Here is a 115,343-nt window from a genome sequence, read left to right as displayed (position 1 = left end):
GCCAAGGGTAGCTGCCGTCAATGTGGCGCCATATCGCGCCTGCATGGCGCACAGGGCGCTCGGAAGATCGTCCTGCTGCATGAGCCGCAGCGGGAAGTCCCGGCTGACGATCATGTAATCAATGCAGCGGAGCAGCTCGTCGATTCCGGGGTAGATCTCATCAAGATCCGCGATGACCGGTATGCCCGCGGCCTGCGCCCACTGGGCGGCGCACAGGGCTGCTGCCGTATCGTGTCCGTCGATGTGCAGAGCGCGCGCGTTGGTGATCCACTCCTGCGCGAGGTCGGCAGGCTGCAACACGAGGCGTTCGTCGCGCCGGCACAGCACGGTCCGTTCGCCCTGCGCATCCACAAAGATCAGCGACTGCGGGCTGGCCCCGCCCGAGACCGAGATCAGCTGCGCCTCGACCCCTGCACGCGCAAACGCCTCGCGGTGCAGGGCCGCGGCAGCGTCGTCGCCCAGCTTGCCCACATAGCGGGTGCGCATGCCCCATTGCTGACAGGCCACGACCGTGGTGGCGACCTGTCCGCCGGGCAGTACGCTGGCCGTGTGGTATTCCACCTTGGAGCCGCGTGCGGGATAGTGCGCAAGGGGAATCAGTGTATCCGTGGCATTCAAACCGACGCCAACGAGGTCGACCCTCGAGAAAACCGTACTCATACTTCCACTCTAAACGTCTGCGAGCGGCCTTTCGGCCGCTGGCGGTTCACGATCCATGGACGTGTACGTCGGGCACGTAGCGCTTAAAGATCAGCGAAGCGTTGGTGCCGCCGAAGCCGAACGAGTTCGTCATGGCGTATTCCATCGCGGTGGGCAGCGCCTTGTCCCGAACCAACTGGAAGCCGCAGTCAGGCTCCGCGTCGTGCACATTGGTGAGTGGCGGCGCAACCTGGTCGCGCAGTGCCATCACCGTGATTCCGGCCTCGAGGCTGCCCGCGCCGCCCAGCAGGTGGCCTGTCATGGACTTTGTGGAGCTGACCAGCAGCGCAGGAGCGGCGTCGCCGAAGGCCGCGCAGATAGCCCTTGCCTCTGCCCGGTCACCCATCGGGGTGGATGTGGCGTGGGCGTTGAGATACTGCACCTGTGACGGCTCCAGCGCGGCATCGCGCAAGGCCAGCTGCATCACGCGGCGCACACCTTCGCCATCCTCGGGCGGGGCATTGGTGTGGAACGCGTCCGAGTTGGCGGCGTAGCCAACCAGTTCGGCCAGGATCACCGCACCGCGCTGCACGGCGTGCTGCAGCTCTTCCAGGATCAGGATGCCCGCGCCTTCACCCACCACGAAACCATCGCGGCTCATATCCCACGGACGCGATGCGTGCGCAGGGTCGTCCACGCGGGTGGATAACGCACGCATGGCGGAGAAGCCCGCAATGGAGAGCGGCGTCACCGCGGCTTCTGCTCCACCACAGATCATGATGTCAGCATCGCCCCGCTCAATGATCCGGAAGGATTCGCCAATACCGTGGGCACCGCTCGTGCAGGCTGTCGCCACAGTAAGGTTCGGGCCGGCTGCCCCGTATCGGATGGAGATCTGCCCCGCCGCAAGGTTCGCAATGGTCGCAGGGATAAAGAACGGTGAGACCCGGTCGGGGCCGCTCGTGGTCAGCTTGGAGTGTTCGCGCTCGATCACCTCGAAGCCGCCGATGCCGCTGCCGACGTAAACGCCCACGCGATCGCGCTCTTCGTGCGTCATATCGAGCTTGCTCTGTGTCATGGCCTCGGCCGCGGCAGCAAGCGCAAACTGGATAAAGCGCCCCATCTTCTTGATGTCTTTGCGGTCTACAAACAGGTGCGGCTCGAAGTCCTTGACCTCACCCGCAAAATTACAGACGTAGCCTGTGGCATCGAAAAGCGTGATCGGTGCGATGCCTGGCTCGCCGGCCTGAATGCCAGCCCATGTTTTTTCCCTGCCAGTACCCAGCGGACTAACCAGGCCTACGCCGGTGACAACTACGCGCCGTTGGCGGACGCTCATGCATGTCTCCTGCTCTGTACGCTGCCGATGCTGCCAGATCCCGAACTAGATTCCCCGGGGTGGCGCTCCACGCAGGCATGGTCTGCAGGCGGTGGCAAAACGTACCTGTTCAGAATACCGCCATCAGCCTCTGGACTCGGCCAACAGCAACGCCAAGGGCCCCAGGGATGCTGGGGCCCTTGGCGCAGATCCTTGCGGGTAGCTAAACCTGCTGTACCCGCCCTCGCGTGACAAGGCGAAGCAGGAACGTCAGGATGACTGCGCCGATCACGGCCACGATCACGGTGTAGATCAGCCCGCCCGAGCCTGCGAAGCCCAGGTGCGACATGATGAAGCCGCCCACGAATGCACCGATGATGCCGATGATGATGTCCATGATCGCGCCGTAACCGCCGCCGCTCATGAGTTTGCCCGTTAGCCAGCCGGCAATCAGCCCGACGATAATCCACCAAATAAATCCATGCATGTTGCTTCCTCTTTCCGTACTCAGGGCTGTATGCCGTATGCGCAGTGTGAGCGCCACTTACCAGTAAACGTTGCCTGCACTGAAAAGAAGAATGCTGCGTAGCTGGCTTGCCTGCTGAAGCTGTCCGCCGGATTCAAGATCCGGCATAAAAGCGAGGCAGAAAGTGCAGGCAGCCATTGCCCGGCAGACTGCTACACTCGCGCCATGACGCCGCGCTCCCTCTCGCTCGCCATCCTTCCGCTGCTTGCATCCACCCTCTTTGCCCAGGCGCCACACCGCCTGACCCTTGACGATCTCGCCAAGGTCCAGCAGGTGGGCAAACCCGAGATTTCGCCGGACGGTAAGTGGATTGCCTACACCCTGCGCCATACAGATACAGAAGCCGACAAGAACGTCGCGAACCTGTGGATGCTGAGCTGGGACGGCACCGAGTTGATCCAGCTGACCTACGACACGGAAGGCGCGGGCGCGCCGCGCTGGAGCCCGGACGGCAGGTACCTTGCGTTTACTTCGGGTCGGCCGGGCAAGGCCAAGGGCACGCAGGTCTGGGTGCTGGATCGTCGAGGTGGTGAAGCGCGACAACTGACAGGTGTGAAGGAAGACCTCGAAGACTACCGGTGGTCGCCCGACTCAAAGCAGTTGCTGCTGACGCTGCAGGCGAAAGATGAGCCGGAAGAGCCCAAAAACGGGAAGCCCGTGCCGCCCAAGCCGATCGTGATGGATGGTTACCACTTCAAGCAGGACGTGCAGGGTTACCTGACTGACAAGCACCCGCACCTGTTTCTCTTTGACATCGCGACCGCGAAGACCACGCGCCTGATCCCCAACGAAGAAGATCGCTTCGAAGAGCACGACGCGGAGTGGTCGCCGGACGGCACGCAGATCGCGTTCACCAGCCGCCGCGAACTGCCCGACCCGACACGCACCGCCAACTCAGACGTGTTTGTCGTAGACGCGAAGCCAGGCAGCACGCCGCGCCAGCTGACGACCTTCAAGGGCCCCGACGAAGCCCCGCTGGCGTGGAGCCCGGACAGCAAGACCATCGCCTTCCGCGAAGCAGTAACGCCGGGCTACTCCATCTACAACCAGGAGCGTCTGGCCGTGGTGCCGGCAGCCGGCGGCACCGTGCGCATCCTGACGACCAAGCTCGATCGCCCGGTGAGCGCGCCCGTGTGGACAGAGGACGGCACCGCGCTGCTGGTCACGGTAACCGACGACCGCAACAGCTATGCCGAGAGGATCCCGCTTGCAGCGGATGCCGCGCCTGAGCGCCTGACGCAAGGGCCGGGCGATGCGGCGGCGCTCGCTTCCGCCAAGGACCACACCGCGCTGCTCTGGTCCACAGACGGCAAGCTGTCGGAGATGTATGCGCTTGAGGGCAGCACTTTGCGCGCACTTACGCACCATAATGATGCACTGGTGGCGTCGCTCGAACTGGCGCCGACGCAGGATCTCGAAGCGAAGACCAAGGACGGCAACGAGGTGCATAGCCTGCTGACCATGCCCGTCGGTTACAAGCCCGGCACCAAGGCCCCGATGCTGTTGTTCATCCACGGCGGCCCCACCGCGGAAGACATGCACACGTTTGACCTTTCGCGGCAGCTCTTTGCCGCGCATGGATACGCGGTGCTCAACGTGAACTATCGCGGCTCCAATGGACGTGGCTTCGCCTACTCGCACGCCATCAACGCGGACTGGGGCAACAAGGAAGTGACGGATCTGCTGGCCTCGGTCGATGCGGCGGTGGCCACGGGCACCATCGATGCGGACAAGATGGCTATTGGCGGATGGAGTTACGGCGGCATCCTCACGGACTACACCATCGCCAGCACCACGCGCTTCAAGGCTGCCTCCAGCGGTGCGGGCATGGGTAATTTGCTCGGCTTGTATGGCGTGGATGAGTACATCCTGCAGTACGACAACGAGATCGGAGCGCCGTGGAAAAACCCTGACCTCTACATTAAGCTGTCGTACCCGTTTTTCCACGCGGATCGCATCAAGACGCCCACGCTGTTCATGGGTGGCGACCAGGACTTCAACGTGCCGGTAGAGGGCGGAGAGCAGATGTACGAAGCGCTCAAGAGTGTCGGTACGCCGGCCGAGCTGATCGTGTACCCGGGACAGTTTCACGGCTTCACCCGGCCTTCGTTCATCCGCGATCGGTATACGCGCTGGTTCGGGTGGTACGACCGGTACCTGGGGCTGACACCTCCGGCAGTTTCGCCTGCGCCTGCGAAAACAGCCGCTGCGGCGCAGTAAGCGCAATCGCTTTCTCTGGACTCAGCCGCGAACTCTGCAGGCAACGCGCAGTTCGCGGCTGGCAACGACCGCAGCCATTGCAGCCTAGATCCCCTTCCGGAGTTCCCAAGTGTTGAAACATCTCTTTGCGGTTGCTACCGTCGCTGCCATGCTCACGGGTATGGCACCGTTGCAAGCACAAATACCCGCGCCAGCGGTGCCTGCTGCCATGCAGCAGCAATATGCGCGCGATCCACACCAGGCCGTTGACCAGGCATACACGGCGGCCATTGCGAAGGACACGACCGAGCCTTACTTCAACTCGTCCCTGACCGACTACCTTCCCGCTTCCAACACCGTGCCTACACCAGCAGCTGTTCTTGGTGATATCGCGGGGGCGCCCGGCAAGCTTCCCTACTCAGAGGATGTGACCAAGTACTTCCGCCTGCTGGCCTCGAAGACGCCGCGCGTAAAAGTGTTCTCGATCGGCAAGAGCGAAGAAGGCCGCGAGATGATTGCCGCGGCTGTCGGCGATGCTTCGCTGCTGGAGCAGATGGACGCGAACAATGCGCGGCTCGCGCAGCTGGCCGATCCGCGCAAGTCCGGGATCACCGACGAGCAGGCAGCCACGATCGCGAAGCAGAGCTTCCCCGTGTACTACATCACCGGCACCATCCACTCGCCCGAGACCGGTGCACCCACCGCGCTGATGGAGCTGGCCTACCGTCTCGCGGTCGATGACTCGCCGTACATCCAGTACATCCGCCAGCACATGGTGGTGCTGATTACGCCGGTGGTCGAGGTGGATGGACGCGACCGCATGGTGGACGTATACAAGTGGCACCTCGCACACCCGAACCAGACCTATCCCCGACTCGTGTACTGGGGCCACTACGTAGCGCACGACAACAATCGCGACGCCATGGCGATGACGCTCGCGCTGACACAGCACGTGCTTGATACGTTTCTGAACTTCCATGCGCAGGTTTTGCATGACCTGCACGAGTCCGTGCCCTTCCTGTACGACAACACGGTGGGCGATGGACCATACAACGCCTGGATCGATCCCCTGCTGGCCGATGAGTGGGCGGCCCTCGGATGGAACAACGTCGGGCAAATGCAGAACTTCGGCATGCCGGGCGTGTTCACGCATGGCGAGTTCGATACCTGGAGCCCCGGCTACCTGATGTTTCTCGCGGGCATGCACAACGGCATCAGCCGCCTCTACGAGACCTTCGGCAACGGGGGCGCCGATACCGTCAAGCGCATCCTGACGCCCGACGAGTACGCCCGCACCTGGTACCGGCAGAACCCGCCCAATGCAAGCGTGCTATGGTCGCAGCGCGACAACAACAACTATGAGCAGTCAGCGCTGCTCTCCACCCTGTCGTATTTCGTCAACAACCGCGAGCACTTTCTGGATAACTACTACCTGAAAGCAAAGCGCTCGATCGCCAAGCCCACGAGTTCCGGACCTGCTGCTTATGTGCTTGCCGCAGACCCTGCATATCGCAATCGCCAGCTCGCGCTGCTGCGCACGCTCAGCAAGCAACACGTGGAGATTTCGCAACTTACCGAGGCAGCAACCGTATTGGTAAGCGCTGCCGACCGTGCCGCAAGCCTCAACGAGAACGCTCCCAAGCCCACCGCCACAACCCCCGCAGCGGCCCCTACGCAGGCAACCTTCGCGGCTGGTTCATGGGTGGTGCGCATGGATCAGCCTTACGCGCGTGCAGCCGATGCGCTGCTGGACCGGCAGTACTGGTCACCCGACGATCCGCAAAAAACGCCGTACGACGACACCGCCTGGTCGTTCAGCCTGCTGTTCAATGCGAAGGTCACCCGCGTGACCGACCCTGCCATTCTGCGAGTTCCGATGCGCGCCGCAATGGTCGATGTCGCCGATGCAGAGAAGGCGCCGTCCGCGCTGGACAATACGCACCGTGCCATCTGGGCGTTCAGCAATACAGGCCAGATCAACCTGCTGAGCCTTGTCTATGCATATCCAAAAGCAACGTTCGCAGTGCTGGATGAGCCGGCGACCGTGAACGGCACAACACTGGCGGCCGGCTCCATGCTGGTCTCGGGCATTCGCGATGCCGACACGGGCTGGACCACCAAGCTGCATGATCTTGGTCTCGAACCTGCTGCGAGCCTCGCGTCTTTACCCACGGTCAAGATGCACACCCTCGATCACCAGCCGCGCATCGCGATGATGCATACGTGGCTCGCCACGCAGACCGAGGGCTGGTGGCGCGAAGCTTTCGACACGCTCGGCATTCCATACAGCTACATCAGCACGCAGACAGCTGCCGGCGAGAGCGACCTGCGCAGCAAGTATGACGTGATCGTCTTCGCTCCGGTCACCGGGCGCACTTCGGCGCAAAGCATCCTGGACGGCCTGCCCATGTACGGCAACCCGCTCCCATGGCAGACCACGGCACTCACGCCCAATCTTGGTCGCATCGATGCCACGGCAGACATGCGGCCCGGTCTCGGCACGCTTGGTCTTGAGCACCTGCGATCGTTCGTCAGGCAAGGCGGCCTGCTCATCACCAGCGAAGACTCCGCGCAGTTCGCAATCGCGAGCGGGCTTGCGCCTGGCGTGTCGGTTGCTCCTACCAGCACGGTGAAGCTCACGGGCAGCATTCTTGGAGCGCTCACGGTGAAGCCCGGGCTCATCGCTGCGGGCTACTCCGGCAGTGTGCCGGTCTACTCTGCGAGTGGGTTGGCATTCAATGTCAGCAACACGGCTGGCGGCGGCAACGCGCAGATCCCGACCGAGAAAAATACGCACCGCGTGACAGGCCGTGGTGGCCCCAATGACGAAGACGCCCCCGAAGATCGCACTCCCGAAACAACACCCGTGCTGCCTAGCGTGCAGGCCTGGCAGCCCGTGCCGCTCAACGAAGAGCAGCTTCGGAATAATCCCTTCGTGATTCCGGAGAACCAGCGGCCGGAGGTTGTGCTTCGCTTTGCCGATACAAAGAATCTTCTACTCTCCGGCCTGCTTGAAAACCCGGAGCCGCTTGCCGCGCATGCTGCCGTGGTGGACGCACACCTGGGCACTGGCAACGTGTTGCTGTTCGCGATTGATCCTATCTATCGCGGCGAAACCATCGGCACCTATGCCCTGGTGTTCAACGCCATCATGAATTATGACCACCTCACCGCGGCGCCGGCCCAGACGATACCGAACGCCGCACACTGAGAAGCTACACGCGCCAGCTGATCGCTGGCGCTCGCCTTCAAACGGCGCGCACTTTCCCTGGCTGCTACCAATAGGCAGCACTTGCTTGAGCCTTCAGGAGCGGGGGAAGATGCTGCCGAAAAAAAGCGCCGCAGAGCCAGGGCTCAATGCATGCGCTTCGAGGAGAAGCTCGATCTGCTGTAGGGAAGAAGGGATCAGAGGAGTGGAGGCGCGGGCCGGGATCGAACCGGCGCATAAAGGTTTTGCAGACCTCTCCCTTACCACTTGGGTACCGCGCCATGATCGAGTGGCGGTTTCAGCGAACGACCACTGAACCTGCCGGTACCATTAGTCCACTTCACAGGAACCGGGAAACACTCGGAAAGGTGAAGCGACTGGAGCGGGAGACGGGACTTGAACCCGCGACCCTCGCCTTGGCAAGGCGATGCTCTACCACTGAGCTACTCCCGCTTGGTACAAGTTGAAGTCTATCGAAGGTCGCAGCCTTGGTCAACTTTGACAGGCTGACGGCCTCTGCTCACGATTGCTCTCTTTTCCTGAAGCAGTACACCACGCGTCTCTCCACTGGCGGCATCTACCTTTTTGAACATTGACGCGTCCGCGCGTCCCAAGGAGAGATCAATGAAACGTCTGTTTTTCTGGGGAACTATTCTGTCCGGTGCCGCTGCCGCTTACCTGATGTATCGCCGTGGCGAGTCCTTCGGCACAATCGCGCAAAAAGCAGTCTCAAACCCCGTGGGCGCGTTCGCGGACGAACTCAGGACCGCGCTGTAGAGCACACTAGGACTCAGTGCTGATGCAGCGTGCAAAGCGGGAGCTACTGGTGGTGCATGGCGCCGTCCCGCATCTGTAGGGTGCGATCTGCAAAGGCGGCCGCTTCGGGGTTGTGGGTGATCATCAACACTGTTTGCCCAAATACCTTGTTGGAGTGGCGTAGCATTTCCAGCACAGCGTCCGAGTTCTTGGTGTCGAGATTTCCGGTGGGTTCATCCGCGAGGATGATGGCAGGCTTCGTGACCAGTGCGCGCAGGATCGCGACCCTCTGCTGCTCACCGCCGGAAAGCTCTGACGGGCGATGCTTGAGACGTCCCGCGATGCCCAGCATCTCGGCAAGCTCCTGCAGTCGTTTGCGGTCGAGCGGTGCGCCCGGGGCTGCAATGTCGTAGGCGATCTCGATGTTGCCCAGCGCGGAGAGCGTGGGTAGCAGGTTGAACTTCTGAAACACAAAACCGATCTTGGACTTGCGCATCCGGGTGCGCTCGCTGTCGGAGAGCGCTGCGAAGTCAACGCCGTCGATACGAACCTGGCCGCTGGTGGCGCTGGTCAGGCCCCCCAGGATGTAGAACAGCGTTGACTTGCCGCTTCCGGATGGCCCGATGATGGACACAAACTCACCCGCCGCAACGGTGAAGGAGACATCCTGCAAAGCCGGAACCTCGAGCTTGCCGATGCGGTAGGTCTTGCCAAGGTGCGCGGCCTCAATGATGGTGGGGGCGTTGGCAGAAGGCGATGTCGGCAGAACGGCAGTGGAGGTCACTCTAGCAGTTTAGGTCATAACGCCGAGGCTGCCGCAGTGCTTGCCGATTCCAGGCACCTTTCGGTCCGCACCCGGAGCGAACAACCGCGTGCCGAAGGCGGACCAGCTCAGGCGTGTGCACCCATGCTGCCCGTAAGCGGCTGATGCATGGGGATCGTCGCGCGCTTAGGTCCGCGTTTGCGCACCAGCAGCACGCGGATGCGCTCCACCATCTCACTCGGCGAGAACGCTCCCTTGGGGAGAAACGCATCAGCCGCTTCTGCGCGCGAAAACTCCTTCACTGTGGCGCTCACGAGCAGGGCCGGTACGTCCGGCGACTCGGCCTTCATGCGACGCACCATCTCGTTTCCATCCATGCCCGCCAGCAGGAGGTCGCTCACGACGAGATCGATCCCTCCCTGGGTAAACCGCTCCAGCGCCTCGGCTGCCGTCGCTGCTTCCACCACGCGGTAGCCGCGTGTTTCCAGCATGAACTTGCGCACGCTCAGGGCCTGCTCGTTGCCGTCTACTAGGAGAATCACTTTTCTGGGTCGCATCGCATCTGCTCTTTTCTGCTTGCTGCCCGGGCTGCCCTTGCTTTTTGGGCAAGTGGGGGCGCAGCTCCCGGGAAGGAGTTTGGTTGGCCGCGCGCTTTACGCGCGGCGACGTGTTTTGGGCCAGGAGGGGGCGCATGCGCCGTAACCCGTTTGTGGGAGCGGTTGCTCCCACAAAAAGGCCATAGGGCGGTGCTGCGCTTTCCCCGGGCGATTCGGCGCCGAACGGAAGCGGGCAGGGGAACAAATGCCTTGGGCTCAGCAGCATTCTGTGGCGGAACGCAGGGGTCCGCACCATCTGGACAATCCAGACGGCGGAGACACAAGCGACCGACCGCAGCGTGTGCCGGCGGAGGGCGGTTGTTCAGCTCAGTTGTCGAGAAATGGCGAAAGTTGCAATGCGAAGCCGTGTTGCTGGCTCCTCAACGCTTGCTCAGACTACGGGCGTGCCACGGGGTGCGCAACTGCGAACAGGAGGCGAAAGCCACAGGCACTTTGCACTTGCATAAGAGGAAAACAAGGCCAAATAGGGCTGCGCCCACCTACAACGCAGGTGGGAGGCTGTGGAAGGGGTGTGCATCAACGAAGGAAAAAGCGTCCTTGTGCCACAAGGATGGTGCTTCCAGCTACACGAACGTAATGCCCGGATGGGATTAGTGGACGGATCTGACCCGAGTGTTCGCTATTGGACGGAAGGACTGCCGAGCAGCGGAGGGTACTGGGCCGCAAGATGTCACTTCCCTGGTGCAAGTACACGGTTGTGCCGGAGGGAACCAGTCCGTGCTGCACGAGGTAGGCAGTGGCACAGCCGGCGGCAGAACCCGTGGCGGGATCTTCGCCGCCGTAAAACTGCATGCGGGCATACCAGTGCGGTGAGTCGGCTGCAGCGCTGCTCCCGGCCTGGCTTGCCGCTTCGCTCATCGCATTGCCGCGTTCGTTCTCGTCGCCGGGAGCGATGACATAGAAGAACTTGCCGTCGGTCGCCTCCAGGTAGGGCTGGGCGAGTTGCTGGGGCACGCGGAGCGCACGGAGGGCCGTGCGGCTGCTGAGGGGCACGATGACGAAGGGGAGGCCCGTGGAGACGGTCTGGACGGGGTTTGTCGGGTCGAGGGCGGAGAGCGGCAGCCCCAATGCTGCTGCGACAGCCCCGCGGTCATGCTCCCGGCCAAAACGCGGAAGCGGCTGCTCCATCTCACCATGCAAGGGCTGGCCCCACGGGAGAGACTGGGCGGGAGCTTCGGGCGGGAGCGGTACTGTTCCTGAGGGAGTGGGGTGGGGGTCCGGAACGGCCGGCAGCGAGGCTTCGGCGTAGCGTACAGGGACCACGCCGGCATTGAGGGCCAGCCTGACCTCGGCAGCATGGCGAAGCGCGGGCACGGTCCAGCGAAGGGCGGCGGCGGTGCCGAGGGTGGGATGGCCGGCGAAGGGCAGCTCCTCGTCGACGGTGAAGATGCGCACGCGGAAGGGTTCGGCGCCTCCGAGGGACGCGGGGGTGGGCAGGCAGAACGTGGTTTCGGAGAGGTTGGTTTCGCGTGCGAGACACTGCATCTCCGCGTCGGTGAGCCCGTGGGCGTCGGGGAAAACGGCGAGCTGGTTGCCGGCGAAGGGCGTGTCGGTGAACACATCGAGCAGGAGGTAGGGGTAAGGGCGCGGCATGGTTGGGCGGTCTCCTCGTGGCCGGATGGTGGACGCAGCCGGACTACCCGTATGCTAAGCGGCGGCGTACCGGGCGCGTGACGCAGGGCTTGACCGTTACCGAGACTCTACGAGGCGCCACGGCGGCGGCGGCGGCGGAGACAGGGTGGGGCTCCGTGGGCGCGAAGGTGGTGGCTGCCGGGAACAGGGCTCGGCCGGCTGGTGCGCACGTCTCGCGGGTGAACATGAGGCGCCGGGCTGGAGGTCCCTCCTGAGGCGCGGACAAGCAGGGCTGTCAGGAGGCACCTGGTGTGTCTCGGGCGGCTGCAGAACGCGTGGCGCGTGGGTTGCGCGGGCATGCCCGGGCGCATGCGAACAAAGCGGAGGGACCGCCGCGGCGTACAGGGCGCGCGGATGATCGAGTGATTCGAGGTGGCACTGCTTACCAGACGGCGGTGGGCGGATCCTCGCTGCGGAAGCAGCCGAAGGGCTGAATTTTCGGGGAACCTTGCTGCGGCGGCTGCATCTCTTGAGAGGAACCGAGTGCCCTGCGGCGGGCATTGAACGCGCGTTGCTGCCTGCCATACCCGCCACGAAGCGGGGCCCGGAGCAAAGCGCGCCTGCTGCTGGAAAAGGCCGAAGCGCAGCGTGTCGCGCAAGACACCGCGTTGAGTAGTCTGGTACGAGTAGAGATGAACCCAAGCCGCGCGACGCCTGCGTCGAGCGGCCATTGCCCTTACAAGCTGGAATGGAGACCTATGAGCATCACCGCTGAATCCCGAATTCCCCGCATTCTTGAGCAGGCCCCTGATTTTGAGGCCAAGAGCACCCATGGCGTCATCAAGCTGAGTGACTACACCTCCCAGGGCAAGTACGTGATGCTGTTCTCGCATCCGTCGGACTTTACGCCGGTGTGCACGACCGAGTTCATCGCGTTTGCCGAGCGGCAGGCGGACTGGGACCGGTTGAACGTGCAGCCGATCGGGATTTCGATCGACTCGGTGTTCTCGCACATTGCGTGGGTGCGCGACATGGAGCAGATGGGCGGCGCCAAGATCAAGTTTCCGCTGGTAGCCGATCTGGACTTCAAGGTGTCGATGGCCTACGGGCTAGTGCATGAGGCGGTGTCGGATACGGCGGCGGTGCGCGCGGTGTTTGCGATCGACCCCAAGGGCAAGATCCGCGCGATCATCTACTATCCGCCGCAGCTGGGCCGGTCGGTGGATGAACTGGTGCGGGTGTTCGAGGCGATCCAGACGGCGGACAAGAACGGCGTGTCGACCGGCGCGGACTGGCAGCCGGGCGACCAGGTGATCGTGCCAAGCCCGGGTACGGTGGCGGACGCGGAAAAGCGGGTCAACAGCACTGGCGACGGGCTGCAGGTGCAGAGCTGGTACCTGACCAAGAAGACGCTGTAGGCGGGTTGTTGCCCAGAGCGAGCCCGGTCCCGGGTGAGGCCCGGACCGCTCCGGCTGTAGCCCGAATGGGGTAGACGGTGGCTGGCTCGCTCTGCCCCAAACGGGGGAGGGTCGGGCCGGCGCCCGAAGTCGCCCGCGTGGGCTGCGGCGGACTGAAACAGGGTGTGCACACAGGTGCATTTTGTGCCAAAAACAGGCGCAAAATGCGCCTGTTTTTGTGTCACTTGCGAAAAGCCATTTTTATATTTATGCAGTGCTTTCGAGGTTGATGCATAAGTATGCAGCAAATAACGCGTCATTTGCGTTTTGTGATTTTTCGTCTTGCATATTTATGCGTGTCACAGAGTTTGCGGGATCGCGGGTAAGATGCCTGCCGCCGTCCGGGGTGCCGGAACGAGGCGCTGACGGGTGTTGTGCTTGCCACGTCTCAGACGCGAGACATGGGCACCCGCTTCTGTGCGGGACTCGCGGGTGCCTGGCGGCTGGGGCTTAGCCGGCTTCGCCGGCTTCTGCGGCTTCCGTCAGTTCGGCCGGGCGCGCGGGTTGCTGGCTTGTTTTAGAGGCGGTGATGGTGGCCACGGCGACGAGGATGATGGCCATGGCAAACCACTGCGAACCGTGGAGGCTCTCGTGCAGGAACAGGGCCGAGAGCAGCACGGCCACGATCGGATTGACGTAGGCGTAGGTCGCGACCTTGGCGACCGAGACCGTGTGCAGCAGGTAGGTGTAGGCGGAGTAGCCGACCAGCGAGCCGAACAGGGTGAGCCAGGCAAGCGCGGCGATGACGCCGGGGGTCCAGTGGGCGGAGCGCCAGCCACCGGCCGCGGTGCCGATGAGGACGTTGACGAGACCGGCGATGCACATCTGCCAGGCGGAGGAAAGCAGCGGCTCGACGGTGGAGCGGATGCGGCCGGAGAGCAGCGTGCCCACGACCCAGCTTGCAATGGCAACCAGCAGGATGGCGGTGCCGATAGAGACCGCCCGCTCGGCGTCGGTGACGCCCTGAGGCACGAAGCCGCGACGCAGCACGGGATACAGCAACAGCAGCAGGCCGCCGAGGCCCAGTGCGGTGCCGGCCCAGCCGACGCGGTTGAGCGGACGGCCGCCGGGGATTGCGGACTCGGCGCAGGCGATGAGCATGGGCACACTGGCGGTGAGCAGCGCGGCGTAGCCGGCGGTGAGGGAGCGCTCGGCGAAACCAAGCAGGACGTTGTTGCCGGTGAGCAGCAGCAGGCCCAGGATGGCGGCGCGGAGGAGTTCGCGCGGGGTGAGGCGGATCGTAGTGCCGCGGACGGCGAACCATGCCAGCAGGATCAGGCCGGCGGCGAGGTAGCGGAAGCCTGAAACGAAGCCAGGGGTGAGGAACGCGACGCTGTAGCGGATGGCCACGAAGGTGGAGCCCCAGAAGAAGTACACGCAGGCAAAGGCGAGCGGGACCAGGAGGCGTGTGCGTGGCTCGGACTGACTCATAAGCAGGGTTCTAGGATATCGGGCTTAGCAGACGTAAGACCGCCGGCGCGGCCAGCGGCCGCTTCATGGCGGGTCCTCGTGCAACGACAAACTACTTTTTGGGGAGTTGTTTGAAGATGACTTTGAAGCGGCGCTCGAGGTCCTTGTTGTTCTTTTTGGGGGTGCCGGAAAGGTCTTCGGCGGTGACGGCGCGGAAGATGGGCTGGTGGGTGGTGGTGTCGAAGATGTCGAAGACGATGTGGTTTTCAGCAGTGCCGGCGGCGTTGTAGATGAGCTCGCCGTAGTGGGTCTTCCAGGTGGGGCCCCAGCCCTGGGCGCTCCAGTTCTGCGCCCAGAGGTCGCCGTGCTGGTGGTAGTAGTCGATGACGTTCTGGGCGTCGGGGGTGTGGCCGAGCAGGAACACGGTGGTGGAGCCTCCAGAGGGCACGAGCTGCCAGCCGCGCTTTTTGAAGTCCTTATCGATGAGGGCCCGGGTGGAGTCGACGTAGAGCGGCACGCCCATGCGCGCATCGCCCCAGGAGTAGGTGCGGTTGCGGAAGGACGCGGAGTGGTCGTACTCGGAGGTGACGCGGGGCGGGAAGAATGGCAACGCCTGCGCGGGCGGGGTGAGCGCGATGAACAGCAGCAGGGCAGCCGCAGGGAGGATGCGCCCGATACGCGTGAGTGCGGCGCGGCCATGCGAGGCCGCGCCGGGGCGAGGCGTGGCCTCGGGCACTGTGCGGTGGTGCGGGAGGTTCGTGGCTGCGGCGATGGTGCGGGTGCGCTGTGCGGGCAAGCTAGCCGTTCCCCTTCGGTGGGAAGTTCTTGAACATCTTGTCGATGTTCTTATTGAGGTTCCTGGTGTTCTTGTCGGCGTTCTTCGACAGGTCCTCAGAGGAGATGCCGCGAAACAGCAGCTGGTGGTTCGCGGTGTCGAAGATATCGAGCACGAGGTTACCCACAGGCTGCTGGGTGGTGGTCGTGGTTGCTTCGCCTAAACCGCCCCCGCCGAACCCGCCGCCGAAACGGTTCCAGCCCCAGCCACCACCCCAGCCGCCGCCCATGCCGCTGTACATGGTCTCGATCTGCTGCTCGTTCCTGATGCTGCCGGTAGCGAAGATGGTGGCGGAGCCGCCGGACGGAACCATCTGCCAGCCCTTGGCCTGCAGATCAGCGTTGACGGCGGACTTGATCCGGTCGACGTACAGGGGGTTATCGGTTTTCACCGTGCCCCACGAGTAGGTGTGGTAATTGGCGAAGCTGGCCTGGTGGTCGTAGTCGGTGCGCACGTCGGCCGCGTGGGCGGCGAGAGCAAGGCACAGGGTCGTTGCAGAGAGGGCAAGGGCAAAGCTGAAGGGACGTGGCATGGGGGAATCTCCTGAAAGCGCTGCTTTCTGAGAGGACACGCCTCGAGCAAAGGGTAGCCGGGCGCACGCGACTGGGCTTCATACGCTGGTGTGCGTGGGTGCCGGCTTGGGCGGCTACGCCGTTGCGCTACTGGGCCTCGTCGGCGGGGACGGCGTAGTAGCCTTTGCGGGCCTGGACCTTGAGGTTCTCGGTATTGCGCTTGCACTGGATGTCGACGGCGCGGTATTTGCCGTCGAAGTCGGTGTTGAGCGGGACGTAGGAGGCGACGTACTGGGTGCGGAGCTCGTCCTCGATCTGCTGGAAGGCATCTTCGAGCTTTTTGCCGTTGTTGCCAACGTCGATGACGCGGCCGCCGGTGGCCTCGGCCATGCGGTGCATCTGCTGGTCGCCGGAGTAGCCGCCGAGCATGATGGAGCCGCCGGAGTAGAAGCCTCGGTCGGCGATCAGGATGACGTAGACGATGGCATTGGCTTTTTGCGCGGCCTCGATGGCGTCCTGCACGCGGTACTTGGAGCCCTGGTCTTCGCCGTCGGTGAGCAGGATCATGGCTTTGCGGCCGGTCTCCTGCCGGAGCTTGTCGCCTGCGGCGAGGTAGACGGCGTCGTAGAGCAGAGTGCCCTTGGGCGCGCCCTGGGTGGGGATGGTGCCCTGGCCCAGGCCGGGGATGCCGGCCGAACCGTTGCCGGCGGCGGTGTTGATCTCGGCCTTGTTCATGGCGCGGGACAGGGTGCCGGCGTTGTTGGTGTAGTCCTCGATGAGGTTGACGTCGACGTCGAAAGAGATCAGGAAGGCTTCGTCCTTGTCGCGGAGCACGCGATGGAGGAAGTTGGAGCCGGTCTGCTGCTCGAGGGGCAGGACGTTTTGTTGCGAGCCCGAGGTGTCGAGCAGGATGCCGAGGGTAAGGGGCTGGTCGGACTTGCTTTCGAAGTTGCGGACCTTCTGCTGTTTTTTGTCTTCAAAGACGGCGCAATCGTCGCGAGTGAGGTCAGGGATCAGGGCGCCGCGCTTGTCTTTCACGGTGAAGTAGAGGGAGACGAGGTTGGAGTTGACGCGCAGGGTGGTGACGGGGGCGCTCTGCTGGGTGTCGTCCTGTGCGGGCGCGGTGCTGACCGGCGGAGCATCGGGGGATGGGGCCGACTGGGCGCGGAGCGTGAGCGGAGCAGCGGCTCCGGCGAGGGCAAGGGCGAGCAGAGGCAGGGCGAAACGGCGCATGGTGTGAGCTTAGACGGTTTCGGGATGGGAAAGGCTTCAGTGGGTGTTGGTGGTGGGTTTTGGGTGGGGTGGTGGGTTTTAGGTGGGGTGGTGGGTTTTAGGTGGGTGGTGGGTTTTAGGTGGGGTGGTGGGTTTTAGGTGGGGTGGTGGGTTTTGGGTGGGGTGGTGGGTTTTAGGTGGGGTGGTGGGTTTTGGGTGGGGTGGTGGATTGAGGGGATCGGTGCGGGCAGAGGGGTGGTTCCCACGTCTCAGGGAGAGACGTGGGGCACCCGGCGTTTGTGGTGGGGCGGGGTGAACCGCGGGTCCTTCGCTGCGCTCAGGATGACAGGGTTTCCTGGTTGCGATAACAGTGGTTGGCCTGGCGGCTCGGCGGTGAGGGCGTTGGGGCGTAGTGCGGGGGCTGGATGGCGGGTGGTCAGGGTTTGAGGGAGTGCAGGTAGCGGGCGTCGGTGCGGAGTGCTTCGGCCCAGGGGAGGTCGGGGTAGTCTTCCTGCTCGATGAAGAGGTGCTGAATGGCGCCGTGTTTAGCGGCGGCGAAGATTGCGGGGTAGTTGGAGGTGCCGCGGCCGAGCTCGGCGGCGGGTGGGGGATTGTCGGCGGAGGTGTGGCCGGGCGCGGAGGCGAAGTCCTTGACGTGGAGCATCTTGATGCGGTCGGGAAAGGTGCGGAGGTAGTGCTCGGGGCTGCCGCCGCCGACTGTGACCCAGCCGCAGTCGAGCTCGATCGCGACGAGCGCGGGGTCGGTGTGCTGGAGCAGCAGGTCGAACGGGATGATCGAGGCGCCGGAGGCTGCGTCCTTCTGCGGGGCAAACTCCATGGTGTGGTTGTGGTAGCCGAACTGGAAGCCCGCGTCGTGGATCCGCTTGCCCCAGGTGTTGAAGCGCTCGGCGTTCCACCGCCAGTCATCAAGGGTGAAGGATTTGACCTGTTGGCCGTAGGGGAGCGTGGCGGCCGAGGCGCCGGGGCGGAAGCCGGGGAAGGAACAGAGGATGAAGTGGGCAGTGCCGAGCTTCCGGTGAAAGTCGAGAATGGCGTCGAGACCTTTGTCCAGCTCGGCGTAAGGGTAGTGGGCGGAGACGCAGCGGAGGCCCGCGGCAGCCATGGCCGCCTGGACATCTTCCGGCGATTGCTTGAAGAAGCCTGCGGCCTCGACCTCGCGGAAGCCGATGTCGTGGAGTTGTTTGAGGGTCCCGGAGTAGTCGCGCTGGAGCTGCTCACGGACGGAGTAAAGCTGCAGTCCAAGCGGGAGGTTGAAGGGATTGGCATGCGCCGTGCGACCGGGCAGGAGCGTGGCGGCAGCGGCTGCGGTGGCGGCGGACTGGACGAAACGGCGGCGGGTGATGGAGGGCATGGGGGCCTTTGGCCTGGGCGGCGGCACGTGCGTGTGGAACGGGATACAACCCGCCGCGGCTGGCACGGGAAGCTTGTGGACGGCTGGTGGGAGACACCATGCCATGAAGCGGGCAGGCGTGTCCACGGGTGAGGGGCAAGACTGGATCAAGGCGGCGAACCGCCTGCGCGGCTGCCGGCCACTTCGCGGCGGGTGGGCGGGGCCGGGAGCCTGCAGGGCGCGGTGGATAGACGGTTTCGGCGCTTGCGAGCTCTGGTAGTCTGACGTTTGGATTGAAAGGCCGTTGTGCCGCCCGGCCCGGCATTGCGGAAGGCAGTACAGAAGGTTCGCGTTCCGCGTTGTTCCCTGTCGGGTGGACGCACAGACGGCATCTATCTAGAAGAAAGCTGGTTTGCAAGCGTGGCGGGACTGCGCTGTGAACGTGGCAGTACCTGTTGCACTTTGAGGAGAAAAGGCCTGTGAAGCACGCTGCGATTGCTGGAGTTCTGCTTGTGAGTCTTGGAAGCGCTGCGTTTGCCCAGCAGAGCAGCACGGTTCCGAATGCCCCGAACGCCATTCCGGATGCGCCGACGCCGCAGGCGGGCAGCTCGCTGGGAGACCTGAAGGACCAGGTCAAGCCGGGCGCCTCGACTACGGCTGCACCTTCGCCGGATGCGGTGCAGGCGGCGCGGCCGGGCGTGAACCAGGCAGCGGGCTCGAACTCGTCGAGTTCGGCGAGCGGTGGGGGCGACCCGGAAACCGGTGAGAACCAGGTGACCTCGACCGATTCGACACCGAACCAGACAGAGGCGCCGGAGCTGCCGGCACCGGGCCAGGGCGCGAAGAGCAACCTGATCGTCTCGGTCAACGAAGTGGTGGTGCCGGTGACGGTGCGTGACAAGAAGCGCAACCTGGTGCCGTCGCTGGATTGGCGCAAGTTCCGCGTATTTGAGGACGGGGTGCGGCAGCGCATCGTGTACTTCACGACCGATCCATTTCCCCTGTCTGTGGCGTTCGTGATTGACCAGAGCCTGCCGGCGGACGTGATGAACCGAGTGAACGAGAGCCTCTCGGCAGTGTCGGGTGCGTTTACGCCTTCGGACGCGGTGGCGGTGTTTGGCTACAACAGCACCACGCGCATGATCACGGACTTTACCGGGGCGCAGGGCGCGCGGTTGAACGTGGCGCTGACCCAGGCCAAGGCGCCGGGGCGCGACATGGGCGTGATTGCGCCGGGTGGCCCGATGGACAACGGCATCGTGATCAACAACAAGCAGATGGACCCGAATACCAGCCCGGAGCATGGGTTGAACGTGGGCTTCGCGATTACTCCCAAGGAGTACCACCCGTTGAATGACGCGATCCTTGCGGCGGCGACGGAGCTGGCAAAGCAGCCGAGGGATCGCAGGAAGATCCTGTACATCATCTCGGATGGCAAGGAGCAGGGATCGAAGGCCTCGTACAAGGAAGTGGTGCGATTCCTGCTGGGCAACAACATCTCGGTCGATGGCACGCTGGTCGGCGACTCGGCGATCTGGGGACTGGGCACGCTGGACCGCTACCACCTGCCGCTGCTGCCAACGATGAAGGACAATGCGCTGCCGAAGTATGTGCTGGCGACCGGCGGCACGCTGGACTCGCAGGTGTCGGAGAATGGCATCCAGATGTCGTTCGCCAAGATCACGAACTCGGTGCGCAACCAGTACACGCTGATCTACAACAGCCACGCGAGCACGCTGGCGAACCGGTTCCACACGATCGAAGTCCGGGTGGAAGGGATCCCGGGGCTGGATATTGTGGCGCCGGATGGGTACTATCCGCAGGCGCATCCTTCGAATAACAGCCGGTAAGTCGAAAGATAGAACCGCCTGCTGGCGCAGAGCGCTATTGCGGCTGGCGGTCCCTTCGGGACGTGTGTACCTGAGCGGCGGGGAATGCTGAACCGGCATTCCCCGCGCGTTCGTTTGTGGCCGATTCAACTTTTTGCGTCTGGACTTCCCTGCCTTGATCGGACTTTCTTCCAATGCGATGGCGGTGTTGCTGGGCCTGCTTGCTGCGGGCACGTGGGGCGCGGCTGACTTTGCCGGGGGGCTGGCGACGCGCAAGGCTGCGCCCAGTCGCGTGGTGCTGATTGCGCATGGGGTGAGCTTTCTGCTGTTGCTGGCGGCTTCGGCGGCGTTGCCTGCCGTGCTGCCGGCTGCGGGGGTGCTGAGCGGGCTGACTTCGGGCGTAACGGGTGGCGTGGCGCTGATGCTGTTTTACGAGGCGCTGTCGCTGGGAGCCATGGGGCTGGCTGCGGCGCTGGCCGGGCTGCTCACGGCAGTGCTGCCGGTGGTGATCGCCATCCGGACCGAGGGAGCGCCGGCGCCGGTGCAGGTTGCCGGGTTCGCTCTGGCGGCGGCGGCAATTGTGCTGATTGCGTATGCGCCGGCACCGCCGGGCACGGCCACGGGGCGCAAGGCGCTGGTGTTTGCGATGGTGGCCGGGTGCGGGTTCGGGCTGCAGCTGGTGCTGCTGCACCTGTCCGTCGCGAGCGGGGAGCATGGCGGGGCCGGGACGCTGGTGCGGGCGCTTACCTTGTCGAGGATGGGCGGGGTGTGCATGGCGCTGGTGGCGCAAGGGATGACGCTGTGGCGAGGTCGGCGCAGGCTGCTGCCGGAGCCTTCGCAGGTGGACGGCGGCGCGTGGGTGATGCGGGCCGTGTCGCTGCCGGTGCTGGCGACGCTGGCGGGATTGCTGGATACGGCGGGAAACGGGCTGTACATGCTGTCGTCACTGAGCGGACGGCTGGATGTGGCGGCGGTGTTGTCGTCGCTGTATCCGGGCGGGACGATTGTGCTGGCGGCGCTGTTTTTGCGGGAGCGCGCGACGCGACTGCAGGCGGTGGGGATGGGACTGGCGCTGGGTGCGGTGGCGCTGATCGCGGCCTGAAGCGAAACCGCCTGCGCGGCTGGCGGTCCCTTCGGGACGCGTGTTCGTTTCAGTAGTGGGTCACAGCGGTTTTGCAGCAAGATGGCATGCTGCGCGGCACAGGCGCCCGGGAGTGTGCACGGGCGCCGGTGTGCGGGAGGGAGCTACTTTACTTCGGAGGCAGGCTCGGTTTTGGGGGCTTCGGACTTGGTGATGGTGGCTTCAGGATCACCCTTGATGCCCTGCTTGAAACCGCGCAGGCCTTCGCCGAGTCCTTTGCCCAGCTCGGGAAGCTTGCGGGGGCCGAAGATCAGCAGAGCGATCACGAGAATCACGATCAGGTGCGAGGGCTGGAACAGGTTATCGAACATATAAGGGGCTGCCCGCGGAACCGTGTGCGGGTCTTTCCTCCAACAAGGCGAAGTATCTCATATCCAGCACTGATGTTGCCGCATGGGCATTACCACAGGGCCGAAGTGGATTGGGGCGGCTATTGCGCGGGCTTTTGCCGGGGGGCTTCGAGGCGGGCGCGCAGCATGGCGTAGAAGGCGGGCAGCTCTTCGGCGGCGCCGAGGGAGAGGCGGCGGTGCACCTTCATCATGGGGTAAAGATAGGAGCCGCCGATTTCGAGAGCGGGCACGGAGAAGTCAGTGCCGGGATAGATCGACATCTCCCAGGTGCCGCCGTGGGTGGCGCGCAGGAGTTCACCGAAATAGGAGCCCCAGAGCAGCACGAGCCAGTCGCTGTCCCCGGAAGGGATGGGCTCGGGCGCCGGGCAGAGGCGGTTGAGGATGCGCTCGAGGCGTGGCAGCGAGGCGATGGAATGATCGATTTCTTCGTGAAAGTCAGAGCGGGCGATGTGAATGGCCTCATCCGCGTAGGCGAGCACCATCTGCTCAAGGCTGTCCCACTTCTTCTCGGCGAAGCGTTTTCGCGCCTGTTTCTCCCGGTCCATAGCTTTCAAGCCTACAGGATCGGCGCACAGCCATTAGGGGCGATGTAAAGTGGAGGCTGGTACCTGGAGGTCCGGTTCTTTGCTTCGTCGCCTACCCCTTGTTTTGTCCGCGGCTTCTGGCCGCGCTCCGTTTTCAAGCAGCTCGCGCCGCACGTACCTGCGCGGACTGCTTCGCTCTGCCGGCCGGATCGGCCTCTCGCTTGTTGCCCTGGGTGCGCTTGGCGCGTACGGCAGGGATGCGTACGCGCAGGCGCCGCAGTATCACGCGCCCGTGGTCGCGCCGAACAGCACGCTGACAGGAGTGGACTACAACAGCCGGTACGAGGTGTACGGCGGCGTGGCGTACTCGCACTTCGACGCGGGCCCTTCGCTGCTGCAGGGTGCGAACCTGGGCGGCTTCGATATCCAGGGTGCGCGCTACTTTACGCACAAATGGTCGGCGGACGCGAACGTGCGCGGCTACTTCGGCACGAGCGGTGTGACGCCGAACGACTTTGGCGTGCGCGGTCCGGCGGTGACTTCGTACATGTTCATGGCTGGCCCGCAGTACCGGCTGGTGGCGAATGAGCATGGCTCGATCAGCCTGCATGCCCTGTTTGGCGGTACGTATGGCCAGTTCGATTCCGACCTTGGCAAGGACAACCTTGGCAACCCGGTGACGCCGGGCGAGGTGGGATTGTTCGATAACCAGCTGGCGTTTGGCAGTGCGATCGGCGGTTCGATCGATCTGAACCGTTCGCCGCGGCTGGCGTTCCGGATCTCGCCGGATGCGGTGCTGACGGATTACAGCAGCACGGGCAAGGGTGACTTCAAGGAACAGTTCGGGTTGTCGGTGGGGTTGGTGTACCGGCTTGGCCGGCATATCGATGCGGATCGCAAGGGTGCGCCGGCTCGGCCTGTTCGGTAGACCGGGCTGGCCTGGTGGTTCCCACGTCTCGGAAGCGGGACATGGGGCACCCGGTTTAGCTGCGATGCTGGCGGCTGGATAAAGAAATTACGGGGTAAAAGCCGGGCTCTAGATGGAAGCGGTTTTCTGCTTTCCTTCGGGGCCCGGCTTTTTCTGTTGGGCGGGTTGCGGCTCGGGTCAGGGCTGCGGCTCGGTGACGGCGGGCGCGGGGTGGGTAGCGGGAAGCATGCGGTAGAGGATGAGGTCGTCGCGGTCTTCGTCGTCAAAGGCGTGCCAGTGGGCGACGGGCTGGATGGAGTAGCCCGCGGACTGGATGTCCTCGAGGGTGCCGGGGTCGACCTCGTTCCAGGCGGCGTACCAGCCGGGCTGGTAGCGGCGGATGCGGTCGGGCAGCGGGTCGGAGCCGAAGTCGTCGCACACGGCCGGGAGATGGGTGATCAGCGTGATCTCGTCGCCGGAGATGGAGAGCAGGAGGCGCCTGCCCTGGGTGGGATGGGTGTCGATGTAGCGGGTCAGCGCGGTGGCAGCGTCGCGCAGGGTGTACTCGGGGTGGCGCGCGTACCAGAGGCTGCCGTAGCTGTCGCGCAGGAACACCAGCGCCAGGGCGGCGATGCCCATGCCCGCGAGCACGCGGTGCCGACGACCTGGATTTCGCAGGAGTGCCTCGATGGCGAGGATCGCAACGAACACGACCGGGTAGGCCAGCACGATGTAGTAGCGGGGCTGCGGGCTGTTGTGCCAGCCCATGAAGACGATCAAGCCTGCGCTGCTGAGCACGGACGCCTGCAGGAGCGGGTGACGGCGGAAGCCGGGAGCGAGCCACAGGGCGAGCACCAGCAGCATCGTGGTGACCAGAACCTGGTTCGGGCCGACCCAGATGAGATCGTGCACGGCGTTCCAGTAGGCGAGCAGGTGAGCGCGGACGCCCACGGGCGGCGGCCAGTGGTTGGCGGCGAAGAAGTAGCGGAAGTCGACAAGATAGCGGCGGGCTACCAGCACGTAGTAGGCCAGCCAGGGGAGCACGCCGGCGGCGGTGGCGATGGCCAGATCACGGAGGGTGCGGCGGAGCTGCCAGCCGGCGGCGGCGGCGATGATGGCGGCGGTGGCAGGGAGCAGAAACAGCGCGGTGGTCTTGGTGAGCACGGCGAGGCAGCCCAGCAGGCCGATGGCGCAGAGTGCCAGTGTGCGGTGTTGCGGTGGAAGTTCGGGCGTGTCGCGGAGACCGGACGCGCCAGCCAGAGGCTGCCCTGTGAGCCGTGAGGCGAGCGTTTGCGGGAGGGAAGCCGGGGCCAAGGGGCTGGCGGGCGAGACGGCAGCGTAGTTGGCGGTCGGCGTCGCGAGCGGGATTACAGGCGGGCCGCCTGCGAGCCAAACGCCGAGGCCCGGAAGCCGCAGGGCGAGCCACCAGCCGGCGAGGATCCAAAGGGCCAGCAATGGCTCCAGTATAGCGAGGCGGCTGAAGCACCATAGGTACATGCTGCCCGCGAGCAGCAGCACGCCGGACGCGGCAGCGACGCGGGTGGAGCGGGCGGCGCGCAGGACCGCGTAGGCCAGGGCGAGGTCGGCGGCGAAGACCAGCAGGGCCAGGGCGCGCGCGGTGTCGGCGGAAACGCCGGCGAGGCGGAAGGCCAGCCACTCGAGCGCGGGCCAGACGGGCAGGGCGACGGCAGTGTTGAGGTCGCCGGGCACACGCCAGTGGCCGAACAGGGTCTGCGCGATGGCGGCTTTGCCGTACCAGCCTTCGTCGGTGTACTTGCTGTAGTCCATCCAGGGCGAGTTGTTGGGGAAGTCGGCCTGGAGGTGGACCCAGTGCAGCGCCCAAAGGGCAGCGATCGCCAGCAGCAGCGCCGTGAGGAGAACCCGCGAGACCGGTGCCGGGCGCGGGCGAGGTGCGTTGGGGGAAGAAACCTGAGCCATAAAAGGTGGAAGTAACCACTCCCAGTATCAGGCCTGGGGTCGTGTTGTTCCGAGGAGGTCACGCTGTTATGGGAGGCTGCCGCTGTTGGGTTGCGCGGCGTGAAGCTGTCTCTGGGGCTGGAGCACTGCGCTTGGCGGGCGCGAGGCCGCACTGGGCGTGGGAGCGACAGAGGCGCGAACAACGCGCCCGTTCCGGAGCAGCCTGGAGGGACACGCACAGGCTGAAGGCATACGGTGCCGGCGCAAGGCAGCACAGGACCCTGTTCGAGATGGGCGGCAGAGCAAGCTGGACGAGGAGCGCGTACCCCACCACAGGCGCACTGCCCTGCCCTGCGCGTGGACGAGGGCCGCGCAGTGCTGAAGCCCTTGGAACAGCGCGGCTAGTGGAAGGCGGCGTCGCGGTAGACCACTTTGCCACCCACCATGGTCAGCAAGGACACAGTGCGTGGCAGTGCGGGTGCGGGCACGGTGAAAATGTCCTGCGAAAGCACGGCGAGGTCGGCAAGCATGCCGGGCGCGAGGGTGCCTTTTTGTTTCTCCTGGAACTCGGCGTAGGCGGAGGTGCGGGTGTAGGCGATCACCGCCTGCTCGCGGGTGATGGCCTCGGAGGGGCGGTTGCCGGGGTGGGTGGCAAACAGGATGTCGAGGTAGGGGTTGGGTGGCGCGTCGGAGCCGAAGGCAAGCGGGATGCCGGCGGCCAGCAGGGACTTCAGGGACTGGGCCTTGTCAAACGGGACAACGCCCGGCTGGAAGATGGGCGCGAGGTGGACGGGGTTCTGCACGACGATGATGCCGTCGGCCCGGATGCGAGCGAACTGGTCGGGGTAGATACCGTCGCCGTGCTCGAAGCACAGACGGCGGCTGGCCCAGACAGTGGGGCCGCCGGTGTGGTCGATAGCGTCGAGCATGGTGGCGGCGGAGCGGTTGCCGGAGATGTGGAGCAGGAGCTGCTCGTTGCGCTGGAGGGTTTCCCGGAGGAGTTTCGGGTACTCGGAGGCTGGAAACTCGAGTGGCAGGTCGGTCATGAGGGCGTCGAGCGGCGGGTGCGCCGGGACCTTCCAGGCGCCTCGGGGCGTGAGCGTTCCTTCGACGCCAACGCCATCGGCAAGCCACTTGGAGCCGGAGACAGTAAGCAGCGGCGCGGGGTGCAGGGGGACGCCATTGCCTTCGGCAGTGTCGCGCCCGGCGGGAGTGGTGCCGGGCATGCGCACGATGCGGATGCGCAGGGTGGCGGGCAGGCGGCCGAGCAGGGCCACGGCGCGTGCCGGTGCCATCGCGTCGGACAGCTCCTGGATGGAGGTGACGCCGTACTTCGCCTCGTCGTCGAGCTGCTGACGGAGCTGTGCGATGGCGGCGTCTGGGGGACGCGGTCGGCGGCGGCGCGTTCGATATTGAGCAGGGCGTACTCGCGCACGGTGCCGTTGAGGCGGCCCTTGCTGTCGCGCTCGAAGCGGCCGCCGAAGGGGTTGGCGACGTTCTCGGCGACGCGGTAGAAGCGCAGGGCGGCGCTGTTGAGGATCATGGCGTGGCCCGTGAAGGTCTCGAGCTCGACGGGGGTGTTGGGCGCGAGCTTGTCCAGCGCGGCGCGGTCTATGGAGGGATCGGCGAAGGTCTTGAAGCCGATGGTTGCGGCGATGAGGGAGCCGTGCGGGTTCTTGGCGACGGCGGCGGTGATGCCTGCCTGGACCTGCGCCCAGGTGGGCTCCACGGTGCCGAGGTCCACGTCCACTTCAGGCGGCCCGAGCTGGAAATGATGGTGGGCGTCGTTGATGCCGGGGATCACGGTGCGGCCATGGAGGTCAATGGTGGTGGTGTGCGGGCCGACCCATGCCGCGATGGCGTGGGCGTCGCCCGAGGCCACGATGCGATCGCCGCGGATAGCGAGCGCTTCCACGTAAGGCTGCGACGCCGCGCCGGTAAAGATTTTGCCGTGGAGCAGCACCGTGTCTGCCCTGGGTTGCTGCGCGGACGCCGCGCGGACCACACCGAGAGCACACAGGACCGTGAGCGCGAAACATGCGGTGAGCTTGCGCATGGGTTGTTCCTCAGCGAGGTTTATACCCCAGTTCCCGCGGTTTGGAGACGCAGATCTATGCGACTTAGCCTGTGAGCGGAGCGGGCAGCTCGGCGTCCCCAGAGCTGATCGGCCTGGCGGTGTTGATGGGGGGGTGGGAGTTGGCTTCGCGCGGGGTTGAGGGGGTTGTTTCTCTTCGAGTCCGCCCACGGGAACGCACGCGCTCGCTGCCTGGAGGGGCGGAGCGCGTGCGTTTTGTGAGGGTGCTTGCTACGGTGCTCGGTGCTTCGCGGGTTAGTGCTGCGGGGCAGCAGCGGCGGGGGCTTCTGCGCCGATGTGGTCGAGCGTGACGAGGGCCTCGGGCGGCAGCACGAGCGAGGCGGCGGCGAGGTTCTCGTGCAGGTGGGTGATGGAGCTCGTACCGGGGATCAGCAGCATGGTGGGGGAGCGCTGCAGCAGCCAGGCAAGGGCGACCTGCATGGGCGTTGCGTCGAGCGAGGCGGCTACCTGGTCGAGGTGCTCGGACTGCAGTGGGGTGAAGCCGCCGAGCGGGAAGTACGGCACGTAGGCGATGTGCTGCGCCGTGAGGGTGTCGAGGAAAGCTTCGTCGGAGCGGTTGGCGAGGTTGTAGAGGTTCTGCACGCAGACGACAGGTGCGACGCGGAGGGCCTGCTCGAGGTGGCCGGGGGTGGCATGGGAAAGGCCGATGTGGCGGATCTTGCCCTGCCGCTGCAGCTCGGCGAGGGTGTCCATCTGCTCGGTGATGTCGCTGTCGGTGGGTTTGAACATATCGCCCATGAAGCGCATGTTGACGATGTCGATTGCGTCGATGCCGAGGTTGCGGAGGTTGTCCTCGGTAGCGGAGATGAGCTCGGCCCGGGACTGCGCGGGCAGCCAGGCACCCTGCTCGTCGCGGCGCGCGCCCAGCTTGGAGACGATCACGAGGTCGGATGGGTAGGGGTGCAGGGCTTCGCGGATGACCTGGTTGGTCACGTGCGGGCCGTAGAAGTCGCTGGTGTCGATGTGGTTGACGCCGGCTTCAACGGCGGCACGGAGGACCTGGATGGCTGCGGCGCGGTCCTTCGGAGGGCCGAAGACGTGGGGGCCGGCGAGCTGCATGGCGCCGTAGCCCATGCGGTGGACGGTGAGGCTGGTGCCGGGGAAGGTGAAGGTGCCGCCGAGTTGGTACGTGGTGGTGTCTGCCATGGGGTTCGAAGCGCTCCTGTATGTGTACGAGCTGTGTGTGAGGTCGGGACGAATGACCTTTGCAGCTCTGCGTGTTTAGATGAAGGAAGCTTCAGGTTTGGAGTTCGCATTTGCCAGTGACCCTTGGACCCATAGAAAAGCCGCGCAAACAGCCAATACAGGCACGCTCCACAGCGACAGTGGAGGCAATTCTGGACGCAACCGTTCAGGTTCTGATCGCCGAGGGCAAGGACCGGCTGACCACCACCCGGATTGCGCACCGTGCAGGGGTGAGCGTGGGCACGCTGTACCAGTATTTCCCTAATCGGCGATCTCTGTTGCAGGCGACGCTGCGGCGCAAGCTGGTAACGGTGACGGAGGCGATCGAAGCGGCATGCCTGGAACACCGGGGCGAGCGGCTGAGCGCGATCGTGGAAGGTGTGGCGCTTGCGTTTTTCCGGGCCAAGATGCGGGATGCTGCGTCGAGCCTGGCGCTTTACGCGGTGAGCTCGGACGTGGACGGACTCCGCATCGCCGAGGAGCTCCGGCTGCGCTCCGGGGCGGCGCTGGCCGAAGCGCTGGAAAGCGCGCCGGAGCGCTTGAGCGTGCCGACCAAAGAGGCGGTGTTCGCGATCCAGGCGGCGCTTTCGGGCATGAGCCGGACCCTGCTGGAGACGCGCATGCCGGTACGGGACCACGCCACGGTGCAGCGCAACCTGGTGGTGATGCTGTGCTCCTACATCCAGGCGGTGCGGGCAGTGGATGCGCTCCAAGCGGTTGCCGTGCCGCGCGCCCGGCAGTAGCGACGGAGTGCGGCCTGCGGCCCGGGTCAGAAACGCGGGACGGCGGCTAGAGAACGGGCAGAGCTGGCGGGGGCAGGGCCGGGTAAATCTGCTCAAGGACGCGCGGGAGCTCGTCGGTGAGAAAGCTTTCTGCCTGTGCACCCTTGAAGAAGCGCAGGGCTTTGCCCTCGAGCACGAGGTAGGCGAGGCCATGCATCGCGGCGATACCGCCCAGCATTTCGGCCGCATCCTCAAAGCGGTTCATGTCGATGTGGCGGTGCCCGTGATAGGTGGCGACGGCGCGGCCCAGGCGCAGCCCGGGGCGATGGCTGAACTCGCGGTAACGGGGGTCGTCGCGATCGACCAGGTCGCCGCGAAACATGAGGCGGAAGTGGCCGGGGTTTTCGACGGCGAATCGCACAAAGGCGAGCGAAAGCGCGCGGACGTTGTGGGCAGGGTCGGGCGTGTCGTGGACGGAATCGAGGTAGTCACCGGCGCGCGCGTAGGCCAGCAAGGCCACCTGAGTGAGCAGGCCCTTGACGCTGCCGAAGTGGTGCGCAGGAGCGGCGGGAGAAACACCGGCACGCTGCGCGGCGGCGCGCAGGCTGAAGGTCTCGATGCCGCCCTCGGCAATGAGCTGGTCAGCCGCGTCGATCAAGGCCGCGCGCAGATCACCGTGATGGTAGGTTGCTCGGGGTGACATATTTAGAGGATGCATCTTGACGCCGTCAAGTTAGAGCAGTACTCTTCGAAACAGGGGCTTAGCGTGAGGCAGCGGGAACAGCCACGTGCTACATGTTAACACTGTTCACATTTGCCATGAAAGCGATACCCCGGAGGAGAGACAGATGTCGGAGAAAGTCTGGTTTATCACTGGAGCTTCGCGTGGCTTTGGCCGCGTGTGGGCAGAGGCTGCTCTGGAGCGCGGCGACCGGGTAGCTGCCACTGCCCGCAACCTGGCCGACGTGGCCGCGCTGAGCGAGCGGTTCGGCGACCGCGTGTTGCCGCTCGCGCTCGACGTCACGGACACGGCACAGGTGAAACAGGCGGTAGCGGCGGCGCACAGCCATTTCGGACGCATGGACGTGGTGCTGAACAATGCCGGCTACTCGCTGGTGGGCACGGTGGAGGAGGTAGGCGAGGACGCGGTGCGCGCGCTGTTCGAGACGAACTTTCTCGGGACGCTGCGCGTGATCCAGGCGGCGCTGCCGTACCTGCGCGCGCAGGGGAGCGGCCACGTCGTCGGTGTTTCCAGTGTGCTGGGGGTGGTCGGTATTCCGATGCTGGGCCTGTACAGCGCGTCGAAGTGGGCGTTTGAGTCGATGCACGAGGCGCTGGCGCAGGAAGTGAAGCCGTTCGGCATCCAAGTCACGCTGCTGGAGCCGGGGGCGTATGCAACGGAGTTCGGCTCCGCTGCCTCGGTGAAGATTGCGCCTGGACTGGAGCCGTATGCCGGGCTGCGGGCCCAGATGGCTTCGTTCATCGCCAAGATGGACCAGGGCGACCCGCAGGCCACGCCGGCGGCGGTGCTGGCCGTGGTGGATGCGGAGGCACCGCCGCTGCGCTTCTTTGTGGGGAGCACGGGGCTGCCGCGTGCGCGCGAGGCGTACCGGGCAAGGCTGGCGCAGTGGGAGGAGTGGGCGGATCTCTCAAACTCCGCGCAGGGCCAGGCGACCAAGGGAGTGGTCGCGATGTAGGTTACACGTGGTTGCCCGCCTGCAACGATGGGGCGGGCAGCCGTGCACGTTATTCGTAGGCGAGTGCGTCGATAGGGTCTTTGCCGGCGGCTTTGAGGGCGGGATAGGTTGCGCCCAGGGTAGCGCCGATGAAGGCGATGCCCAGGGAACGCAGCCACCAGGCGAAGGGAACGTTGAACGACAGCGTGGGGAAATGGTAGTTCAGGAACGCCTTGATCCCGAGGGTAATGACGATGCCGAGAACGATGCCGACCACGGTCACCATGGCGGCTTCGCGCAACACCGAGGCCAGGATGTAACCGCGTGAGGCGCCGAGGGACTTGAGGATGCCGATCTCGCGGGTGCGCTCGATCACAGCGGTGTACATGGACTGAAAGATCACCAGGAAGCCGATGATCACGGCGATGGTGATGACGGAGTCAAGTGCCGGGGTAAAGGCAGGCAGATGCGAGGGCGTGATCATCGCGAGCATGTCGGCCATGGACTGGGTTTTGTAACCGGTCAGCCCGGGCGTATGGCGCACTTCCTGCTCGATCAGCGCTTCGTTCGAAGGGTCGTCGGCACGGAGGTAGAACAGCGACGCGTTGCGCGGGGTACCGAGCAGGGCACCCAGGGTCTGAATGGGGATGAACTTGCGGGAGCCGCGGCCGCGCTCGACGATGCCGGAGACGCGGAACGGGTGCGACATGATCTGGATGGTGTCGCCTACCCGGTAGCCGGGCGTGGAGCGTGCAGCGAGGTCGTCGATGATGACGTCGTTGGGACCCTGAAACGGGCCGCCGGACACATAGACGAACGGCTTGAGACCGTTATAGGTCGCGTAATCGATGCCCCAGATGGTCTCAACCGAGCCGACGGTGCTGAGGTTGGTGATGACGGGCGCGGCGACGGCGACGTGGGGCAGCCTGGCGAGCACGCCGGCAACGGCAGCCGGAACCGGCGCGCCGCCGATGGCGGAGATGAAGCTTGAGTTTGCGGGGCGCACCACGGTATCCGCACCGATGCCGCTGGTCTCGTTCTGCGAGTTGGCAACCATGCCGATCATGATGCCGACGATGGAGAGGATCATGACGACCTCGATCGCGACGGCAAGCATGGTGACGATAGTCCGCACGGGCCGATGGATCAGGTTGCCGAGAATGAGCTTGTTCATGGGTTGCGGGTACACCCGATCCGCCGCTCGCTGAAGCGAAAGCGGCAGGTCGAGTGTAACAAATGGTTACCCCACCCAGGATTTGGGCGTCGTTTCCGTGGCCGGCTGCATCCGACGAGGATCAGAAGGCGGTACCACGGCTGCAATGCGTTTCGTGTTTACGCATCAGGTATCTAAGTCACTTAATGGCGATTTGCGAGGCTTGTTTGTTTTGACGCATCGTCTGGCCACGCACTAAGGTAGGTGCAAAGGCACCAACCCCAGCCAGGATTCGAGAGAGCATGGGACAGTTTGGGCAGGAACTCCGAAGCGCGCGCGAGGCGCGGGGAGTCGCGATCGAGAGTATTTCCGGCGTGACCAAGATCAGCGGGCGGCACCTTTTGGCGCTGGAGCAGGAAAACTTCTCCGCGCTGCCGGGTGGGGTGCTGAACAAGGGCATCGTGCGCGGGTATGCGCGGGTCTGCGGCATGGACGAGGAAGCGTGGGTAAACCGCTACCTGAACGCTTACCACCAGAGTGGCCAGATCAAGGATGACGACCAGAGCTGGATCGAGTTTGCCGAGAACGTGGGCAAGACGCGCCACCCGGACCCGGAGACAGCGCCGGACAAACGGCTACGGTGGGCCGGAGTCGCGGGTTTCCTGGTGCTGCTGATGGTGTTTGCCTGGTACGTGCTGCACTTTGTGGAGGTGCGCTCGGCGCATCTGCCGGTGCCCGCGGGCCATGCTGCGGCGCATGCGCTGCCAGCCGGGTGGAGCACCGGGCGTTGCATCGCGCCGGCCGGGATGCAGTCGGCCAGGGGCATGGGTGTTGCCGGTGCGCGCACTTTCGCCGCGCATGGAACCCAAGTAGGCTAGGGCAGAGGCTTTTTTCCGATGGAACCACGCCAGTCCGCAGCCCTGCTCGCTCTTGTTGTCTGCTGTGCGCTTGTCGCAGGGCTGCTCTGGCGAGCGCGTTTTTCCAGGCATCCCCTGCTGCTGTACACGTGCGCCGGGTGCATGGTGGTGCTGCATGCGGTATGGATCGTGGGGCTGCTGACCAGCCAGCAGTTTGAGACAGGCTTTGCGACGCTGGACCTGCTTTGTTTCCCGTGGAGCTTCGCAGTCACCACGAACCAGACCATGGCGGGCTTTGGCACACTGCCGGACCTCGTGTTGAACTACGCGCGGTTTGTGCTGGGCTTTGGCGGTCTGCAGTGCCTGCTGGCAATTCTGCTGGTTTGGGAAATGCGACTGGGTCGAGGCACGCGGGAAGCGCGGTAGCGCCCTCAAAGCCGGAAGAGCGAGCGGCAACTCAAGGCGTGAAAGCTCCGCCGCATGAGGTTTCCGGCAGCAGCCCGCACGGAGGGACTGCGCCGTTCAGACGGCCACAGATACCGCTCAAGTAAGTAAGTCGCGCCTCCCTGCTTCTGCTTTGCCGCTGGAAGCCCCCTCCTGTAGGATCAGTGGCTGGCAGCGTTCTGGGCCGGCTTCCTGCACCGATGCCGCTGGCCCGCCGAGCCCTTTCTGTGTTCCACGGGCCCTCGCCTCTCCCAAGGAGAGTCCGCCCGAGCCCGAACGGACCGGTCCGCTTGCCATCTGGAGGAAGTAACCCATTGCCAGCACGCGATAAGTTTCTCTTTACCTCGGAGTCGGTCACCGAGGGCCATCCTGACAAGATCGCTGATCAGATCTCGGACGCCATTCTGGATGCCTGCCTGGAGCAGGATCCGTATTCGCGCGTCGCCTGTGAAACGCTCACCGCAACCGGACTGGTTGTGATCGCCGGGGAAATCACCACCAAGGCCTATGTGGACTTTCAGACGCTGGTTCGCAGCGTGGTGAACGACATTGGCTACAACCACTCGAGCTTCGGGTTCGACTCCAACACCTGCGCGGTGATCTCGTCGATCAACAAGCAGTCGGGCGACATTGCCATGGGTGTAGACACCGGTGGGGCCGGCGACCAGGGCATGATGTTCGGCTTTGCGACCAATGAAACGGCAGAACTGATGCCGACACCGATCTCGCTGTCGCACAAGCTGGCGCGGCGCCTGTCGGAGGTTCGCAAAAGCGGACTGCTGGCGTACCTGCGACCGGACGGCAAGAGCCAGGTCACCGTGGAGTACGACGAGAACAACAAGCCGGTGCGTGTGGACGCGGTGGTGATCTCGACGCAGCACGGCGAGGAAGTCACGACGGAGCAGCTGCGGGCGGACATCCTGAAGCATGTGATCCAGGTGGTGATTCCGGCCGAGTTGCTGGATGCGGACACGAAGTACCACATCAACCCGACGGGACGCTTTGTGATCGGCGGACCGATGGGCGATACGGGCCTGACGGGCCGCAAGATCATCGTGGACACCTATGGTGGCATGGGCCGTCACGGCGGCGGCGCGTTCTCGGGCAAGGATCCGACAAAGGTGGATCGCTCGGCGGCGTACATGGCTCGCTATATCGCGAAGAACATTGTCGCGGCAGAGCTGGCCGATCGTTGCGAGGTGCAGCTGGCGTACGCGATCGGCGTGGTCGAGCCGGTGTCGGTGCTGGTGGATACCTTTGGCACGGGCAAGCTGCCGAACTCTGAACTGCAGGCGCTGGTGCGGGAGAACTTCCTGCTGACGCCCAAGGGCATCATCGAGTCGCTGGACCTGCGTCGGCCGATTTACCGGCAGACCGCCGCGTACGGCCACTTTGGCCGCACCGATGGCGATTTTGGCTGGGAGCGCACCGACAAGGCCGTGGCCTTGAAGGAAGCGGCAGCAGCGCGGGAGACGGTGGGCGCGAAGTAAGTCTGTTTGCGGTTGCTGAAAGCAAAAAGGGAGCAGGGCCTGTCGGCCTTGCTCCCTTTTCCGCGTTCAGGGCAATGCGGTTAGGGCAAAACCGCCTGCGCGGCTGGCGGCCACTTCGTGGCGGGTGATCTTTTTGAGCGAAGACATGTCACGAAGTGACCGCTTCCCGCGCAGGGGGTCTCAGGCCTGTGGCAGGGTGGCGCGGAAGCGGTAGCCGACCCAGGGTTCGCTTTCGATGTAGCTCGGGGAGCTGGGCAGGTCGATCTTCTTGCGGAGCTGGGCGACCAGGACGCGGAGGTACTCGGGCTGCTGGAGAGCGGAGGGTCCCCAGATGGCGCGGAGCAGCTTTTTGTGGGTCATGACGCGGTCTTCGTTGCGCGCGAGCAGCAGGAGCAGGTCGAACTCCTTGGGGGTGAGGTGGAGTTCGGCGTCGCGGACGAGCACGCGGTGCGCGGCAATGTCGACGTGGAAGTCGCCGGAGGTGAGCGCGGCGGACTGCTCGGCGTCGGCTTCGGGGGTGCGGCGGCGGAGCTGGACGCGGATGCGGGCGAGCAGCTCGGGGTGGAGAAGGGCTTGGTGATGTAGTCGTCGGCGCCGTGGTCGAGCGCGGCGATCTTGGCGGACTCCTGATCGCGGACGGAAAGGACGAGGATGGGCGTGGTGGCGAGGGCGCGCACCGCCCGGGTGAGCTCGATACCGTCGATGCGGGGCATGGCGAGGTCGGTGATGAGGAGGTCGGGCGGGTTTTCGGAGAAGAGCCGGAGGGCTTCGGCGCCGTCGGCGGCGGTAGTGACCTCGTAGCCGTAGCCCTGGAGGGCAGAGCGCAGCACGCGCAGGATCTGCGGTTCGTCATCAGCCACCAGGATGCGCATCGCGTCCTCCCTGCTTATCTTGGCAGATTCGTGGAGTGCGTGTGGCCGCAGGCGGCCTTCCCTGCCCTGGTTTTTGGCAGAGTGCCGGCGCGGCACCCCGGAAGCAGCGCGCCCTATCGCCGAAGAACTACCAGGGGTAGGTGCCGTCTTTGTGGAAGAAGCCGCCGGTGGGGCCGTGGTCGGGTTCCTGTGCGTAACGGACGATGGCGAGGGCGCCTTCTTCAATGGTCTGGGTGCCGGTGTTGTTATTGAGGTCGGTCGCGGTGAAGCCGGGGCAGATGGAGTTGACCTGGATCGGGGTGTCGCGCAGATCAAAGGCGAGATTGACCGTGAACATGTTGAGCGCGGCCTTGGACGCGTTGTAGCCGAGGGGCTTGACGGGATAGAAGGGCGACGTGGAGTCGTTGTTGAGCCCGATGGAGCCGAGGCCGCTGGAGACGTTGAGGATGCGCGCGCCGGGAGCGGCACGCAGCAGCGGCAGGAACGGTTGGGTGAAGGCGACAGTGCCGAAGAAGTTGGTTTCAAAGGTGCGCTTCATCGCGTCGATCGAGACGGTGCTTGCGGGGCTGTCGCCGCCTGTGAGATCGAAGGCGCCCGCGTTGTTGATGAGCACATCGAGGTGGCCGAACTCCTGCTGGATCTGCCCGGCGAGGACGGTGCCGGTCTCGTGGGCACGCTCGAGATCAACAAGCACGGGGCGAACGTCGGAGCCTTCGGCCCGTAGCTTCGCTGCCGCGGCTTCGCCACGCGACTGGTCGCGTGCGCCGAGCAGAACTGTGAACCCTGCGCGTCCGAGCTGACGCGCCACTTCAAAACCGATGCCCTTGTTTGCGCCTGTGATCAGTACCGTCTTTGCCATGTGTCTCTCCTGTGTTGCGACGAGTGTTTGACGCCCGAAGAGCCAGCAGGATGCAGACCGGCGTGCGCAGAGGAGGACCCTGGGCGTTGCGACGTAGAATGCCGAAAGTGCAGAAGCAGTGGGCAGGGCGAGGGCTGGGCGTCGTGGCGGCGCTGGCAGCGGTGGTGGCGGCGTACCGGCTGGTGGTGCATGTAAACCAGGCCACGGTCGCGCTGACGCTGCTGCTCGTGGTGCTGTTTGTGGCGGCGTACTGGGGGCTGGGCATGGCGATTGCCTGCTCAGTGGCTGCGGCGGTCTGCTACAACTTCTTTTTTCTGCCGCCGGTGGGGACGCTGACGGTCTCGGACCCGCAGAACCTGGTGGCTTTGCTGGTGTTCCTGATCACGTCGGTGCTGGCGAGCCGGCTGTCGGAGCGGAGCCGGGCGGAGTCGCGGCGGGCGCGCGAACGGCAGGGCGAGCTCGAGGTGCTGTACGGGATGAGCCGCGAGCTGCTGCAGACGGCCGAGGTGCTGGAGCTGGCAAAGGAAGTGCCGGCTTCGGTGGCGCGGACGACCGGGGCAGCGGCGGTGGTGTTGTACCTGCTGGACGGCGGGGGGCGGTACGAGGCCGGGGTGGCGGTAAGCGGCTTGCGGGACGGTTCGAGGGGCGGTGGGAACGCGGACCAGGTTGCAGACCAGCTTTCGGATGCGCGGCTGGAGCAACTGGCGCAGCGGAGCGGGATCGAGACGCTGCCGGGTGGGGGCAATGGGGCGGAGAGTTCGGTGATCCCGCTGCGCACGGGGGCGCGACCGCGCGGGGTGCTGGTGGTGCAGGGGGTGCGGCTTTCGGCGGCAGGGCTGGAGGCGCTGGGCGGGCTGGTGGCGATCTCGCTCGAGAAAGCGCATGCGGTGGAGCAGGCGGCGCGGGCGGAGGGTGCGCGCGAAAGTGAGCGGCTGCGCTCGCTGATGCTGGACGCCGTGACGCATGAGCTGCGCACGCCGTTAACGGCGATCAAGGCGGCGGCGAGCACGCTGCTGGCGAGCGAGATGCCGCGCGCGGTCGCGGTGGAACTGCTGAGCGTGGTGGACGAGGAGAGCGACCGGTTGAACCGCCTGGTGCAGCAGGCAGTGGAGATGGCGCAACTGGACACGCCGGAAGTGCGACTAAGCTTTGCCGCCGAAGACCTGCGCGAGCTGGTGCGGGATGCGGTGGAGCAAGGCGAGGCCGTGCTGCGCGCGCACCGCGTGGTGCTGCGGCTGCCGGCGAAACTGCCGCCGGTGCGGTGCGACGCGGTGTGGGTGGCCAAGCTGCTGGGCAACCTGCTGGAGAATGCAGCAAAGTATGCGCCGGCAGGCACTGCGATCGAGATTGCGGCGGAAGTCGTCGGGGCTGAGGCGGCCAGCCGGAACGGTACGCATGGGCTGGAATTTGTGCGGTGCAGTGTGCGTGACCAGGGGCCGGGCGTGCCCGAGGCAGAGCGGGGCCTGGTGCTTGAGAAGTTTTACCGGGGGCGGCAGAGTGCAGGGCGGGTGGCAGGGACGGGCATGGGCCTGGCGATTGCGCGCTCGATTGTGGAAGCGCATGGAGGGCGGATTGAGGTGGCGGCGGGAACAGGCGAGCAGGGCGCGGTGTTCCGGTTCACGTTGCCGGTGTTTGCGCAGGGCAAGGCTGGGTTGTGATGGGGCGAGAGGCGCGGGCGCGCTGAATGCTTCGCGCCCGCGCCTCTCACCTAGCGACCTGCCTTGATTGATCGGCTTGGAGAGCCAGCTGGAGCCGCTCCCTTCTGCACGATGGCCTCGACAGCTTCGGCGGAGCGGGGCAGCGCGCAGGTGAGGCAGACAAGCTTGCCCGCGGGGTCTACGTAGAAGGTGTCTTCGATGCGCACGCCGATGCGCTCCTCGGGGATGTAAATGCCGGGCTCGATGGTGAACACGGTGCCGGGACCCCAGACGTTGTCGGACTGCTGCGGGTCGTGCACGTTGATGCCGACCGCGTGGCCGACGCCGTGGATGAAGTACTTGCCGAGTGACTCGCCGTGAAGGTCTTTGCCGTGGGTGCTGATGTACTGCGCGGCGACGTAGTCGAGAGAGTCAGGATCGCTGGTGGAGCGGCGTTTGGCGTTGCTCTTTGTGGCGTTGAAGCTGTTGATGGCGGCCTGCTGCGCCCCGAGGACGATGTTGTAGATCTCGCGCTGGCGCGGCGTGAAGTGGCCGTTGACGGGCACGGTGCGCGTCAGGTCCATGGCGTACATGGAGTACTCGCAGGCGGCGTCGACGAGCAGGAGATCGCCTGCGTGGAGCGTGTCGGCGTCGTCGGAGTAGTGCAGCTCGGTGGAGTGGATGCCGGAGCCGACGATCGAAGGATAGGCAGGGCGCTCGCAGCCACCTTCTTTGAAGTGGAGGTCGAGGATACCGGAGAGCGTGCGCTCGCGCTGGCCGTCGTGGGTATTCTGCATCATGGCGAGCTGCGCGTCCACGGAGGCGGCGGCAGCCTTCTTCAACAGCTCTGCTTCCGCGGGGCTCTTGTACAGGCGCAGTTTCGTAGTGTAGCCAAGGATAGGCTGCGTCTGCGGGGCGGCTTCGGCGCGTCCGAGCGTGGCACCGAAAAGAACCTGAGCGGCCTCGGCGCGGGTGTCGCCATCATCGCTCACGAGCGGGCCCGAGTCCTTGAGGCTGACCAGCACGGAGGGCAGGTCTTTGAGCTGGCGCACTTCGTCGAAGCCGGCGATGGCAGCGGCGTTGGGGGTGTTGGCGTCGAGCTTGACGCCGGTGTAAAGCTCCAGGCGGAGGTTCCGCTCGGGCAGGAACAGGATCTCGCGGTAGGGCGTAGCGGGGATGCCGGCAGAGGTGAGCGTGGCCGGCGGACGCGCCGGGCGGGCGGGCACGATCAGCAGGGCGGCGCCGGGTTCGTTCCAGCCGGTGAGGTAGTAGAAGTCGTCCTGCTGGCGCCACTGCTGGTACTCCTCGGGCGCCTCGGGTCGGCCGAAGGTGAGCAGGCTGGAGCCCTTGAGTGCCTCGGCAAGCTGGACGCGGCGAGCGTGGTACTCGGCCTTGGGAACGCTGTCGAGCGCGAAGGCGTGGGAAGCGGCAAGGAGCAGGAGGAACAGGCAAACGCGGCGCAGCGACGACATTTCTTTGGGACCTCGCGGGGGAACGGTGTCGCGAGCATACCAAGTGTTGCCGGGAGGGTCGGCAGATTTCCTGCGAGATGTTGTGCGGCTGGCGTTGCTGTATGCGGGCGACCCGGGCTGCTTCTGCCTTCGGAGTGCTAAAGTGGCGGTGCGAAATGGGGGTGCTCCGATGGTGCGCTTGCTCCTGTATCTCGTGGCGTGGTGTGTGTGGGCAGACACCGGCCTGGCGCAGGATGCCGCTGTGTTCCATTTTGCGTTCGCTGAGAAGCCGGGAGAGTACGCGGTGGGACTGCGGGTGGTGGAGCAGCGCGATGCCTCGCGCCGGTTTGCGAGCGAAGGGCAGACCGCAGCAGGCGCTTCGACGCAACAAGGCACTCGCCCGCTGCAGACCCTCGCCTGGTACCCGGCACAGCCGTCGAGCAGCCCGACGATGCAGCTTGGCGATTACGGCGCGCTGGTCAAAACGGAGACAAGCTTCGCAGGGCCCGTGGACGACGGTGCGTCACAGCGGTTTGTGGCGGAGTATATGCAGGGCACCACGGCGCAGCACACGTGGGCGGTGCGGGACGCGGCAATGCAGACGGGGCGCTTTCCCGTGGTGATCTATGCGCCGAGCGTGGATGCCCCTGCGACGGAGAACATCGAGCTGTGCGAGTATCTCGCGAGCCATGGCTTTGTGGTGCTGGCAAGCCCGAGCATGGGCGCGGGGTCGCGACGGATGACGCTGGACGTGGCCGGGGCCGTTGCGGAGGCCGAGGATATCTCGTTCCTGCTGGGCTTTGCGGCGACGCTGCCCGTGGCGGACGCGCACAGGGTCGCGGTGATGGGTTACAGCTGGGGCGGCATGGCGGCGCTGTTTGCGGCAGCGCGCGACAGGCGGATTGGTGCGCTGGTGTCGCTGGATGGATCATTCCGCTACTCGCCGGAACTGGTGCAGCAAAGCGGCGAGGTGCGCCTGGAACAGATGCGGATCCCGCTGCTGGTGGTGAGCCGTGCGGAGGAGTCGCTGGAAAGCTGGGACGCGCAGCACCAGGACCATGCCCAGTGCAGCGCCGTGCCCAACGTGCTGAACGCGTGGACGCATGGCGACCTCGTGCATGTGCAACTGCTAGGGGTTTCGCATATCCAGTTCTCCTCGCTGTACCAGCGGAGCGAGCGGTTTCGGCGGGAAGGGCTGCGGTTTGTGCCGGCGGATTACTCGCTCGCCGAGGGAGCGGTGAGTTATGGATGGATGGCGCGGTACGTGCTGGCGTTCCTGGAGGACTATCTTGAGCAGGATGCTTCGGCGAGAAAGTTTGTGGAGCAGACCCCGGCTGCGAATGGAGTGCCACGCCACCTGATGGCGGCGACGTTGCGGCATGCGGCGGCAGTCTCGACTGCCTCGCAGGAGAGCGGTGTGCCCGCAACGCATTGAGGTGGCATCGCGCGGAGGCATGCGGTGGGCGAGCTTTTGCATGACGCGCGGGGGCTGCTGGAATACGGCAACCGGGGCTTGTATTCTGAGGGCATATGGCTGCTTTGATCGATGCAATTGATGTGAAACGCAAGACGACGTTTGAGCTTGAGGGTGTGCCCTACTACTGCCTGGACGCCGATATTTCGAGCCCCACGGCGCGCGGCGGGCAAACGCTGGTGCGGTTGCGGATGCGCAACATGCTGACGCGCGCGGTGTTCGACAAGACGTTCAAGGCGAGTGACAAGTTCAAGGAACCGGACCTGCAGACGATTCCGGCGACGTACCTGTACAGCGATGGGGACGGCTCGTACTTTCTGGACCAGGAAAGCTTCGAGACGCTGCAGCTGGGCGAGGCGATGGTGGACGACGCGCTGGAGCTGATGGTGGAAGGGCTGGCGATCCAGATCGACCTGTTCAACGGCAACCCGATTGGGCTGACGCTGCCGGCGCAGGTGGAGCTGGCGGTGCGGTCGACGGAACCCGGGGTGAAGGGCGACACGGCGAGCGGCGGCGTGACCAAGGCTGCGGTGATGGAAACGGGGCTGGAGATTCGCGTGCCGTTCTTTATCAAGGAAGGCGAGCGGCTCAAGGTCACAACCGAGACGCGGGAGTTTGCGGGGCGCGCGTGATGCAGCCACGCTTGCTGATGGTGGGCGCCGGGGCGACCGGCGGATTGTTTGGCGGGCGACTGGCCGAGGCTGGGCGGGACATCACGTTCCTGGTGCGGGGACAGCGGGCCGAGCAGTTGCGGCGGGATGGCCTCTGCATCCGGAGCCCGCATGGAGATGCGCGCGTGAAACCGCAGCTGATCGCGGCCGAACAGCTGCGCGCGGAGCCGGATGGCGGCTTTGACGTGGTGCTGGTGAGCACCAAGGCGTACTCGCTCGACGCCGCGATGGAAGACTTTGCACCGGCGGTGGGCGAGCAGACGCTGATTGTGCCGATGCTGAACGGGATGCGGCACCTGGATGCGCTGCGCGCGCGCTTTGGCGTGGGGCGGGTGCTGGGTGGCACGTGCCGGGTCGTGGCGGACCTGGACGCGGAGGGTTACGTGGAGCAGCGGACGACCCTGGGTGAGCTTTGCTTTGGGGCGTTGCCGGGGTGGGAGCAAGGGGCGGCAGAGCGGACGCGGCTTGAGTGGATCGCCGAGGAGCTTACGGTGCCCGGATTTGTGCTGAAGCATGTGGACGATGTGCTGGCGGCGATGTGGCAGAAGTGGTGGATCCTGGCGAGCCTGGGCACGATCTGCGTGCTGGCGCGGGGCTCGGTAGGCGATGCAGCGGCGGTGCCGTACGGGCCGGAGACAGCGCGGGCGATTGTGCAGGAGTGCGTGCAGATCGCGGCGGCGAATGGCTACCCGGCGGACGCGGCGATGCTCGGCGGGCATATGCAGCGCGTGTGCGAGGTCGGGTCGGCGCTGACGTCGTCGATGTATCGCGACATGACCAAGGGTGCGCCGGTGGAGGCAGACCCGATTCTCGGGGACCTGCTGGAGCGAGCGGGCGCGGTGGAGGCGCCGCTGGTGCGCGCGGCGTTTGTGCAGTTGAAGGTCTACGAGGCACAGCGCGGGGCGCGCTGAGGCCACGCGTCGAACTGCCTTCCTGGCATAAGCGTGGCGGCTCTGCGCGGATGCCGGGAGCGAAGCTGTTTGGGTTGGCAGCCGGGGGTAGACGAGTGCGGCCGGTGCTTCCTGCCTGCGCTGTTTTGCAGTCGACGCGGCAGTTCCCGGACGGCTGAAACCGCTTCTACATCCGAGCTTCATGCTGCGTGGCCTGGTGGCGGGCTACTCTTTTACAAACGTCGAAGGCAGCCGGTCCGGAGGGATGGCTGCCTTGAAGACACCTGGAGACACATGCCACCTTTCTGCACTGCACGCTTTACCGCTGCCCCCTTTGCCGCTGCCGTGTTGGGCTCGCTGCTTCTGCCACTGTGCCCGGCCCAGACTATACCGTCAGCGATGCCAGCCAACGATGGCAAGGCCGCGCACGCCGGGCCCATCGTTGTGCTGATCACGATTGACGGCTTTCCGGCGCGGGCGCTGGCGGACCCGCGCCTGCCGATGCCCACGCTGCGCATGCTGGAGGCGCAGGGCGCGCATGCCGAGGCGATGCAGCCGATCAACCCTACCGTGACGTGGCCGAACCACACGGCGCTGATTACCGGCGTCAATGCCGCGACGCATCACGTGATGGCGAATGGGCTGATCCGGTTCCCGGCGGATGGCACCGCGCCCGTGGTGGAGCCGTGGGTACCCAAGGCCGAGCTGGTGCATGCCGAAACGCTGTACGAAGCACTGGCCAAGCAGGGCATGACGACCGGGCAGGTGGACTGGGTGGCGATCTACGGGGCGGCCGGGGTGCAGTGGCAGTTCGGTGAGAAGCCTGAACCGGATGGCCCGATCGCAAAGGAGCTGATCGCTGCGCACCTCGTCACGCGCGAGCAGATTGCCGGGTTCAGCGAGGACAGCTCCGCGGCATGGCGTGACCAGGTATGGACGGAAGCGGCGGTGGACATTTTGACGCGGCATACGCCCAACCTGCTGCTGCTGCACCTGCTTGAAACCGACAGCCTGCAGCATGAGTACGGGCCGCTGACGCCGGCTGCGTTCGCGGCGTACGCGTATGCCGATGCGTGCATACGCCGCGTGGTGGATGCCGCGCGCGAGGCGGGGGTGCTCGACCGGACGACGTTTGTGCTGGCTTCGGACCATGGCTTCGCGTCGTACACGCACACGCTCCGGCCGAACGCGGTGCTTCTGCAACAAGGTTTGTTGCAGAACGAGCATGGCACGGTGCATGGCAATGTGTGGGTCAAGGCGGAAGGTGGAGCGGCGGAGGTGTTTATCCGCGACCCTGCGCAGAAAGCGTCCCTGCTCCCCAGGCTGCGGAGTGCGTTCAGCGCCGTGCCGGGGATCGAAGCGGTGTACAGCAACGCCGAGGCGCAGCAGATTGGCATTCCATTGCTGGCTGCCACCGACCAGGCGCCGGACCTGTATCTCGCGGCGCGCCCGGACTACGCGTTTGGCGACGATGCGGCACTGCCGGTGGAGCAGGACGGCGCGCCTCGTGGCCAGCATGGCTACCTCAACACGGACCCCGACATGAACGCACTGCTGATTCTTTCCGGCGCGCAGGTGCGTGCGGGGGTGAACCTGGGCAGGATCACCAACCTGCAGGTGGCGCCCACGCTGGCACAGATCCTGGGCGTGGCGCTGCCGGCGGCCAAGGCTGCGCCGCTGGGCCAGGCGCTGAAAACCGGCGGACGATAAAGGCGTCAAGTGGGCGTGGACGGGAGTCCATGCCTCGCGCCTGCGTGTACCTGCTGCGCGTCTCCCAAGCGCTTCCCAATAGGAGCTTCTGTTTATGGAAGCTCCTGGTGAGATTGGACTGGCTTCCTGGAAAGCGATGGTGCGCAGGAGATGGTGGCCAAGGTGCGGATGCAGGATGGGTGCGGGATCAGTCCGCGTTGCGAAGGTTCGACTTCGCTTGTGCTAAGCAGAACAACATCAAGGAATGACGAGCCAGTGTTGGTGAAAACCGGCCTGCGGCTTAGGAAGTCCATGAGCTTCGGGAATGGAAAGCAGAGTCAAAGGCAAGTTCAAGATTTCGCACTAGGATAGCCCGCACTGAGTAGATCAAGAGCAGGCCTGTATACGGCGACCGCGCACTCCGGAGCCCACCGCCGATGCAGACCCGCATTCCGCTGTTGGATGAGTTCGGGCGCGTTAATTAGTCGCCTGACGTCGGGCTTCCTTGCGCGCTGATCCCGGGGATGCAACGGCGAAGGCGCACGCCACCAGGGATGCACTTAGCCAGCACATCGGCCGAAGTATGTTCCGTCGATGGCTTGTCTAGGCCATGAGGGCGAGCGGTGCGATGCTCAGGTGCGTGTTCCGGAGCGCGGATGATGCGTGATTTCCTCATCCGGTACAGGCGCGTGAGCATCCATGCTTTCCAGGCTTCGTCCGCGCGTCTCCGGCACAAAGGCTTTGACCATCCATGCGCCGGCGAGGCAGATGCTGCCGTAGAGCACAAAGACACCAGTCATATGCAAGGCGGCCTGGAGCAGGGGGAACGAGTAGGTCAGCGCAAAAGACGAAGCCCAGAGAGCACCCACAGCGATGGAAACGGCGGTCTCGCGCACACGATTCGGGAAGAGCTCAGCGATGATGATCCAGGTGACGGGCGCGAGCGTCACGGCATAGATCGCAATTGCAGCGAAGGTGAGCAACAGAACACCGCGGCCATGCAGCCCGGCATGGTACGCAGCGCTTGAGGCGAGATGCGCGAGTCCTACCCCGACGCATCCGGCGATCATCAACGTGCGGCGGCCAACGCGGTCCACAATCAACATCGCCAGCAACGTAAAGACGAAGTTGATGGAACCCGTGATCACGATGTTGAAAAGAATGTCGCTGGTTCCATACCCCGCGCCTGCAAAGACCTCCTGCGCATAGTTGAAGAGTATGTTGATGCCGCTCCACTGCTGCAGAACAGCAAGTGCAACACCGAGCAGAAGAAGGCCGCGGAGTCCTGGCTTTCCCAACTCACGCCATGGCAGCACGCCCTTGCGCAAGGTGGTCGCGCGGATCGCTTCTATCTCGGCGTCTGCATATGCCGGGCCGCCAATCCTCGCAAGCACCCGCCGCGCCTGCACCTCTCTGCCTTTAAGAACAAGCCAGCGCGGGCTCTCAGGAATTGCGAAGCAGAGGCAAAAGAATGCTACTGCCGGCGCGGCAACCACGGTGAACATCCATCGCCAGCCCACTTGAACATTCCAGCTCGCGAGGATTGCTGCCGCCGTGAGGTGTGACGGAACAGGCCTGGCAACCTGCCAGTTGATGATCTGCGCCGCGAGGATCCCGGTGACAAGGGCGAGTTGATTGAGCGCGATCAGCCGCCCGCGCCACTGTGCCGGGCTTACCTCGGCTATGTAGACAGGCGAAATATTCGAGGTAAGTCCAATGGCCGCTCCCCCGGCGATGCGCCAGAAGACGAAGCTCTCGAAGCTCGAAGACCAGCCCGTCAGGATGGAGGAAAACGCGAACAGGAAGGCGGAGAGAAGCAGGACGGGCCTGCGCCCGAAACGGCGTGCCAGCAGTCCAGCAACCAGTGCGCCCGCAAAGCATCCGATCAGCGCACAACTGTTCGCCCAGCCCACCTGTGCCGCGCTTTGCAGCCCAAAGTAGCGTTCGTAGAAGGGCCTCGCTCCGCCGATCACGACCCAGTCGTCGCCGAACAGAAAGCCGCCGATCGCGGCTACGGCAGCGATGCCCCAGACATACGCGCCCTGGATCTCAGGGGCTACCTGCTCGGTTCCCTGCTGCGACGCGGGCGCTCCGGTCAGCATGAGGCGCCATGCCGGGCAGCTTCCGCATCAAGCTCCGTGGCATCCATGTCGTTCGGATTGCGCTGCAGAAACTCCTGGAGTTGTGCACGGGCTTCAGCGTGGCGTCCAAGCCCGAGCAGCGCCTGCCCCCGAAGCAGGAGTGCTCGCGTCTTCTTCGTTTCCCCGAGGTCTTCTTCGAAAAGGAGCATCGTCGGCAACGAGGTCGCGAAGTAATCGATCACTGCCGGTGCCGCTTCCTGCTCCTCCGCATAGTGCAGGATCTGCATGAACAGCTCCGCTGCTGCCTGCTCTTCCCCGAGTTCTCTCAAGGCGAGCGCTGACCAGTACGTCATTTCTGAAACGGCCTGCACGCTCATCTGCTGGAAATCGCCGCGCTGCCCTGCCGCCAGGAGAAGAGCCTCGCGGGCTTTTGCTTCCTGCCCCGAGGCGCGCGACGCTATGCCGATCCAGTAGAAGACCTGACTCTGGTTGGCAAGCAGATGCCATGCTTCACTCAGGTTTTGGGGAGGGCGCAAGGCCGCATGGAACAGAGCCGCTGCTGCTTCCGGCTTGCCCTCGGCAAGCGACTGCCGACCAAGTACCAGGTGGCTGCGTACGAATTGCGCCAGCACCAGCCCCTCTCCACCCTCCCAGGGCTGAAAAGGCCGCGAGAGCAGAAGCTGCAATGCCTCACTGACGCGCCCCATCTGGTTCAACAACGTGGCGCGCTCGACACTTAGATCATCGCGGCTTGCGGTCAGCTCGGGAAAGCGGTCCAGCTCAGCGAGGCGATCCCTTGCCGGGACACCTGTGCGCTTCCAGAGCTGGTCGCGCTCATAGAGGATGCGCGCATCCGCAGGGTCGGCCTGAAGTGCGCGCTCATACGCCTCCAGTGCTCCTGGCTCATCGTGGAGCGTGTTGAAGCACGCAATGCCCAGGTTCCGCCAGGCTGTGGGAAAGGAAGGATCGAGCCGGGTGGCACGTTCCCAGGCTTCGATCGCCTCGGTCGGTCGCTTCCGATCGTAGAGATAGTTCCCAAGATAGTAGGGAGCCCTGGCATCCTGCGCATTGCGCAGGCAAGCTGCCTTGAGCGCAATCATCTCGTCCAAGCGGCTCGGAAATACATAGTCCGGGGGCAGCGTGGCCGCTCGTCTTCCCGCCTGCGCGGCAAGGTCCGCCTTGCCGTCCTGCTCATGCATCCATGCAAGCAGATACAAGGCCATAGGCGAGGAGCTATCGGCGACTCTGCCGGCAACCGCTTCGAATAGTTGCTTCGCCTCACCCAGGAGGCCGGCGCGCTGCATGTCCAGGGCAAGATCGATGGCTGCCTGCGACGACTCGGGGATCGTCTCAGCCTGCAGGTAGCGAAACCAGACATCGAGCGGGTCGCGCTCCAGCGCCTCACTTAGAAGCATCGCGGCTTCGGCTGATCGCTGAAGGCGCCGCAGCGCAACGACCAGAAGAGACAAAGCGTTGTTGTTATCGGCGTTGGCTCCCAGCGATCGCTGGAGATGATCGCGTGCCCGTTCCCAATCGCCGCGCGCACAATCCCGTTCGCCGAGGGCGTGGTATGCCGGCCCACACCAGGCTGCTACCCAGGTTGCCTTGTAAAACGCGTTGTAAGCATTCTCTGGCTCACCGAGCGCGCGCAGCGCCAGGCCCAGGTAGTAGAAAGGCTCACCATCGGCAGGGTTGGGGTGGCGCTCCGTCAGACGCGCGATGGCACGGCGAAAGTGGTGGACCGCTGCCTCGAGCTGGCCATGCTTCAGGCGCCAGCGACCCATGGCGGTGTTGGTGCGGCTCTCCTGCGGGTCGCGCCGAAGGGCCTCAAGCCAGTACGCCTCGGGGGAACGCGTCGCGTGGCGGTACAGTTCCAGGTGCAGGCCGGTGAGGTAAAGCTGCTCGACAGAATCCATCTCGGCGGGCAAGGGTGGTTCAGTAGCAGGTTCCGGCTCTTGCTGCTCCTTCGGCTGCTCGACATGGTAGCGAAGCAGAGGCCCGCCGGGCCCGCGTAGTGTCACTGTCAGCCCAGACGTGTTGCGCACCTCGGGGATGCTCAGGTTTTGTAACTCTGACGGGTCCAGTGTGAGCGGGCCGGAGACGAACATCTCGTGTCCACCTGCTTCGACATGCAGCGTGGCACCCTCGACCCGGCGTGTCACTGCAATGCGCAGCAGCAGGCAGCCGTTCCTCGTCTCCACATGCAAGGCAGCGTCAAGGCTCGCAGCCTGCGGGATGCCCAGGCCTGCCAACGGATACCAGAACTGGCTGAAGACCTTGGTCTCGCCAGGCGCCAGGTAGGAGAAGTCCGGCTGGTTGTCGGTGTACACGCCCGCCATCAGCTCGATGTACGGTCCTCCGTGGTCAGTAAGGCTGCGATCCCAGGCGTAGCCGAATTCGTGATTGCCCCAGGTCCACTGCTTCTTGCCGGGCGCTACGTGGTGGTCTGCAACGTGAACGAAGCCGGCGTGCGCCGCATGGTCGTAGCCGCCAAAAAAGTCAAAGGCGGTGCCGGTGATCATGTAACTCGTAGGCACCGGAATGTTTGCGTACCAGCTAAGGTCATTGGCGGCGTACGAACCGTCTGGAACAAAAGAGGCAGGCTGCTCGCGCGTGGGAACGCCTTCTGCGGCGCGTCCTGGATAGTCCACGCCGTAGTAGGAGCGGTCACTCAGGGGAAAGCTCGTGACGGCACGCTTCGCATGGTCCGCCACAAACCGGACATCGGGCGGGAAGAACGATTGATACTGTTCGTGAACCCGCGCGGCTACGTTGGCCCACCAGAGAAACGTCTGCGTTGTTTCTGTTCGGTTGTACAGGCGCACGCGTAGCTCAAGCATGGCGCGATCCGGGTGAAGGCGCACGCCGTGCATGCCCTTCATCCTCTGCATGGGATCGTGGTCGCCGCACCAGACGGTAACTACTCCCCCGGCCTCGCGCTCGATCTCGATCTCGACCGGCATGAAGGTTGCCGGTCGATGATGCTGGGGCCAGTTGAACTCGACGCCGCCCGAGATCCATGGCCCGGCAAGCCCGACCAGGGCCGGCTTGATCACATCCTGGCGGTAGAAGAAGTCGTAGCCATTCCGCTTATCGAGCCCAACATGGAGGCGCCCTCCAATCTCCGGAAGGATCATGATGCGGAGGAATGCATTCTCGAGATGCACTGCGTTCCAGCTCTTCATGACCGGCTCGGAGGCAATGCGATCGATACACGGCAGAGGATAAAGCCGCCCACTGCTGCCCTGGTAAACCCGCTTGTCGAGAAAGAGAGGATTGCGATCCGGAGCGGCCGGCAGGTAGCTCAACATGCTCACGGCTTCGTGCCACGCCTTGACGGGGCCGCCCTCGGCAGAGGGAGCCTCGGGCAGAACGAGCCTGGACGCGGCGCGATCCGCTGCGTCCGTCATGGATGCACTTCTGGAAGGATTTCAGGAAGCATCCGAGTTCTCATGGCAGCCACTCCGATCGTGGGCCGTCTGCCGCACTTCTGTGGTGCGCGATGCGGCGTGCGGACGTTAAGAGGATTCTCCGTTAACGTCCACGATGCTCGGCGATCCTTCCAGCCTTGTCAAGTGATTCACGACTCGAAGTCATCGTGCATCGTGGGTTCATCCCGGGAGAGCGGGAGATTGCTGCGCATGATGATGTGGGGTGCAAGGCGGGTGGGCGCCGGCGGGGTTTCGGCACGCAGCAGAAAGGCCGCCACTGCCTCGAAGGCTGCCTTGCCCTGCATGAACGGCCGTTGATCCAGCGTCGCCAGCACGTCGCCACTCCTGAGGAACGGAACCAGCTCTCCGTACAGGTCCGTAGTCACGATCTGTATCTTGCCGAGCAGTCCGGCTTCGCGAAGCGCCTCAAGAACCGGAAGGCTGTTCGCCGTGCTGACATAGAGTCCTCCTGGACGAGGTCGCTTTCGCATCAGCCTGAGCGTGGCCTGGTACGCCTCGCGGGGTTGATCATGTGTCTGCACCGCCGGCAGCAGCTTCAGGCTGGGGTGAAGCGCCGCGCAGGTGGCCTCGAAGCCACGCTGCTTGAGCAGGTGATCCTCTGTCTGCAGGTCGCCGGTAAGCACCGCGACCGAGCCGGGGCCTGGAAGCGTGCACCCCAACAGCTCTGCCGCAAGACCTCCGCTCATCCTGGCGTCGATGGCTACCGATGCGATGCGCGGGCTGTCCGGGGCGTCCGTTGCCACGCAGACCACCGCAGTGTTCTGCTGCGCCAGGCGCTTCAGGGCGGCCGCGATCTTTTTGGGATTGCCCGGGGAAAGGATCACTGCGTCATAGTGAGCGGCAGCGTCGCCCTTCATGACCGCCAGGTCGGAGCTGCCGAGACGCGGATAGTCATGGAACGTGAGCTTGACCTGGATGCCGTGCACTGCTGCTGCGGCCGCGCGGATGCCTTCGCGCAGCGGCTCGAAAAAGGAGCGGATGTGCTGTGGCAGATAGATGCCGACCTGTAAATGCCGGTTCAACTTCAATTGCCGTGCGGCCAGGTTCGGCCGGTACTCCATGGCAGCGGCAGCTTCCAGGATGCGGGCTTTTGTCGCCGCATTGATGCCTGCCCGCCCATGCAGAGCTCGGTCCACCGTACCGATGGAGAGGCTAAGGGCAAACGCAATCTCTTTGATACCGGGCGGCTTGCTGATTCCTCTGCTCACGGGCTTCGATTGTAGATCAGCGACCGCTTGCCAGGCTCCAGCCTTCGTGTGTGCCCTCGACAGCCTTGCCGGCGGCGCCGCATGCGCCGTGACGCGGATCGGCGCCGCGTCACGGTGAGTGATCACACGCAACACAGCGTATTGGTTCTCGCTCAAGTACCTGTTCCGGGCTGACACGACTTGTCAAACATGGTCGAGGGAATTGCTCGACTTAGAAAGAAGCACGAGAGGCGAGCCCAGGTACAGCGAACAGGCTCTCTGATCGCTCATCTTCTTGGAGTCATTGCAACTCGTAGTTCTCGACCAATCAGTTCTTCGTCACAACGATTTGTTGAACGCTGTTTCGCTCCGGTTCGAGCCAACAGCTACCATCCCCGAAGGGTGTTCCATGATGACCAGGAGCTAACGGGCTGGGCTCACCGGTTACTTGCAGAAGCTGCGAAGTTCCGCTACCTGTCTGACGGAACGCGCACACCATAGTCGCTCAGGGTTAAGGGTGGAAGCAAATGCTCGAGAAGGCCTCCACTCTGGTGGCAGGGCTGGCGTTGGCGAACTAAGCAGCGTACGCCTGGCTGCTCCATACGCGACCGCGTCCATAGCACCGCCGGTCCATGCTGACCTCCCCGAATCCTGGCAGCGGCAGTTGCTGCAAGCCTGCGCCTTGCGCCATTCTGCTCGAGGACGCATCCCGTCTCCCCTCCCGGAACACCGCCTGCCAGAACATGCGGCAGGTGACGCGCTGCTGCTCCAAAGCCGTCGCACTTCTGTGCTTTGCATTGAGCCTCCTTATGCGTCTCGCGATGCTTGCCCTTGGACGAGAGCAGGTGCGTTTTCGCCAGGCGAACCGCTTGATACAGCGACTGCACTTGTCCTTGACAGCGGCAAGAAGGGGTGCGTAGATTCGTTTGCCGAGCCGGATCGCCCCCTGAAATCCAGGCTCCAAGACGCAGAAACCTTGCTGGCTTGACGATTGAATGTTCAGGGCGGGGGTTCACTTTGAAACCATCCACGCTGTTCGCTCTTTCCGTCATCCCGTTCTCTTCGCTTGCACCTCGTCATCGCATGCACCTGCTGCTGGTGAGCCTCCTGCTCAGCCTGGTCTTGATGCCTGGCGCAGCCGCGCGCGCGCAGGCGACGAACGGCACCATCAACGGCACACTTACCGACCAGTCGGGTGGCGTCGTTGCAAATGCTCCCGTCACCGTCACCAACCTGGGCACCACGGACACGCGGGTGGTGCAGACCAATGCATCCGGATTTTATGAAGAGCCGAACCTGGCGCCCGGCAACTACCGTATCTCCGTGCAGCGCACAGGCTATAAGCAACTCACCCGCGAGCCGGTGGTGTTGCAGGTTGACTCGACCCTCGAGGTAAACCTGACGCTCGAGGTCGGCAGCGACGCCGAGAAGGTTGTGGTCACAGGCAGCACGCCGCTGATCCAGGCCGAATCGGTTTCACTCGGCGCCGTGATCGATCAAAGGGAGACCAATGAAATTCCGCTCAACGGCCGCAACCCCATGGCGCTGGTGGCGCTTGCGCCCTCGGTTGTGCCGCAGGGGCAGTCCGAGCAGAACCCCAACGGTGCCAACCCGTTCGGCTGGGGCAATTACCAGATTGGCGGCGGCTTCGCCAACCAGAGCGTCACCTATCTTGACGGCGCACCGGTCAACACCGAGTACATCAACCTGACATCGCTGATCCCCACGCAGGACTCGCTCCAGGAGTTCAAGGTGGAAACCAACAACCTCACGCCGGACTACGGGCGGCTCGCCGGCGGCGCGGTGCAGTTCCGCACCAAGTCCGGCACAAACCAGCTGCACGGCAGCGTGTGGGAGTACATCCGCAACAAGGTGCTCGATGCCAACACCTATTACGGCAACAATGCAGGTTTGCCCAAGCCTGCGTTCACGCAGAACCAGTACGGCTTCAACGTGGGAGGCCCTGTACTGATTCCGCATCTCTATGATGGCCGCGGCAAGACCTTCTTCTTCGTCAACTGGGAAGGCTTCGGCCTGCGGCAGGGTGTCACCTACACCACCATCGTGCCTACCGCTGCCGAGCGTACGGGTGACCTGTCCGACCTGAACACCGCGATCTTTGATCCGCTCTCGACCTGCGGCGTCGCCGGCGGCCCCGCCTGCACGCCCGCGCAAAGCCAGTACGACCGAACCGCTTTTGCCAATGGAGTGATTCCGGCCAGCCGGCTCAATGCCACATCGCTCGCATATCTCAATACGTTCTTTCCGCAGCCCAACATCGCGGGTGCAGCGCCCGGCAACACAAACTACACCACCACCGGCAGCAGCGGCGGCAACAACTACGAGACCGTCGTGCATATCGACGAGAACCTTTCGGAGAAGCAGCACATCAGCGCGCGCTACAGCTACTGGGAAAACAACAACCTGCCCACCGTGGCCTTCAATGGCATCTGCGAAGACCGTTGCGGTGAGTTGTTCAACACCAACAGCTTTGTGCTCGCCGATGACTACGCGTTCAGCAGCAAAACTATCCTGGATCTCCGCGTCAGTTACCTGCGCTTCGTGTACACGCGGGCGGCATTCCTAAGCACGTTCAATGTCACCAGCATCGGCCAGCCCGCTGCGCTGCAGTCGCAGATCCAGTTCCCGGGGCCGCCGACCATGTCGATCAGCGGCTTCGACCCGCAGAACATCTTCAACAGCCAGGGCGCCGACAGCACGATCAACAATCACACCGATGACGACCGCGTTTCCGGCAGCCTCACGCACTTCATCGGTAACCACACGCTGCGCGTCGGGGGCGAGTTTCTGCGCGCGACCTTTAACTACGCGCAGACAAACAACTCTGCCGGTGGATACACGTTCAACAACTCGTTCACCGCGTCCAATCCTCTTACCGGTACCGGCGGTCTCGGCCTCGCTTCGTTTCTGCTCGGCTACGCGTCGGGAGGCAGCGCCACCAGCGTGATCCCGATTGCCGCCCAGCAGCTTTACCCCGCGGTCTTTGTGAATGACGACTGGAAGGCAAGCTCGAAACTCACGGTGCACGTAGGCGTGCGCTGGGAAGATACACAGCCCTTCACCGAGCGGCATGATCGCCAGAGCTACTTCGATCCCACCGCGCCCAACAGTGTTCTGCAGGCAGCCGGCTTGCCCGCCCTTCCCGGCGAGGTAGGCCTTGTCGCCTCCAGCACACGCAGCTCTCGCTTCCCCTTTGACAATCCGCTGCTGCAGTTTTCACCCCGCGTGGGGCTCGCGTTTGAGGCGGCCCCGCACACCGTGTTCAGCGCAGGCTACGGCATCTTCTGGCTGCCCAACGACGTTGCCTATCTGCCTTACTCCGACCCGGTGATCGCTTCCACCACGAACATGGTGACCTCCATCAATGGCGGCCTCACGCCGGCCAACACCATTGATAATCCGTTCCCTCAAGGGCTGGTGGCCCCCGTTGGCAGAAGCGCAAACTTTCAGCAGACCCTGCTGGGCGAGGGCCTCACCGAGGCCTTCAATAAGAACCCCTTTGCGTACACGCAGCAGTTCAACGCAGGGGTGCAGCAGCAGATAGGAAACAGCTTTGTGCTCGATATCGCGTGGGGCGGCGCCAAGGGCACGCACCTGCCCTTCAGCGGACTCAACATGGATACGCTGCCCGACCAGGATCTTGCCCTGGGCAGCGCGCTCGTGAACCAGGTGGCTAATCCCTTCTATGGCATCATCAATCCCGTGTACGGGCTGGGCGCACCCACCATCCCGGCAGGCCAGTTGCTGTTGCCGTTCCCGCAGTACGGCGGCGTGTCCAGCGGCGCTGCCGACCTTGCATCCTCCACCTACAACTCGCTGCAGCTGCAGGCGCAGCAACACTTCGGCAATGGCGCGTCCATCAACGCTGCCTACACCTGGTCCAAGCTGCTCAGCGATACTGACACCATCACCACGTGGCTCGAGTCTTCCGTGCCCGGCGTGCAGGACCCCCGCAATCTCAAGGCAGAGAAGTCGCTCTCCGCCAACGACGCCGCGCAGCGCTTTGTGCTGAGCTACGTGTACGACCTGCCTTTCGGCCACGGGCGCAGGTTTCTTGCCGCAGCGCCTCGAGCAGTCGACTATACCCTCGGCGGCTGGGGCTTTGGCGGTGTCACCACACTGATGTCCGGTTTTCCCCTGGGGCTTGGAACCAACCAGAACCTGACCAACTCGTTCGGTGGCGGGTCGCGACCGAACTACGTGCCCGGCTGCGCAAAATTGACCACCGGCCCTGCGACGGCGCGTCTGAACAACTGGTTCAACACGGCCTGCTTTACGCAACCTGCTGCCTTTACCTTCGGCGATGAGCCGAGGCTTGACCCGCAACTGCGCGGGCCCGGCATCGCGGACTGGGACGCGTCTGCTTATAAGAACTTTCCGATCACCAAAGATGGCAGGGCCACCGTGCAGTTCCGGGCAGAAGCCTTTAACCTGTTCAACCGCGTGCAGTTTGGCTACCCGGGCCTGACGCAGGGAACGTCCAACTTCGGGGTGATCAGCAGCCAGTTGAACAATCCTCGCCTGTTTCAGTTTTCTCTCCGGGTCAACTACTAACCGTTCTGTCCAAGCGAGGCGCGCGCGTGCAACGACGAGAGTTTGTGAAAGCCATGATGGCTGCATCCCTTTCTTCAAAGGTGGTGCTGGCGCAGCAGCAAACCGGCGGCCAGGTTGCGCCGGCAACGCCCCCGCAGACAGGGCTTGCGCCCACGCCTGCACCGCCAGCGCCCGGGCCTGTGCCGTGGATGAGCGGCCTGGACAATCTGAAGCCGCCTGCACTCGGAGAAATCACGGCTGACATGGTTGCCGTCACCGAGACGCGCTTCTTTACCGGGCTGCAGATGGCCACCCTGCGGCACCTCTGCGACCTGTTGGTGCCGCCCTGGGGCAAGTACCCGGGAGCCCTCGAGGCCGGTGCGCCGGAGTTTCTCGACTTCCTCATCGGCGCATCGCCTCTCGACAGGCAGCAGCTGTTTCAGGGTGGGCTGGACCGGCTCGACCGAGAGTCCAACGAGCATTTTCACAAAGCATTTGCCGCGCTTGCACCGGCAGAGGCTGACACCCTGATCCGCCCATGGCTGCGCACGTGGATGACCGACCATCCACCTACCGAACCCTACGCACGTTTTATCAATCTTGCGCATGCTGATATTCGCACGGCCACCATCAACTCGCAGGCGTGGGCGCAGGCGGCAGACGCGCAGTCCAGGGGCGAGGCCCTGTACTGGTTTCCTGTTGACCCGGACCTGCGCAGAAAACTCACTTCGGCGCCAGGCCTTGCTCCCAATGCCTGACACGCCCAACGCTCTTAACTCTGCTGACAAGACTGGTGAAGAAGCAGCCTATGCCCGATAGCAAACCCGACAGCAAAGTAGACGTGTTGATCATAGGTTCCGGCCATTCCGGTGGCATGGCCGCCAAGGTGCTGTGCGAACAAGGGATCTCCTGCCTGATGCTGAACGCAGGACCGATCGTGGACGTCCAAAAGGACACCGAAACGCGGCCTGCCTATTCGCTTCCGTACCGCGGCTTCAAGGAGCCGGGCCGGTTGCCGCACGTGTTCCAGTCCAACGAGTTCAACGCCAACACGTGGGTAGACGAGCAGGAGGTGCCGTACACGTACGCTGCCGACCAGCCCTATAACTGGGTGCGGGTGCGTCTCTTCGGCGGCCGCTCGTTGTTCTGGTCGCGCCAGTCGTTTCGCCTTAGCGATTACGAGTTCAAGGCAAAATCGCATGACGGCTTCGGAGAGGACTGGCCGATCTCGCTCGCCGATCTCGCGCCGTACTACGCGCGGGTCGAAGAGATCTTCCGCGTGCAGGGGAAAACCGAAGGGCTGCCGCAGTATCCCGATGGCAACTTCGTTCCCGACGATGGCGCATGGTGCGGCGCGATGGAGCGCCTGAGCGCCGCCGGGCGTAAAGCGTCGATCCCGGTATGCCGGCAGCGGCGTTCGCTGGGCCGCGACGGCCTGGCAAGCTCGGTAAACCTCCTGCTGCCGGACGCGGTTCGAACAGGAAAGCTGCAGGCGATTCCGAACGTCGTGGTGCGCCAACTTACGACCGACCGCAACACCGGGCTCGTAAACGAAGTGCACTTTGTGGATCGGCTATCGCGCCGCGAGATGTCGGTCAAGGCGCGGGTGGTGGTTCTGGCGGCGGGCACGCTGGAAAGTACGCGGCTGCTGTTGAACTCCGGCCTCGCGAACTCGAGTGGCGTGCTGGGCCACTACCTCGTGGACCAGGTGTATGGCGCTGGAATTGTCTGCTCTGTGCCGGAGGCGCGCAACGGGAAGTCCACCGATGCATTGATGGACGGAGGCGCACTGATTCCGCGCTTTCGCAACCTCGGCAAGCCCGCGAAGGACTTCCTCCGCGGCTATGCTCTCAACGTATACAGCAGCACGCATGCCATGGATCCGCGCAACTTCGCAACCTATGGTGCAGACTTACAGCAGAAGCTCGCAAGCTACCATGGCAGCGGGCTCTCCATGGGCATCATGGGCGAGGTGCTGCCGCGGTATGAGAACCATGTCTCTATCAACAAGGACGTCGTGGATGCGTGGGGTATCCCGGTACTGCACATTGCCGCGAGTTACACGGATAATGAGAAAAACCTTACCCGCGACGCCGTGGATACCAGTATCGAACTGGCGGAGTCGGCGGGCTTCGAGGTGCTCTCGAAAAACTACGAGCCGAATCCGCCGGGCTACAGCATCCATGAGCTTGGCACCTGTCGCATGGGAAACGATGCAAAAACCAGCGTGCTGAACCCATGGGGGCAAAGCCACGATATCCGCAATCTCGTGGTGGTCGATGGCAGCAGCTTCGTGAGTGGCGGCTGGCAGAACCCCACCATGACGATCACTGCGCTTGCCATGCGGGCCGCAGAACATCTTGCCGAGCAGATGCGACAGGGTGCGGTTTAGAGCGTCGCGCGGTCAGCAGGTCCAAACGAGGTTGAGCTGCAATAGGAACCTGGCAATGTATGGGAACGAGCGCCTGCTCCAGAGCACGGATTGGAAGCACCCCAGAGACGCTCTTTATGCCCTTGGCCACAGCGCCGATCGTTCTTTCCGGCAGGTACTAGCGACGCCTAGTCGTGGCTGAGCGCGTCGTCTGCACGCGGCCTTCGAGCGTGTAGAGGTACTTCATGCAGTCGAGTCGCAACGGCGCCACGCGGGATCGGCCGCCTTTGAGCAATCCGGGGAGTGCGGATTGTCGAGAGGAGGGCTTCAGGTCTTGATTTTGGAGTGGTGGCCATGAACTCTGCCCGCCGCCGCCCTTCCAGTACTCGCTGCGTCGGCTGGCCGTCTTTGTCCAGCTCCCAGTGTTGGGAAGGATACTCGTAGGGCGAGTTCAATATCGGGCGATCGAAAAATGGGTTGTTCAGGCTCAGTGCTGCTCTCCTGGTCCGCGCTTTTTCCGGACCGACCTTCAGGATGCGGTGATTACCACAGCATCAGCATACCGCCGAGTAGCTGACCCGAGGTAACGTTCCTCCGATTGGTCTCGTGGTGCTGACGGACATTCATCGGCAGACCGTCGCGTGCGTTCATTGAGAAGAGCGCGACACAGTGGTAGTTCTGCCGCAAAATAGCCAAATGGACTCACGTAGTGAATTCGCGAGCGAGTATGAAGTCGGTGTACGAGGTCTGCCCCGCACCCTGGACTTCCTCAAACAAACCAACTTTGGGGATCTGTTTGTCTTCACTACGCAGGTGATCAACGATCATCATGATCCTGGCTTCGCGGTGCTTTCGAGCGGGCTCTTCGATATGGCTACGAACCATGTAGAAGTGGCTGAGATAGCTGAAGAGATTGTCTCTCTCTGTAGCGGCGCCATGAGCGTTCTCATGCCGGAGCTGCGGAGCGATGCCCACGATCAAGACTGGCATGACATCTGGGCTACATCCTCACCCGAAGCAGGAAGGAGGCTGAGCTTCCATAAGCGTCCGCCGATTAGGGTCACAGATCTCTCGAACAATGGTCAAAGGTTCTATGCGGGAGATGTCGATCCACAATATCGCCTTCTACCCAGCATTACGGAGCGTAGATCGTTCAGCGTTTCTTCTGCATCCCCGGTCTCGTATCTTGCCGCCCTGGTCTACCGGGCTCTGACAGAGGAGGATGTTTATATCTTGCTGAAGCTTCTCGGATCGGAGTTGAACTGGGTCATGCTCAGCCGCATTGTGGAAATGCTCGAGTACATGGCTACGAAGGAAGACTTAAAAGCCATTCTTTCAGACAACCGCATAAAGAAGGTCAACGCATGTGCCAACAATTTCTCGGCCACTCAACTTCAATCCCGTCACATGAAACGGCGGGAGCAGGGTGATCGCAGTCGAGATGTTGCCGAGTGCAGCATAGATATCGCCACGAGCACTCGCTGGCTGTTGCAGGCAGCTAAGCTGCACCTCTTCCCAGCACCTGCTGCCGGCTCTCCGACGCTAGTCTGATAACCATTGGCATGGAGGATTGTGGGTTTGGCTTCACCGGAAGCGCGAGCTTGCTGCTTTCAGTGTTCAGGCCGGCTCGGCCCAATGCTGGCCAGGGATGGCTATATTGAGAGGGCAATCATCCATGCGATCAGATCTCAATACATCTCTCTGAGATCCGCATTCAGTGTGTCGCGATCCTGCTGGGACCAAAATGTGGGTTGCCAGGTCCAAGCACGGTTGCGATCGGCCATCCGAAGCAGCTTCTGAACGGTCGTCGGACTCTTGCCGACTTCGGCGGCGATTGATCGGACGCTCTTGCCATGCGCCTTGAGCTGGGTCAATTGGACGATCAAGGCATCATCTTCAGACACCTTCGGACGACCACCCACACGGCCTCCCAACCTCGCCCGCTCAGGCCACCTCTCGTTCGCTCACTCATGCGTACACGCTCCTGCTTCGCTACAGCCGCCAAGATGCCGATCATGGCATCCTTGAAGAGCCTGGTGCTGTCGAGATACTGCTCGGTATAGCTTGTGTACTCGACGCCGTAGCTGGTAACCCTCTGCAGGGTATTCAGTGTGGCTACGGTTCCTTACCGGCTCAGCCAATCCAGACCTCAAAAAAGCAGAACATCAAACTCGCGCCGGGATGCAGCTGCAAGCATGGCTTGGAACGACGGTTGCTTCGCGCTCTTCCCGGATCTCATCTTGATATGTACTGACGATCTCCCGGTCCTATGTGTCGGCGAACGAGCGAAGCCGGAGGAACTGGTTCTCCGCGTCCTGCCCTTTACCCTGGGTACTCACGCGGCCATAGATGGCAGCGCTCGGGCTGAGGAGTATCGATCGAGCCCGTAGGCCTCTCGCTTCGAGCGGCGGAGATGGACTGTCCCTGCTCTCTTGAACCCAACGAGGTACCAGATAGCCGCTGCGGCATGAAGAGCATGACCTGAGAGCTTCGCTGCGGTTCAAGCCACTCAGCGGGGATAGGCTCACGCACGAATCGTTTCATTTCCCGGAGGACGCGTTCGGGTGAAGGACTCGGATCGAGGAAGCTTGCTGGCCTGATCAGGATCGGGCTGTATGGAGGTCAGGAAATCAGACATGTACTCCTCACAATAGATTCTCAATAAGAATGGACAGGGGGAGCGTACGTGCAGCATGGACTTTGCACGTACGCAGCATCTCTATGCGGCGTCCTCGGATGGGCTGTCGCGAAGCAGTGCCATGATGCGGTCCCACATGGCCGCCCCTCGGATGTCTTCAAATCGATTCGGATGGCAGATTCGCTTCGCGTCCGCCCGCAGTTCGAAGCCCTTTGTTCAACATCTACGTCCAAGTACTGAGTGAGCACCCGAATGTCTAGGCAATCGCCAGGATCTCTGTCTCCCACATCTTCAGCAATAAGGCTGTCGGATCGGCACTCATCTTCAGCTGTCCTAGGCAAGTCGCGGTTCGAAAAATTTCGCGGATCACAGAAATATGATCGGTCGGCCTGGCGCACTCTGGAAGCGTAGACCAGGAGTTCAGCTCAATCGGGAGACTATGCTCCAGTGCAAGACGCCTCACAAGATAGAGCGGGCTTATGCTGACTGTGAGGTAGGCCCGGGGCGACTGCAGACGAGAACGCGGTGCCTCGATACACAAGGCTTGTTGGTAGGTGAGCGCGAAGTGCTCTTCGATCGCAGGAACCAGGTACCACGGCGCGGCAACCGGGCGACTCTTCCAGCCAGCCGCGTAGACGGCAGCGCACAGCTGGGTCCATTGCGTTTCTTGGCTGCGCGGCAGACGGGGCTGACTCTCCTCTCGCCCCTTCAGTTCAGCTTTTATTTGAGGGATGATCTCCGCCAGGGAATGGCGAACACAACCTGTCGGGTCGTTGACCTTGGTAAGTGCCACGGCAAAGTCGCGGCCCCTGGCGTCCATGCTCAGAGCCTGATCCAGGATGCGACAGGCCAACCATTCAGGCTCATTCCTCAGTTCTACCGGTTGCGCCGTAAGCCTGGTGGGGGTTCCGAGAAGCTTGCTGAGCCGGTGCGAGGCGAAGGCGGCCGCTTTGGGATAAATATCGACCGTGACATAGCCTTCCTTGTCGAGCGTAGGGCCGGCGCAAAGGGCAGGCGCGTTCGTTCCGATGAATTTCAGAACCTCGTTCATGCAGCACAGAGGCACGCGAAGGGTTGTTCCGGTCTTCGTGAAGTCTACTTCCCGGAGAACGGCGTCCCAGAAACTTGCCCAGTACACGGGTAACTCAACTGCCGCAGCTTTGCGGGGATGGACCCCGGGGTGTTCAGTCGGCCTTGGGGGCGCAATGTATGGAGCGGCGTAGCGCAACCCCAGGGAGGCAGGCGGCTGTTCAATTGCATTCGCGTGCATCAGCGCGCCTCCACAGAGACGTACTCGTAACCGAGGCTGGCAGTCCTGACAATCAGGCCGAGCTTTACCAGGGCACAGACCGCCTTGAGGATGACCATAGGGTTGGTGCCGAGCCGGTCGATCACTTGGCCGATGTATGTCGGGGTTCCCAAGTGGTCGAGGATTCGACGCTGGGTTCCGGTGAGACGAGCGGAGTGGTTGATTTCCAGGGGTGCCACGTTATTCCTCCAAGGTACGAATGGTTATTGTGAGCAGGAAAGGTACTTACATTTCCCACCCACAATGAGGAATGTCCTAGTTCGTTTGCTTTGCCGTAACTCTAGAAGGCATAGCGACGACTTGTGGTCGCTCCTTGGTTTCAGGCCAGCCTACCTTTACCACTCCTCCGGGTCTGGCTCATCGTCGTGGTACCCGACCATCACCGATATTGGCTCTGGTGGTGTGGAGTGCCCGGGTTCCATCACCTTGACGGTCATCGAGGACTTCATGGCCTTACGAAGGCGTTCCTTCTGTTCGGCGGCGAGACGATGGACTTCCTGACCAGCTTTGTCGGCCGCTCTATACGACGCAGCCTCCGAGCTGGTGTCAGGAGAAGCTCCGTAGGCAGCGTCGTAGACGGTGACCCATGTCTGGCTATACAAGCTGATCCAATGATCAGCCCAAGTATCAGGAGTGAATCCGCTCTGGGAACCGACATATGTGCGAGCGATGATGCGGTTGTACGCCTCGTCTCGCTGCTGGAGATACTCGTCTGAGTCGATCGCAGCCTTGGTCTCACTCGGCTCAGGTTTCGACTCCGGTGTCACCTGCTCGGCTCCGAGCGCCTCGGCGAACCATGCCTCTGCTCTCTGCTCACCCTCCTCAGTCAACTCCGGTTCCGGATTGCGGTCGAGGTAGTCAAGCATCCCGGGCAGCTTGGTCGATAGAAACGCAGCGCGGTCCATGGCCTTCGTCATAAGGAACTTGACGTCGGGCTGATCCGGATTTACCGGAATGAGAGCGAGGGCGCTCACTACCATTCCGTGGCTGTACTTGCTGACGGAGGACGGCAAGCATTGGAAGTCGACAGTGTGGCCGTCCGTGCTCAACAGCTTGCTGGCGTACTCGCACGGGTGAAGCGCCAGGAGCAGCTCGGGCGTTCCATCCTCTTTAACGTAAGGATGGGTCACCAGGTTCGGTGCCAGGTGGGCAAGATAATCGCGCACCGGGGCAACGAGACGAGACGGCATAGGCAGGTAAACCGGATCCATGTTCTCGGGATCGTGTACCTTGGCGATCTGCTGCTCCCACCATTCTTCGGTCAGGACAGGCGGCACCGAGCTGAACTGACCCTTGAACCTGACCTTGCTCGGGCGTAGTGAGGGTTGTGGGAGCCGCACCGGGACATGTGCCCCGACCTCAGCCTTCTCCTGTGGAGTCCACTCGGTGACACTGATCCCGATCTCGGTGCCGGATGATGGGGTCACTTTCTCGATCGGCTTGGGGACTTCGGCCGGAGGCTTGAGATGTCTGGCCGCTGGTGCCGCGTCACCATTCTGCTTCGAGCGCTTGGCACGGGATTTCTTGACCGCAACCGAGATCGTTCCGGTATCCTCGGCCTGCTCCCACTCAGGCGTCACGATGACCTCCTTCGGTTTTCGGGCATCCTTGAGGATCAGCTTTGCGAGGTTGCCTTTCTCCATGATGAGCTTGTAGTTAAGGTAGTAACGGTTCGTGCTGCGTTTTCGGTAGACACTGCGGAGCAGCTTCTTCTTTTCAAGCGCGGCCACAGCGAGCCTGACAGTGCTCTCGTTCAGACCAGCGAACTGGGCCACTGTGACATAGGAGGGGTAGCAGCTGTAGCCTTCGGACTTGTTGCAGCTGAACGCGAGTTCCAGCAGGACAAGGCGCTCGAGCCGGAGCACAAGTTCGCTCGCGAAATGGCCTCGTACAACCGAAAATAGTCCGGACCCTCTTTCTTGGTCGCGTCCCTGTGCTCGTGCTGGTTTGTGGTTGGTGCGGTGTGCTTCGCCACGGTGATCCCCCGATTCGAACTGATTGTTGATACTCAGTAATGAGGGCCATAGTCGGATTTCTCTGGAATCTCGCATGGTCTGTGCGTGAAGATCCACGTGTTGTGAACGTGAAAATCACTTGGCTTGAGCGCTGGAATCAGCAGCCGTCAACGGGGAAAGAGACCCCCCAGAACCCAAGTAAGTTAACCATGTACCTGAATGCGCTTCGCGCGGTCTTTACCCCATGCACTTGATCCTGTTCTCGCTTCGCTCGACAGCGGAAGACATGGCGAGACATGGGCAGGGCATGGGGTAGAAACCGGGCTAACGCCCATTCAAGTTCATGGACCGGGACATGGAGGTCAAGGTCCAAAACAAGGCCGAACCACATCTCTTCGGTCAACGGCTCAGTGATCGAGCCCTCCATCCGGCTGCCGCCGGACTCCAGTCTGTCTCACCCCTGCTAGCGAGAGAAGTGCAAGCCCTCTGTCCGGCTCACGCCTGACCTCGGTGCCCCGATACCAGGGCAACACGATATCCCCGGTCCCGTCACATGGCCGCAGCCCTGCGCCCGCTACCGCCGAACTTAGGCCTGCTCAATCAACCCGGTCCACAAAGCGAAAATAAACCAGCTGAGGGGTGGCCGCGGCGTCGGATTCCTTGGCTGAGAGTCCTATTCGCGACCTGGCCGCCGCAAGGCTTCGGCAATGCGGCACTCTCTTTCATTTTCGACTGCCTCCATCAACAATCACAGCCAGCACCGGCCGAGTTGCGGTGTTCCCCATAGAGGGCCTGGGCGGAGTGGAAGCGGTGTCTCGGACGAGCCTCACGTCGTGCGAAAACGTTCATTCTTGCAACAGTTCGGGCACGTGTCATTGGCGTCCGCTTCAAGCGTGCGCAATGTAGTTGCCAAAGCACGCGTCATGGCAATACCATTTCGCACGGAGATGAAGATGCTGATCGGCTACGCGCGTGTGAGTACCCATGACCAGGAGAATGCTGCCCAGGTTGCCGAGCTGAAGGCAGCCGGCTGTACGAGAATTTTCCAAGAGAAGAAGTCTGGCGGACGGTTCGACCGGCCTGAACTGAGCAAGCTATTGGAGCACCTACGCGAAGGTGACACGCTCATCGTCTCGAAACTCGACCGACTCTCTCGCAGCCTTCGCGACATGCTGATACTCATGGAGCGCGTCAATGAGGCGAAAGCAGGATTCCGCTCGCTGAACGAGAACATCGACACCACGACAGCGGCTGGCCGCATGCTTATGAACATGCTCGGCACTTTCGCGGAGTTCGAACGAGACATGCTACGCGAGCGCACTCGTACCGGTTTAGCGCACGCGCGGAAGCAGGGTCGAGTGGGTGGTCGCCCCGCGAAGCTTACCTCGAAGCAGGAGCAAGAGATCGTGCGACTCATTGGTTCAGGGGAGAAGCAAGCCGCTGAAGCCGCCCGCCTCTTCCAAGTGCACCCATCGACGGTAAGCCGACTGATGACTCGTGCACGATCAAACGCTGTGTGAGCTGGTGGCGCGGCGAGTACCAGGGCTGGTCCGGCTTGTCGAGGCACGCATAGCACTAGCAGGGTAGAATTCCTCTGTCTCACACCAGCTAGCGAGGACCCCTGTCCGCAAGCAGTGGCTCCACGTGAGCGAACATCGACCGCTCCTTTGGTCTCGGTCACGGCATATGTTTACGACTAAGCGTCAGATATAGATACGCACAGCTTTTGTAGGTCTTCTGGTTCCCTTGCTAACTCAAACCCCTCATCCATCTGAAACAGGTCTGGACTGAGACGCTTCAAGGCCGAAGCGAGTGCGACGACCAAACGGGCAGTTGGCGCCGCGAGTCAGTACGGTACAGTGAGCGGCATGGTGCCCGAGCTTCGCCGATCGGGTCTGAGCGGAAGGGCTGACGTGGATTCTCTACCCACGCCTTCTCGGTGGAGTGCTATGAAGTGGTCCTGCGCCGCCGCAACTCCACAGCGCATGGTTCTTGAGCCTTTACTGCTACCGTGTCGCCAATAGTTACGGTTTGTCCGTAAGGGCAGAGCGCTGACTCAGGGCGTAGCGCAGCAGAGCATTGGGTCCCCGGAGGTTGAGCTTGGTACAGATGGCGGTCCGATAGTTCTCGACTGTGCGGCCGCTCAGATCGAGCGAGGCGGCGATCTCCCGCGAGGTGAAGCCTTCGGCAATTTTGCGGACGAGCCGCAGCTCAAGCGGCGTGAGCTGTTGTAGGTCAGAGGTGAGTTCTGCTGCTGGCCTACCTTTTCGCATTGCCTGTAGCACTGCTTCGCTCAGGTAGCTGCCGCCGCCGGTGACGCGCCGCACTGCTTCCGCAATCTCGGACACGGCCGAGCTTTTAAGGATGTAGCCTCGGACGCCGAGATCGAGCGCTTCATAGAGCAGATCCGCGCCGGTATGCAGGGTGAGGATGATCACGCCGACAGCGGAGTGGAGGCGGTTTAGCTCGCGCACCACGGAAAGACCGTCACGCTTTGGCATGTCGAGATCCAAGATGACCACGTCGGGGTTGAGAAAGGCAATGCACTGCAAAGCCTCTTCCCCGTTCGCAGCTTCGCCGCTTACCTCCAGGCGTTCTTCCCTAGCAAGCGCCATGCGGATGCCCTGGCGCATCAACGGGTGGTCGTCGGCGATCAGGATCGTGACAGGTGGCTCTGCGGAAGCATTCATGAAGCATTGTTCTCCTGCGACCTATATGTGCGTGGAGCGGTGACAAGGACCTTGGTGCCGTTGCCTTCTGCCGATTCGATCACGGCAGAGCCACCCAGCGCCTCGGCCCGCTCCTCTATGCCGATCAGCCCTAGTCCGCCGCGCTCCGGGCCGCCGGCTGCGGAGGACAGGAATCCGCGCCCGTTGTCGGCCACGACCAGTCGCAGCACGAACTCCGATTGGGCCACAGTCACGGCGACTTCGCTGGCCTCTGCATGCTTCAAGATGTTGCCGAGCGCCTCCTGCACGATGCGGTACACGTGGATCTCCAGGTCCTTGGGAAAGAAGCCATCGATGTTCTCGATCGAGTGGGTCACACGCATAGGCGTGTCGGCCGCAAATGCTTCCACCAGAGAGAGGACCGTCCGGGTAAGCCCGAGCCGGTCGAGCTGGTAAGGGCGCAGGTCGTAGGAGATCGTCTCCACCTCGTGGATTGCCACCGCCGCCTGGTCGGCGATCTTCGCCAGGTGGTCGGCCCGCGCACCGTTCAGCGAAGCAGGCAGTGTCGCCAGCGTGCGGATCAGCACCAGGTGCTGGCCCAGCGAGTCATGTAGCTCATGCGCGATGCGCTTGCGTTCGCCCTCCTGCGCTGCGATCAGGCGATGCGTGAACGCCTGCCGCATCCGGCTACGGTCTCGGTCCATGCGGCGCCTCGTCTCGATCGACAGCAGCAGTCCTCCCACAAGCCCACCGCCAAGCAGCACCTTCATCCACCAGCTTCGGTAAAACGGCGTGAGCACACGCACATACGCCATTGCGCTCGCCGCCTGCCACGCATCGCTATCGCCATCTGCTGCCTGCACCTCAAAGGTGTAAGCTCCGGGCGGCAGCTGGGTGTAGTACGCCACGCGCCGCGTGCCTGCCACGATCCAGTCCTGGTCAAACCCACGCATGCGGTAGCGAAAGTTCACCTGCCCCGGCCGAGCAGAGCCAAGCGCCGTGTAGTGCAACTCCAGATCCTTTTGCCCCGGGGCAAGCGCGAACGAGGACTCGGGCAGCAGCCCGGATTGATCGATCGCATGTTCCTCCATGATCGCGCGTGGAGAGCTCGCCTGGTACCGCAAGTCAGAAGGGTGCAGCGCAGCGATACCGCCCGGCGTAGCAAACCAGAAGACACCTCCGTCGAGGTGGAGAAATCCCTGATTCCCCGCAGGCTGCATGTCGGCCCAGGGCAGTCCATCGTTCCCGTCGAGCAGGATCAACTGCAGCTTCCGAGCCGGGTCCGCACTCCGGTGCTCGACGCTCGGCCTGCGCACGCGAATCAGCCCGACATCGGACCTCAGCCAAAGGTCGTCATCATCGCCAAAGTTGATGCTGTAGATGGTGTTGGTAGGCAGCCCGTCCGCCGTACCGAATGCACGAAAGCGCCCCTCAAGCGAGCCAACAATGCCATGCGCGCGCGTTGCCATCCACAACTCACCACGATGATCGATGCTGATTGACTGCACTTCGCCAAAATGCCAGGCCGGGGCTGCCGGCATCGGTCGTTCTTGCCCATCTTCAAAGCGAAGCGGACCCTCGGCTGTGCCTGCCCAGATGGCGTGTGGGCCCGCCTCCGCCAGGCATCGCACGTTGCCGCTCCACAAACGCTCCGGTTGTGCGCCCACGGCGTGGCGGTAGCGAAACAAACCCGTGCTCGTCCCGATCCACTGCGCTCCTGAAGAAGCAAGCAGCATGGCCTGCGGCACTCCGCGCTCCGGACTAGGCGGCAGGAAAGTGGTGATCTTTCCGTCTCCTATTTCCTCGATCTCACCCTGCCGGCGCGAGCTCACCAGTAGGTGCCCGTTTGTATCCTCTGACAGCGCAAAGATATAGTTCCACGGCGTGCGGCCAGGGACGAGCGTCTGAAAGCGAGCCTCCGTTTTCCGAGCCTTCAGCCGAAGCAGGTTTGTCCCGCCAGCCCACACCACCCCGCTGCGCTGCTCAAACAGCACCGAGCCCACCTCGGGCACGCCAGCGGTGGCGATCGTCTGGATGAAGCGTGGCCGGAACTGAAACAGAACGCCGTCTAACCCCCCGGCCCAGATCATCCCGTCCGGTCGCTCCAACACGTTCAATAGGTTGGAAGTGTGCATCCCAGGGAGCGGATAAAGCTTGCCCTCACGCCAACGCGCCGGGTGCGCGCCATGATCGTTCAGCCACAGATAGCCGGCGCGATCCTGGTAGGAAACAAAGGCATTTTCAGGCAAACCCTCATAGGTGTTCAAGCGACTGCCCTGCGCACAAAAATACCGGCCGCGCTGGCGAAACACCGAGTACCAGACGCGGCGCTGGTGGTCCTCGTAAATTGATCGCACATTCTGCTCGAATAAGTGGTCTTCGCCCATCGGGGTGGGGAACAGGTTCCAGTGTCCAAAGGCAAAGCGTTCCATTCCGCGCGAGGTATGCCGCCACAGCCCCATCTTCTCGAAGTCGATGCCCCGGCGATCATCGTGCGGGACGGGGGGCTCGGCGCCTGAGCCATCCTGTTCCGGGTGCACCTGTTCCAGACGGCCATGCTGCCATCGGCTCACACCCTTGGTGGTAAAGATCCACACGGCCCCGGTTTCGTCCCCGTCAATACGCAGGATGTTCAGGTCGGGGAGACCTGCGCTCCGCTCGAGCGTGGAGAAGTGGCCATGGTCATTGCGGATCACCCCGTGCGTGTAAGTGCCGGCCCACAGCACACCTTCACGGTCCTCCCACAGCGTGTCGAAGCTGATGTCGTCGCCCGCAATCCCGGGAGTGTTTTCCGCAGTGAAGGAGGTAAACGCCACTCCATCAAAACGCATGAGTCCCTTGCCGGTACCCACCCATAGATAGCCGTCGCGGGTCTGCAGCATTGCCGCCACCGACTGCTCGCGCACATCCGCACCCTGCACATACGTGCGCACCAGCAGATCGCTCGACGGCATCGCCAGCATCTCGGCGGACACAAGCAGCGACCAGAGCACCAGGACCCATGCTGCCCGCACCTGTCGAATGAGGCTACCAGTCCACAAACTCCAGGCCACTCCCCAGGATGAGTTTGACTTACCGCTCACCTCGCGCACACGGCAAGCAGGATCGCGGCAAGCATACCTTCTTCCGCCCCCACGAGCCACTGTAGGGGTACACGAAAACGTCCGGTTCCAACGGATTGGCCCCTGTTTGTTACCTCACTAAGAAAACAAACACCCAAAGCATTTTTCGTGTAGCCCTACTCTATTCCGGACACCGCGCCCCCCTTATCGTTCTTCCTGCAACGACACCAGAGCTCAGCACCCCTCCCCGGCTGCCGAGAAACAGCCCTGCGAAAACAAAGGAAGCCCGATCATGCGCCTGTTGCCCTCCCGCCCTGCCGCTTTATGTTTCGCCGCATTCGCCTTCGGCCGCCTGGCGGCTCCCTGCCGCGGCGCCTTCGCTCCGTGGTTCGCGCTCCTGCTCATGCTTGGCGCTGCACAGGCTGCGACGGGGCAGTCGGCCGGCTTTGCCGGTGTGCAAACCACCGTGCCGGCTAGCGGATTGAGCAATCCCCTTGGCGTGGCGATAACTGCGGAAGGAAATCTCTTGATTGCGGACAACGGCAACAACCGCGTGCTGAAGGTAACATCCGCCGGGATCCAAACGACGATACCCATCGCGGGATTGAATCCTCCCGAGTACATCGCCGTCGATGGCTCAGGTGATCTCTACATCTCAGACACGCAAAACACGAGGGTGGTCGAGGTGACGCCCGCCGGCGTTCAAACCACGGTGCCTGCCGCTGGGTTGAGTTACGTCGAAGGCGTCGCCGTGGACCGCGCCGGTGACGTTTTCATTGCGGACCTTGGGAACAACCGCGTGGTAGAAGTGACGCCCGGGGGGCAGCAGACTACCGTACCGGCCAGCGGGTTGAGTGGACCATATGGCGTAGCGGTAGATGGCTCGGGCGATGTCTTTATCACTGATACCACCAAGAACCGCGTGGTGGAAGTGACACCTGGCGGCGTGCAGAGCATAGTCCCTGCCACCGGATTGGACCGTCCATTTGGCGTAGCAGTAGATGGCTTGGGTGATGTGTACATCGTGGACACCTTTAATACACGGGTTGTGGAGGTTACGCCTGCCGGCACACAGACGACGGTGCCCGCGAGCGGATTGGGGCTCGAAGACCGCGGCGTGGCGGTGGACGGTGCTGGCGATGTTTTCGTCGCGGATAGTAGTAACAACCGAGTGGTGGAGGTTCAGACGCACTCAGTGAACTTTGGCTCGGGGAACGTCTGCCCGGCGGGGCAGACCTCGCCGGCGCCCTGCACGCAGACCGCGACGCTGACGTACAACATCACAGATGCCGGCACCTTTGGCGCGCCCGTCGCCCTTACCCAGGGCACACCCGGCCTCGACTTCAAAGTTGCTTCCAGCACCTGCACCGGCACCCTTTCCACGGGTTCGCAGTGCACAGTCACGGTCAGCTTTGCCCCCACCGCTCCGGGCGCCCGCAACGGCGCCGTGGAGCTGGTGGATGGGAGCGGCAACGTGCTCGCCACCACGCTGGTCTACGGCGAGGGGGTTGGGCCGGCGATCGCCTTCAACAGCGCGGCACAAATAACCATCAACACGAGCGCCAGCTATCCAGCTAGCGTGGCAGCCGATGGCGCCGGCAATGTCTTCGTGCTCGACGGGGTCGCGGGCTCCGTCCTCAAGGTCGCGCCGGCCGGCACAACCACAACCGTGGTCAGCGGCTTGAACGATCCCACCGGCTTGTTTGTGGACGGAGCCGGCAATCTTTTCGTCGGCGATAGCTTAAATAACAGGGTGCTCAAGGTTGCTCCAAACGGAACCCAGACTACCGTGGGCAGTGGCTTGAACACACCCGACGGGGTTGCTGTGGATGGAGCTGGCAACGTCTTTATCGCAGATGCCGCAAACGGGCGGGTCGTGGAGGTCGCTGCAGCCACCGGTGCCCAAACCACCGTGGGGTCTGGCTTCTTCTACCCAAAGGATGTAGCCGTGGATGCTTCCGGGAATGTCTTCGTCCTGGACCAGTCCGAGGTGTTTGAATTGCCAGCCGGCGGCGGAGCGCAGCAAACGGTAGGCAGTGGCCTGCGTCAACCAAGCAGCCTGGCTGTGGATGGTGCCGGAAACATCTATGTGGCGGACTCCAGCAACAACCGTCTCATCGAGTTCACTGCCGCGGGCGGCCCTCCGCTCATTCTGGCCACCGACCTCTACATTCCCGACGGCGTCGCCTTGGACGCATCCGGCAACCTCTTCGTGGCGGACTCCTATAACGCGCGCACTCTGGAGCTGCCCCGCGCGACCCCGCCGTCGTGGAGCTATGCCGACACCCAGGCGGGCAGCACCAGCACGGACAGCCCCATGTCCTTTGCAATTCAAGACATCGGCAACCAGCCCCTTGACGTGGCCTACATGCTCGCGACGAGCGGCGGCAGCTTCGCACAGGTCCCCGGTTCCGGCACAGCCGCCGATTGCTCCGGAGGCAGCGCCTTTACACTCACCCCGGGCGCGGCCTGCAACCTAAGCATCAGCTTCACCCCGCAAGCCCCCGGCCCGCAAACCGGCACCGTCAGCTTTGCGGACAACTCGCTCAACAGCACCTCCGGAACGCAAACGGTCCAGCTCTACGGCGTGGCAACGCAGACTGCCGACAACCTCACCTTCTCGGTTCCCAACCAGACCTATGGTGCAGTACCCTTCCCAGTCCAGGCCAGCTCCAGCTCCGGCTCCTCCGGCGCCATCACCTACAAGGTCGACAGCGGCCCGGCCACCATCAGCGGCAACATCCTTACCCTCACCGGCGCGGGCACAGTCGTCGTCGAGGCTGACCAGGCCGCCTACGGCCCGTATGCCGCAGGCACGCAAACCACTTCCTTCACCGTCGCCAAGGCTGCCACCCTCACCACGCTCACCGGCACCGTCAACAACAGCAACGGCACAGCGAACCTCACCGCCAGAGTCGCCCCCACTAACGCCGGTAGCAATCCCGCGCCTGTCACGGGCTCGGTCTCCTTCTACAACGGTGGGGTCTTGCTCGGGCAAAGCCCTGTGGTGGGCGGCATAGCCACCTACGCCACCGGGAACTACACCGGCTCGCAAAGCTTTACCGCCGTCTACACCGGGGATCCCAATTACTTGACCTCGCCATCCAGCACGGTCGCGCTCTCCTTCACCGTGAACCCCACCATCACCTTTGCCACCGCCGCCAACTACGCCTATGGGCAGAGCTTCCAGCTCATGGCCACCTCCAACTCCAACGGCACGTTTACCTACCAGCTGGTGAGCGGACCCGCCACGGTCAGCACCTCCGGCGTGGTCACGGTCAGGGGTGAAGGCACGGTGATCGTCCAGGCCAACCAGGCCGCAGCCACCGGCTACAACGCAGGCTCCAGGCAGGCCAGCTTTGCGGCTGTGCAGGCAGGCAGCACCACGAAGCTCACAGCCACAGCAGTGAAGTCGGGCTACGGCTCGGCTGCCTCGCTCACAGCGGTGGTGAGCCCGCAGTACAGTGGTACGCCTACCGGTGCGGTGACTTTTTACGATGGGTCGACCAAGCTGGCGACGGTGGCGCTTTCGGGCAACACTGCGACGTACAGCACCGGGCAGCTCTCCGGCGCGCAGCATAGTTATTCAGCCATGTACGTGGGAGATGCCAACTTTACCGGGTCCACCTCGAACACGGTAGCTCTCACCATTCCCGTCACGGCGGTGAGCCTGCAGCTCGCCTCCACCAAACTCGTGTATCCGCTGACACCGGCTTTTGAGATCGTGGTGGCAGCCGCAAACGGCAAGCCTGCACCAACCGGAACGGTAACCGTGTACGACGGCTCGACAGCTATAGGCAACTACCCGCTCCTCGCGCTCACCAGGGGCTACCTCCTTGGCTTGGTGCTGCCGTCGCTCAACGTGGGCACGCACCCGCTGAGCGCGCTCTACTCGGGCGACGCGAACTACGCGCCCGGGACCTCGGCGATCGTCACCGTGACTGTGACAGCGGGCCCGGTCAAGCTCTTGTTGAGCTGCCAGAACACATCGCTCAAGCTCGGGCAGACCCTTGCCTGCACCGTCTACGCCGATGAAGGTCTTCTGCCTGTACCCGGCACTGTGACATACACCATCGCCGGGTCGAGCTTAGGTTCGGTCACGCTGAACAAAATCGGCCAAGCCGCGATCATTTACTCCACTTCGCAGAAAGGAAGCTTCACGCTCACTGCGGCTTATGCCTCGCAGGGGAACTACCAGGCCGCGCCGCCAGCCAGCGTCAACTTCACAGTCAAATAACGACTCTTGCGCGGGAGGGAGCAAGACCCTCCCACGCTTCACACGCTGGCTCATCCCGGGCTGGCGCACCCTGAGGAGTGCTCATGTCGGAACAGCAAACAGCAGCCCTGATCACACTTGTCTTCCTGGCGTCACTCGCTTTCTGGGTGCCGCTACTTGATGCCCTTGCGCGGCTACTTCCTGCCCCCCACCGGTGGAGCTTCGCCGTCGAGCTCAGTGGTTCCCTGCGTAAGCTCTCGAAGAACCGGCTCTCGCAACTCATTCATAGATCATCGCTGTAACGATCGTCCGTGCGCAGAGTACACCTCGGAACCTCGTCTTTTATCCCGCCCTTTTGACCCGGCATTCCGCTCGTCTCATGAGAGCAGGCAATGTGGAATTCTGATGAAAGAGGTGAAACATCGTAAGCGATCCTTCCCCCTGGGCTTACAAGCACATCCTGGGCCGAATGGGTTTACCAACGTGTTTCTCAGATGTTCTTGAAGGATCGTAAATTGCCATTTTTCAAAGACATAGCTGACCTTCATCCCGAGCCTCATCCTCCAACGGCGCTGCAACGCCGCGTCTTTTAACCAACTCTTTTCAGCACCGGGTCTCGTCTCCCTTCAGCAATCGCCAGAGCCACGCTAGACTTCGACGTGGAGGGCAGATGCCGACTGGAACTCACACCTTGCTTCGCCGCGTCGCGCTTTCACGCGGTCGCCTCTGGGTCGACGAGAACCTGGCGAATGTCGTTCCCTACCTTGAGAAGCTCAGCTTTCGGGTAAACCACATCAAGCCTGGTACCCAGCACGACGAGATCAAGCAGATGATCATGACGGATCATTTCCTCACCGCTAACTCCAAAGATTTCAAGGAAGACATCGCGATCTTCGAGTACTGCCTGATCAACGTGGACGCGCTGCTCATGCAGCCGCCCGACGTCATTGCCAAGCGGGTGTCGGACGTGTGGCGCGAACTGGGGTTGAAGCACCAGGAGTCCTGCGAGGTCCGCATCACCCAGCGCACGCAGCAGCTGATCCCAGCCGCCGAGACCGTGCTGCCTGCGATCCAGGAGCAGGAAATCAAGGGCAAGCTACCCGCCAAGAAAGCGTAGAGCGGAAATGGTGGAAGTAGGCGCGGTTTCAACTGGCGATCGACTTCCGCCTACGCGGATATGCCGCAGCCTTGAACCGCTTAGATCTGTCGATCCACATTATGGAGCTTGCCTTTGACCTGATCACGCAATGCGGGGTTGATCCAGACACCATGGAGGCAATCAGCGAGCTGGGTTTGAAGTGATCTACTTGGAAAACCTTCCTCTCCGCTGCGTGTGCTTACCTCCACGCCCCTTCCAACTTGCAAGCTACGTTTACCAGGCCGCTTTCACCTTGCCCAACAGGAGGTACTGGCACCGTCAAGCAGGAAAACTCACTGGCAGCAGGCCTGGTGCGCGCTGACATCGATGGGCACAAAAACCTTCAAGAGGTACCGCCTCCCTCTTTTCTCAAAAAGCGAACAGACCCTGAAGCAGTTCTCACTGCAAGACCCAGGACCTCAACGCAGAGCGAGTTCAGGCAAGAAAGCCTACCCCAGCGATCGCGGTCGACAGGTTAGAGTACTGGCGGGCTTCCAGATCACACAAAGCTTGCCCGTGTACCACTGGGTCTCCGCGCGATGATCAAAATCTTTCCACGATATTCGGGGTACAAGCCGGGTGGTGGGTATTGACCCGCATGCAAAATTCGCATCGCGCCAACGAGACCCAGACATCAATCGCTGATATCCGGAGCAACAAGCTTGCCTTGGAACAGCATTACACCCCGAAAGAGATCGCAGAGGTGTGGAATCTCAACGAGAAGACAGTCCGTAGCCTCTTCGCAGATGAGGCGAATGTGGTGCGGATCGTTCGACAGGAGACCCGCGGAAAGCGGGGGTACTGTTCCTTGCGCATACCCAAGTCAGTGGTGATGTCCGTGCATAAGCGACTCACTTGCGGGCGTTGAGCGTGACACTCGCGCCCATTGCGGCCAGGGCCTGGGTCATCTTCTCTTCGAGCTGCTCCTGCGTTTCAGGTACCCACGGCGCATAGAACGTCTCGGTCACTCGCACTGACTTGTGACCGAGCATCCAGCTGAGGTCCTGCATCGAGGTGCCAGCAAGCAGGTGGCTCACGGCGAAGGTGTCCCGCAGTTGGTGCGAGTGGAACTTCATCGGTCGGCCTTCGTCGTCAACCAGCGATAGAAACTGGTTGAGCCTGTTGATTTTCCGCTGGTACATCCCTGTCAATGACTTCACTTTCGACGTCCCGGACCAGAAGAAGTACTCGGAGTGAACTCCTGAGCGCAGCGGCAGTGCATTCAACCCCGAGATGACATGATCGGGAAGAAGTAGGGTCAACTTCTTCTTTCCTTGGGACTTCACTGTGCGCAAAGTCACCCTGTTGCCCTCGATGGCTCTTCTGCTCAGGGCCAAGGCGTCGCTGATCCGGAGGCCTGACCAGCGCATCAGCTCGAAAAGCGCTCGAAGCTCTAAGCCATACCGGTCATCAGGACGCATGGACTCGTCGTATGCATGCGTTGCGGCGAGTACTTTTTCGTAGCGCCCGCTCAGGAGTGGAAGCGTATCTGTCTTCTCGGCTTTGATGGCTTTCACTCCCAGAACCGGGTCGCGCGAAATCCAGCCGATGTGCTGACAGTACCGGGTGAAGGCCTTGACCTTCTCGAGGTGTCGTCCGGCTGTACTCTTGCCCATGCGATCGTCTGGGTGTTTTGCATTCGGCCGCCATTGCGACCTCCATTGGTCGATCGCATCCGGCGTGATCTCCGTGATCTTCGAGAACCTCTGCGCTCTGCACCAGGCTAGGATCTTTCGCGCACACGTCTCGTACTTACGGTAGGTGTAGTCATTCTCGAGCTGAGATCGAAGCGACAGCAGCCATCGCTCTACAGCCAGTTCGATTGAAACTTCTGCCTGCTGCGCCTCCTCATGCCTTCGCTCCAGCTCACGGAGTCTTTGTTTGAGTGGGTCCCATGAGTTCTGAATTTCGGTGGCCTGGGCCTGTGCCTTTTCCCAACTTCTGGTTTTGGCCGAGAAAGTCGTCAGCTTTCCGCCCTTGAGCGTGTAGATGTACTTGATGCAGGAGCAACGACGCCACTTCGGATCGCCCGCCTTGGAGCAGGCTGCGGAATGCCGGGTGTAAACACTGACTGTCTGCGTCTCAGAACTTCTGACGGGAGTGCCGGGTGGAAGAACAGGAATCATGTCCCACACATGCTTGCAATTTGCTTGCAGATTGTCGAGTGACCCGCTCAAGTGGGCACAAACATTGGGATTTAAAGTGGTGGCCAGAGACGGGATTGAACCGCCGACGCCGGCCTTTTCAGGGCCGCGCTCTACCACTGAGCTATCTGGCCTTGGGAGTCCCAAGAAACCTCGCTGCCGGCGGTGAATGGCGCGGCGCAAGGTGTGTTGGCGGGTACTGCATCGCCACAACTTCCGTAGTCTAGCAGCAAATCCGGTTTGAATGCACGTTTCGTGCCGGGGCCTCGGGTTTGGCGCTGCCTGCGAGGGGTGGCGGAGAATGCCATACACTTGGGGCATTATGCTGCCTTGTTCCCTGTTCTTTGCGATGCTTTGCCGGGCTATGCCGCGGCGCCAGCCCTTGTTTTCGCCCATGACCCTGCAGCAGGACAGGGTAACGGCGCGGGGCCGGTGGAGCGTTACGCTTGCCTTGCTGCTGGCGCTGCCCGGCGCGCACGGGGCCGCGGCGCAGCCGGTGCAGACCGGAGCGGAAGCGCGGACAGCAGCGGCGTTTGCACGGGCAGCGAGCCAGAGCCCACTGGCTCTGCATGCATTCCTGGAAGGCATGCCCAAGGGCGCGGACCTCCACATGCATTTGTCGGGCGCGGTGTATGCGGAGACATTTCTGGACGAGGCGGCGGCCGACGGGCTGTGCGTGGACACGGCGACGCTGTCGTTTGACCGCAGCGTGCCGCACGGGGCGTGCAAGCCGGGTGAGGTAAGCGGGCCGGGAGCGCTGGAGCGGGCAACGCCGCTCCGGGATGCGCTGATCGACTCCTTCTCGATGCGCGGGTTTGTGCCGACGCCAGGCGTGACCGGGCACGACCAGTTCTTCGCGACGTTTGGACGGTTTGGCGGGCTGGGCTCGGGCCACACGGGCGACTGGCTGGACGAGGTGGCGACGCGCGCGGCTCGGCAGAACGAGCAGTACCTGGAGGTCATGGATACGCCGGACCTGTCAAAGGCCCGGGCTGCCGCCGAAAAGCTGGCACTGCCGGCTGAGGCGGGCGCGGACTGGGACCGGGATCGCGAGGCGCTGCTCGCCACCGGCGCGATTGCGGCAAGCGTGGAGGCGGCGCGCGCGGCGATGGATCGCAACGAGGCGGTGCGGCGCGCGCGGGAGCATTGTGCGCTTGCGAAAAGCGACAGCGTGGAGGCGGCTGGTACGTCCGTCGGAGCGGCTGGGGCGGGTTCTAGAGCCAAGGCCGCAGGCACGACCGGTAACGCAGAGGGAACGAGCAACGGCGCGAACGGTGCCGCAGGGCCGGGCGGCGGCGGCATGGGCGGCAGCGGCTCGGACGGCAACGACGCGGGAGCGCAGGCGGGGTGCGGAGTGGAGATCCGGTACCTGTTCCAGGTGTTGCGTGAGCAGCCCGCCGTGGACGTGCTGGCGCAGGTGGTGTTTGCATTCGAGCTGGCGCGTGCGGACCACCGGGTGGTGGGGTTGAACTTTGTGCAGCCCGAGGATGGTTTCCTGTCGATGCGCGATTACCTGCTGCAGATGAGCATGCTGGACGCAATGCATCGCGCGTACCCGGCGGTGCACATTGCGCTGCATGCGGGCGAGCTGGCGCAGGGGCTGGTGCCACCGGCGGGGCTGCGTTTCCACGTACGCGCGGCGGTGGAGCAGGGGCACGCGGAGCGCATCGGGCATGGGGTAGACATCATGTACGAGGAGCGGCCGGCGGAGCTGCTCCAGGAGATGGCGCGGCGGCACGTGCTGGTGGAGATCAACCTCACCAGCAACGACGTGATTCTTGGCGTCTCCAGGGAGAACCACCCGCTGCCGGAGTACCTGCGGGCGGGGGTGCCGGTGGCGCTCTCGACCGACGACGAGGGCGTGTCGCGGATCGACCTGACGCATGAATATGTGCGCGCGGCGGAGACATATCACCTTGTGTACGCGCAGTTGAAACAGATGGCGCGCGCCTCGCTCGAGCACTCCTTTTTGCCGGGAGCGAGTTTGTGGCAGCAGGCGACGCCCGAAACGCTGCGGACGCCGGTGGCGGCGTGCCGGGGACAGCTTGGAGCCGACGCGGCAACCGGGGCGTGCGGGGCGCTGGTACGCGGGAGCGAAAAAGCGACGCAGCAGTGGGAACTGGAACGTCGCTTTCACACATTTGAGCGAAGCTTTTAACTGATGCGGATTGTGTTTGCGACCTTTGGCACGTTTGGCGATGTGAACCCGCTAATCGGCCTGGGCAGGGCGTTGATGGAGCGGGGACACCGGGTGGTGCTGGCCGCGCCCTCGATGTTCCGTCGGCAGGCCGAGGCCGGTGGCCTTGCATTTGCGGCGATTCGCCCGGAGCAGCAGGCCGATGACGCGGCGATGATCGCGATGATCTATGACCGCAAGCGCGGCACGGAGCGCGGGCTGCGGGAGTTCCTGTTTCCGGCGCTGCGCGAGAGCTACGAAGACCTGCTGGCGGTGGTGGCTGCCGACGGTGGCGCGGACCTGCTGGTGTGCGGCGAGCTGGCGTATGCCGCGCCGCTGGTAGCGGAGAAGACCGGGGTGCCGTGGGCGTCGTACGTGCTGGCACCGTTCTCGTTCTTCTCCGGCTATGACCCGCCGGTGCTGCCGCCGTACCCCGTGCTGTCCAGGGTGCTGGCGACGTTTCCGCTGGCGAAGCACCTGACCGGGCACCTCCTGCGGCCGTTTGCGCGGGCGGTGACGCGAAGCTGGTGCGCGCCGGTGTATGCGTTGCGGAAGGAGCTGGGCCTGGGACGCGGGGAAAGCCCGCTGTTTGACGCCAAGCATGCGCCGGGGCTGGTGCTGGCCTTGTTTTCTCCGCTGCTGGGTGCGCCGCAGCGGGACTGGCCCGCACAGACGGTGCAGAGCGGGTTTGCGTTCTACGACCGCAACGCGGCGGCGGCCGAGGATGGCGGGCAGGCGCGGCTACCGGAGAAACTGGAGCGTTTCCTGGAGGCGGGCGAGCCGCCGGTGGTGTTTACGCTGGGTTCGGCCGCGGTGATGGACCCGGGGGTGTTCTGGGAACAGTCAGCGGAAGCGGCGCGGGTGCTGGGCACACGCGCGGTGATGCTGTGGGGCACGCACGCGGAGGTGCCAGAGGGCCGACCGGGCGACGACCGGATCTGCTACGCGGATTACGCGCCGTACTCGCTGCTGTTTCCGCGGGCGGCGGCGATTGTGCACCAGGGTGGCGTGGGCACCACGGCGCAGGCGCTGCGCGCGGGCAAACCGATGCTGGTGATGCCCTATAGCCATGACCAGCCGGACAATGCCCTGCGCATGCAGCGGCTGGGGGTGGCGCGGGTGCTGCCGCGCGAACAGTACGAAGCCGGGGCGGCGGCGCGGGCGCTGCGCCGACTGTTGGGGGATCCAGGGTATGCGACGCGAGCGCGCGAGGCGGCGGCCGTGATTGCGCGCGAGGATGGAATTGGCGGGGCGTGCGATGCGCTGGAGCGTGTGGGGCGCGGTTGAGGCTGGGAGCGCTTGTTTGCGCCCGGCACAGCGCCTGCATCGCGTGCGGGGACTACGCGTTATCCAGGCACGCGATTATGGGACCTGGGCAAGCGGCAGGCGCACGGCGCGGATGCGGGTGCGGTGCCAGGTGTAGGTCATGAGCAGGTCGCCGTCGGCGAGCTGGATCAGCGCAGGGTAGGAGAACTCCTGCCCGGGATCGTCTTCGAGCGTCTGGAAGCGCTGGAAGTGTTCGCCGTCTCGGGAGACGGCCAGCGCGAGCGGCGAGCGTCCGCTGGCAGTGGGGTTGTAGATCAGCACGATGCGGCCGTCGCGCAGGTGCACGGCGTCGATGCCGGAGTTGGGATTGGCGAGGTCCAGGGCGTGCGGAGGGGTCCAGGTGCGGCCTCCGTCCCGGGAGTCCGCGGCGCAGATGCGGCCGATGTTGTTGGTGGAGCGGGCGTAGAAACGCAGGTGGTCGCCGAGCGGCACGACCGAAGGCTGGATGAGGCCGGTGGTGTCGTCGGGGAGCGGAGCCTTGCCGGTGAGCTGCTGGATGGCGGGATCGGTGAGGGTGTAGGGGCCGGACTTCTGCGTGGTGGCGCCATTGTCAGAGGAGCGCTCGATCCACGCGGCCCAGGAGTGATAGCTCTCGACCGAGGAGCCGGAAACGATGGTGCCGTCGGTGGCGACGTAGGGCTTGGCGCGGATGGGGCCGAGGATGCCGGCGGGCAGGTGCTCGGGGGCGGACCAAGTGCGGCCGTCGTCGGCGCTTTGCATGCGGGCGCCGGTCCACCCGGCGGCGACGGGGCCGAACTTGTAATAGAGCCAGAGCGTGCCGTCGGCGGCATGGAAGAGCACGGGGTTCCAAGAGGCAATGGCGGGCTCGCGCACCAACTGTGCGGGCTTCGACCAGCCGGCGGCGGTGTGGCGGGAGGACCAGATGGCGACATCGGGCTTGCCCTCGGCCGAACCGCCGAACCAGGCGGCGAGCCAGTCGCCATTGCGCAGCTCAACGACCGTGGAGGCATGGCACGAGGCGAAGGGGGCATCGGTGAAGATGTCCTGCTGCTGCAGGGTGCGATGTGGCTGCCCGGCGGCCTGGGGCTGCATTTGGGCCGGTGCCTGGGCTCGCGAAGAGTGCGCGGAGAACGGAGCAAAGGAAAGGGCAAGGAGTGCCGGGAGGGCGGCTGCTCTTCGCTTGGCCGGGGAGGATGCCTGGGGGACGGCGGTGCGTCGGGGGTGAGACGAGGTCATCGTCCCAGACTACAAAACCCGGGTGGCCGGGCGCGGGCGTGACCGCTTCTGCGTGTTCGCGGACCACGGCGAGTGCGAGATCTCCGACTCCGGCGCGCGGAGGAGTGCGGATGGCCCTCGGTTCTGAGCTGCCACTGGTTTTTACTTGTGTGCGGAGAGGTGCCGGGAACGACGCTGGACGCGCGGACGAGGAACGCGCGGGCATGGCCGGATGCGGCGAACGGCACAGCCGGGGAACGCGCTAGCCGAGATGGAGCGGACCGGCGGGTGGCCTTGCCTTGCCTTCGCCTGCAAGCAATCGCGTGACTGCAGGAGTAGACCAGGGCGCTACATTCACAGGAAGCACGCACAGGCGGTGCACCCGAACGAACCGGAAGCGCCCGGTTCCAATAGGTAAGACGAGTTACAGCGGTTGCACGTCGGCTGCCTGCCAGCCTTTTGGTCCTTTAACTACATTGAACTGCACGGTTTGCCCTTCCTGCAGGCTCTTGAAACCGTTGGAGGAGATAGCCGAGTAGTGCACAAATACATCTTCCCCGTTCTGGCGGGAGATGAAACCAAAACCTTTTGCGTCGTTGAACCACTTCACAGTGCCTTGTTCCATCGTGCGTTTCCCTGGGTTTGAATTGCGTTGGAGTGAACAGGAGCAGTGGGCTGGCGGCCAAAAGCTAAGCCTGCTTGGGGGAGCGGCTTGCCCGTACGGCTCCTACGCGCGATCAGTCTAGCAGAGCCTTGGATAAGCGCAAGCGGCGAACGGGTGGTTTTTGGAGGGTGTGCCCGTTTCGGGTATTTTGCCGGGCGCGGCTGCGGGCACAAGCGACCCGGCTGTAACTGTGCGCAGGCTGCGGCAGATGTTTGTGGCAGGCGTGGGCTATGCTGAGTGGCGAAGCCTGTGTGGCGCCGCACGTGACTTGATTGAACGGGCGCGGCGCGCAGAGCGAAGGGGAGCAAGGTGGCGGAGACAAGCAGGCAGTGGAAGCGGCAAGTGCTGCTCAGTGATCAGCTCCGGGTGGAAGTGCTGCCGGAGCTCGGAGGCAAGATCGCGTCGATCTCGCTGGTGCCGGGCGGCGGCGAGTTGTTGCAGGCGCCCTTGCGGCCCTACGAGGCGCGCACACCCACCCTGCCGTTTGACCAGGGCGATGGCGGCGGATGGGATGAGTGCCTGCCCTCGGTGGGGCCCTGCGTGGTGGAGTATGGCGAGAACGGACGCGCCGAGATCCCGGACCATGGAGACTTCTGGCGGGTGCCCTTTACCGTGGACGAGGCGACCGCGACGACATTGCGGATGCATGCCGAAGGCACGTCGCTGCCGGTGCAGTTTGAGCGGCAACTGACAGTCGACGGCGGAACACTGCGGCTCGACTATGCTCTGCGCAATACGGGCACCGTGGCGGTGCCGTATGGCTGGTCGGTGCACCCGCTGTTTGCGGTGGAACCATTCGATCGCATTCACCTGCCGGACAGCGTGCGGGAGATTACGGCGGCTTCGTCCGGCGATGGACGACTGGGCGCGAGCGGCACCCGGCATGCATGGCCGTTGACGACCAATGCGCTGGATGAGCAGCCGCTTGACCTTTCGCTGTGCGGCTCGCACGATGACGGCGTGGGCGACAAGTTGGTGATGCCGGCGCCCTCCGAGGGCTGGTGCGCGCTGGAGCGCAAGACGCTGCGCGCCATGGTTACGCTGCGGTTCGATGCATCGGAGTGGCCGTGGCTGGGGCTGTGGATCTGCTATGGCGGCTGGCCCTCGGGTCCGTCGGAGAAGAAGGGGTACACCGTGGCGCTCGAGCCCTGCAACCTGCCGGATGATGCGCTGGCCGCGTCGCTTGCGCAGGGTGCTGGCGCACTGCTTGACGCGGGCGAAACGCGGCGATGGACTCTGGTACTGGACGTGGGCAAGGCAGAGGAAAGGTAACCGAAGTGGATACAGCGAAAGCAGCAGCAGAACTGGCGGCAACGCACCAAGAGCAGTTTGGCGAAGCGCCCATCGGCGTGTTCGCGGCACCGGGTCGCGTGAACCTCATCGGCGAGCACACGGATTATGCCGGCGGCTTCGTGATGCCGGCGGCGATCGACTTTGCCACGGTGGCGGCGGTGAGCCGGCGCATGGACGGCGTCGCCTCGGTGTACTCGGTGAACTTCGACAAGCGGGTAGAGTTTGCGCTGGACGCCGTACCGCCCAAGGGCAGCCACGAGTGGAGCGACTACCCGTTCGGCGTGCTGGAGGTGCTGCGTGCGGAGGGCATCGACGGCGGGCTCGGCGCGGCGGCGAAGCAGGGTGGTTTTTCACTCTCCCTGTTTGGCGATGTGCCGCTGGGCGCGGGTTTGAGTTCGTCGGCTTCGATTGAAGTGGCGACGATGCTGGCACTGCTGGCGGTGGCCGGGGTGGAACTGCCCGGGCCGAAGATGGCGCTGCTGGCACAACGCGCCGAGAACACTTACGTGGGCGCGAACTGCGGGATCATGGACCAGTTCATCGCGTGCTGCGGCAAACGCGACTCGGCACTGCTGCTGGACTGCCGTTCGCTCGAGTCGAAGCTCGCGCCGATTCCCACGAACCTGAGCCTGGTGATCTGCAACACCATGGTGAAGCACTCGCACGCGGGCGGCGAGTACAACACGCGGCGCGCCGAGGTAGAACAGGCCACGGCGACGCTGCGATCGCACCGGCCGGAGATTGCGCTGCTGCGCGATGCGACGCCGGCCGACCTGGAACAGTGGGGCCACGAGATGCCGCTCAACGTGCTGAAACGCGCGCGGCACATCATCACCGACAGCCTGCGTGCCGAGGCCGCGGCGGCCGCGCTGGAACGCGGCGACCTTGAAGCCCTTGGCCAGTTGATGGCCGAGGCCCACGCCAGCTATCGCGACGACTTTGAAGCAAGCTGCCCGGAGGCCGACCTGATGGTAGAGCTGGCCAACCAGCAGCCCGGACTGGTGGGCGCCCGGCTGACCGGCGGCGGCTTCGGCGGCTGCACGGTGAACCTGGTCGAGGAGCAGCACGCCAGGGCATTCGGCGATGCGGTCGCCAAGGCGTATGAGCAGCAGACCGGGATCAAGCCGGACGTGTTCCAGTGCCATGCTTCGGATGGGGCGAAGAAAGTGCTGTAAAACCGCCTACGCGGCTCGCGGCCACTTCGTGCCGTGTGTGCCTGAAAAGCAAGAGCCTGAAGGTACCCCGGACGATTCGATCGGGGTACCTTCAGGCCTTGGTTGTTTGCGAGTACCCGTCCCGAAGGGACCGCGAGCCGCGTAGGCGGTTTATTGGTCGTTGCATTGCGGTGGTGCATCTAGATAGACAGGGGTGGAACGGATGCGATTGCTGCCGGGGCGACGGAGTTTGTTAGGGGCTGTGCTGGGTTTGGGAAGTGCGGTGATGTGGGCGGCGGGGCCGATCCCGGCGCCCACCAACGATGCGGCGCTGGCGAGCAAGCCGGGCAAGGCGACGGCGGTGTTTGCGGGTGGATGCTTCTGGGGAACGCAGTCGGTGTTTGAGCGTGTCAAGGGTGTGACGGATACCGAGGCGGGCTATGCGGGCGGCTCGTCGGCAACGGCGACGTACGGGCAGGTGACGCAGGAGAATACCGGGCACGCGGAGTCGGTGAAGGTTACGTATGACCCGTCGAAGATTACGTATGGGCGGCTGTTGCAGATCTTCTTCTCGGTCGCGCATGACCCGACGCAGGTGAACCGGCAGGGGCCGGATGTGGGCTCGTCGTACCGTTCAGTGATTTTTTACGGCACGCCGGAGCAGAAGAAGTTGAGCGAGGAGTATGTCGCGAAGCTGGATGCGGCCAAGGTGTTTCCGAAGCAGATTGCCACGCAGATCGTTCCGCTGAAGGGCTTTTACGAGGCCGAGGCGTACCACCAGGACTACGCGTTGAAGAACCCGAACAACCCGTATATCGAGGTGTGCGACCGGCCCAAGATCGAGGCACTGAAGCGGGATTATCCGGACCTGTTTTTGGATTATCGCGGGAAGTAATAAGACCGCCTGCGCGGCTCGCGGTCCCTTCGGGACATGTGCACCTGAAAAGCAGAAGCCTCAAGGTATCCCGGGTAGACGCACCCGGATACCTTGAGGCATTTGTTCTTAACGAGTACACGCCACGAAGTGGCCGTGAGCCGCGCAGGCGGTTTTGTTGTTCGCTACTGGAGTTTTTTGAGTTCGGCAAGTAGGGACGCAAAGGCCTGATCGCGGGCTTTCTTGTTTTCCGGGGTGGCGTCGGGGGCTTCGCCGAGGCGCATGAAGCCGTGGCCCGCGCCGTCGTAGAGGGTGGGCTGGTAGTGCTTGTGTGCGGCCTTCATGGCGGTGGTGGTGGCCGGGACGGTGGCGGCGATGCGGGCGTCGTTGCCGGCGTAGAAGCCGAAGACAGGCGCGTGGATGCCGGCGAGCGCGGCGTCCGTGGGTGGCGGCCCGTAGAAGACGAAGGCATCGCGGAGGTCGGCGCGCTGCGTGGCGAAGAGGAAGCTTTTGCCGCCGCCCCAGCAGAAGCCGGCGACTGCGAGGTGGCCGTTGGTGGAGGGGAGTTTTTCGGCGTAGTCGGCGGCGGCGTTGAGGTCGGCGGTGACCTGCGCGGGGTCGAGCATGGAGACAGCCTTGACGGTGTCGTCCTGGCTGGCAAAGCTTGAGGACCCACCGCCGCCGGGGCCTGCGCCGCTGAGGAGATCGGGTTCGACGACGATGTAGCCCTGTGCGGCCAGTTCGTCGGCCATTTCGCGCGCCCAGTCGGAGAGGCCAAAGATTTCGTGGATCAAGACCACGACCGGCGCCTTGGTCTCGACCTCGGGGTAGACCACGAAGACCTGCACGGAGCGTCCCCCGCTGGGTACGGTGACGTACTCGTGGTGGCGCGGGGAGCTTTCGAGGCGGGTCTTCGCCCAGTCCTGCGCGTGGAGTGCGGCAGGGAGGGCGAGCAGAGCAGTGGCGGCAATCGCTTGCAGGGCGGCACGGAGGCGCGGAGTGGGCATGCGCGCCAGTGTACCGGAAGCGCATGCGGGGTTTGAAGAGCTGCTCCGCAGCCGGATGAGGCGCGCACGGGGGACGCGCATGGGTGCGCGCGGGGGTGCGCGGACCCAGGGCGATCATCGGCCGGGTCGCAGGGCGAAGACGTAATCGCGAAAGCGTAACCGCAACGACGAAACGGGAATCTGGAGAGCAAATGGCAGTTGGCCTCTTGCTAGACTTGGAGCACCAACAGGGAAAGCCGGTACCAACACTGTCTATGCGGAAACAGCCAAGCTTCTCTTACCCGGACACCAGCACCAGCCTCGAAGCCCGGGTCGCCTACTTCTCGATGGAAATTGCAATTGAACCAGAGATGAACACCTACTCCGGCGGACTGGGCGTGCTGGCAGGCGACACGCTGCGCGCCGCGGCCGACCTGGGCGTGCCGCTGGTTGCCGTTACGCTGGCGCACCGCCGCGGCTACTTTCGGCAGTTGCTGAGCCCCGACGGTGTGCAGACCGAGGTCGAGCAGCCCTGGCAGGTGGACGCGTTTACCACGCCGGAAGCGCCGCTGGTATGGGTGGAGATCGAGGGTAGGCAGGTTGCGGTGCGGGCGCTGCGGCATGACATTCGCGGGGTCACGGGGCACGTGGTGCCGGTGTTCCTGCTGGATACGGATGTGCCGGAGAACGCGGCCGCGGACCGGACGCTGACCGACCGGCTGTATGGCGGCGACACGGACTACCGACTGCGGCAGGAGATCGTGCTGGGCATCGGCGGGGCGCGGCTGCTGCTGGCGCTGGGGCTGGAACCAGAGGTGTTCCACATGAACGAGGGCCACGCAGCGCTGCTGACGGTGGCGCTGGTGGGCCGCACGCTGGCCGGGCGCACGTTTGCGCTGGCCGGGCCCGACGACTTTGCACGCGTACGTGAGCAATGCGTGTTTACCACGCATACGCCGGTGCCGGCGGGGCATGACCGGTTCTCGATGGAGCAGGCGCGGCGCATTCTTGGTGCGGACACGACCGACATGCTGGAGCGGGCGGGCGGTGCGCACGAGGGCATGCTGAACATGACCTACGTGGCGCTGCGCTTCTCACGCTTTGTGAACGGCGTGGCGATGCAGCACGGGATCGTGTCGCAGGCGATGTTTCCGGGGTACCAGATCGACGCGATCACGAACGGGGTGCATGCGGGCACGTGGGCATCGAAGCCGTTCCTGGAGCTGTTTGACAAGCACCTGCCGCGCTGGCGCCGGGACAACGTGACGCTGCGCTATGCGATCGATATCCCGGAAGTGGAGATCGTGAAGGCGCATCGCGAAGCCAAGCAACTGCTGGTGGACGCGGTGATGGACCGCACGGGCGAGACGCTGAAGACCGACGTGTTCACGATCGGTTTTGCTCGGCGTGCGGCGACGTACAAGCGCATGGACCTGCTGTTCACGGATGCCGAGCGGCTGGTGGCGATCGCGAAGAAGTTCGGCGGGTTGCAGGTGCTGTATGCGGGCAAGGCGCACCCTGCGGACGAGCCGGGCAAGAGCAAGATTCATCGCGTGATCGAGCTGGCGCATGAGCTTTCCGGCGGTCTGCTGAAGATCCTGTACATCGAGAACTACGAGTGGAAGCTGGGCGGCTTGCTGACCAGCGGCGTGGACCTTTGGCTGAACACGCCGAAACGCCCGTACGAGGCGAGCGGCACCAGCGGGATGAAGGCGGCGCTGAACGGCGTGCCTTCGCTGTCGATCCTGGATGGCTGGTGGATCGAGGGCTGGATCGAAGGCGTGACGGGTTGGGCAATTGCGGATTTGGAAGAGGAAGCGCACGAGGCGGAGTCGCTGTACACGCAGCTCGACGAGGTCATTTTGCCGCTGTACCAGGATGACAAGGAACAGTGGCAGAGGGTGATGCGCTCGTCGATTGCGTTGAACGGCTCGTTCTTTAACACGCAGCGGATGGTAGAGCAGTATGCGTTGAACGCTTATTTTCCGCAGGAGCTTGCTACTGAAGACTTGGAAACGCTGGCGTCTGCGTCGCACTAAACGGCCGCGCTGAACGGCGCACAGGGCGTTGCCGACGCGCACAAAAGGGCTGCACCCCCGGACGACTTCAAAAGTCGCCGGGGTGCAGCCCTTTTGTGTGTGCGGCGGGCGCCGCGGGGTTCAGCCTTCGAGCGTTTCCGCGGAGGCGCGGATGAACTGGGCCACGGCGGCCGGTTGCGAGAGCACCACGAGGTGGCTGGCGGCGACCTCCTCGACGCGGGCGTGGATGCGTTTGGCCAGCTCGCGCTGGGTGGCGGGTGCGAGGATGCGGTCTTCCGTGGTGACGAGGTAGGCGGTGGGCTTGCGCTTCCAGGCCGGGTCGGAGAGTTTGCTTTCAAAGAGCTTGTAGCTGGTGGGCTTTTGCACGGCGACGGCCAGGTGGATGACGCCGCGATGCAGGTCGTGCCCGAGCGCGGCCGATGCAAAGGGAGCATCGAGCCACAGGAAGCCGTTGGCATCGGGGCCAATGGTCATCTGTTCAGCAGCCGGATGCATGGCCAGGAGGCTGCCGAACACCTCGTCGGCCTCGGGGGCGAAGGCGCACACGTAGGCCAGGCCGACGACCTTGGGGTTGTTGCCGGCAGCCGAGATGACGGCGCCGGCATAGGAGTGGCCGACCAGCAGCACCGGGCCCTTGATGTGGTCGAGCAGCAGTTCCACGGCAGCCACATCGCCCTCGTAGGACTTGAGCGGAAGCTGCGCGGAGCGCACCGAATAGCCCTCATGCGCGAGCGTGGTGAGTACGTTGGTCCAGACGCTGCCATCGCACCATGCGCCGTGTACAAGCACGATGGTGCCTGGTTTTCTATCTCCTGCCATTGAGTTCCTCGCAAGTGCGTTTGTTGTTTTGATGCGTGTGAGACGTACGAGGCATGCTACCGGCTCCGCGCTGGCTTCGGCGCCCGGGTTACCGGGCGGCCAGGGCGGGGGTGGCGTCGGTGGTGAAGGTGGCGGCGGGATGCTGCTGAGGGAAGATCTCCGCGAGCAGGGTGTAGGAGCGCAGGCGCGCCGCGTGGCTGTGCGTGATGGTGTTGACCACGATTTCGTCGAGCGCCAGCGAGCGGGCCATGGCGCCGAGTTCGCGCTCCACGGTGGCGGGGCTGCCGACGATGTAGCGGGGGAACTCGCCCTCTTCCCCGGGGTGTCGGGCGCGAACCCGAACGGGCCGCTGGTGGCGGCGGAGCGGGCGTTGAGCAGGCGCTCGGCCTGCGCGGGATCGGCCACGGGGCGGCGGTCGCCTTCGCGGATGCGCTGCTGCAGGAGGCGCACGCTGGCATGGAGGAAGCGTGCTTCTTCGTCGGTGTCGGCCACGATGACGCCGACCGCGGCAGTGCACTGCGGGGCGGCAAGACGGGCGGAGGGCTGGAAGGCGCGGCGATAGCTTTCGAGCGCATTGCGGGTGGCGACGGGGGAGAAGAAATGCGCAAAGGCGTAGGGCAAACCCCACTGGGCAGCGGCGGCGGAGCCCCACATGCTCGAACCCAGGAGCCAGACCGTGGGGGTGCCGGTGCCCGGCGCGGGGGCGGGCGAGATGTGGATGCGGCTGAAAGGGTGGCCGTGGGGGAAGCCCTGGTTGGCGTCGTGACCGGTGTCCGAGTCGGTGCCTGGGTCGGCGCCGGCGCCGTGGGGAGCCGCATCGGGATTGCTGCCGAGCCAGGCGAGCAGCTCGGCCAGCTGGTCGGGAAAGTCGTCGGCGGGCATGGACTTACGGTCGCGGCGCAGGGCCTGCGACTCGAGCGGTCCGCCGCCGGGCGCGCGGCCCACGCCGAGGTCGATGCGGCCGGGGTACATGGCGTGCAGGGTCAGGAAGTTTTCCGCGACCTTGAACGGTGCGTAGTGCGGCAGCATGATGCCGCCGGAGCCGATGCGGATGGAGCGGGTAGCAGCGCCGATGCGGGCCAGCACCACCTCGGGCGAAGAGCAGGCGAGGGTCTGCATGGCATGGTGTTCGGACATCCAGAAGCGCCGATAGCCGAGCGCCTCAACGTGCTGGGCTAGCTCCACGGAGCGATCGAGCGCCTCCCCGGCGGTGGAACCTTCGGCGATGGGCGACTGGTCGAGTACGGAAAGCAGAAGCGGCTTTGCTGCCATATGGGTGCGATCCTCGCGAACGATCCCGGTGTGCCGGGCCTTCGCATTGGATGAGCCAGGCTGCGCGAAGACTCGCGGGAAGCAGGCAGACTGACGACCATGCGGTGGCTGAGCGCCTGCTATACTCGCCGATGCTGATGATACAAGCGAGTACTCCCATCCAGTCCGCCGCGGCCAAGGTTGAAGCAAGCAGGGCAACGGCGCGTCCGCTATGCGTGGACCTGGATGGCACGCTCGTGAAGTGCGACACCCTGATCGATACATTGCTGCTGATGGTGCGCACGCACACGCGTGACCTTGCGCTGGTGCCGGGCTGGATCGCACGGGGCAAGGCAACGCTGAAGCGCGAGGTGACGGCGCGGATCCGCCTGGACGTCGCTACCCTGCCCTATAACCAGCCGCTGCTGCAGTATCTCGAGCTGGAACGCGGGCGGGGCAGGCGCCTGTACCTGGCCACCGGCGCCGACTCCGCGCTGGCCGACCGCGTGGCGAAGTACCTGGGCCTGTTTGACGGGGTGCTGGCAAGCGATGGGCGCACCAACCTGACCGGCCACAACAAGCTGCGCTCATTCGAGGAGCGGTTCGGGGCGGGTGGCTTTGACTACATCGGCAATGCGCGGCCGGATGTGCCGCTGCTTTGCCATGCGGGCACGGCGATGACGGCGAACCCGGATGCAGCGCTGCGCCGCGCGATTCGCGCCGGCAAGTTCGTTGCGGCCCGGCAGTTTATCGACCGGGTCTCGCCGCTGCGGGCGCTGCAGCGTGCGGCGCGGGTGCACCAGTGGGCCAAGAACGTGCTGATGTTTGTGCCGCTGCTGCTGGCCCATGCGCTGCAGCCGCAGCGGCTGTTCGAGGCCGTGCTGGCGTTTGTATGTTTCTCCCTGTGTGCGTCCTCGACCTATATCGTGAACGACCTGTTGGATATCGAGGCAGACCGGAAGCATCCGCGCAAGCGGCGGCGCCCGTTTGCGGCGGGCGACCTGCAGGCCAAGACGGGCGTGTTGCTGTCGGCAGGGTTGCTGGTGGCGGCACTGGGCCTGGCCGCGTTCCTGCCGGGGCGCTTTATGCTGTGCCTGGTGGCATACCTGGTGACAACGCTTTCGTACTCGCTGTACCTGAAGCGGGTGGTGCTGGTGGACGTGGTGCTGCTGTCGGGGCTGTACACGCTGCGGCTGCTGGCCGGCTCAGCCGCGACGGGGGTAGCCATTTCGCCCTGGCTGGCGGGCTTCTCGGTGTTCCTGTTCCTTTCACTGGCGATCGTGAAGCGGTTTGCGGAGCTGCAGAATATCCGCGCCGCAGGGCAGGTGCCCTCGAACGGGCGCGGCTACCTGCTAAGCGACATCGAGCAGATGCGGTCGTTCGGCACCAGCAGCGCGTATGCCTCGATCGTGGTGTTCTCGCTGTACATCAGCCAGGGCGACGTGGCGGGACTGTACCCGCACCCGCAGCGCCTGTGGCTGATGACGCCGATCATGATCCTGTGGGTGAGCCGGGTGTGGCTGCTGGCCAGCCGCGGCGAACTGGATGAGGACCCGGTGATCTTTGCGCTGACGGACCGGATGAGCCTGCTGCTGGGCGCGACGGCGGTGTGCGTGCTGCTGGTGGCGGCCATCCACTAAGCGCGGCGTGCGACACACGGGTTAGAAATGCACGGGCCGGAGCGCATTTGGTGGCGTAGCCGAGGGATGGAAGCCGGGCAGGCACAAGCCTCCCGTGCCCCGATACACTGAACAAGATCGCCGGCAGTGGCGCATACGCTGCCTGAGCAAGGACAGACCACCATGGCAGAACCCTCCTCTGAGCCCCAGCAGTCCAGCGAGCCGCTGCCGTCCACCCGGGCGGCCGATGGGCCGAAAAAGCGTGCCAAGGCCGCGTTCGAGTCGTGGGGTCGCTACCCGAGGCTGCAGACCGAGCTGCGCACGCTTTCCTGGATCTCGGACTTTCCCCCGGCGCACCGCCGGGATGGCCCGATGCTGCCGGTGGGCGCGGGCAGGTCCTACGGGGACGTGTGCCTGCTCGAAGACGGCACGCTGCTGCAGACGCGTGGCATGGATCGCTTTCTGCACTTTGACCCGGCGACGGGGCTGCTGCGCTGCGAAGCAGGGGTAACGCTGGCCGAGATCCTGGACTTTGCGGTGCCGCTTGGTTTCTTTCTGCCGGTGACGCCGGGCACCAAGTTCGTGACGGTGGGCGGCGCGATTGCGAATGATATTCACGGCAAGAACCACCACATCGCCGGGACGTTCGGCTCGCACGTGCTGCGGTTCGAGCTCGTGCGCTCGGATGGCTCGCGCATTCTGTGCTCGGGACGCGAGAACCGGGAATGGTTCCAGATGACGATCGGCGGGCTGGGCCTGACGGGGTTGATCTCGTGGGCCGAGGTGCGTTTGCGGCCGATCGTGTCGCGCGGGATCCAGTACCGGGGCGACAAGTTCGTGGGGTTTGCGGAGTTCCTGGAGCTGTCGCGGGCGGCGGCCGAGGTGGAATACACGGTGGCGTGGATCGACTGCGTGTCGACCGGCAAGAACTTTGCGCGCGGCATTTTCATGCAGGGCGCGCATGCGGGGATCGAGACGACCGCGGCCCACCCGCTGCGCCGGTCCCCGAACGGCGGCGAGCCGAGCGTCGCGCTGCCGGTGGACCTGCCTGGATTCCTGCTGAACAAGGCCACGATCGGGCTGTTCAACACGGCGTATTACAACAAGCAGCGGCACAAGACGGTGCACTCGGTGGTGGACTACGAGCCGTTCTTTTACCCGCTGGACAAGATCGGCCATTGGAACCGGATGTACGGCAAGGCGGGACTCCTGCAGTTCCAGTGCGTGCTGCCTTGGGACACGGACCAGCACGGGATTACGCAGATCATGAAGGCGATCACGCAGTCGGGGATGGCGTCGTTCCTGGCGGTGCTGAAGGTGTTTGGCGATGTGCCGTCGCCAGGGGTGATGTCGTTCCCGAGGCCCGGGCTGACGCTGGCGCTGGACTTCCCCGTGCGCGCAGAGGTGTCATTTGACCTGCTGGACAGGCTGGCGGCGATCACCTTCGAGCATGGCGGGCGGATGTACCCGGCCAAGGACGCGCGGATGTCGGGCGAGCACTTCCGGGCGTTCTTTCCGCAGTGGGAGCAGTTTGGCGCGTACGTGGACCCGGCATTCGATTCGGGCTTCTGGCAGAGGGTGACGGGACGTGGCTAAGCAACCGGTGATCGACCCGAAACGCATTGTGATCCTGGGAGCGACTTCGGCCATTGCGCAGGCGACCGCGCGGCGGCTGCTTGAAAAAGGCGGCGCCGGGGAAGTGAGCTTCTTCCTGGTGGCGCGCGACCCGTACAAGCTGGACGCGGTGGCGAACGACCTGCGCACGCGCGGAGCTAGGGCCGTGACCTCGTACGCAATGGACCTGGACAACACGGAAGCGCATGCGGAGATGCTGTCGTCGGCGGCGTTTGCGCTGGGCATGATCGACATGGCGCTGGTGGCCTACGGCGTACTGGGCAACCAGCGGGCGGCGGAGATGGATCCGCGGCTGGCCGAGGCGGTGTACCGGACCAACTTTCTGTCGCCTGCCTCGCTGATCACGTGGCTGGCGAACTACTTCGAGGGGCACAGCCGTGGGTGCCTGGCGGTGATCTCGTCGGTAGCGGGGGATCGCGGGCGGCAGAGTAACTATGTGTACGGGGCGTCCAAGGCGGCGCTGAACGTGCTGGTGGATGGGCTGCGCAACCGCATCGACCGGACCGGGGTGCAGGTGCTGCTGATCAAGCCGGGGTTTGTGGCGACGCCAATGACGGCACACCTGCCGCGTGGCCCGTTGTTCGCGGAGCCGCGGGCGATCGGCGCGGGCATTGTGCGCGCGGTGGAAAACCGCAGGGACACGGTGTACCTGCCGGGCTTCTGGCGGGTGGTCATGTTTATGGTGAAGAGCGTCCCGGGGTTTCTGTTCAAGAACCTGAATATGTAGGCGCAGCGCCAGGGGCGTGGGCGCGTTCGTCGCGTCTGCCCCGTGAATGTTGCTGGTTCATGGCTCGCTTGCGGGGTCGCTTGAGGGGCGTCTGGCGGCCGCTTTGGAGTGCCGCAGCGGCGCCACGCTGCCTCGAAACCGTCATCGATTGTTACCTGCGCAACGGAAAGCATGACAGCCGGGGAGAAACAGCGGGTCCTTTCGCCTGAAATCAGCGTCTACTAACACTATGTGTTGGGGCCGCTCCGCCGCATGCCGCGGCTGGCGCAGGGAAAAGCTTGTTACTGGCCGCGCCATGCGCTCTGCCTTTTGCGGGCACCCGGGGACCTCGTCGGGACGCACTGGTGCATGTGCCTGCCTATTTCAAGTTGTGTGGATGTGTGAACGCAGGCTGAACGCAGCGCACTGACGCTCGGTCCTGCACGGAGACGCCGCCTTTTATGTGGATTGTTCGCCTCGCGCTGCGACGGCCTTATACCTTTGCCGTGCTGGCTTTGCTGCTGCTGATCCTCGGTCCCGTCGCGATCGTGGAAACGCCGACCGATATCTTCCCGAACATCAATATCCCGGTTATCGCGATGATCTGGCAGTACACGGGCCTGTCGCCCGAGCAGATGTCGAGCCGGATCGTGCTGCTATCTGAGCGCACGCTGACGACCACTGTCAACGACATCGAGCACGTGGAATCGCAGTCGCTGAACGGGATCGGCATCATCAAGATCTTCTTTCAGCCCAATGTGAACATCGCCGACGCCAACGCGCAGGTGACGGCGATTGCACAAACGCAGCTGCGGCAGTTGCCGGCCGGCACCACGCCGCCGCTGATCCTGCAGTACTCGGCCTCGAGCGTGCCTATCATCCAGCTCGGCCTGTCGGGACAGGGATTGAGCGAGCAGCAGCTGAACGATTTCGGGTTGAACTTCATCCGGACGCAGCTCGTGACGGTGGCGGGCGCGGGTATTCCCTACCCGTATGGCGGCAAGCAGCGGCAGGTGCAGGTGGACCTGAACCTGCAGGCGCTGCAGTCCAAGGGGCTGGCGCCGACCGACGTGGTGTCGACGGTGGCCTCGCAGAACCTGATCCTGCCATCGGGCACGTTCAAGGTGAACCAGTTCGAGTACCAGGTGGAGACCAACTCGGCGCCGTCGACGATCGAGGGGCTGAACAACCTGCCGATCCGCTCGGTCAACGGCAACATGGTCTACATGCACGACGTGGCGCACGTGCGCGACGGCTTCCCGCCACAGACCAACATCGTGCGCGTGGATGGGCAAAGGGCTTCGCTGCTTTCGGTGATCAAGACGGGCGACGCGTCCACGCTGGACATCGTGGCGGGCATCCGCTCCAAGCTGCCGGGGCTGCTGGCGCAGCTGCCGCCGCAGCTCAAGATCACGCCGCTGGCCGACCAGTCAGTGTTCGTGAAGGCCTCGATCTCGGGCGTAGTACGTGAGGCGCTGATCGCCGCCTGCCTGACCGCGATCATGATCCTGCTGTTCCTGGGCTCGTTCCGCTCGACGATCATCATCGCGGTGTCGATCCCGCTGTCGATCATCACCTCGCTGCTGGTGCTCGCGGCGCTGGGCGAGACGATCAACATCATGACGCTGGGCGGGCTCGCGCTCGCGGTTGGCATCCTGGTGGATGACGCGACGGTGGAGATCGAGAACATCAACCGCAACCTTGAAGAAGGCAAGGCAATTGAGCAGGGCATTCTGGACGCGGCTTCGCAGATTGCCGTGCCGGCACTTGTTGCGACGATCTCGATCTGCATCGTGTTTGTGCCGATGTTCTTCCTGTCGGGCGTGGCCAAGTACCTGTTTGTGCCGCTGGCCGAAGCCGTGGTGTTCGCCATGCTGGCCTCGTACCTGCTCTCGCGTACCGTGGTGCCGACCATGGCGATGTACATGCTGAAGGAGCATGACGAAGAGACAGCGCGGGCGAAGCATGAAAGCCGCAACCCGCTGATCCGGTTCCAGCTTGGGTTTGAGCGGCAGTTTGAAAAGGTGCGCAACGGCTATCAGACGGTGCTGGAGTTGTGCATTGCGCGGCCTTTGATCTTTACGCTGCTGTTCTTCGGGTTCACCATTGGCTCGGCGGTGCTGCTGTTCCCGTTCCTGGGGCAGGACTTCTTCCCGTCGGTTGATGCAGGGAGGTTCACGCTGCATGTGCGTGCGCGCACCGGCACCCGGATCGAAGAGACGGCGCGGCTGATCGACCAGGTGGATAAGACGATCCGCGAGGTGATCCCGGCGAGCGAGCTGACGACGATCATCGACAACATCGGGCTTCCCTACTCCGGCATCAACCTGACGTACTCGAACTCGGCGCCGATCGGCCCCGCAGACGCGGATATCCAGGTGTCGTTGAACGAGAAGCATCACCCGAGCGAGCTGTATGTGCAGAAGCTACGCGGCATCCTGGCGCAGCGGTTCCCGGGCACGATCTTTTACGAGCTGCCATCGGACATGATCACGCAGATCCTGAACTTCGGCCTGCCGGCGCCGATCGACATCCAGATCTCGGGGCCGAACCTAGTGGGCAACCGCGCGTTCGCGGTGAAGCTGCTGGACCGAATCCGCTACGTGCCCGGCACGGCCGACCTGCGTATCCAGCAGCCGTTCAACAATCCGCGCATGTACGTGGACGTGGACCGGACCAAGAGCCAGCAGCTTGGACTGTCCCAGCAGGACGTGGCGCAGAGCATTCTGTCGGCGACCAGCGGATCGTTCCAGACTTCACCGACGTTCTTCCTGGATCCGAAGAACAATGTTTCGTACAACATCGCGGTGCAGTCGCCGCAGTACAACCTCGACACGCTGAACGATCTTTCCAACATTCCGCTGGCGGCGACGGGCAATGCGACCTCGGGAGCGAGCACGGCGGTGGCTGGGGCTGCCGGGTACACGGGGCCTTCACCCTCGTCGCTGGCGGCGATCATGCCGCAGAGCTCGGTGACGGGACCACGGCCGCTGCAGATCCTGGGCAACGTGGCGACGTTTACGCAGGGCGAGGAGATGGGTACGGTCTCGCACTACAACATCTCGCCAGCGATCGATATCTACGGCAACGTGGTGAACAGCGATCTGTCCAGCGTGGATAAGCACATGGAACAGATCATCGCGGGTATGAAGAACGAGCTGCCGCATGGCTCGCGGCTGGTGGTGCGCGGGCAGGTGCAGACGATGCACACTTCGTTCACCGGCCTGTACCTCGGGCTGGCGTTCTCGATCGTGCTGGTCTACGCGCTGATCGTAGTGAACTTCCAGAGCTGGCTTGACCCGTTCATTATCATCTCGGGCCTGCCGGCAGCGCTGTCTGGCATCGTGTGGTTCCTGTTCCTGACGGGTACGCACATCAGCGTGCCGGCGCTGACGGGCGCGATTATGTGCATGGGCGTCGCGACGTCGAACTCCATCCTGGTGGTGTCGTTTGCCAGGGAACACCTGGAGCAGCACCCGGGCGAGGCGACCGAGTCGGCGATTGCGGCGGGGTTCACACGGTTCCGGCCGGTGATCATGACGGCGCTGGCGATGATGATCGGCATGCTGCCGATGTCGCTGGGTCTCGGCGATGGCGGCGAAGAGAATGCGCCGCTGGGCCGCGCGGTGATCGGCGGACTGCTGTTTGCGACGACCTCGACGCTGTTCTTTATCCCGACGTTCTTCAGCGTGGTGCACACGCGGCTGGAGCGGAAGCGGGCTGAGCGGCAGCAGAAGGAAGACCAGAAAAAGCGGCATGAGCAGGAAAAGCAGGACAGGGCTTCGGAGCAACAGGGCCACGGAAATGGCCGGGAGAATGCAACCGCATGAGCAGTGACCAGCAAAGAACGAACCGCAACGCCGAGGCACAGCAGGACGGCCAGAACGGGCAGGACCAGAAGCACAAGGGTGCGGAGCATCCTCACCAGGAAGGCGAGGTACAGCGCCGCGAGCCCCTGTCCACCGGCAAGGCGCTGGTGCTGATCGTAGGCGGACTGGTGCTGGCGGTGGTGCTGGCCGGCCTGGGGATCATTCCGCGGGTACGGGCGCAGAAGCGGCTGACCAGCCAGACCGATGCCACGGCCGCGCCCTCGGTGCTGGTCGCCAAGCCAATCCAGGGCAAGCCGGAGGACACGCTGCTGCTGCCCGGCGCGCTGCAGGCGTATATCTCGTCGCCGATCTACGCGCGCACCTCGGGCTACCTGACGCACTGGTACGCGGATATCGGCGCGCACGTGCGCAAGGGCGCGCTGCTGGCCGTGATTGAAAGCCCGGAGGTGGACCAGCAGTTGAAGCAGGCGAAAGCCGACCTGGCCACCGCGGAGGCCAATGCACGCAATGCCACGATCCAGGCCAAGCGCTACCAGTCGCTGCTGACGCAGGATGCCGTGTCGCAGCAGGACACCGACAACTTCACGACGTCGCAGCTCTCGACCAACACCCAGGTGCAGAGCGCGCAGGCCAACGTGGACCGTTTGCAGCAGCTGGTCGGGTTCGAGCGGGTGTATGCGCCGTTTGACGGCGTGGTGACCTCGCGTTCTGTTGACGTGGGCCAGTTGATCAACGCAGGCGCCGCAACCAACCAGGAGCTGTTCGAGGTGTCGCAGGTTTCGACGCTGCGCGTGTACGTGTCGATCCCGCAGGTGGACTCTCTGGGAGCGAAGCGCGGCACGCCGGCACAGCTGTTGCTGGCCGAGTACCCGGGCAGGACGTTTACAGGGCACATTGTGCGGACCGCAAGCGCGATTGACCCGAACACCCGTACGCTGCTGGTCGAAGTAGATGTGGACAACCGTGACGGCCGGCTGATGCCGGGAGCGTATGCACAGGTTTCGATGCACCTCAACATCGGCGTAAAGAGCCTGGTGGTGCCGGTACCGGCGATGATCTTCCGCGCGCAGGGGCTGCAGGTAGCGGTGGTGGAAAACGGCAAGGCTAAGCTGGTACCGATCACGGTCGGGCAGGATGATGGACGTGTGGTGCAGGTGGTAAGCGGCATCACGGCGGACTCGCAGGTGGTGCAGAACCCGCCGGACTCCATCTTCGATGGGGAGGCAGTGCAGATTGTGCAGCCGACTAAGGATGGGGCAAGCGGCGGACCAGCCGGCGGCGCCAACACGGCCGAGGGTGCGCAACAAAGCACGGGCTCGCAGCAGACAGGCAGTCAGGCGAACACGGCTGCCTCCAAGCAGAGCAGCGGCGCGGGGGGCAAGTAGTGGTGGATGTGGATCTGGAACCAACCTCCCGCCCCGGCGGGCGTGGCGCCAGTGCTGATTCTGCACGGCGCGCTTCCCTGCCCTGGACCGCAGCGCTGCTGGTAGGCGCGATGGCGCTTTCCGGCTGCAAGGTCGGGCCCAACTATGTGAAGCCGCCGTCTGCGCCACCGGCGCTGACATACAAGGAGCTGCCACCGCCGCCCGGCACCTGGAAGCCCGCGGTGCCGGCGGATGCGCTGGCGCGTGGAGAGTGGTGGCTGCAGTTCGGCGACCCTACGCTGACGGATCTGGAAACCCGGCTCACCGGCGCCAACCTGCAGGTGCAGGCAGCGCTGGCCAACTACACGGCCGCCGCCGCCGCGGTGCGCCAGGCCAAGGCCAGCTTCTATCCCACCCTCTCACTAGGACCGACGATCCAGCGGGAGCGGCTCTCGTACAACCGGCCAAACTACGTGAGCAACCTGACGCCCAGCCAGTACAACGACTTTGCGCTGAGCGGCAGCGCGAGCTGGCAGCCGGACTTCTGGGGGCAGGTGCGCCGCGAGGTCGAGAACGCCCGGGCCAACGCGCAGGCGCTGGCTGCGGACCAGGCCAACGTGGAGCTCTCGGTGCGCACGGAGCTGGCAGTGGACTACTACCAGTTGCGTGGGCTGGACGCCCAGCAGCAGTTGCTGGACACCACGCTTTCGACCTTCCAGGCTTACCTGGAGCTGACGCAGAAGCGCTTCCGCGGAGGTGTTTCGACCGAGGCGGATGTGGCGCTGGCGCAGACCCAGCTGGCCACCACGCAAACGCAGACCATCGATGTAGCGATTGCGCGCGCACAGTACCAGCACGCCATCGCCACCCTCCTGGGGATCTCGGCGTCGGCCTTCTCGCTGCCGCCGATGCCGCAGAACACCAACATCCCGGATATCCCCACGGGCGTGCCTTCCGAGCTGCTGGAGAGGCGGCCGGACGTGGCCGCTGCCGAACGGCGCGCGCAGGCCGCGAACGAGCAGATCGGCGTCGCGATCGCGGCGTACTACCCGAACATCTCACTGACCGGCGGCGGCGGCTTTGAAAGCGGCGAGCCGGGCACCTGGATCCAGGGGCCGAGCGAGCTCTGGTCGGTCGGCGCGTCGGCGATTGAGACGATCTTCGATGGGGGGCGACGGCGCGCAGTCACAGACCAGGCGCGGGCCAACTACTCGTCGACCGTGGCGAACTACCGGCTGACTGTGCTCAACAGCTTCCAGGAGGTCGAGGACAACCTGGCAGCGCTGCGGGTGCTGCAGCAGGAAGAGGGTTCGGCTGCGAACGCCGTGCGCTCCGCCACGAACTCGCTGCGGCTCAGCACCAACCGCTACAAGGGAGGCGTCACCACGTACCTGGAGGTGCTGACCTCGCAACAGGCACAGCTTGCCAACCAGCGCACCTCGGAGGACATCACCACGCGCCGGTTTGTGGCGAGTGTGCAACTGGTGAGCTCGCTCGGCGGCGGGTGGAATACCTCGAAGCTGCCGGCGAATCCTAAATAGCAAGAGCGCCTACGCGGGATGCGGCCACTTCGTGGCGGGTGTACCTGAAACGCAAAGGCCTCAAGCTTTCTGGATGATTTTTCCAGAAAGCTTGAGGCCCTTGTTCTGAGCGAGTACATGTCCCGAAGGGACCGCGAGCCGCGCAGGCGGTTTAGAGGTACCAGGGGATGTTGATCACGAAGATGCGCTGGTTGCCGCGCACCAGCAACAGGAGTTTGAGCAGGTTGCCGCGCTGGTTGTGGAGCAGGTTTTCGTACCAGTGTTTGACCACCAGCTCGGGAACAAGCACGGCGATGTGGCGATCCGCGTAGCGTTTTTCCTGCTCAAGCACGTGTTTAACCATGGGCAGGAGCACGAAGCGGAAAGGCGAGGAGAGGGTGACGAGTTCCGGCACGGGGCGGTTGGCGGCGCGCAGGGGGGTGACGACCATCTGTTCCCATTCGTCGCAGATGGTGACCTGCTGCCCGTCTTCCTCGGCCATGACGTGGACGGCCTGCACCTCGCTGGACATAACCATGGCCAGCCGAAGCGCCTTCTCGGAGATGCGGCTCCAGCGATCGATGGGGACGATCACGAAGGGTTCGAGCAGGCCCGTGGTGTCGAGTGGTGCGTCGGTGGAGATTTCACGGCGCACGCGTTCGTAGTGGTGGTGCACCATCACCATGACCATGATGAGCAGTGGAATCAGCAGCGCGGTGACCCAGGCGCCGCTGACGAACTTGGTGACCAGCACGACCAAGGTGGTGATGCCGGTGGCGAATGCACCGATGCCGTTGACGAGCATCTTGAAGCGGGAACCCTTGCCGGGGTTCTTGCGCCAGTGCTCCACCATGCCGGCCTGCGAGAGGGTGAAGGCAAGGAAGGCGCCGATGGCGTAGAGCGGGATCAGACGGTCGGTGACACCGCGGAAGATCAGCAGCAGCATCGCGGTGAGCAGGACCAGCAGGTACACGCCCCACGAGTAGAGCAGGCGGCGGCCGCGCAGGGTAAACACACGCGGCAGGTAGCCGTTGAGGGCGATGACGCGCAACACGCGCGGGAAACCGGCGAAGGCCGTGTTGGCAGAAAGCGCGAGCACCAGCAGGATGGAGCTCATCGCAACCCAGTAGAAGATGCCGCGCCCGGTCACAGCCTGCAGCAGTTCGGACAGCACGCTCTGGTAGTGCGGGGAGTTGGGATCGGTGGCGCCGACGTTGTATGCGCGGCAGAGAAAGGCGATGCCGGCGAGCAGGGCGACCAGCGTCGCGATGATCACGGTCAGCGTCTTTTTCGCGGTAGGGGCGCGCGGCTCGCGGAAGGCGTTGGCGCCGTTGGACACGGCTTCGACCCCGGTCATGGCGGTACAGCCACTCGAGAAGACCTTGAGCAGCAGCCAGAACGACAATGCCTCGGTCGCGCCGGGGAGTTTGGGCGGATGGATCACGGCATGGGGGTGGCCACCGGCAACGATGGTGTGGAAGAGGCCGAGGCCGATGAGCAGCAGAAGGCTGCCGATGAACAGGTAGGTCGGGACCAGGATGATCAGGCCGGTGTCGCGCACGCCACGCAGGTTGATCAGGGTGAGCACGGCCAGGATGCCCAGGCACAGGGAGAGGGTATGCGGCTGCAGCGTGGGCACGGCGGAGATCAGCGCGCCGACGCCGGCGGAGATACCGACAGCCGCGGTCAGTACGTAGTCGATCATGAGAGCCGCGGCAGCAAGCAGACCGGCGGACACGCCCAGATTCTCGGTTGCAACGGTATAGGAGCCGCCGCCGTTGGGATAGGCATCGATGGTCTGCCGGTAGGAGACGAAGACGATGAGCAGCAGCCCGATGATGGCGGCAGTGATGGGAACGATGTGCTCAATGCCGGCGAAGCCGAGGGGCAGGAGCAGGGTCAGTGCTGCTTCCGGTCCGTATGCCGCGGAGGAGAGTCCGTCCAGCCCAAAAATCGCGACGCCCGAGGAAGCGCCGATCTGTTCTGAGTGTTCCTCGGATGTGGCGAGCGGCTTGCCTAGAAGGAGATCGGTGAGAGACATGGGGTGAGGTCAATTCTCCTGGAAACGTCTGGGGAAACCTTGAGGCGTGTGCTGAGATGCACAGCGCCCCTCAGCGAGCCTACTACGGGGTTACCGAAGACGCGTCCGACGGTTGCAGATTGGCCTTTGCAGGTTCGAGCACGGTGTCGCACAGCAGCTCGGCATAGGTGGAGCGCATCCAGGATCGCCCGCAGAAAACGTGCGTGGCGTGGTAGCCGTTCTGCTCGAAGTAGCCGGTGATGGAGAACCAGTCATTGAGCGTGATGCCGGGAGCGGGCGGGGTGACCGGCTGCCAGTCCCGGGTGATCTCGGCGTCGTGCCCATTCTCGAAACCGCCCATGATGATGAAGGCCGGGTGCTTTGCCAGCGCCTCCTGCACGGTGCCGTAGGTGCGCATCATGGTGCTCCAGTACCAGTAGCGGTGCGGCGGCTGGTTGAAGTAGATGTTGTGATCGAAGTAGAGCAGCGGACTGATGCTGTTGTAGTAGAAGCCGGCGATGGGAAGGCCGGAGCCGGCGGCGCCCACCCCCCGGGACTTTAGATAGTCGGCCGTGAGCTTGCCCGGGGAGTACGGAGACTTGTGTTCGCTGCGCAACGCGTGAAAGCTCCAGGTGATCTGCACGGCACAGGTGAGCACCAGCAGCACAGTGGTGGTGCGCTCCAGCAGGAGCGAGAAACCAGGTCGACGTGCGGTGCCTGCAAACGCTTCAGTGGCGCGCGGCCAGGTCAGCCACAGGGTCGTGACAAAGCCGGTCAGCACCATGCCCGCGTGCCGGGGCGCCAGGTAGAGCGAGGTGAACACGACCACCATAAGCAGGTAGGGCATTAGGCCGGCGATGCCGAGTGGGCCGCCGGGGAAGGTAGCGGCGCCGTGGACCGCCAGCGGCGCGGCGTTGGGTGCGCGGCGCCCTGTTGCTGCCTGCAGGATCACCAGCAGCACCAGCAGCAGGGCCAGCGGGCGGTACACCGACAACGGGTAGGTAATCACGGCAAGAGTGTGGATGAGCTTGTTAAGAAAGCTGTGGATGCCGTGGCGCTCATGCACGGGCACGGGCCCCATGGGCAGGTTGGCCATGGGCTGGTGCACCAGCGACGCGGGCCCGGTTTTGTGGATGCCGACCTGGTGCTCGATCTTGGCGATGGAGCGCTGGATGTTGTTGCCGGCTGCGTAATCGATGTCGGCGGCAGGCAGCATGGTGGCGATAGCGCCCGCCCAGAACACCAGCAGCAAGGCGACCGCCGGGATGCTGCGCAGCAGGCGGCCGCGCCAGTGGAACAGGGCTGCCAGCGCCATGCCGCCCGAGACCAGGGCGGCGTGTACCGAGAGGTTGGCCATGGGGCCAAGCAGGAGCACCAGCAGCAGCGGGCGCGGGCGGGCACTGCGCAGCAGCGCGGCTGCCGGAAAAGCGAGGATGGCAAACAGGCAGTAGGAGCGCGCCACCACCGCGTCCTGGTAGAGCAGGAAGAACGTGAACGGCAGCAGCCAGCGCACCAGGCGCGGGAACGGCGCAAAGCGCAGGAGCACGGCGACCGCGGCGGCCTGGATGGCGGCAACGATCCAGCGCATGCCGTCGAACGATACATGCAGGAACTGCAGCACTTTCAGAAACGCATGCCAGAGTCCGCCGGTGCCTTCGTAATGCAGGCTGTGCACGAACAGGGTCTTCCAGCTCACGCCTCCGGCCAGCATCCAGGCCTGGGCTTCGTCGGACCAGGGCACGTGCTGCACGACACCGAAGGCCACGCAGGCGCACCAGAGCACAAGAATGATTGTCTCGCCTAGGCCCCAGCGCTGCGCGGCAGCCGGAGTGGTGAGAGCCGTGGGCCATCGCCGCAAGGGGCGGCCTACGCGAGCGGTTGAGGTGAAGACTTGTTGCTGTACAGCCATTGTGTTGATCCTTCTTCGTACGGACTTGCTTGTACCGGGTGCCGCCTGTGTGGGTGAAGCGCGCCGGGCCGTGCGTCGATCGGTGCGTGCAGCGAACAAAGCAAACGTTTAGCCCCCGTCACTCCGGAGAGCGGAGACGGCGGAGTTGGCCCTGGTGTTGCGGCAGCGGGATAGTCCCCGATCCTCCTGCTGCATACCCGCCCGCTGATGCTGGGACGTTGCTCGCCGCGGAATACGTTTGCCGGCTGTTTTGGGCAGCATGAAAAAATCGGCTCCTGCTTCTATCGCAGTACCAGAACCACAACGCGGCCGTCCGTTCGGAAGCTGCCGCCCGTGGCGGTCGCGCCTTGATGCACCGCATCGGCAGGGGTGACGTAGGCACCCGCGTCCAGGGCGCCGGCAGCAGTGAAGCTGTCCTTGATGAAGTCCCGCTCCTGGTCGATCTGCGGGTCAATGTGATGCGTAATGCCGTTGTCACGCTGATCCCGCTCGAGTCCATTGTCGTGGGTGGCAGAACCGACCCAAAGAGTGCGCCCGGCGACGGCCTCGCCGCTGTTCCAAAGGCGCAGGTGATGCCGGACCAGGGCGACAGCCAGCGGATCGCCGCGTGCGTAGCTGAGGTCCTGCGGGCGGCCAAACAGGTACAGGGTGCTCATGGGCATCTCGAGGTAGGCCTTTTTCGAGAGGGTCGCGATCAATCCGTGGACCACGGCGGCGTCAGTGGTCTTGTCGACCTCCACCCAGCCTGCAGCGGTGAAGGCCTTTTTCACCTGCGCCTCGGTGCCGAGCAGCGCAAAGTTCACCACATCGCCCGGGTCATTGCTGGCGTCGGCGACCCTGCGCGGGATCGCGGCAAAGAGCGCGGGCAGGCTGGCCTGCCGGAGGTCAAACGGCGGCGCGGCTGGCGCCACGGCTACCGTCTTCGACAAGTTGAGCGTGACGGTGTAGCGGCCGGTGCCGGCCAGCGTGTCGCTGACATTGGCGGCCAGGAAGAGCTCGCCGCTCGCGGGTGCGTCTTCGCTCAGCGACTCGCCGATGGCGAAGGGCACAGCGGCTTCGGAGTTGCCGATCGTGCCGATCAATGCGCCGGTGTTGGCCTCGGCCAGAGGGAACCCGCGCAGCAGGTCTTTCCAGCCCCTGGCAGCGCCGACCGGGCCGGTGCGGCGCTGGTCCGCAAGCGTGAGGCTGCCGGTGGCGCTGAAGGCGAGATGGTCGTCCGGGGAAACCGCGAAGCCGGCGTCCACCCATGCGCCGGTGCCAGGGACAGCCAGGGTATAGCTGCGCTTGCGCGAGGCAAGCGCGCTGGCCAGCGGCCGGACGACAGGGATGGGCTGGATGGTGTCGGAAGGGTAGGCGTGCGGCGCCGGCTCGACGCCAGCGCTGGTGCCGGTCGAGACAGTTGCCTGCGCCTCGCAACGGAGCGCGACGCTGAGCAGCACAATGGCGCAGACCTTGGGGAAGATCAGGATCATGTGAAGGTGTGGGTACAGGGAGTCAGATGCTGAGAGCGGGCCGGACCCGCAAAAAGATCTGCGACGCAAGAAGCCCGGCATGCGCCGGGCTTTCTTTGCATTGGAGCAGCAACAGCTTAGGTGCCTTCGGACCAGCCGGACAGGTAGGCTTCCTGCTCGGGTGTCAGCGTGTCGATGTCGACCTTCATCGCCGCCAGCTTGAGCTTGGCAACGCGCTTGTCGAGGTTCTCGGGCACGGGGAAGACATCCTTGGGGAGGTTCTTGTACTCGGCCATCAGGTACTCGGCGGCAAGCGCCTGGTTGGCAAAGCTCATGTCCATCACGCTGGCGGGGTGCCCTTCAGCGGCGGTCAGGTTGATCAGGCGGCCTTCGCCGAGCAGGCGGATGGTGCGGCCGTCCTGCAGGGTGAACTCTTCCACAAACTGGCGCGGGGTACGACGGCTGGTGGCGAGCGACTCAAGCGCGGGGATATCAATCTCGACGTTGAAGTGGCCGGAGTTGGCGACCAGCGCCCCGTGCTTCATGACCTCGAAGTGCTCCTTGCGGATCACGCTCTTGTTGCCGGTCAGCGTCACGAAGATGTCACCTACCTTGGCGGCTTCTTCCATCGGCAGGACGCGGTAGCCGTCCATCACGGCTTCAAGCGCCTTGGTCGGATCAATCTCGGTCACGATGACCTCGGCGCCCATGCCGCGGGCACGCATCGCGAGACCGCGACCGCACCAGCCGTAGCCGAGCACCACGAAGCGCGAACCGGCGATCAGCGCGTTGGTGCAGCGGATCACGCCGTCGAGCGTGGACTGGCCGGTGCCGTAACGGTTGTCGAACATGTGCTTGGTCAGCGCGTCGTTGACGGCGACGACCGGGTAGCGCAGCACGCCGTCCTTGGCCATGGCGCGCAGGCGGATGACGCCCGTGGTGGTTTCCTCGGTGCCGGCAATCACGTCGGCCAGGGCATCCTGGCGCTTGGTGTGCAGCAGGGTCACGAGGTCGCAACCGTCGTCCATGGTGAAGTTGGGCTTGTGGTCAAGCGCGGCCTGCAGGTGGCGATAGTAGCCTTCGCTGTCGATCCCGTTGATGGCAAACGTGGAGATGCCGTACTCAGCGACGAGGGCGGCAGCCGTTTCGTCCTGGGTCGACAGGGGGTTGGAGGCGCAAAGAGCGATGTCGGCGCCGCCGTCCTTGAGCGCGAGCATCAGGTTGGCCGTTTCGGTGGTGACGTGGAGGCAGGCCGCGACGCGCACACCCTTGAGGGGCTGCGTCTTCTTGAACTCTTCGCGGATGAGTGCGAGCACGGGCATGGAAGCACCGGCCCACTCGATTCGCCTTCTGCCTTCCGCGGCAAGCGAAAGGTCCTTTACGTCGTATTGCAGAGTCGTCGCAACTGGGGTTGGTGCCTCAATAATAGCCATAGGTATGTACGGGTGAGGCAGGCAAGCGCGCCCGGGCTCAGCCAGTTATCTCCTCTTTTCTGAAGGATAGCATCGGCCCACCGGAGCGCCGAGCGATAAGTACCGCATAAACATTGGCTTGTCCACTCATAAAGAGACGGCAGGCGGAGTCGGCAATAGGCAGATTCCAGGCGGCGGGGCTGTTCCGATTCGAAAGCGCTCCCAAAATGAACCTTGCGGTACGGCGGTAAGCAGGCAAACCTGTCCCCGCACCCTGCTGAAGCCGATAAGGTCGCAGGCAAGGAGCGCGAGGATGAAGCCGGTATTTCTTTCAGAGCAGTGGCAACGATGCCCAGGGCCTGTGCCACAGGCCGGCGCAGGTACCGGGGTGGGGACCAGCGGTGCGCGGACACTGCCGCGGCGGCGGATGGTGTGCGTATGCGGCTGAGCCTGAAGAAAACCGCAGCCACGCCCAGGAGCAGGAACACCGCAGGGCCCGGCAGCCCGGGGTTTGTGGCTGAGCCCCAGGAAGAGCTTGTTTTTGATCGGGGGATCGGCAGGTTTTCCCGGCGACTTTTCGAGCGCATTTCGCCGAGACCAGCAAAGGCGAGACCGCCGGAAGAGGATGCTGAAGGCAAGCCTGTGGACAGCGGGGGCAGCAGCGCGCTTCCCATCCGCGAAGCCGCAGCGCACGCCAAAGACGAGGCGGTGCAACGGGTGATGCGCGAGTTTGATTTCGCTATCTCCCGCCGAACGGATCGCGCTTTTGCCTTACTGATGGCGGCGCAGTGGCTGTTCGGCATTGTGATCGCGGTCTGGGTGACGCCGCGCACCTGGATGGGCGCGCAGGTTGCGCCGGCGCAGGCGCTGGAGATTGCAGTCCTTGGCGGCGGGGCGATCTCGCTGGCGGCAATCCTGCTGGCGTGGAAGTACCCGGGAACGAGACTGTCCCGCCACGTGATCGCCGTATGTCAACTGCTGTACTCATCGCTGCTGATCTTTCTGACCGGTGGGCGCATCGAGACACACTTCCATATCTTCGGCTCGCTTGCTTTCCTGGCGTTTTACCTGGACTGGATGGTGCTGCTGACCGGATCGCTGGTGGCGTTTCTAGATCACGTGCTGCGAAACATGTATGCACCCTGCACCTTGTTCGGGATGCACCACCACATGGCGCCATACCGGTGGCTGGAGCACACGGGCTGGATTGTTTTCTGCGATGTGTTCCTGATCGGTTCGTGTTTAAGCCGCGTGCGCAAGATGACGGTGATCGCGCGTCAGCAGGTGGAACAGGGGACGCTGCTTCACCAGGCGTACACTGACTCGCTGACTCAACTGCCCAACCGGCTGCGGTTTCAGATGGAAGTGGAACGGCGGCTGAACCCGCAGGAGGGAGAGCCGCAGCCGTTTTCGATCCTGTACATCGACCTGGACCGGTTCAAGGAAGTGAATGACACGCTGGGCCATGCTGCGGGCGACCAATTGCTGGTCGGGGCTTCCGAGCGGCTCCGCGACAGCCTGGTCCCGCAGGCACTGCTCGCACGCATTGGTGGGGATGAGTTTGTGGCCGTGCTGCCGGGTGTGGCGGAAGAAGCAACGCTGGTGGCCATGGCCCAGGAGCTGATCACCGCCCTGATGCTGCCGATTGAGATTGCCGGGACTGCGGTGCAGCTTGGCGCGAGCATAGGCATCTCGCAGTTTCCCAAAGACGGCAGCAGCGAAGAGGAACTGTTGCACAAGGCCGACAGCGCGATGTACGCGGTGAAGCGGCAGGGGCGTCGCGGGTACGCCTTTTACAAGTCGTCCACCACTCCTGAAGATGAACAGGGCGTCGAGGAGCAACAGGCGCTCGAAAGCGCCATGGTCAACCACGAGTTCGAGATGCACTACCAGCCGCTGGTCGATGCCGCGGGCAACGTGGATGGAGTGGAAGCGTTGATGCGATGGAACAGTCCCACGCGCGGGATGGTCCCGCCGATGGACTTCATCCCAAGCGCCGAACGAACCGGGCACATCGTGGCGCTGGGGCAGATCGCGCTGGAGCAGGTGTGCGCGCAGATTGCAGCATGGCAGAGCGAGTCGATCCCATTCGGCAAGGTGGCGGTCAACCTGTCGCCGCGGCAGCTTGAGCATCCTTCTTTCCTGCGGGACCTGGATGCGGCGGTGCTTCGCCACGGCATCCGGAGCACGTGGCTCTGCTTCGAGATCACGGAGACCGCCTTCGCGGTCAGCCCGCGACTGGTGGAAGAGCAGATGCGTGCGCTGCAGCATCGCGGGATCCAGGTGTCGCTCGATGATTTCGGCACCGGCTACTCCTCGCTGGGCCGCCTGGAAGAGCTGCGGTTCGACGTGCTCAAGATTGACCGCATGTTTGTGAGCAGAATGCGGGAGGGTTCAACCGGCTATCGGGTCGTGGAGACGATCATCCGCATCGCGCACCTGCTGGGGATGTCGGTTGTGGCAGAAGGGGTGGAAACGGCGGAGCAGCAGCGCCTGCTGGAGCGGCTGGGCTGCAACGCGATGCAGGGCTACTACTTCTCGCGGCCGATGGCAGTGGCTGTCACCACGGAATACCTGAAGCAGGCGGCCCTGTGTGGAGAGGCGTCGGTTCGCGCAAGCAATGGGCAGCGCTCATGCCTGCCTGCACCGGGCGATGGCGGGGAGAGTTGCGGCGCGAAGAGCGATGAAGAGGCGTCGGAACTTGGGCACGGGGCGCTGGCTGCGGTGCTTGCAATGCCGGTGACGCCCTAGCGCGCTAACTGCGGGCTCGAAGGTGCGCTGATCGTAAAGCATCTCCGGAGAGTAGAGCGCCCTTGCGCGGAGTGGATCGACGACTCGCATGCCACCGGACCGGCCGTGTAGAGATGTGGTCAGGCACGCGCTACCGCTGTTGCAGACGTGTCCGCGTCGCATGGCACAAGCAGCTTAGGAACTGTGCAGTGGATTGCGCCGACGCAGTTTTAGGCGAGGAGCGCGTTGGAGAGACACTCGCCGGGGCGACAAACAAGCGGTTCGACCAGGCGGCGCACACTGTCTCGCAATCCGGCCGCTGTCGCTCTCATGTACCTGTTCGTGCGCAATCTCCGGTCGGGCCCTGTGAGCAGTCGCGCACGTTCGCCGATGCTGGTCCCCCCGCCGAAATGCAATCGCAAGAGTCTGCGGCTCCTTTAGAAAAGCCCGGCTTGCTTGACGGGTGGCACGAGTCCGAAATGTTCGTAGGCGAGGCGCGTCGCCATGCGCCCACGCGGGGTGCGGTCCAGAAAGCCGATCTGGATCAGGAACGGCTCGTAGATCTCTTCGAGCGCGTCCTGCTCCTCCGAAAGGCTGGCAGCCAGCGTGTTCAGGCCGACCGGGCCGCCCGCGTACTTTTCGATGATGGTGAGCAGCAGGCGCCGGTCGAGTTCATCGAAGCCGTGGGCATCGACCTCGAGCATTTCCAGCGCGTGCATGGCGGTAGGGCGGTCGATGGTGCCTGTGCCACGCACCTGGGCGTAATCGCGCACGCGGCGCAGCAAGCGGTTTGCGATACGCGGCGTGCCACGCGAGCGCATGGCGATCTCGGCGGCTCCGTCGGCGTCGATCGGCACGCCGAGCACTTCGGCGGAGCGCTCGACCACAAAGCGCAGTTCGTCATCGGTGTAGTACTCCAGCCGCAGCAGGATGCCGAAGCGGGAGCGCAACGGGGAGGACAGCAGACCGGGCCTCGTGGTGGCACCCACAAAGGTAAAGGGCTTGATGTCCATGACATGGGTGCGCGCGCCGGGCCCCTGGCCGATGATGATGTCGAGCTTGTAGTCCTCCAGCGCGGTGTAGAGCTTTTCCTCGAGCACCGGCTGGAGGCGGTGGATCTCGTCCAGAAACAGCACCTGTCGCTCGCGCACATTGGTGAGGATGGCGGTGAGGTCGCCCTGGATCTGGAGCGCGGGCCCGGAGGTCTGCTGGAAGCCCACATCGAGCTCGTTGGCCAGGATGGAAGCAAGGGTGGTTTTGCCAAGGCCCGGCGGCCCATGGAGCAGCACGTGGTCGAGCGCTTCGCCGCGGGCGCGGGCTGCTGCGAGCGCAATTTCAAGCTGCAGCTTCGCCTTGGACTGGCCGATGAACTCGCGAAGGAGCCGGGGGCGCAGCTTGAGTTCAAAAGAGCTCTCGTCTTCTGCCCGCGCGGCAGAGACCAAGCGATCCGGGTTGTCGCCGTAAACCATCTCGTCCAGTCTACTTGCGCCGCGCCGGCTGGAGTCGCTGTTGCAGACCCGACTCCAGGGGAAGGGCTGAGGAAGTCAACAGGTGAGCGGCGCGAACCAGGCTGGCGCTGCGCCGGTTTCGGCAGGCGCTCCGGGAGGGAGTTGCGTGCCGCAGGCGCGGACCGGGCTCGACCTCTCCCCGGTGCTGCCTGTGCCTGCATTTGCAGCCGCAAGTTGGCATGGACTGCTTCCAAGCGCGTCCATACTAGGATCGGGAGAGGCTGATAGCTCCGTCGCGCAAGGAGAGGGCTGCAGGATGCGAAAAGGGTTTACAAGACGACCAAAGGCCGAGGAACCCGCAGCGAATCACGGCACGAACTACATCACCCCGGGCGGGCTCGAGCGCCTGAAGGATGAGCGCCACTTTTTGCTCACCAAGGATCGCCCTGCCGTGGTCGAGGTGGTGGCATGGGCTGCCGGCAATGGTGACCGCAGTGAGAATGCCGACTACCAGTACGGCAAGCGAAGACTGCGCCAGATCGATGGGCGAATCCGCTTCTTGACCAAGCGGATCGAAGCCGCGGAACTCGTAGATCCGGAAGCGCCGAGAACGGGCCAGCGAGCAGTGAGGGCATTCTTTGGAGCCACGGTGCGCTATGCGAATGCCGCGGGGCAAGAGCGCACGGCAAGCATTGTCGGCACAGACGAAGTCGATCTCGACCGCAACCAGATTAGTTGGGCTTCGCCGCTGGGGCGCGCCTTGATGAAGTCCGCGGAAGGGGATGACGTGGTGCTTCATGCGCCGGGCGGCACGGAAACCCTGACCGTGCTGGAGGTGCGGTACGGTCGCATCCCGGTAGAACCGTTCCGCGAACCAGCCGGGCCCGAAGCTGCGACTCCGTGAGTTGCTCGTTGAGCTGCCACACTTGGGCACTACGGACTTGGGACGGCCGGAGAGAGGCGAGTTTGCATATGCGTGCCTCGAGACATGCGTCCAGATACGCGCGTCTAGCTATGCCCCTGATTCGGTCGATCCGGTTTGTTGCAAACGATTGTTTGCGGCAAGGGCAAAAATAGCGGACCTAGATAGTCTCGCCAGGCCCCGTCGCCTTGAAGCACTTCCCATCGCCTTGAAGCACTTCCCATCGCAATGGCGTTCTGAGCGCAACAAGAGCCTCGTCTTGCCTCCGCGCTGCATCAGGCTGCATCATCCCCGCATGGTGGCCGCCACAGAGTACTCAGCAATGCGTCGGGAGTTGCCGCATGAGGACACTGATAAAGTACGCTCCCGAACCGGCTCACCGAAGGTTTTGGGCTTCCCAAGTACCACTCGCAACGAACCTGGCGGCGCATAATCAGGCGCGGACTTTCGGGAGTGGTTTTCAGCATCGCAATCGCGAACTTGTTTCCACTTAGGGTGGACGATGTTGCTTGCGTTTCCCTTTGTGTTCGGGGTGCTTGCGGTAGCCCCTGAAGCGGCCCGGGAGGCCGGGGCAGCGAAGAGCCAGCAGCAAACACAAGGCACGATCACCCCCTATGACCAGTCAGGCCACACCCAATGTAGCTATGCCTTTGAAATCTCGGAGAAGAGTTACAACGGGAAGCATTCTGCGGGCACCCCCGGCGTGGTCGTCGACGTCCATGTACCTGTCTTCTACGACTCGCAAGACCCGTCGGTGAACGCTCTTGAAGATAGCTCGGTGGCGAGTCGCAAGGATTGGAGCTTCTCTTCTTACCTCTTTTTTGTCGTCGGCATCTTCCCGGGGGTCATCGTTTCTTCAAAGGCAGGTCGTACGATCCAGCAGGAACGCAAAGCTGGATGAAGACGATAACTGACAGGAAGCTGACAGGGACGCGCCTGCCGCTGCTCTCCTGGCTGCGGGAAGAAGTATTACTGGTGACAGGAGAGAAACTCCGTCCTACCGTTGGCCCGCATCGTGGCGGCACCAACGCCCACGCAAGAACGCACCTCTCCCGGATGTTTGCGGATTAGCTTGCATGGGTGGATGCTTTTCTGCTCACACGCGGCGCCAGCAGCGATGCAAGCCAGTCCAGCCATGCCGCGAATGCTTATGTAACCGTTACTGTTTTGTTCATAAGGTGGAGGGCCTGTGCTTCTACGCGGGCCCGGCAGCGCGGGCGTTCAAGCCGCGCTGCGCAGACGCAGGCTGTTGAGCACGACGCTGAGGGAGCTTGCGGCCATGGCTGCGCTGGCCAGCACGGGGCTTAACAGCACGTGCAACGTCGGGTAAAGGACGCCTGCTGCCAGCGGCACTGCCAGCAGGTTGTAGCCGAGCGCCCAGCCGAAGTTCTGTCGCATGATGCGGCCGGTCGCGCCGGCGAGGCGAAGGGCCTGGGGGATGCCGCCAAGGTCCGCGCGGAGCAGGGTGATGTCGCTTGCGTGCACGGCGATCTCGGTGCCGCCGGCCATGGCCATGCCGACCTCAGCCTGCGCCAGCGCCGGCGCATCGTTGATGCCGTCGCCCACCATCAGGACCTTTCTGCCCTGTTCCTGCAGGCGGCGCACGACGTCGAGCTTGCCCGCGGGCAGGACGCCTGCAATGACCGCGTCCGCGGGGATGCCAACAAGCGCGGCAATTGCCTGGGCGGATGACTCGATGTCGCCGCTCAGCAGGACCACGCGGAGCCCGCGCGCCTGCAGGGCGGCCACCGCTGCCTTGCTGCCGGAACGCACGGTGTCGCTGGCACCGAGCAGGGCGGCGGCGACGCCATCGAGCGCCACCCACAGTGGAGTACTGCCGTCGGAGGCGAGTCGGAGGGCAAGCTGGACCAGTGCCGGCGGAAGGGCGATGCCTTCCCTTTCGAGCAGCGCGGCGCTGCCGGCCAGCACATGCTGTGCGCCCACCTGCGCCTCGGCGCCAAATCCGCTATGCGCCTGGAAACCGGTGACGGTATCGGCGGAGAGCTGCCCTTCGTGCTGCCCCGGAAGCGGCCTA

The 115,343-nt window shown here is 64.0% G+C and carries 83 protein-coding genes, 3 tRNA genes and 1 pseudogene (2 of these 87 running past the window's edge); 40 read left to right on the top strand and 47 right to left on the bottom strand.

What is annotated here, in order from left to right:
• The 3 genes from D1Y84_RS09480 to D1Y84_RS09470 form a co-directional block, all read right to left on the bottom strand.
• Positions 1–660 carry the 5' portion of a carbohydrate kinase family protein gene (locus D1Y84_RS09480; protein ID WP_124848291.1) on the bottom strand. Its footprint begins 303 nt before the window's first position, so the window shows 660 of its 963 coding nt (coding positions 1–660); its start codon is at positions 658–660; its stop codon lies beyond the left edge, outside the window.
• Positions 661–706: 46 nt separating this feature from the next.
• Positions 707–1,978 carry a beta-ketoacyl-ACP synthase II gene (gene fabF / locus D1Y84_RS09475; RefSeq protein ID WP_124848290.1) on the bottom strand — a complete coding sequence of 424 codons (1,272 nt, stop codon included), beginning with the start codon at positions 1,976–1,978 and terminating at the stop codon, positions 707–709.
• A 202-nt stretch (positions 1,979–2,180) separates the two neighbouring features.
• A complete protein-coding gene (locus D1Y84_RS09470) occupies positions 2,181–2,444 on the bottom strand; it encodes a GlsB/YeaQ/YmgE family stress response membrane protein (protein ID WP_124848289.1) in 264 nt (87 codons plus the stop codon).
• A gap of 204 nt (positions 2,445–2,648) precedes the next feature.
• Between D1Y84_RS09470 and D1Y84_RS09465 the strand changes: the two genes are divergently transcribed.
• Both D1Y84_RS09465 and D1Y84_RS09460 read left to right on the top strand, forming a co-directional pair.
• On the top strand, positions 2,649–4,703 hold the full coding sequence (locus D1Y84_RS09465) for a S9 family peptidase (RefSeq protein ID WP_233581310.1): 2,055 nt from the start codon (positions 2,649–2,651) through the stop codon (positions 4,701–4,703).
• Between the two features lie 109 nt (positions 4,704–4,812).
• Positions 4,813–7,893 carry a M14 family zinc carboxypeptidase gene (locus tag D1Y84_RS09460; RefSeq protein ID WP_233581309.1) on the top strand — a complete coding sequence of 1,027 codons (3,081 nt, stop codon included), beginning with the start codon at positions 4,813–4,815 and terminating at the stop codon, positions 7,891–7,893.
• A 203-nt stretch (positions 7,894–8,096) separates the two neighbouring features.
• On the opposite strand, the gene D1Y84_RS09455 is transcribed toward D1Y84_RS09460, so the two are convergent.
• Positions 8,097–8,171 (bottom strand) — tRNA-Cys (locus D1Y84_RS09455).
• A gap of 97 nt (positions 8,172–8,268) precedes the next feature.
• Positions 8,269–8,343 (bottom strand) — tRNA-Gly (locus tag D1Y84_RS09450).
• A gap of 171 nt (positions 8,344–8,514) precedes the next feature.
• Between D1Y84_RS09450 and D1Y84_RS18150 the strand changes: the two genes are divergently transcribed.
• On the top strand, positions 8,515–8,667 hold the full coding sequence (locus D1Y84_RS18150) for a hypothetical protein (protein ID WP_199726384.1): 153 nt from the start codon (positions 8,515–8,517) through the stop codon (positions 8,665–8,667).
• 43 nt (positions 8,668–8,710) lie between these two features.
• On the opposite strand, the gene D1Y84_RS09445 is transcribed toward D1Y84_RS18150, so the two are convergent.
• From D1Y84_RS09445 to D1Y84_RS09435, 3 genes are all read right to left on the bottom strand, one after another.
• The gene (locus D1Y84_RS09445; protein ID WP_233581308.1) at positions 8,711–9,430 is read right to left on the bottom strand and encodes an ABC transporter ATP-binding protein; all 720 of its coding nucleotides are present in this window, start codon (positions 9,428–9,430) and stop codon (positions 8,711–8,713) included.
• Between the two features lie 107 nt (positions 9,431–9,537).
• Positions 9,538–9,966 carry a response regulator transcription factor gene (locus D1Y84_RS09440; protein ID WP_124848288.1) on the bottom strand — a complete coding sequence of 143 codons (429 nt, stop codon included), beginning with the start codon at positions 9,964–9,966 and terminating at the stop codon, positions 9,538–9,540.
• Between the two features lie 576 nt (positions 9,967–10,542).
• Positions 10,543–11,619: a PhzF family phenazine biosynthesis protein gene (locus D1Y84_RS09435; RefSeq protein ID WP_124848287.1), complete on the bottom strand. Its 1,077-nt coding sequence runs from the start codon at positions 11,617–11,619 to the stop codon at positions 10,543–10,545.
• Between the two features lie 737 nt (positions 11,620–12,356).
• On the opposite strand from D1Y84_RS09435, the gene D1Y84_RS09430 reads away from it, so the two are divergent.
• On the top strand, positions 12,357–13,016 hold the full coding sequence (locus tag D1Y84_RS09430) for a peroxiredoxin (protein WP_124848286.1): 660 nt from the start codon (positions 12,357–12,359) through the stop codon (positions 13,014–13,016).
• 489 nt (positions 13,017–13,505) lie between these two features.
• Here the strand turns inward: D1Y84_RS09430 and D1Y84_RS09425 are convergent, their stop codons facing one another.
• The 5 genes from D1Y84_RS09425 to D1Y84_RS09400 all read right to left on the bottom strand — a co-directional run bounded on the left by D1Y84_RS09425 (position 13,506) and on the right by D1Y84_RS09400 (position 18,396).
• Complete coding sequence (locus D1Y84_RS09425) at positions 13,506–14,486, bottom strand: EamA family transporter (protein WP_124848285.1); 981 nt, start codon at positions 14,484–14,486, stop codon at positions 13,506–13,508.
• Positions 14,487–14,577: 91 nt separating this feature from the next.
• Positions 14,578–15,261, bottom strand: a complete 684-nt coding sequence (locus tag D1Y84_RS09420) for a DUF4136 domain-containing protein (RefSeq protein ID WP_158615407.1) — start codon at positions 15,259–15,261, stop codon at positions 14,578–14,580.
• Position 15,262: 1 nt separating this feature from the next.
• Positions 15,263–15,832, bottom strand: coding sequence for a DUF4136 domain-containing protein (locus D1Y84_RS09415; protein ID WP_124848283.1), 570 nt, complete (start codon positions 15,830–15,832; stop codon positions 15,263–15,265).
• A 127-nt stretch (positions 15,833–15,959) separates the two neighbouring features.
• Complete coding sequence (locus tag D1Y84_RS09410; protein WP_124848282.1) at positions 15,960–17,045, bottom strand: VWA domain-containing protein; 1,086 nt, start codon at positions 17,043–17,045, stop codon at positions 15,960–15,962.
• A 415-nt stretch (positions 17,046–17,460) separates the two neighbouring features.
• Entirely contained in the window at positions 17,461–18,396 is a 936-nt protein-coding gene (locus D1Y84_RS09400) for a sugar phosphate isomerase/epimerase (protein ID WP_124848280.1), read from the bottom strand.
• Between the two features lie 491 nt (positions 18,397–18,887).
• On the opposite strand from D1Y84_RS09400, the gene D1Y84_RS09395 reads away from it, so the two are divergent.
• Together D1Y84_RS09395 and D1Y84_RS09390 are read left to right on the top strand one after the other, a co-directional pair.
• On the top strand, positions 18,888–20,225 hold the full coding sequence (locus D1Y84_RS09395) for a VWA domain-containing protein (protein ID WP_158615406.1): 1,338 nt from the start codon (positions 18,888–18,890) through the stop codon (positions 20,223–20,225).
• Positions 20,226–20,379: 154 nt separating this feature from the next.
• On the top strand, positions 20,380–21,306 hold the full coding sequence (locus D1Y84_RS09390) for a transporter (protein ID WP_124848278.1): 927 nt from the start codon (positions 20,380–20,382) through the stop codon (positions 21,304–21,306).
• Between the two features lie 143 nt (positions 21,307–21,449).
• Here the strand turns inward: D1Y84_RS09390 and tatA are convergent, their stop codons facing one another.
• Positions 21,450–21,656 carry a twin-arginine translocase TatA/TatE family subunit gene (gene tatA / locus D1Y84_RS09385; RefSeq protein ID WP_124848277.1) on the bottom strand — a complete coding sequence of 69 codons (207 nt, stop codon included), beginning with the start codon at positions 21,654–21,656 and terminating at the stop codon, positions 21,450–21,452.
• Positions 21,657–21,775: 119 nt separating this feature from the next.
• Entirely contained in the window at positions 21,776–22,240 is a 465-nt protein-coding gene (locus D1Y84_RS09380) for a hypothetical protein (RefSeq protein ID WP_124848276.1), read from the bottom strand.
• 79 nt (positions 22,241–22,319) lie between these two features.
• On the opposite strand from D1Y84_RS09380, the gene D1Y84_RS09375 reads away from it, so the two are divergent.
• Positions 22,320–23,147 (top strand): hypothetical protein, encoded by an 828-nt coding sequence (locus tag D1Y84_RS09375; RefSeq protein WP_124848275.1) that lies wholly within the window; start codon positions 22,320–22,322, stop codon positions 23,145–23,147.
• Between the two features lie 177 nt (positions 23,148–23,324).
• On the opposite strand, the gene D1Y84_RS09370 is transcribed toward D1Y84_RS09375, so the two are convergent.
• The 4 genes and pseudogenes from D1Y84_RS09370 to D1Y84_RS09355 all read right to left on the bottom strand — a co-directional run bounded on the left by D1Y84_RS09370 (position 23,325) and on the right by D1Y84_RS09355 (position 28,284).
• Positions 23,325–25,064, bottom strand: coding sequence for a hypothetical protein (locus D1Y84_RS09370; protein WP_124848274.1), 1,740 nt, complete (start codon positions 25,062–25,064; stop codon positions 23,325–23,327).
• A gap of 380 nt (positions 25,065–25,444) precedes the next feature.
• Positions 25,445–26,413 (bottom strand): amidohydrolase family protein, encoded by a 969-nt coding sequence (locus D1Y84_RS18920; RefSeq protein WP_124848273.1) that lies wholly within the window; start codon positions 26,411–26,413, stop codon positions 25,445–25,447.
• Between the two features lie 53 nt (positions 26,414–26,466).
• Positions 26,467–27,099 (bottom strand): annotated as a pseudogene (locus tag D1Y84_RS18915) (amidohydrolase family protein); the annotation flags it as partial.
• 273 nt (positions 27,100–27,372) lie between these two features.
• A complete protein-coding gene (locus D1Y84_RS09355; protein WP_124848271.1) occupies positions 27,373–28,284 on the bottom strand; it encodes an oxidoreductase in 912 nt (303 codons plus the stop codon).
• A gap of 116 nt (positions 28,285–28,400) precedes the next feature.
• On the opposite strand from D1Y84_RS09355, the gene D1Y84_RS09350 reads away from it, so the two are divergent.
• On the top strand, positions 28,401–29,066 hold the full coding sequence (locus D1Y84_RS09350; protein WP_233581565.1) for a TetR/AcrR family transcriptional regulator: 666 nt from the start codon (positions 28,401–28,403) through the stop codon (positions 29,064–29,066).
• Between the two features lie 46 nt (positions 29,067–29,112).
• On the opposite strand, the gene D1Y84_RS09345 is transcribed toward D1Y84_RS09350, so the two are convergent.
• Positions 29,113–29,748 carry a TetR/AcrR family transcriptional regulator gene (locus D1Y84_RS09345; RefSeq protein WP_158615405.1) on the bottom strand — a complete coding sequence of 212 codons (636 nt, stop codon included), beginning with the start codon at positions 29,746–29,748 and terminating at the stop codon, positions 29,113–29,115.
• A gap of 145 nt (positions 29,749–29,893) precedes the next feature.
• On the opposite strand from D1Y84_RS09345, the gene D1Y84_RS09340 reads away from it, so the two are divergent.
• On the top strand, positions 29,894–30,742 hold the full coding sequence (locus tag D1Y84_RS09340; RefSeq protein ID WP_124848268.1) for an SDR family NAD(P)-dependent oxidoreductase: 849 nt from the start codon (positions 29,894–29,896) through the stop codon (positions 30,740–30,742).
• Between the two features lie 49 nt (positions 30,743–30,791).
• On the opposite strand, the gene D1Y84_RS09335 is transcribed toward D1Y84_RS09340, so the two are convergent.
• Positions 30,792–31,895 (bottom strand): ABC transporter permease, encoded by a 1,104-nt coding sequence (locus D1Y84_RS09335; protein ID WP_124848267.1) that lies wholly within the window; start codon positions 31,893–31,895, stop codon positions 30,792–30,794.
• A 281-nt stretch (positions 31,896–32,176) separates the two neighbouring features.
• Between D1Y84_RS09335 and D1Y84_RS09330 the strand changes: the two genes are divergently transcribed.
• The 3 genes from D1Y84_RS09330 (at position 32,177) to metK (ending at position 34,665) form a co-directional block, all read left to right on the top strand.
• Complete coding sequence (locus D1Y84_RS09330) at positions 32,177–32,752, top strand: RodZ family helix-turn-helix domain-containing protein (RefSeq protein ID WP_124848266.1); 576 nt, start codon at positions 32,177–32,179, stop codon at positions 32,750–32,752.
• Between the two features lie 18 nt (positions 32,753–32,770).
• Complete coding sequence (locus D1Y84_RS09325) at positions 32,771–33,157, top strand: hypothetical protein (protein WP_124848265.1); 387 nt, start codon at positions 32,771–32,773, stop codon at positions 33,155–33,157.
• A 332-nt stretch (positions 33,158–33,489) separates the two neighbouring features.
• A complete protein-coding gene (gene metK, locus D1Y84_RS09320) occupies positions 33,490–34,665 on the top strand; it encodes a methionine adenosyltransferase (protein ID WP_233581307.1) in 1,176 nt (391 codons plus the stop codon).
• Positions 34,666–34,845: 180 nt separating this feature from the next.
• Here the strand turns inward: metK and D1Y84_RS18910 are convergent, their stop codons facing one another.
• From D1Y84_RS18910 to D1Y84_RS09310, 3 genes are all read right to left on the bottom strand, one after another.
• Positions 34,846–35,109: a winged helix-turn-helix domain-containing protein gene (locus D1Y84_RS18910; protein ID WP_370245744.1), complete on the bottom strand. Its 264-nt coding sequence runs from the start codon at positions 35,107–35,109 to the stop codon at positions 34,846–34,848.
• On the bottom strand, positions 35,022–35,537 hold the full coding sequence (locus tag D1Y84_RS09315; RefSeq protein ID WP_370245743.1) for a response regulator transcription factor: 516 nt from the start codon (positions 35,535–35,537) through the stop codon (positions 35,022–35,024). The genes D1Y84_RS18910 and D1Y84_RS09315 overlap by 88 nt, the downstream gene beginning before the upstream one ends.
• 127 nt (positions 35,538–35,664) lie before the next feature.
• A complete protein-coding gene (locus D1Y84_RS09310; RefSeq protein WP_124848264.1) occupies positions 35,665–36,396 on the bottom strand; it encodes an SDR family oxidoreductase in 732 nt (243 codons plus the stop codon).
• A 98-nt stretch (positions 36,397–36,494) separates the two neighbouring features.
• On the opposite strand from D1Y84_RS09310, the gene D1Y84_RS09305 reads away from it, so the two are divergent.
• On the top strand, positions 36,495–38,054 hold the full coding sequence (locus D1Y84_RS09305) for a DUF4118 domain-containing protein (protein WP_124848263.1): 1,560 nt from the start codon (positions 36,495–36,497) through the stop codon (positions 38,052–38,054).
• Positions 38,055–38,104: 50 nt separating this feature from the next.
• On the opposite strand, the gene D1Y84_RS09300 is transcribed toward D1Y84_RS09305, so the two are convergent.
• On the bottom strand, positions 38,105–39,505 hold the full coding sequence (locus D1Y84_RS09300; RefSeq protein WP_124848262.1) for a Xaa-Pro peptidase family protein: 1,401 nt from the start codon (positions 39,503–39,505) through the stop codon (positions 38,105–38,107).
• Positions 39,506–39,674: 169 nt separating this feature from the next.
• Between D1Y84_RS09300 and D1Y84_RS09295 the strand changes: the two genes are divergently transcribed.
• The 4 genes from D1Y84_RS09295 (at position 39,675) to D1Y84_RS09280 (ending at position 44,229) form a co-directional block, all read left to right on the top strand.
• Complete coding sequence (locus D1Y84_RS09295; RefSeq protein ID WP_124848261.1) at positions 39,675–40,919, top strand: dienelactone hydrolase family protein; 1,245 nt, start codon at positions 39,675–39,677, stop codon at positions 40,917–40,919.
• Between the two features lie 95 nt (positions 40,920–41,014).
• Positions 41,015–41,590, top strand: coding sequence for an elongation factor P (locus D1Y84_RS09290; RefSeq protein ID WP_124848260.1), 576 nt, complete (start codon positions 41,015–41,017; stop codon positions 41,588–41,590).
• Positions 41,590–42,540 carry a ketopantoate reductase family protein gene (locus D1Y84_RS09285; protein ID WP_124848259.1) on the top strand — a complete coding sequence of 317 codons (951 nt, stop codon included), beginning with the start codon at positions 41,590–41,592 and terminating at the stop codon, positions 42,538–42,540. Before D1Y84_RS09290 ends, D1Y84_RS09285 begins: the two co-directional genes overlap by 1 nt.
• Before the next feature lie 273 nt (positions 42,541–42,813).
• Complete coding sequence (locus D1Y84_RS09280) at positions 42,814–44,229, top strand: alkaline phosphatase family protein (RefSeq protein WP_233581306.1); 1,416 nt, start codon at positions 42,814–42,816, stop codon at positions 44,227–44,229.
• Positions 44,230–44,840: 611 nt separating this feature from the next.
• On the opposite strand, the gene D1Y84_RS09275 is transcribed toward D1Y84_RS09280, so the two are convergent.
• The 3 genes from D1Y84_RS09275 to D1Y84_RS09265 form a co-directional block, all read right to left on the bottom strand.
• On the bottom strand, positions 44,841–46,310 hold the full coding sequence (locus D1Y84_RS09275) for a sugar porter family MFS transporter (RefSeq protein WP_124848258.1): 1,470 nt from the start codon (positions 46,308–46,310) through the stop codon (positions 44,841–44,843).
• Positions 46,304–49,699, bottom strand: coding sequence for a DUF5107 domain-containing protein (locus D1Y84_RS09270; protein ID WP_124848257.1), 3,396 nt, complete (start codon positions 49,697–49,699; stop codon positions 46,304–46,306). Before D1Y84_RS09270 ends, D1Y84_RS09275 begins: the two co-directional genes overlap by 7 nt.
• A gap of 170 nt (positions 49,700–49,869) precedes the next feature.
• Entirely contained in the window at positions 49,870–50,949 is a 1,080-nt protein-coding gene (locus D1Y84_RS09265; protein WP_233581305.1) for a LacI family DNA-binding transcriptional regulator, read from the bottom strand.
• Between the two features lie 996 nt (positions 50,950–51,945).
• Here D1Y84_RS09265 and D1Y84_RS09260 point away from each other — a divergent pair.
• The 4 genes from D1Y84_RS09260 (at position 51,946) to D1Y84_RS09245 (ending at position 59,404) form a co-directional block, all read left to right on the top strand.
• Complete coding sequence (locus D1Y84_RS09260; protein WP_124848256.1) at positions 51,946–55,503, top strand: carboxypeptidase-like regulatory domain-containing protein; 3,558 nt, start codon at positions 51,946–51,948, stop codon at positions 55,501–55,503.
• Positions 55,504–55,529: 26 nt separating this feature from the next.
• Complete coding sequence (locus D1Y84_RS09255) at positions 55,530–56,240, top strand: gluconate 2-dehydrogenase subunit 3 family protein (RefSeq protein ID WP_124848255.1); 711 nt, start codon at positions 55,530–55,532, stop codon at positions 56,238–56,240.
• A 50-nt stretch (positions 56,241–56,290) separates the two neighbouring features.
• Entirely contained in the window at positions 56,291–57,874 is a 1,584-nt protein-coding gene (locus D1Y84_RS09250; protein WP_124848254.1) for a GMC oxidoreductase, read from the top strand.
• Between the two features lie 648 nt (positions 57,875–58,522).
• A complete protein-coding gene (locus D1Y84_RS09245; RefSeq protein WP_124848253.1) occupies positions 58,523–59,404 on the top strand; it encodes a hypothetical protein in 882 nt (293 codons plus the stop codon).
• A 137-nt stretch (positions 59,405–59,541) separates the two neighbouring features.
• Here the strand turns inward: D1Y84_RS09245 and D1Y84_RS18440 are convergent, their stop codons facing one another.
• The 5 genes from D1Y84_RS18440 to D1Y84_RS09225 all read right to left on the bottom strand — a co-directional run bounded on the left by D1Y84_RS18440 (position 59,542) and on the right by D1Y84_RS09225 (position 63,665).
• The gene (locus D1Y84_RS18440; protein WP_233581304.1) at positions 59,542–59,775 is read right to left on the bottom strand and encodes a helix-turn-helix domain-containing protein; all 234 of its coding nucleotides are present in this window, start codon (positions 59,773–59,775) and stop codon (positions 59,542–59,544) included.
• A complete protein-coding gene (locus tag D1Y84_RS18905) occupies positions 59,736–59,954 on the bottom strand; it encodes a hypothetical protein (protein ID WP_370245808.1) in 219 nt (72 codons plus the stop codon). The genes D1Y84_RS18440 and D1Y84_RS18905 overlap by 40 nt, the downstream gene beginning before the upstream one ends.
• Before the next feature lie 793 nt (positions 59,955–60,747).
• Positions 60,748–61,542, bottom strand: coding sequence for a hypothetical protein (locus D1Y84_RS09235; protein WP_124848252.1), 795 nt, complete (start codon positions 61,540–61,542; stop codon positions 60,748–60,750).
• A gap of 218 nt (positions 61,543–61,760) precedes the next feature.
• Positions 61,761–61,979, bottom strand: a complete 219-nt coding sequence (locus D1Y84_RS09230; RefSeq protein ID WP_124848251.1) for a MarR family transcriptional regulator — start codon at positions 61,977–61,979, stop codon at positions 61,761–61,763.
• A 156-nt stretch (positions 61,980–62,135) separates the two neighbouring features.
• Entirely contained in the window at positions 62,136–63,665 is a 1,530-nt protein-coding gene (locus D1Y84_RS09225) for a helix-turn-helix domain-containing protein (RefSeq protein ID WP_124848250.1), read from the bottom strand.
• Positions 63,666–64,708: 1,043 nt separating this feature from the next.
• On the opposite strand from D1Y84_RS09225, the gene D1Y84_RS09220 reads away from it, so the two are divergent.
• The gene (locus tag D1Y84_RS09220) at positions 64,709–65,275 is read left to right on the top strand and encodes a recombinase family protein (RefSeq protein WP_124848249.1); all 567 of its coding nucleotides are present in this window, start codon (positions 64,709–64,711) and stop codon (positions 65,273–65,275) included.
• A gap of 504 nt (positions 65,276–65,779) precedes the next feature.
• Here the strand turns inward: D1Y84_RS09220 and D1Y84_RS09215 are convergent.
• Both D1Y84_RS09215 and D1Y84_RS09210 read right to left on the bottom strand, forming a co-directional pair.
• The gene (locus D1Y84_RS09215; RefSeq protein ID WP_124848248.1) at positions 65,780–66,445 is read right to left on the bottom strand and encodes a response regulator transcription factor; all 666 of its coding nucleotides are present in this window, start codon (positions 66,443–66,445) and stop codon (positions 65,780–65,782) included.
• Positions 66,442–69,465: a sensor histidine kinase gene (locus tag D1Y84_RS09210; protein ID WP_124848247.1), complete on the bottom strand. Its 3,024-nt coding sequence runs from the start codon at positions 69,463–69,465 to the stop codon at positions 66,442–66,444. Before D1Y84_RS09210 ends, D1Y84_RS09215 begins: the two co-directional genes overlap by 4 nt.
• A gap of 313 nt (positions 69,466–69,778) precedes the next feature.
• Here D1Y84_RS09210 and D1Y84_RS09205 point away from each other — a divergent pair, with 313 nt between their 5' ends.
• Together D1Y84_RS09205 and D1Y84_RS09200 are read left to right on the top strand one after the other, a co-directional pair.
• A complete protein-coding gene (locus tag D1Y84_RS09205) occupies positions 69,779–73,723 on the top strand; it encodes an Ig-like domain repeat protein (RefSeq protein WP_124848246.1) in 3,945 nt (1,314 codons plus the stop codon).
• A gap of 649 nt (positions 73,724–74,372) precedes the next feature.
• Positions 74,373–74,819 carry a hypothetical protein gene (locus D1Y84_RS09200; RefSeq protein WP_124848245.1) on the top strand — a complete coding sequence of 149 codons (447 nt, stop codon included), beginning with the start codon at positions 74,373–74,375 and terminating at the stop codon, positions 74,817–74,819.
• 872 nt (positions 74,820–75,691) lie between these two features.
• Here D1Y84_RS09200 and D1Y84_RS09195 read toward each other — a convergent pair.
• Positions 75,692–76,966: a tyrosine-type recombinase/integrase gene (locus D1Y84_RS09195; protein WP_124848244.1), complete on the bottom strand. Its 1,275-nt coding sequence runs from the start codon at positions 76,964–76,966 to the stop codon at positions 75,692–75,694.
• Between the two features lie 77 nt (positions 76,967–77,043).
• Positions 77,044–77,118, bottom strand: a tRNA-Phe gene (locus D1Y84_RS09190).
• A 260-nt stretch (positions 77,119–77,378) separates the two neighbouring features.
• On the opposite strand from D1Y84_RS09190, the gene D1Y84_RS09185 reads away from it, so the two are divergent.
• On the top strand, positions 77,379–79,142 hold the full coding sequence (locus D1Y84_RS09185) for an adenosine deaminase (RefSeq protein WP_233581303.1): 1,764 nt from the start codon (positions 77,379–77,381) through the stop codon (positions 79,140–79,142).
• A 3-nt stretch (positions 79,143–79,145) separates the two neighbouring features.
• A complete protein-coding gene (locus tag D1Y84_RS09180) occupies positions 79,146–80,447 on the top strand; it encodes a glycosyltransferase (RefSeq protein WP_124848243.1) in 1,302 nt (433 codons plus the stop codon).
• Between the two features lie 75 nt (positions 80,448–80,522).
• On the opposite strand, the gene D1Y84_RS09175 is transcribed toward D1Y84_RS09180, so the two are convergent.
• Both D1Y84_RS09175 and D1Y84_RS09170 read right to left on the bottom strand, forming a co-directional pair.
• A complete protein-coding gene (locus D1Y84_RS09175; protein ID WP_199726382.1) occupies positions 80,523–81,539 on the bottom strand; it encodes an exo-alpha-sialidase in 1,017 nt (338 codons plus the stop codon).
• A gap of 547 nt (positions 81,540–82,086) precedes the next feature.
• Positions 82,087–82,287, bottom strand: a complete 201-nt coding sequence (locus D1Y84_RS09170; RefSeq protein ID WP_124848241.1) for a cold-shock protein — start codon at positions 82,285–82,287, stop codon at positions 82,087–82,089.
• Between the two features lie 381 nt (positions 82,288–82,668).
• Here D1Y84_RS09170 and D1Y84_RS09165 point away from each other — a divergent pair, with 381 nt between their 5' ends.
• From D1Y84_RS09165 to msrA, 3 genes are all read left to right on the top strand, one after another.
• Entirely contained in the window at positions 82,669–83,598 is a 930-nt protein-coding gene (locus tag D1Y84_RS09165; RefSeq protein WP_124848240.1) for a hypothetical protein, read from the top strand.
• Positions 83,599–83,603: 5 nt separating this feature from the next.
• Complete coding sequence (gene galK, locus D1Y84_RS09160) at positions 83,604–84,794, top strand: galactokinase (protein ID WP_233581302.1); 1,191 nt, start codon at positions 83,604–83,606, stop codon at positions 84,792–84,794.
• 265 nt (positions 84,795–85,059) lie between these two features.
• Positions 85,060–85,668, top strand: coding sequence for a peptide-methionine (S)-S-oxide reductase MsrA (gene msrA, locus D1Y84_RS09155; protein ID WP_233581564.1), 609 nt, complete (start codon positions 85,060–85,062; stop codon positions 85,666–85,668).
• 164 nt (positions 85,669–85,832) lie between these two features.
• Here msrA and D1Y84_RS09150 read toward each other — a convergent pair whose 3' ends face one another.
• Positions 85,833–86,654: a dienelactone hydrolase family protein gene (locus D1Y84_RS09150; RefSeq protein ID WP_124848237.1), complete on the bottom strand. Its 822-nt coding sequence runs from the start codon at positions 86,652–86,654 to the stop codon at positions 85,833–85,835.
• A 254-nt stretch (positions 86,655–86,908) separates the two neighbouring features.
• On the opposite strand from D1Y84_RS09150, the gene glgP reads away from it, so the two are divergent.
• Entirely contained in the window at positions 86,909–88,672 is a 1,764-nt protein-coding gene (glgP, locus tag D1Y84_RS09145; protein ID WP_124848236.1) for an alpha-glucan family phosphorylase, read from the top strand.
• Positions 88,673–88,792: 120 nt separating this feature from the next.
• On the opposite strand, the gene D1Y84_RS18435 is transcribed toward glgP, so the two are convergent.
• Positions 88,793–90,763: an MsnO8 family LLM class oxidoreductase gene (locus tag D1Y84_RS18435; RefSeq protein ID WP_233581301.1), complete on the bottom strand. Its 1,971-nt coding sequence runs from the start codon at positions 90,761–90,763 to the stop codon at positions 88,793–88,795.
• A 131-nt stretch (positions 90,764–90,894) separates the two neighbouring features.
• Here D1Y84_RS18435 and D1Y84_RS09130 point away from each other — a divergent pair, with 131 nt between their 5' ends.
• The 6 genes from D1Y84_RS09130 to D1Y84_RS09105 all read left to right on the top strand — a co-directional run bounded on the left by D1Y84_RS09130 (position 90,895) and on the right by D1Y84_RS09105 (position 101,437).
• A complete protein-coding gene (locus D1Y84_RS09130) occupies positions 90,895–92,382 on the top strand; it encodes a UbiA family prenyltransferase (RefSeq protein WP_370245742.1) in 1,488 nt (495 codons plus the stop codon).
• 162 nt (positions 92,383–92,544) lie between these two features.
• Entirely contained in the window at positions 92,545–93,957 is a 1,413-nt protein-coding gene (locus tag D1Y84_RS09125) for an FAD-binding oxidoreductase (protein WP_124848234.1), read from the top strand.
• Positions 93,950–94,723: an SDR family oxidoreductase gene (locus D1Y84_RS09120; protein ID WP_124848233.1), complete on the top strand. Its 774-nt coding sequence runs from the start codon at positions 93,950–93,952 to the stop codon at positions 94,721–94,723. Before D1Y84_RS09125 ends, D1Y84_RS09120 begins: the two co-directional genes overlap by 8 nt.
• Before the next feature lie 440 nt (positions 94,724–95,163).
• Positions 95,164–98,532, top strand: a complete 3,369-nt coding sequence (locus tag D1Y84_RS09115) for an efflux RND transporter permease subunit (protein WP_124848232.1) — start codon at positions 95,164–95,166, stop codon at positions 98,530–98,532.
• Positions 98,529–99,917: an efflux RND transporter periplasmic adaptor subunit gene (locus D1Y84_RS09110; protein ID WP_124848231.1), complete on the top strand. Its 1,389-nt coding sequence runs from the start codon at positions 98,529–98,531 to the stop codon at positions 99,915–99,917. The genes D1Y84_RS09115 and D1Y84_RS09110 overlap by 4 nt, the downstream gene beginning before the upstream one ends.
• Positions 99,918–99,925: 8 nt before the next feature.
• Complete coding sequence (locus D1Y84_RS09105; RefSeq protein WP_233581300.1) at positions 99,926–101,437, top strand: efflux transporter outer membrane subunit; 1,512 nt, start codon at positions 99,926–99,928, stop codon at positions 101,435–101,437.
• 151 nt (positions 101,438–101,588) lie between these two features.
• Here the strand turns inward: D1Y84_RS09105 and D1Y84_RS09100 are convergent, their stop codons facing one another.
• The 4 genes from D1Y84_RS09100 to ahcY form a co-directional block, all read right to left on the bottom strand.
• On the bottom strand, positions 101,589–103,457 hold the full coding sequence (locus D1Y84_RS09100; protein WP_124848230.1) for an APC family permease: 1,869 nt from the start codon (positions 103,455–103,457) through the stop codon (positions 101,589–101,591).
• Between the two features lie 82 nt (positions 103,458–103,539).
• A complete protein-coding gene (locus D1Y84_RS09095) occupies positions 103,540–105,345 on the bottom strand; it encodes a hypothetical protein (RefSeq protein ID WP_124848229.1) in 1,806 nt (601 codons plus the stop codon).
• A gap of 281 nt (positions 105,346–105,626) precedes the next feature.
• Positions 105,627–106,817, bottom strand: a complete 1,191-nt coding sequence (locus D1Y84_RS09090) for an LssY C-terminal domain-containing protein (RefSeq protein ID WP_158615404.1) — start codon at positions 106,815–106,817, stop codon at positions 105,627–105,629.
• A gap of 116 nt (positions 106,818–106,933) precedes the next feature.
• Complete coding sequence (gene ahcY / locus D1Y84_RS09085; protein ID WP_199726381.1) at positions 106,934–108,229, bottom strand: adenosylhomocysteinase; 1,296 nt, start codon at positions 108,227–108,229, stop codon at positions 106,934–106,936.
• Positions 108,230–108,850: 621 nt separating this feature from the next.
• Here ahcY and D1Y84_RS09080 point away from each other — a divergent pair.
• Positions 108,851–110,959: a bifunctional diguanylate cyclase/phosphodiesterase gene (locus D1Y84_RS09080; RefSeq protein ID WP_158615403.1), complete on the top strand. Its 2,109-nt coding sequence runs from the start codon at positions 108,851–108,853 to the stop codon at positions 110,957–110,959.
• A 416-nt stretch (positions 110,960–111,375) separates the two neighbouring features.
• Here D1Y84_RS09080 and ruvB read toward each other — a convergent pair whose 3' ends face one another.
• Positions 111,376–112,407 (bottom strand): Holliday junction branch migration DNA helicase RuvB, encoded by a 1,032-nt coding sequence (gene ruvB, locus D1Y84_RS09075; protein WP_124848226.1) that lies wholly within the window; start codon positions 112,405–112,407, stop codon positions 111,376–111,378.
• Positions 112,408–112,702: 295 nt separating this feature from the next.
• Between ruvB and greB the strand changes: the two genes are divergently transcribed.
• The 3 genes from greB (at position 112,703) to D1Y84_RS17910 (ending at position 114,379) form a co-directional block, all read left to right on the top strand.
• Positions 112,703–113,290: a transcription elongation factor GreB gene (greB, locus tag D1Y84_RS09070; protein ID WP_124848225.1), complete on the top strand. Its 588-nt coding sequence runs from the start codon at positions 112,703–112,705 to the stop codon at positions 113,288–113,290.
• Between the two features lie 520 nt (positions 113,291–113,810).
• Positions 113,811–114,209: a hypothetical protein gene (locus tag D1Y84_RS09065; RefSeq protein WP_124848224.1), complete on the top strand. Its 399-nt coding sequence runs from the start codon at positions 113,811–113,813 to the stop codon at positions 114,207–114,209.
• The gene (locus D1Y84_RS17910; RefSeq protein ID WP_158615402.1) at positions 114,206–114,379 is read left to right on the top strand and encodes a hypothetical protein; all 174 of its coding nucleotides are present in this window, start codon (positions 114,206–114,208) and stop codon (positions 114,377–114,379) included. Before D1Y84_RS09065 ends, D1Y84_RS17910 begins: the two co-directional genes overlap by 4 nt.
• Positions 114,380–114,529: 150 nt before the next feature.
• Here D1Y84_RS17910 and D1Y84_RS09060 read toward each other — a convergent pair whose 3' ends face one another.
• On the bottom strand, positions 114,530–115,343 hold the 3' portion of the coding sequence (locus tag D1Y84_RS09060; protein ID WP_158615401.1) for a cation-translocating P-type ATPase. 1,664 nt of this gene lie beyond the right edge of the window; 814 of the gene's 2,478 nt are visible here — the last part of the coding sequence; its start codon lies off the right edge, out of view — the gene reads right to left on this strand; its stop codon occupies positions 114,530–114,532.

This window comes from Acidipila sp. EB88 (assembly GCF_003858395.1).
Lineage (GTDB): Bacteria > Acidobacteriota > Terriglobia > Terriglobales > Acidobacteriaceae > EB88.
The sequence above is the reverse complement of the archived record's forward strand: the minus strand, read 5'-3'. Positions and strand labels throughout refer to the sequence as shown.

Excerpts from the sequence above, each read along its gene's own strand:
- D1Y84_RS09270 (WP_124848257.1), bottom strand. The coding sequence starts at position 49,699 with ATGACGGACGCAGCGGATCGCGCCGCGTCCAGGCTCGTTCTGCCCGAG.
- D1Y84_RS17910 (WP_158615402.1), top strand. The coding sequence starts at position 114,206 with ATGAAGACGATAACTGACAGGAAGCTGACAGGGACGCGCCTGCCGCTG.
- D1Y84_RS09430 (WP_124848286.1), top strand. The coding sequence starts at position 12,357 with ATGAGCATCACCGCTGAATCCCGAATTCCCCGCATTCTTGAGCAGGCC.
- tatA (WP_124848277.1), bottom strand. The coding sequence starts at position 21,656 with ATGTTCGATAACCTGTTCCAGCCCTCGCACCTGATCGTGATTCTCGTG.
- D1Y84_RS09220 (WP_124848249.1), top strand. The coding sequence starts at position 64,709 with ATGCTGATCGGCTACGCGCGTGTGAGTACCCATGACCAGGAGAATGCT.
- D1Y84_RS09440 (WP_124848288.1), bottom strand. The coding sequence starts at position 9,966 with ATGCGACCCAGAAAAGTGATTCTCCTAGTAGACGGCAACGAGCAGGCC.
- greB (WP_124848225.1), top strand. The coding sequence starts at position 112,703 with ATGCGAAAAGGGTTTACAAGACGACCAAAGGCCGAGGAACCCGCAGCG.
- D1Y84_RS09235 (WP_124848252.1), bottom strand. The coding sequence starts at position 61,542 with ATGAACGAGGTTCTGAAATTCATCGGAACGAACGCGCCTGCCCTTTGC.
- D1Y84_RS09175 (WP_199726382.1), bottom strand. The coding sequence starts at position 81,539 with ATGCAGCCCCAGGCCGCCGGGCAGCCACATCGCACCCTGCAGCAGCAG.
- D1Y84_RS09130 (WP_370245742.1), top strand. The coding sequence starts at position 90,895 with ATGCTGATGATACAAGCGAGTACTCCCATCCAGTCCGCCGCGGCCAAG.
- ruvB (WP_124848226.1), bottom strand. The coding sequence starts at position 112,407 with ATGGTTTACGGCGACAACCCGGATCGCTTGGTCTCTGCCGCGCGGGCA.
- D1Y84_RS09335 (WP_124848267.1), bottom strand. The coding sequence starts at position 31,895 with ATGAACAAGCTCATTCTCGGCAACCTGATCCATCGGCCCGTGCGGACT.
- D1Y84_RS09300 (WP_124848262.1), bottom strand. The coding sequence starts at position 39,505 with ATGTCGTCGCTGCGCCGCGTTTGCCTGTTCCTCCTGCTCCTTGCCGCT.
- D1Y84_RS09110 (WP_124848231.1), top strand. The coding sequence starts at position 98,529 with ATGAGCAGTGACCAGCAAAGAACGAACCGCAACGCCGAGGCACAGCAG.
- D1Y84_RS09340 (WP_124848268.1), top strand. The coding sequence starts at position 29,894 with ATGTCGGAGAAAGTCTGGTTTATCACTGGAGCTTCGCGTGGCTTTGGC.
- D1Y84_RS09425 (WP_124848285.1), bottom strand. The coding sequence starts at position 14,486 with ATGAGTCAGTCCGAGCCACGCACACGCCTCCTGGTCCCGCTCGCCTTT.
- fabF (WP_124848290.1), bottom strand. The coding sequence starts at position 1,978 with ATGAGCGTCCGCCAACGGCGCGTAGTTGTCACCGGCGTAGGCCTGGTT.
- D1Y84_RS18150 (WP_199726384.1), top strand. The coding sequence starts at position 8,515 with ATGAAACGTCTGTTTTTCTGGGGAACTATTCTGTCCGGTGCCGCTGCC.
- D1Y84_RS09100 (WP_124848230.1), bottom strand. The coding sequence starts at position 103,457 with ATGTCTCTCACCGATCTCCTTCTAGGCAAGCCGCTCGCCACATCCGAG.
- D1Y84_RS09435 (WP_124848287.1), bottom strand. The coding sequence starts at position 11,619 with ATGCCGCGCCCTTACCCCTACCTCCTGCTCGATGTGTTCACCGACACG.
- ahcY (WP_199726381.1), bottom strand. The coding sequence starts at position 108,229 with ATGGCTATTATTGAGGCACCAACCCCAGTTGCGACGACTCTGCAATAC.
- D1Y84_RS09290 (WP_124848260.1), top strand. The coding sequence starts at position 41,015 with ATGGCTGCTTTGATCGATGCAATTGATGTGAAACGCAAGACGACGTTT.
- D1Y84_RS09400 (WP_124848280.1), bottom strand. The coding sequence starts at position 18,396 with ATGCCCTCCATCACCCGCCGCCGTTTCGTCCAGTCCGCCGCCACCGCA.
- D1Y84_RS09355 (WP_124848271.1), bottom strand. The coding sequence starts at position 28,284 with ATGGCAGACACCACCACGTACCAACTCGGCGGCACCTTCACCTTCCCC.
- D1Y84_RS09310 (WP_124848264.1), bottom strand. The coding sequence starts at position 36,396 with ATGGCAAAGACGGTACTGATCACAGGCGCAAACAAGGGCATCGGTTTT.
- D1Y84_RS09185 (WP_233581303.1), top strand. The coding sequence starts at position 77,379 with ATGACCCTGCAGCAGGACAGGGTAACGGCGCGGGGCCGGTGGAGCGTT.
- D1Y84_RS09345 (WP_158615405.1), bottom strand. The coding sequence starts at position 29,748 with ATGTCACCCCGAGCAACCTACCATCACGGTGATCTGCGCGCGGCCTTG.
- D1Y84_RS09410 (WP_124848282.1), bottom strand. The coding sequence starts at position 17,045 with ATGCGCCGTTTCGCCCTGCCTCTGCTCGCCCTTGCCCTCGCCGGAGCC.
- D1Y84_RS09125 (WP_124848234.1), top strand. The coding sequence starts at position 92,545 with ATGGCAGAACCCTCCTCTGAGCCCCAGCAGTCCAGCGAGCCGCTGCCG.
- D1Y84_RS09195 (WP_124848244.1), bottom strand. The coding sequence starts at position 76,966 with ATGATTCCTGTTCTTCCACCCGGCACTCCCGTCAGAAGTTCTGAGACG.
- D1Y84_RS09380 (WP_124848276.1), bottom strand. The coding sequence starts at position 22,240 with ATGGACCGGGAGAAACAGGCGCGAAAACGCTTCGCCGAGAAGAAGTGG.
- glgP (WP_124848236.1), top strand. The coding sequence starts at position 86,909 with ATGCGGAAACAGCCAAGCTTCTCTTACCCGGACACCAGCACCAGCCTC.
- D1Y84_RS09295 (WP_124848261.1), top strand. The coding sequence starts at position 39,675 with ATGGTGCGCTTGCTCCTGTATCTCGTGGCGTGGTGTGTGTGGGCAGAC.
- D1Y84_RS09470 (WP_124848289.1), bottom strand. The coding sequence starts at position 2,444 with ATGCATGGATTTATTTGGTGGATTATCGTCGGGCTGATTGCCGGCTGG.
- D1Y84_RS09095 (WP_124848229.1), bottom strand. The coding sequence starts at position 105,345 with ATGGCTGTACAGCAACAAGTCTTCACCTCAACCGCTCGCGTAGGCCGC.
- D1Y84_RS09180 (WP_124848243.1), top strand. The coding sequence starts at position 79,146 with ATGCGGATTGTGTTTGCGACCTTTGGCACGTTTGGCGATGTGAACCCG.
- D1Y84_RS09325 (WP_124848265.1), top strand. The coding sequence starts at position 32,771 with ATGGAACCACGCCAGTCCGCAGCCCTGCTCGCTCTTGTTGTCTGCTGT.
- D1Y84_RS09285 (WP_124848259.1), top strand. The coding sequence starts at position 41,590 with ATGCAGCCACGCTTGCTGATGGTGGGCGCCGGGGCGACCGGCGGATTG.
- D1Y84_RS09065 (WP_124848224.1), top strand. The coding sequence starts at position 113,811 with ATGTTGCTTGCGTTTCCCTTTGTGTTCGGGGTGCTTGCGGTAGCCCCT.
- D1Y84_RS09115 (WP_124848232.1), top strand. The coding sequence starts at position 95,164 with ATGTGGATTGTTCGCCTCGCGCTGCGACGGCCTTATACCTTTGCCGTG.
- D1Y84_RS09275 (WP_124848258.1), bottom strand. The coding sequence starts at position 46,310 with ATGCTGACCGGAGCGCCCGCGTCGCAGCAGGGAACCGAGCAGGTAGCC.
- D1Y84_RS09465 (WP_233581310.1), top strand. The coding sequence starts at position 2,649 with ATGACGCCGCGCTCCCTCTCGCTCGCCATCCTTCCGCTGCTTGCATCC.
- D1Y84_RS09090 (WP_158615404.1), bottom strand. The coding sequence starts at position 106,817 with ATGATCCTGATCTTCCCCAAGGTCTGCGCCATTGTGCTGCTCAGCGTC.
- D1Y84_RS09305 (WP_124848263.1), top strand. The coding sequence starts at position 36,495 with ATGCCGAAAGTGCAGAAGCAGTGGGCAGGGCGAGGGCTGGGCGTCGTG.
- D1Y84_RS18435 (WP_233581301.1), bottom strand. The coding sequence starts at position 90,763 with ATGGCAGCAAAGCCGCTTCTGCTTTCCGTACTCGACCAGTCGCCCATC.
- D1Y84_RS09415 (WP_124848283.1), bottom strand. The coding sequence starts at position 15,832 with ATGCCACGTCCCTTCAGCTTTGCCCTTGCCCTCTCTGCAACGACCCTG.
- D1Y84_RS09330 (WP_124848266.1), top strand. The coding sequence starts at position 32,177 with ATGGGACAGTTTGGGCAGGAACTCCGAAGCGCGCGCGAGGCGCGGGGA.
- msrA (WP_233581564.1), top strand. The coding sequence starts at position 85,060 with ATGTGGGCGGCGGGGCCGATCCCGGCGCCCACCAACGATGCGGCGCTG.
- D1Y84_RS09280 (WP_233581306.1), top strand. The coding sequence starts at position 42,814 with ATGCCACCTTTCTGCACTGCACGCTTTACCGCTGCCCCCTTTGCCGCT.
- D1Y84_RS09215 (WP_124848248.1), bottom strand. The coding sequence starts at position 66,445 with ATGAATGCTTCCGCAGAGCCACCTGTCACGATCCTGATCGCCGACGAC.
- D1Y84_RS09370 (WP_124848274.1), bottom strand. The coding sequence starts at position 25,064 with ATGGCTCAGGTTTCTTCCCCCAACGCACCTCGCCCGCGCCCGGCACCG.
- D1Y84_RS09170 (WP_124848241.1), bottom strand. The coding sequence starts at position 82,287 with ATGGAACAAGGCACTGTGAAGTGGTTCAACGACGCAAAAGGTTTTGGT.
- D1Y84_RS09200 (WP_124848245.1), top strand. The coding sequence starts at position 74,373 with ATGCCGACTGGAACTCACACCTTGCTTCGCCGCGTCGCGCTTTCACGC.
- D1Y84_RS09250 (WP_124848254.1), top strand. The coding sequence starts at position 56,291 with ATGCCCGATAGCAAACCCGACAGCAAAGTAGACGTGTTGATCATAGGT.
- D1Y84_RS09205 (WP_124848246.1), top strand. The coding sequence starts at position 69,779 with ATGCGCCTGTTGCCCTCCCGCCCTGCCGCTTTATGTTTCGCCGCATTC.
- D1Y84_RS09150 (WP_124848237.1), bottom strand. The coding sequence starts at position 86,654 with ATGCCCACTCCGCGCCTCCGTGCCGCCCTGCAAGCGATTGCCGCCACT.
- D1Y84_RS09315 (WP_370245743.1), bottom strand. The coding sequence starts at position 35,537 with ATGCGCATCCTGGTGGCTGATGACGAACCGCAGATCCTGCGCGTGCTG.